Below are 112,552 nucleotides of genomic sequence, written 5' to 3' on the forward strand. Positions count from 1 at the left end.
CCGGAGCACAGCAGGGCGGCGTACCTGGTGCCGACCCCGAGGAGCACCAGGGCGCCGCCGACCAGTTGGATCAGGGCGGCCCACCAGCCCGGCCACTGGCCGAGCGGGAGGCTGCCGCCGCCCTTGGTGCCGCCGAGGACGCCGAAGACCGAGGCGACGCCGTGGCAGGCGAAGAGCAGGCCGACGACGACCCGAAAGGCCGTCAGCACGATGGGACGGGCGGCCTCGACGGCCTGTGCGGGGGTTGCGTGGATGCGTGCGGGCATACCGGGGAACCTCCTGTGGGGGAGGAGGGGTGGGGAGGTAAGGGCAGCCTTGGTCTAGTCCACTTGGCAATGCTCCGTCAGATAGCGGTCGGGACCGGTCGCCATCCTTTCTTGACCGGTCGGTCTCGAAATGCTAGCGTTCACACCATGGCGCGAACGAAGGAATTCGATCCCGACGCGGCGCTCCAGGCAGCCCTCGAACTGTTCTGGCGCCGCGGCTACGAGGCCACCTCGATGGCCGACCTGGTCGAGGGTCTCGGCATTGCCCGGGCCAGCATCTATGCCACCTTCGGCAGCAAGCACGAGCTCTACCTGCGCGCCCTGGAGCGCTACAACGAGCAGCGCGACCCGGGCCTGCTGGCCGAGCTGTCCCAGCCCGGCCCGGTGCTCCCGGCCGTCCGCGCCCTGGTGCGCCGGTACGCGGGCATGGGGGACGACGACCGCAAGCGCGGCTGCTTCATCACCAACACCGCCGTCGAACTCGCCCCGCACGACGAGGCGGCGGCCCGCCGGGTGGAGGTCAGCTACGACCACCTGGAGACGGCGCTGACCGCAGCCCTGCTGCGTGCCGAGGCCCAGGGCGAACTGCCCGCCGTGCGGGAGCCGCGGGCACTGGCCCGGATGCTGGTGGTGCTGCTGCAGGGAATCCGGGTGGTGGGCAAGACCGCCGAGGGCGGGCCCCGGGTGCGGGATGCCGCCGAGCAGGCGCTGACACTGCTGGACTGAGCTCCGGCCGGCCCGGCCGGAGCCGTCTGCTGTCCTTATTCTGGACCGAACGGTCTTAAAAGTTTGACATTGGGGGGAGTTCCATGAGCATCGCCGTGCCTCCGGCCCGGGCGAGTTTCGCACTGCTCGGTGTCGTCCAGGCCGTGCTGATCTTCGCCATCATGATCCTCACCGTGCCACTTCCCCTGGTCGCCCGGGAGCTCGGGCTCGGCTCGTCCGAGGTGCTGCTGCTCAGCGCCGCGTACGGGCTCTCCTTCGCCGCGCTGCTGCTGCTCGGCGGGCGACTGACGGACCGTCACGGCGGCCGCCCGATGCTGCGGTGGGGCCTGGCGCTGCTCGCCGCTGCCTCGGTGGCCTGCGCCCTCGCGCCCGGCTACCCCGTCCTGCTGGCCGGCCGCTTCGTCCAGGGCGCCGGTGCGGCGCTCGCCGCCCCGGCCGCGGTCGCGGTGGTCCGCCGACTGTACCCCCGACCCGCCGACTACCGAAGGGCGATGGCCACCTGGGGCGGCCTCTCGGTGATCGGCGCGACGACCGGCAGCGTGGTGTCGGGCGCGGTCGCCGCCGCGATGTCGTGGCGCTGGCTGTTCGCGGTGCCCGTCCTGGTCGCCCTGGCCGGCCTCGGCCGCTCCGGCTCGCTGCCCGCCGCTGCCCCCGCCCCGTCCGGCCGCCGTCCGGCGCTCGACCTGCGCGGCGCGGCCCTCGCCACCGCCGGTCTCTGCGCGGCGAGTTACGCCTTGGTGGCGTCCACCGACCACGGCTGGCGGACCGCCGAGGTGCTCGCGCCGCTGGGCGCCGGACTGCTCCTGCTGCTCGCCTTCGCCGCCGCCGAACGCCGCACCGCCGACCCGCTGCTGCCGCCCGGCTTCCTCGCGGACCGGACCAGGGTCACCGCGCTGGTCGCCGTGATGGCGACCTCCGCCGGCACCGCTCTGGCCTTCGTCCTGCTCTCGCTCTACCTCCAGCAACTGCGCGGCTGGAGCGCGGCCGAGACCTCCGCCGCCTTCCTGCCGTACGCGGCCGCCCTGCTGCTCTCCGGCCGCCTGGCCGGCCCGCTGACCGCCCGGTTCGGGCCGGTGCCGGTCACGGCCGCCGGCCTCGCGCTGGAAGGCGTCGGACTCGCCCTGCTGGCCGGGCTCGACCCCGCCGGCTCCTACCCCACCGGGCTGCTGCCCGGACTGCTCCTGCTGCCCGCCGGAGCCGCCGCCTCCTTCGCCGGAGCGGCCGTCCTGGCCACCGGCGGCGTGGCACCCGAACGGACCGGCCTGGCTGCGGGCGTCCTCAACACCGCCATGGAGCTCGGCCCCACCGCCGGACTGGCCGCCCTGATGGCGCTCGCCGCCACCCGGCCGACCACCGTCGGCGGCTACGCCACGGCCTTCGCGGCCGCCGCCGCGGGCCTGGCACTGACCGCGGTCGCGGTCGGCGCCCTGCCCCGGACCAACCCGACCACCACCCCTGAACACACCACTCGAATCAAGGAGTTCAGCTCATGAGCACGCGTTTCGCCGACAAGTCCGTCCTGGTCACCGGCGGCGGCAGCGGCATCGGGCGGGGCATCGCGCTCGCCTTCGCCCGGGAGGGAGCCCGGGTCGCGGTCGCCGGGCGCGGCGCCGGCCCGTTGGCCGAGACCGTCGCGCTGATCGAGGCGGCCGGTGGCAAGGCCGTCGCGCTGACCGGCGACGTGACGAACAGTGCCGACGCGGCCCGGCTGGTCCGGGAGACCGTCGAGCGGTTCGGCGGACTGGACGTCGCCGTCAACAACGCCGGGGTGTTCGGCGCGGCGGGCCCGGTCGCCGAGATCGACGAGGACGAGTTCCGGCGGGTCGTCGAGATCAACGTGACCGGTACCCTGCTGGCGATGAAGCACCAGATCGGCCACATGCGGGCGCACGGCGGCGGCGCGATCGTCAACGTCTCGTCCAACCTGGGCGTCCACCGGCGACTGGAGGGCGTCGGCGCCTACGCCGTCAGCAAGGCCGCGGTCACCGCGCTCACCCGCGCCGCCGCCCGCGACCACATCGGTGAGGGCGTGCGGATCAACACCGTCAGTCCGGGACCGGTGGACACCCCGATGTCGTCCCGGCCCGGCGAGAGCGACGCGGACAAGAGCGACCGGATGAAGTCCGAGGTGCCGGTCGGCCGTTCCGGCGCGATCGCGGAGATCGCCGCAGCCGTGCTGTACCTGGCCTCGCCGGAGGCGGGCTACACCGTCGGCGCGGACCTGGTGCTGGACGGCGGCGTCACCGCCTGAGTGATCCGCTGTGGCCTCAACCTCCCGGTGTGCCAGGATGGTTGAGGCCACTTTGCGGTACTACAGCGCGTCCAGGGCGTCCTCGGTACGGGCCCGGGCAACCATCAAGGACTCCTCGACCAGCAGCACCAGCACGTCCGGCCCCGCGAACCACCGGAAGTCGCGGCCGAGGGCCGGCAGCTCCACCAGGCCGTCCGGGACTTCGTCGCCGGCCTCGTAGAAGACACCGAACTCGTCGTCCTCCAGCAGCTTCTCGCTCATCGCCATCACCGCCGCCGCCGTCGAGAAGCGCTCTTCCCAGGGCTCCCAGCGCTCCTGCGACTTGTCCGCGAGGTCCGGCCGGGCCACCGTCGGCGGGTCCTCCTGCGCCAGGTCGTCCAGCAGCACGCCCCAGTGGTCGCAGCCCTGGTTCTCCGTGCGGTACACCAGCGCGCCGTCCAGCAGGTGGAGTTCGTCCGGCGTCAGCAGCACGTCCTGGGAGCTGGTGAGGTCGGCCCGGCGCCCGAACAGCCGGTACGTCTCCCGCAGCGCCACCGGCAGTCGCAGCCCGAGCCGCTGCTCGGCCGCGTCCAGATCGGCGTCGGTGAAGCCGTCCTCGGGTGTCAGCGGCTCGCCCCAGTACGCGGCGAAGCCCCGGACGAGGGCCCAGGCGTCCCCCCGGCCGCCGCGCAGGGTTCCGGCCATCGCGGCGCCTATGTCGAAATCCGTGTCGTTCACCCGTGCACGGTACGAGGTCCCGCTGACATCGCCCGGGGCCCCGAACCCTGGCCGGCGCACGACCGGCCGAATCTGACGCGAACGCGTAATCCCGAGGACACCGGTCGATCACTACGGGGTTCCCGCGCCGTCGTTCGGGCAGGACACGGTTTCGGCCGGAACCGACACACGAAAGGCGGACGCGCGCCAGATGCCGACCGCACCGCACACCGCACGCAGGAGCCGCTGGGGCGAGCACGGGCTCGCCTGGGCCTTCCTGCTGCCCTCCCTGGTGGTCTTCGCCCTGTTCATCGGCTACCCGCTGGGGCGGACGATCTACCTGAGCGGGCACGCCAACGACCTCTTCGGCGCGCCCTCCCGCTACGTCGGGGCGAAGCACTACACCGACCTGCTCTCCTCGGCCGACTTCGGCCGGACGCTGGTCACCACAGGGCTGTTCACCCTGCTCACCGTGGTGCCGGGGGTGCTCGGCGCACTGGTGCTGGTGCTGCTGCTGGAGAACCGGATCCGGGGCGTACGGCTGCTGCGCTCCGCCTTCGCGCTGCCCTTCGCCTTCTCGGTGGCCAGCGCCTCGGTGGTCTTCGCGGTGTTCTTCAACCCCGCCAGCGGGGTGCTCAACGGCCTGCTCTCGCACGTCGGCCTCGGCCCGGTCGGGTGGCTCACCGACTCCCGCTACGCCCTGGTGTCGGTGGCCCTGACCACGGTGTGGATGAACCTCGGCTACAACGTGCTGGTGCTCTCGGCGGGCATCGCCTCGATCCCCGGCGAGATCGTCGAGGCGGCCCGCATCGACGGCGCCTCCGGTCTGCGGCTGTCCCGCTCGATCACCGTCCCGATGCTCGGTCCGAACCTGTTCTTCCTGACGGTGGTCTCCACCGTCCACGCACTGCAGAGTTTCGGCCAGATCCACATCCTCACCAAGGGCGGGCCGGACGGCTCCACCCGGACCCTCGTCTACTCGGTCTACGAGAAGGCCTTCGCCTACAACTCCAGCGACTTCGGCACGGCCAGCGCCCAGGCCGTGGTGCTGCTGGTGGTCGTCCTCGCCTGCACGGCCGTCCAGTTCGGCGTCCTGGAGCGGAAGGTGCACTACGCATGAGCACTCTTGCCACCGAATCCGAGGCCGAAGCGCAGAAGGCCGACGCACCCCGCCCCCGCCCCCGGCTGCTCGCCGGGCGCTCCCCGCGCGACCTGCTGGGCCGCGCCGCCGTCCACCTGCTGCTGGCCGTCGCCCTGGTCACCGTGGCCTTCCCGGTGTACTACGCGATCGCCGGCGCCTTCATGGGCCCGTCCGAACTCTCCTCCTACCCACCGGCGTTGGTGCCGCACTCGGTCACCGGCCGGAACTTCTCCGGCGCCGTGGACACCATCCCGCTGTTCCGGCAGTACGCCAACTCGGCGATCACGGCCACCGCGATCACCGTCGCCCAGCTGTTCACCTCGATCCTGGCCGCGTACGCCTTCGTCTTCCTGCCGCTGAAGGCGAGGGCCGTGGTCTTCGGGGTGTTCCTGGCCACCCTGATGGTCCCCTGGGAGGCCATCATCATCCCCAACTACCTGACGCTGTCGGACTGGGGATTCGGCAACACCTACTTCGGCCTGGTCCTGCCGTTCCTGGCCTCCGGCTTCGGCACCTTCATGCTGCGCCAGGCCTTCCGGCAGCTGCCCGGCGAACTGCGCGACGCGGCGCGGATCGACGGGGCGGGCCACTGGCGGTTCCTGTGGCGGATCGTCGTCCCGCTGAACAAGCCGGCCCTGGCCGCGCTGTCGATCTACGTCTTCCTGTCGGCCTGGAACCAGTACTTCTGGCCGCTGATCATCACCCGTACGGCCGACATGCAGACCCTGCAGATCGGCCTCACCTCGCTGCGCGACTCGGAGATGGCCGACCCCGGGCTGATCCTGGCCGGCGTCGTGCTCTCCCTGCTGCCCACCCTCGCCCTGGTGGTCTTCGGCCAGCGGTTCATCGTCCGCGGCCTCACCGCGGGCGCCGTCCGCTGAGCCGCTCCGCCGTCCCGTTCACGCCCGTCTCCCGTCCTCGGAAGAAAGAGAACCCCTCGTGAAGAAGAGTGCGCGCGCGCTCGCGGCCCTGCTGGTGGCGGGCCTGTCCCTGACCGCCTGCGGCTCCTCCGGCGACTCCGGCTCCGGTGCCGGCTCGGGCGGCTCCGCCGACGCCCCCGGGGCCCAGGCGCTGGACCAGGCCTCCGGCGTGACCACCGTCGAGTTCTGGCACTCGATGACCGGCAAGAACGCCGACGTGCTGAACGGGCTGGTCAGCCAGTTCAACGCGGCCCACCAGGGCAGGATCGAGGTGAAGGCGCAGTTCCAGGGCAAGTACGACGAGCTGGTCACCAAGTACAAGGCCGCGGTGCAGCAGAAGGGCACCCCCGCCCTGGTGCAGGTCTACGACATCGGCACCCGGTTCATGATCGACTCCAGGCAGACCGTCCCCGCCCAGGCCTTCGCCGACAAGGACGGCTACTCGCTGGACGACCTCGACCCCAACATCCGCAACTACTACTCGGCCAACGGCAAGCTGGTCTCGATGCCGTTCAACTCCTCGATGCCGCTGCTCTACCTGAACACGGACGCCTTCAAGGAGGCCGGCCTCGACCCGGCCCAGCCGCCCAAGGACCTCAACGAGCTGGCGGACCTGGCGAAGAAGCTCACCAAGAAGGACGCCGACGGCAAGACCGTCCGCTACGGCTTCGGCGCCGCCGTCTACGGCTGGTTCGTCGAGGAGCTGATCGCCGAGTCCGGCACCATGTACTGCGACAACGACAACGGGCGCAGCGACAAGGCGGGCAAGGTCGTGTTCGACTCCGCCCAGGGCGCACAGATCGTCCAGTGGTGGGCGGACCTGGTCAAGGGCGGCTACGCGGCCAACACCGGCCGGGTCACCGACGACGCCCAGGCCGCCTTCAAGTCCGGCACGGTCGCGATGCACCTGGAGTCCACCGGCGTGCTGCGCGGCTACACCGAGGCCGCCAAGTTCGGGGTCGGCACCGCCCCGTTCCCCAAGGTCACCGCCGCCGACCAGGGCGGCCCGGCGATCGGCGGCGCATCGCTGTGGATCAGCGGCCCCGGCCACTCGGACGCCGAGAAGCGCGCCGCCTGGGAGTTCGAGAAGTTCCTGACCGGCCCCGAGCAGCAGGCCGCGTGGCACACCGGCACCGGTTACTTCCCGGTCAACAAGAAGTCCCTGGACGACCCCGAGGACAAGGAGTGGGTGGCCAAGTACCCGCAGTTCCAGACGGCCATCGACCAGCTGAAGGCCACAAAGCCCACCCCGGCCACCGCCGGCTGCCTGCTCGGCGTGATGCCGCAGGCCCGCAAGGGCGTGGAGACGGCGATCGAGCAGACCATCGCCGGCAGCAAGACCGCCCAGCAGGCCCTCTCCGACGCGGCCAAGGCTCTCCAGCCCGCGATCGAGAGCTACAACAGCTCGGTCGGCTGACCCTGCCCGTCCCGTACGACGGCCCGCCCCGTGCACCGCGCGTCCGGCGGGCCGTCGCCGTCACCCCCCTCGCGCCGTAACGCCGCCGCGCCGTTGCGTCGTAACGCCGTCGGGCCCGATCAGGCCGAGAGCGCCTCGCCGTCCTCGGGCAGCACGCACGCGCCCGCCAGCTCGTCCAGCGAAAGGTCCAGCGCGAAGGCCAACGCGGCGATGGTGAAGAACGACGGCGTCGGCGCCCGGCCCGTCTCGATCTTCCGCAGCGTCTCCGCCGAGACGCCGGCCACCGCCGCCACCTCGACCATGCTGCGCTCACCACGCGCCTCGCGCAGCAGCGCCCCGAAGCGCTCCCCACGCTCGCGCTCCCACGGGGTCAGCGGAGTCCTCACCATGCCGTCGAGTCTACGGCGTGCCTGACATGCCTGGTGCGACCGCGGCACCTCGTAGGCCGCGGGCCGGTTGGGGAGCGGCACGGGGCCGCCCGGCCGGTCGGTGTTGAGGGCCAGGCAGGGCACAACGCTGGTCGACCCCCGCGTCTGGGTGCAGGAGCCGAAGACCTCGGGCCCCATGCCGTAGCACGACCGGTACTCGCTGCCCGGGGGTCGGACCACCGGGTGGAGTTCGTCGACCCTCGACCGTGATACAAATACCGGTATAAGAATTGGTTCCAGGGGAGTGATTCACCATGGTCGAACTCAAGTCGGACACCGCCCTCGCCGCGATGCGCGAGGCCGGGAGGGTCGTCGCCAACGCGCTGGCGGCCGTGCAGCGGGAGGCCGCCGTGGGCGTCAGCCTGCTGGAGCTGGACGAGGTGGCGCGCGGCGTCCTCACCGCCGCCGGGGCGAGCTCGCCGTTCCTCGGCTACCGGCCGTCCTTCGCGCCCGTGCCCTTCCCGGCCGTCATCTGCGCCTCCGTCAACGACGCGGTGGTGCACGGCATCCCGAACGGCTACCGGCTGCGCGACGGCGACCTGGTGAGCATCGACTGCGGCGCCGTGCTGGACGGCTGGTGCGGCGACTCCGCCGTCAGCTTCACCGTCGGCGCCGCCCGCCCCGAGGACGACGAACTGATCGCCGCCGCCCGGCGCTCGCTGGAGGCCGGGATCGCCGCGGCCGTGGTCGGCAACCGGATCGGTGACATCGCCCACGCCATCGGCAGGTCCGCCCGCGCCGGGCGCTACGGGCTGCTCGACGGCTTCGGCGGCCACGGCATCGGCCGCCGGATGCACGAGGACCCGCACGTCCCCAACGAGGGCCGCCCGGGCCGGGGTTACCCGCTGCGCCCGGGACTGGTGCTGGCCATCGAGCCGATGCTGACAGCCGGCGGCCGCGACGAGTACGACACCGACCCCGACGGCTGGACCCTGCGCACCACCGACGGCACCCGCGCCGCCCACGTCGAGCACACCGTCGCCGTCACCGAGGACGGCCCGCAGATCCTCACGCTGCCGTAGCGGGGTGACGGACGCCACGGCGTGCCCCCCGTCCGGCCGGAGTACCGTGCGGGGCATGACCGATCAGGACTTCACCACGCGGGTCACCGTGCGCGGCTACGAGACCGACACCCAGGGCCACCTCAACCAGGCCGTCTACCTGCAGTACGCCGAGCACGCCCGCTGGGAGTACCTCCAGGCGGCCGGGATCCGCCAGGCCGACCTGCTCGCCGAGGGCGTCGGCCCGGTGGTGCTGGAGACCACGGTGAAGTACCTGCGGGAGCTGCGCGCCGGGGACACGGTGGAGATCAGCTGCGCGTTCGGCTGGCGGGAGGGCAAGACCTTCCAGGTGGTGCAGCGGTTGACCCGCGAGGACGGCGTGCCGGCCGCGGAGATCACCGGGGTGGGCGGCATCCTCGACCTGGCGGCGCGCCGGCTGGTCGCCGACCCGCGCGAGCCGCTGCGCGCCCTCGCCTCGGACCCGGCGCTGCTCGGCCTCTGACGCCTCCACGGGCCCGCCGCGTGTGCCCGTCACCTGCGTGCCTGCCCCGCGCGTGCCCGCCGCCATGCGTGCCCCACGTGCGTGCCCGCGGCGCGCACGTCACGTCGAACGGCCCGCCGGGGGGATTACCCCACCCCCGGCCGGGCAGCTGCCCGCATGGTCCCAGGTCCACTGTCACAGCAGACTCCTGTGCATGTCGAACACCATCCGTCGTACCGCCGCGGCCACCGTGGCCGCCGCCCTCGCCGTCTCCGTGCTCACCGCCCTGCCCGCCGCGGCGGACCAGGGGCTCCCCGGCCGGGACCACCTCGACTGGTCCGCCTGCCAGGGCCAGGCCGACCCCCGTCAGCAGTGCGCCACCGTCACCGTCCCGCTGGACTACCACGACCCGGGCGGCCAACAGATCACGCTCGCCGTCTCCCGGATCGCCACCGCCAAGCCCGGCCTGCGCCGCGGCGTGCTGCTGACCGTTCCCGGCGGGCCCGGCGGCTCCGGACTCGGCATCCCCGCGAGCGCCGTCAAGCGTCTCCCGCAGTCCGTTCTGGACCGCTTCGACCTGGTCGGCTTCGACCCGCGCGGTGTCGGCCGCTCCACCCCGGTCAGCTGCGGCCTGGACACCCCGGACCTGGCGATGGTCAAGCTGCGGCCCTGGCCCGCCGCGGACGGCTCGATCGACGCGAACCTCGCCACCGAACGCCGGATCGCCGAAACCTGCGCCCGCAACGGCGGCCCGGTGCTGCGCAGCATCTCCACCGCCAACGAGGCCCGCGACATCGACCGGATCCGCCAGGCCCTCGGCGAGCGCAAGCTCTCCGCCTGGGGCACCTCCTACGGCACCTACGCGGGAGCCGTCTACGCCACCATGTTCCCCGGGCACACCGACCGGATCGTGCTGGACAGCAACGACGATCCGGACCCCTCGCGGGTCGGCCGCGGCTGGCTGGCCGCCTTCGGCCAGGGGGCGGAGGACCGCTTCCCCGACTTCGCCAAGTGGGCCTCCGCGCCGGGCAATCCGGACCGGGTCGCGGACACGCCGGAGCAGGTGCGTCCGCTCTTCCTCGACCTCGCCGACCGGCTGGACCGGGCACCGCTGCCCTGGCCGGGCGCCAACCCGGCCGAGCTGAACGGCAACGTGCTGCGGGAGACCATGCTCACCAGCCTCTACGCCGACGCCAAGTTCCCCGATCTGGCCCGGCTGATGCTGGCCGGTCTCGGCCGCCGGCCACTGCCGGCCCCGGTCCTGCCCCCTGAGCAGGCGGTGCAGAACACCACCGCCGTCTCCGTCGGCACCCTCTGCAACGACGTCAGCTGGCCCGCCGACCCGGCCGGCTACGTCAAGGACGTCGCCGCCGACCGCGCCGCCCGTCCGCTCACCGCGGGCATGCCGGTGAACGCGATGCCGTGCGCCTTCTGGCCGTTCAAGGCCGCCGAGCCGCCGGTGCGGGTGACCGAACGGGGCCCGGCGAACGTCCTGCTGGCGCAGAACCTGCGCGACCCGGCCACCCCGTACGGGGGCGCGCTCAAGCTGCGTGCCGCCTTCGGTGACCGGGCCCGGATGGTCACCGTGGACTCCGGCGGCCACGACGTCTACCTGGCGAACGGGAACGCCTGCGGCGACGCGGCGGTGACGGACTTCCTGGTGACGGGCCGTCGCCCGAGCGAGGACGTGTTCTGCCCTGCGGGCTGATCCCGGGCGGGTGGGAGGTTGACACGGGGGAGACAACGGGCTGTGGACGAACGGCCCTTGTCCCTTCGTGGACCTCCATTCGGCTCCCGCACATGAGTCGAACCTGTCGCGATTTTGTGACAATAGTTCGCCAACACGCCGCCCGCCACCGGGATTCACGGCCTTAATGTTCGAACTATGTCACCGAAGAGCCGCATACCTGCCCCGGACCCGGGCGACACCTGGGTACCGCGCCCCCGGCGCCGACAGACCCCGCTCGGAATCCTGCGCCATGCGGCCACCTTCCTCGGCTCCAGCGTGCTGGGCGGCGTCCTCCTGGCGGGCCTGATCCTCCCGGGGGCCGGCGCGGTCGGACTCGGCGCCAAGAACGGCGCCGAGGGCTTCGAGAGCATCCCCGACGACTTCAGGACCCCGCCGCTCACCCAGGCCACCCAGATCTACGACGCCAAGGGCGGCCTGATCGCCAAGGTCTACGAGCGCGACCGCACCGTGCTGACCGCCGAGCAGATGTCGCCGCTGATCCGCAAGGCCCAGGTGGACATCGAGGACGCGCGTTTCTACGAGCACGGCGCGGTGGACCTCAAGGGCGTCCTGCGGGCGATCACCAAGAACGCCGAGAGCGGTGCCGCCGTGCAGGGCGCCTCCACCCTCACCCAGCAGTACGTGAAGAACGTCAACGTCGAGATGGCCGGGGACGATCCGGTGGCGGTGCGCGAGGCCCAGCGCAAGACCCTCGGCCGCAAGATCCAGGAACTCCGGTACGCCATCAAGCTGGAGGAGGACCTCCCCAAGGAGCAGATCCTCACCAACTACCTGAACATCACCTTCTACGGTCACCAGGCGTACGGCATCCAGGCCGCCTCCGAGCGCTACTTCAGCAAGGACGCCAAGGACCTCACCCTCCCCGAGGCGGCGATGCTCGCGGGGCTGGTGCAGAACCCGTCCCAGTACGACCCCAAGCTGCACCCGGTGGCCGCCCAGAAGCGCCGGGACACCGTCATCGACAAGATGGTCGAGAACAAGCACATCACCGCCGAGCAGGCCAAGGAGGCCAAGGCCGCCCCGCTCGGCCTCGACTACCGCGACCCGCAGAACGGCTGCATCACCGCCCAGGCCGGGATGGGCTTCTTCTGCGACTACGTGCGGCACGTCGTCAAGCAGGACCCGGCCTTCGGCAAGAGCGCCGCCGACCGCAAGAAGCTCTGGGACACCGGCGGGCTGAACATCTACACCACCCTCGACCCGGACAAGCAGGCCGCCGCGCAGAACGCCGTCTCCACCAAGGTGTACGTCACCGACCCGGTCTCGGCGGCGATGACGATGGTCGAGCCCGGCACCGGCAAGATCCTCGCGATGGCCCAGACCCGCCCCTACGGGCTGGCGAAGGAGAGGAACCAGACCGTCGTCAACCTCAACGTGGACGCGGCGATGGGCGGGGGCGTCGGCTTCCAGCCCGGCTCCAACTTCAAGCCGATCGTGGCCGCCGCCGCCCTCGAGGCCGGGCTGCCGGCCACCCAGCAGTACGACTCGCCGAACCGGATGGACTGGCCGACGATGACGACCTGCGACGGCACCTGGAAGAACCTCAACAAGGGCAGGAAGGACGGGGTCATCCCCAACGAGAGCCCGAGCGAGAAGGGCCCGTACGCGCTCAAGCAGGCGATGGCGCTCTCGGTGAACACCTACTTCGTGCAGATGGAGCAGGAGATCGGGCTCTGCGCCGTCAAGCAGATGGCCAACAAGCTGGGCGTGACGGGCAAGGCGAGCGGCGACCCGCTCCAGGAGGTGCCGGCCCTCGGCCTCGGCACCCAGGAGGTCAGCCCGCTGACCATGGCGAACGTCTACGCGACCTTCGCCGCCCGGGGCGACTACTGCGCGCCGCTGGCGATCAACCGGATCACCACGGTGGACGGCAAGGACGTCCCGGTGCCGCCGGCCCGCTGCAACCAGGTGATGTCCACCGACACCGCCGACGTGATCAACAGCGTGCTGCTGGGCGTGACCGAGAAGGGCGGCACCGCCCGCGACCTCCGGCTGGACGACGACCGCCAGATCGCCGGCAAGACCGGCACCACGGACGAGAAGAAGTCCGCCTGGTTCACCGGCTACACCGGCAACCTGGCCGGCTCGGTCTGGCTCGGCAGCCCGGGTACCAAGGTGCCGATGCGCAACATCCGGATCGGCGGCCAGTACCAGGCCGAGGTGTTCGGAGCGACCGGCCCGGGGCCGATCTGGCAGAAGGCGATGAGCGACGCCGTCCGCACCATGGCCGACAAGGAGTTCACCACCGTCTACATCCCGGACCCGGTCAAGCACGACCCCGGCTGCGCCACCCCCGGCACCCCGCCCGGCCAGGCCACCTGCACCGGGGCGCCCGGCCCGGGGAGCACCGGGCGGCCGCACGGCACCAACCCGTCCACCGGCGCCCCGTCCGGCCGCTACACCCCGACCACCCCGCCGGACCCCGGGGACCCCTCGGACCCGTGAGCCCCCCGACGGCCGCCGCCCGCCTGGGCGCCCGTGCTCAGGCGGGGCGGCCGGTTGCAGTGCGTTGAGGGCGGCGCCGTCCCGCGCCCGTGACGGCGCCACCGCCCCGAACCGGTGTCCTACCGCGCCTCGACCGGCTCGCCGCTGTCCTGGTCGAGGTTGAACACCCGCCGGTAGGAGTCGGTGACCACGGTGATCTGCTCCCGCCCGGTCCAACTGGCCTCCACCAGCCGGGCGCCGTCCGGTGCGCCGCCGACGTCAGCCAGCAGCCAGCGCCGGGCCGACCAGCCCTCGCCGCTCTCCAGCAGCACATGCCAGTGCTCGCCGGCCTGCGATCCGGAGCCGTACGAGCGGTGCACCACCACCAGGGTCCGCTGCGCGCCGGCCGGGGCGTCCTCCCGGCTGCGGGTCTCGGCCGCCGACACCTTGTGCGCGGCCAGCGCGCCGAGCAGGAACACCACCCCGGCCGTCACCGTGACCGCCCGGGAGGCCGCCCGTACGGCGGTGCGGCGGTCGCTCAGCCAGGCGGCGGCGATCAGCGCGGCCAGCGCGCCGCCGAGCAGCAGCTCCGGCCGGTTCAACAGGTCGGCGACCAGCATCAGGCCGCCCGAGCGGCTCTCCCACTGCCCCTCGGTGTACAGCAGGACGGCCACCGCCCCGCAGGCCAGCAGCACCCGGATGAGGGCGCGCCTGGCTCGTGGTGTCCGGCTGGTCCGGCATTCGTTCATCGTCCCCCCGGTCATGTGGTCACAGCTCCGCGAGAAGCTTCCGGCCCTCCGGCCAGTCGCCCAGCCCCGATTCCGAGTTGAGGTGCCCGTACGCCCCCGCCTCGACGTGGCGGGCGCCCCAGGCCGCCGCGAACTCCCGGGCCCGGGCCGGAGTCACCCACGGGTCGTCGGTGGAGGAGACCACCACCGTCGGGAACGGGAACCGCTCCAGCGCCACGGGCCGGAAGCCCAGCAGCTCCGGCACCTCGGCGGTGTCGACGTCCGCCGGGGCGACCAGCAGCGCGCCCCGCACGGCGGCGGTCCGCTCGCTGGACGCCCCCGCCACCCAGCGGGCCGCCGTGATGCAGCCCAGGCTGTGCGCGACCAGCACCACCGGCCCCTCGACGGCGGCCGCCGCCACCGCCGCGTCCACCCGGGCCGCCCAGTCCTGCTGCTCCGGGTGGTCCCAGTCCGCCTGCTCGACCCGCCGGAAGGCCTCCGGCTCGGCCGCCTCCCAGCGGGTCTGCCAGTGCGCGGGGCCGGAGTTCTGGTAGCCGGGGACGACGAGGTAGGTGATCCGGTCAGGCATGGGCTCCTCCGGGAGGCGGTCGGACGGGCTGCGGGTGATGGACGTCCGGTGAGCGGACGGGGGCGGTCGATGGACGGTCGGTGGACGGTCGGCACGAGAGTCTAGGCCGCGCCCGCTCCGGCGCCGCAGCCGGGCGCCGCACCTGCCGCCGCACCCGGCGCGCACGGCTCGCGACCGGCGCGCGAGCCGGGTGCCGCGCCGCCGTACGCCCGGTGCGCCGTGTTGCCAACGGCTGGGCCGGTAGGGGAGGTTGGACCGGGCACGAGCTGCGGCGACCACCGCCCGGGCCGGCACCAGGCCTGACGCTCGATCACGTGGAGGGATGTCGGCGATGACATCGAAGATCCTGCTCGTCACCGGGGACGCCGCCGAGTCGCTGGAGGTGTTCTACCCGTACCAGCGGTTGCGCGAGGAGGGCTACCAGGTCGACATCGCGGCCCCGACGAGGAAGCGCCTGCAGTTCGTGGTGCACGACTTCGTGGACGGCTACGACACGTACACGGAGAAGCCCGGCTACACCTGGCCTGCCGACCTCGCCCTGGCCGACGTCGACCCGGCCGCCTACGTCGCCCTGGTCATCCCTGGCGGCCGCGCTCCCGAGTACCTGCGCAACGACCCGGACGTGCAGCGGATCGCCCGGCACTTCTTCGAGGGGGACAAACCGGTCGCCCAGATCTGCCACGGCCCGCTGATCACCGCCGCCGCCGGGTTGCTCGACGGCCGCCGCACCTCCGCCTACCCGGCGCTCGCCCCGGACATCACTGCGGCGGGCGCCGAGTTCGTGGAGGGCGAGGCGGTGGTGGACGGCGTGGTCGTCTCGGCCCGGGCCTGGCCCGACCACCCGGCGTGGCTGCGGGCCTTCATCGAGGTCCTGCGCACCAAGGCCCCGCTCAGCTGATCGCCGTCCAGCCGTACCCCGAGGAATCTCGGGGTACGGCTCCGGGGCGCGGTCAGGGGCGCGCGCCCTCCTCCAGGCCGATGACCGCCGCCGATCGCCCTGCCATGCTGTCAACAGCCTTCTGAACGGTCGGAGTTGTGGGGACTCCGGTGGCCTCGAACCAGGGAGAACGGCATGACCGCCGATCCGACCGCCCCCCGCCGCCGGTTCCGCCGGCCGGTGCTGCGCGCCGCCGTCACGATCGCCGCCGGCGCGGGCCTGCTGGCCACCCTCGCCCCGGCCGCCGTCGCCCAGGCCGCCGACCGTTCACCGGCCTCCGGCTGCCACGGCGCCCTCCACCTCACCGCCGCGGACCGCGCCGACCGGACGGACTCCGCCGAGGGCCGCGCCGGCTGGGCCGCCGCGGACTCTGCCCTGGCCGGCCTCACCGGCCCCGGCTACGCGACCTCGGCCCTCGGCGCGGTCCGCGAGGACGGCCGACTGCTCTGGCGCAACGCCTCCGGTGTCGCCGCCCTCGGCGGCGGCCGGCCCGCCGACCCCGACGGCCGCTTCCGGATCGGCAGCGCCACCAAGACCTTCGTCGCCACCACCCTGCTCCAACTCGTCGGCGATCGGCGGCTGGACCTCGACGACCGGCTGGAGTGCCTGCTGCCCGGCGTCGTCCCCAACAGCACCGCGATCACCGTCCGGCAGCTGCTCGACCACACCAGCGGCGTCGCCAACTACACCCAGGACCCGGCCTTCGAGCCCAACGACCCGGACTGGCTGACCGACCGCCGCTTCCAGCCGTACTCCCTCCAGGACCTGGTCGACATCGCGAACAGGTACCCGCCGGCCTTCCCTCCGGGCCAGGACTGGGCCTACTCCAACACCAACTTCGTGCTGATCGGGATGATCATCGAGAAGCTCACCGGCCACAGCTGGCAGGAGGAGGTCACCCGCCGGATCATCCGCCCGCTCCACCTCACCGGCACCACGATGCCCGGCAACTCGCCCTTCGTGCCGGGCCCGCACGCCCACGGCTACCTCAGAACGGCCACCGGCCCGGTGGACGTCACCCTGCTCGACCCCTCGATGGCCGGTTCCGCAGGCGCCGGCATCTCCACCACCGCCGACCTCACCACCTTCATCGCCGCCCTGCTCGGCGGACGTCTGCTGCCCCCGGCCCAACTCGCCGAGATGCAGCGGACGAGCCGGATCGGCGGCGGTCGGAACTACGGCCTCGGCCTCCAGCGCGTGGACACCCCGTGCGGCACCTTCTGGGGCCACGCCGGCGGCATCCCCGGCTACAGCACCCTGATGCTCGGCTCGGCGGACGGCAGGCGTCAGTTCGCCGCCTCGATCACCGTCTACGACGTCAGGGACGGGACGGCCGCCAACGCCGCCTGGGACAAGCTGACCGGCATCGCCCTGTGCGGCCCCCAGGCCCCGGCGCTCGCACCTCCGCCGTACCGGGCCTCTCCGCCGTACCGGGCCCCGCATCCGACCTCGCCCGCACCGCGCGGTGACCGGCCCCCTACGCTGACCGGCGACAGACCGTCGACCGCCGCCAGGAGGACGAGAGCCATGGCAGAACCGCTGATCGCCACCGTGGGAGGCAAGGCGCCCGCCGTCGACCCCGGCGCCTTCCTCGCCCCCAACGCCGTCGTCGTGGGTGACGTCACCGTCGCCGCCGGCGCGAGCATCTGGTACGGCGCGGTGCTGCGCGGCGACGCCGAGTCGATCACCGTCGGCGCGGGCAGCAACATCCAGGACAACTGCACCCTGCACGCCGACCCCGGCTTCCCGCTGGTGGTCGGCGAGCGCATCTCGGTCGGCCACAACGCGGTGCTGCACGGTTGCACCGTCGAGGACGACGTCCTGGTCGGGATGAACGCCACCGTCCTCAACGGCGCCCGGATCGGCGCGGGATCCCTGGTGGCCGCCGGCGCCGTGGTCACCCAGGGCATGGACGTGCCGCCGGGCTCCCTGGTCGCGGGCGTCCCGGCGAAGGTCCGGCGCCCGCTGACCGAGGAGGAGAAGGGCGGCATCAAGGCCAACGGGGAGGGCTACCTCCTGCTCGCCGAGGCCCACCGGCAGATCTGAGGCCGGTCCGACGCTTCCCGCGGCCGCTACAGCCGGTCGTAGACGGCGGACAGCCGGTTCAGTACCTCGGCGGCCCGGTCGAGGGCCTCCTCGTCGTAGTCGCCGAGGTCGCTGTGCAGGGCCTCGGCCAGGGCCTGCTGGCGCTGCCGGTGGCGGTCGCGGCCCGCTTCGGTGAGGGCGACCAGGACGGAGCGCTTGTCCTCGGGTGGCCGGGTGCGGGTGACGTAACCGGCACTGACCAGGCCGTTCACCAGCTGGGTGGTGGCGGCGCCGGTGGTCTCGGTGCCGGCGGCGAGCTGGGTGATGGTGAGCGGCCCCCGGTCGGCCAGGGTGCGCAGGGCCCGGGCGTGGGTGAGGGAGAGGGCCCCCGGGGTGCGGGTGGCGCGGCCGCGCAGTCGGGCGTCGGCGGCGCTGAGGCGGTAGGCGGCGCGGGCCAGGCGGTCGAGCGCCTGGGCGCGTCCGGGCGTGGGCGGCGGCTCGGTCATGGGCGGTTCCTCCTCGGTGGGTTGACAGCAGCCTAGCCTCAGTACTTAATGAATAAGTACTTAATCACTAAGTACTTATCTATCCCTCTCCGAGAGGAGACCGTCATGACCATCCGTTCGACCGGCCAGAGCTGGGCCCTGGACATCGCCCTCGCCCAGGGCGGCTTCGACGCCCTGCATCCCGAGGCTGTCGGGACCATGGAACAGCTCGGCCACGACCACACCGACTTCGCGAAGGTGTTCGCGCTGGTCAGGAGCGGTGCGATGCTGCCCAAGGCGTGGGCCACGGTGGCCGGCCAGGCCGAGGAGCGCGCCGCGCACCACGAGCGCGGGGGCTTCGCGCAGACCGCCGCCGACCTCTACCTGCGGGCGGCGGTGATGTGGGGCCGGGCGCAGTACTCGATCTTCGACGCCGCCGATCCGCGCAAGGCGGCCATGCGCGCCCACGCCAACCACTGCGTGGAGCGGCTGGGCGCCCTGCGCGACGGGCGGGTCCGGCGAGTGGTGCTGGACTTCGAGGGCTCACGGATCTTCGCTCTGCTGCACCTGCCGGCCGGCCCGGTCGAGAACGCGCCCGCCGTCATCCTCGGCCCGGGGATGGACATGATCAAGGAGGACTACATCTGGGCGGCCGAGCGGTACTACACCTCGCGGGGCATGGTCGCGCTGTCCATCGAGGGCCCGGGCCAGGGTGAGAGCCGGGCCGGCGGACTGACCGTCGACCTCGGCAACTACGAGCGGGCGATCGGCCGCTACCTCGACCACCTGTCCTCGCTCCCGGAGGTGGACGCGGAGCGGATCGGCATGTTCGGCATCTCGATGAGCGGCTACTGGGGCTCCCGGGCCGCCGCCACCGACCGCCGGCTGGCCGCGCTCGCCGCCTTCGAGGCTGTCACCGGGGACTTCGCGACGATCTTCGAGCGCGCCCAGCCGACCTTCAAGAACAACTACATGTACATGGCCGGGTACACCGACGAGGAGGCCTTCGACCGGGACCTCGCCCACCGGATGCCGCTCGGCGACCTGGTCGCCGACATCACCTGCCCGGTGCTGTACGGCATCGGCGAGTTCGACGAGCTGACCGACCTCGGCCAGGCCCTGGAGAGCTTCGAGCGCATCCGGGCGCCGAAGGAGCTGCGGGTCTACGAGGACGAGTTCCACCCGCTGGGCGGAGTGGCGGCCGAGGCCTTCCGCTTCGGCGCGGAGTGGCTGGAGCGCGCCCTCGGCGGCGAGTTCGCCGACCCGGGCCGCGACGTGCGCCACTACGTCCACCGCGACGGGCGCACCACCGACGGCACGGCCGATCCCTCCTGGTGGCTCGGCGCGGCCCCGTCGGCGCTCGGCGAACTCCGCCGGGGCTGAGGGCCGGACCACGGCGGAGTTCGCCGGGCGGCCGGGCTACGGCGCCGGGGCCAGGGTCGCGTCCGCCGGTTCCACCGCCGCCGGTTCCACCGCCGCCGGTTCCACCGCCGCCGGTTCCACCGGCGCGGGGGCCGGCGGGCGCCGGTCGGCGGCCCAGGCCAGCACCGCGACGACGGCGCCTGAGGCGGCCAGGCCCGAGCCCACCAGGGTCGGCGAGGTCCAGCCGAACCCGGCGTCCAGCGCCAGCCCGCCGAAGTAGGCCCCCTGGGCGTTGGCCAGGTTGAAGGCGCCCTGCACCGTCGCCGAGGCCAGGGTGGGCGCGCTGCGCGCCTTCTGCATGACCAGGGTCTGCACCGCCGGGACGATCGCGAAGCCGAACAGGCCGATCAGCACCACCGTGACGGCCGCCGACCAGCGGGCGTGCGCGGTCACCGCGAGCAGTGCCAGGGCGGCCGAGAGCAGCACGAAGGCCGCGCAGACGGTCGGACGCAGCGCCCGGTCGGCGGCGAACCCGCCGAGCACGTTGCCGATCGTCATCCCCACGCCGAACAGTGCCAGCACCAGGGTCACCGAGCCGCTCGCGTACCCGGAGACCTCGGTGAGCAGCGGCGAGATGTAGCTGTAGCAGGCGAACAGTCCGCCGCAGCCGAGCACCACGGTGGCCAGCGCCAGCCACAGCTGCCCGCTGCGGAAGGCCCGCAGTTCGTGCCGCAGTCCGGACTGGGCGGGGGAGGGGAGGACGGGCACCAGCCGGGCGATGGCGAGCGTCCCGGCGGCGGCGATCAGCACCACCACGAGCATGGTCGCCCGCCAGCCCAGGTGCTGGCCGAGCAGGGTGGCGGCCGGGACGCCGACGATGTTGGCGACGGTCAGTCCGGAGAACATCACCGCGACCGCCCGGGCCCGCCGGTCCGGCGCCACCAACTCGGCGGCGGCCACCGCGCCGGCCCCGAAGAAGGCGCCGTGCGGCAGTCCGGTGATCAACCGGGCGGCGGCCAGGGTCCAGAAGTCGGGGGCCAGCGCGCACAACAGGTTGCCGGTCGCGAACAGCCCGGCGAGCGCCACCAGGACGGCCTTGCGGGGCCTCCCGGCGGCCAGCGCGGTGAGCAGCGGCGCGCCGACCACCACCCCCAGCGCGTAGGCGGAGATCAGCCAGCCCGCCTGCGGGATGGACACGTGCAGGCTGTCGGCGACCTGGGGGAGCAGCCCCATGGCGGCGAACTCGGTGGTGCCGATGGCGAAAGCGGTGACGGCCAGCGCGAACAGCGCGAGGGGCAAGGGGGTGACTCCGGGGTGATGCCCGCGCCGGGACGGCACGCGGCGGGGGATTCGTTCACCGGGCATCCTAATCGGGTCGGATGACACCCCCGTGAGCCCTGTGTGACGAACGGGGGTCGGCTGACCGGAGGAGGTCGCCGATGCGGCCGCGGCGCGGGAGACTGGGGACATGTGCCGCAACATCAAGACGCTGCGACCGCCCGTGACACCGGACGCCGACGAGGAGGACTTCCGCGCCGCCGCGCTGCAGTACGTCCGCAAGGTTTCCGGCTTCCGCGCCCCGGCCGCGCACAACCGCGAGGCCTTCGACCGGGCCGTGGACGCGGTCGCCGAAGCCACCGCCAGGCTGCTCGACGAGCTGGAGATCCGCGGCTCGCACGCCCGGGCCGCCGAGGCCACCGTCTGAGCGCCCGGCGCGTACGGGCCGCCCACAGGGAGCAGGAGCCGGTGATGAACCCCGCCAACCGTTACGCCCTCACCTTCCCCGGTACGCCGGGTACCCAGGCCCCGCAGGACGTGGTCGTGGTCGCTCGGACCGATGCCAAGGGTCCGGGCGGGCACCCCGTGTACGAGGACGACACCGGCATCGTCCGGGCCGAGATCAGTGACGCGGGCGAGGTGCGGATGCTCGCCAGTGGCGGCCAGCAGAGTCCGCACATGCCGGTGCACGCCCACCCGCTGCCCTAGGGTCTGCCCTCGAACGCCCGCCCGCGGGGCGGGGCGTGGGGCACAATCGCCCCATGACCACAGCGATCTGGCAGGGAACCGTCGTCGCCGAGAGCGAGGACACCGTCGTCGTCGAGGGCAACCACTACTTCCCGGTCGACTCCGTCCGGGCCGAGTTCCTGCGACCGTCCGACACCACCACGGTGTGCGGCTGGAAGGGCACCGCCAACTACTACACGCTGGAGGTGGCCGGGCAGAGCAACCCGGACGCCGCCTGGTACTACGCCGACCCGAAGCCCGAGGCCGAGCACGTCCGGGGCCGGGTGGCCTTCTGGCGCGGCGTGGAGATCACCGAATAGCGCCCCGTACCACCCCGCTCCCGGCGTACCACCCCGCTCCCGGTGCCCGACCGCAGCGGTCGGGCACCGGGAGCGGGGGCCTGGTCAGACGGCCGGGGGCGGGGCGACCGCGCCGCGCCCCTCCTTGACGCCGTTCACCATCGCCTGGTGGACGGCCCGCGCGGTGGCCTCGTCCGCCGCGGGCACCGGACTGCCGGAGACCGTGTACCAGTCGAGCGCGCCGGTGTACTGGACGGTCAGCCGGGCCTCGCCGTCCACCCACGTGGTGTGCACGGTGAGGTCGCCGGAGATCGGCCCGACCTCGGCGGTGGTGACCCCGCCGGGGCCGCTGATGATCGACTGGGTGGTCCAGGTCGCCCACGAGGTTCGCGGGTCCGCGGCCGGCCGGGCCTGTCGGCTGGTTTGATCGTGTTCGGTCATGCGCCTATCCTCCCCCGCCGGTGGGCCGCCGAGCAGCGACACCTGCGGTCGCAGGGACCGCCCGGTCGCGCCGGGCGGTCGGATCGGTGTGGCGGACGGTCAGTTGTTCGCGCCGGGTTCGTCCGGCGTGGAGTCGCCCTCTGCCGGGGAGGTGTCCTGTGCGTGCAGGTTCTGCATCGAGGTGATGCCCTCCTCGGGGTCTGCGGCGCGGACGTCCTCCTCGTGGGCGGTGCTGCTCACTTCGGAGCGTTCGCTCATGTCGGTCATCGCGGGCTCCGTCTCCTCGGCCGGTCCCGGCACGCCGGGGCCGGAGGCGTGGCTGGACCGGGTCTGTCTGTCGCCCCTCCAGCCTGCCTCCCGCGCGGTGCAGGGGCCAGTCGGGTGACCCGCCCGCCCCCGCCACTTCCGCCACTGCGACCACCGCCGCCGCTCGCTGCCGCCCCGCCGCCCGCCGCCCGCCGCTCCCGAGCAGCGCCCCGGTCGCGCTCACCAGGTCACGGGCAGCGACCGCATCCCGTAGATGAACGATTCCGTACGGAACTCCCGCTCGCCCTGCGTGACGGCCAGCCGAAGGCCGGGCAGGCGTCGGAACAGGGTCTCCAGGGCGATCTGCAACTCGGCGCGGGCCAGTGGCTGGCCCAGGCACTGGTGCACGCCGAAGCCGAACGCCATGTGCCGGCGGGCGTCGCGCTCCAGGTCCAGTTCGTCGGTGGGCCGCCGGTCGGGGCCGCCGAACACCTCCTCGTCCCGGTTGGCGGTGGAGACCATCGCGATCACGCCCTCCCCGGCCCGGACCGTCACGCCGCCCAGCTCCACGTCCTCCAGCGCCACCCGGGGCAGCCCGGTGTGCACGATGGTCAGCAGGCGAAGCAGCTCCTCCACCGCGCCGGGCAGCGCGGCCGGGTCGGCGAGCCTGGCGATCTGCTCGGGCTGCTCCAGCAGCAGGGCGGTGGACAGCGAGATCATGTTCGCGGTCGTCTCGTGCCCGGCGATCAGCAGCAGGACCCCGGTGCTGGCGATCTCGTCCAGGGTCAGGTCGTCCCGCACGGCCAGCCTGCTGAGGATGTCGTCCTCCGGCTGCTCGCGCTTGCGGGCCGCCAGGGTGCGCAGGTACTCCAGGACCTCGTCCCGGGCCGCCTTGAGCTGCTCCATGGTGCTCTCCCGGCTGAGCAGGGTGCGGCTCAGGAACTGGAAGCGGTCGCGGTCCTCGTACGGCACCCCGAGCAGCAGGCAGATCACCAACGAGGGCACCGGGAGCGCGAACTCGGTGACCAGGTCGGCCTCGGTGCGGCCCTCGGTCATCCGGTCCAGCGCCTCGTCCACGATCCGCTGGATGTCCGGGCGCAGCGCGGCCACCCGCTTGACCAGGAAGTCGCCGGTGACCATGCGGCGTTGCCGGGCGTGCTCGGGGTCGTCCAGCCGCAGGAAGCTCGGATTGTCGGTGACCAGCGTCTCCCGGCTGCCGGGGACCAGCAGCGGGAAGGCCGGGTGGCGCACGTCCGCGCTGAAGCGGCGGTCGGACAGGACGGTGCGGACCTCGGCGTAGCCGGTCGCCAGCCAGCACGAGCTGCCGTCGGGCAGGTCGGCGCGGGTCATCGGGCCGGTGGCGGCGGCCTCGGTGTACGCCGGCGGCGGGGCGAAGGGGCAGCCGCTGGAGTGCGGGGCCGGCAGGGGGACGGCCTGGGCGGTGGGTGTGGTGGTCACGGTGGGGGTCTCCTCGCGTCGCGGTGTGCTGGTGTCGCGGTGTCCTCGTGGGTCGTGGGGTCGTGGTCGTTGGGCCGCGTAAGGTCGTGCGGTCGTGGGGCCGTGCGGCCGTGGGTTCGACGGCCTGCCCGTCAGGCCCCGGTCCCGGCCGCCCCGTCCTCGGTGACGGTGATCGCGCCGCTCGGGCAGAGCTCGGCGGCCAGTCTGACGTCCTCGAACTGCTCTGGCTGGACGACGGTTTGACGGAGCATCACCAAGCTGTCCCGGTCGTCCTGGTCGAAGACCGCGGGGGCGTTCATGACGCACATCCCGGAGCTGCAGCAACGGTCACGGTCGACGCTCACCTGCATGTCGGGCACCTCTCGCCAGTGCGCCGCCGGCTGCCCGGCGGCCGCCTCTCGTTGTCATCGCCAACCTAACCGCCGCTCGTCCGTCCACGGAGGGCGCGGCGGCCGGATCAGCGAGATTGGCCGATTCGTTGCTCGTCCCAACCGGCTTGTGGGGCAATAGGTTTGAATGGACGCCATACCGCAGGGCGGCGTACGTCGCTGCTCCGCGGAGTGCGGTTCACAGGCCTTCGGCGGCGGCCAGCTCCCGTACGGTGGCGACGGTGTCCGCCTCGGCGGCGCTCTTGTCCGGCCGGTAGCGCACCACCCGGGCGAACCGCAGCGCCAGCCCCGCGGGGTAGCGGGGGCTGCGCTGGAGGCCGTCGAAGGCGATCTCGACGACCAGTTCCGGCCGGACCCGCACCGTCCGGGCATCCCGGTCGGTCTCCCGGGCGAGCAACTCGGCGGTCTGCCAGTCGAGGGTCGCATCCGTCAGCCCCTTGAAGGTCTTGCCGAGCATCACCCACGGGCCGAGGCCCGGCTCGGCCGCGGTCGCCCGGGCCCCCAGGTGCAGATTGCTCAGGAACCCCTGCCGCCGTCCGCTGCCCCACTCGGCGGCCAGCACCACCAGGTCCAGGGTGTGCCGGGGCTTCACCTTGATCCAGCCGGCCCCGCGCCGCCCCGCCGCGTACCCGGCCGCCGGGTCCTTCACCAGCACGCCCTCGTGGCCGAGCGCCAGCGCCTCCCGGAAGAACGCCAGCGCCTGCGACCGGTCCCCGGTCTCGGTCCGGGCCACCCGCAGCCCCTCCGGCACCGCCTCGGCCAGCGCCGCCCAGCGCTCCCGGCCCGGACGGTCCACCAGGTCCTCGCCGTCCCGGTGCAACAGGTCGAAGAAGTAGACGCTGAGCGGTACTTCGGCCCGCATCCGGTCCGGATCCTGCCGGGAGGCGGAGCGCGCCGCGGTCTCCTGGAACGGGCGCGGCCGCCCGTCCGGACCGAGTGCTACGGCCTCGCCGTCCAGCACCGCCGTCCGCACCGGCAACGCGAGCGCCGCCTCCGCCACCTCGGGCACGCGCGCGGTGATGTCGTCCAGGCTGCGGGTGAACACCGCCACCTCTCCACCGTCCCGGTGCACCTGGACCCGGATGCCGTCCAGCTTCCACTCCACCCCAGCGGGCCCGGTGCGCTCCAGCGCCGAGGCCACGTCCGGCGCCGAAGCCGCCAGCATCGGCCGCACCGCCCGCCCCACCTCCAGCCCGAACGCCGCCAGCGCCGCCGCGCCCCCTCCCAAGGCCGCCTCCGCGACTGCCCGCGCCGACCCCCGGAACATCAACGCCCGCCGCACCGCCGTCACCGGCACCCCGGCCGCCTGCGCCACCGCCTCCCCGACCAGCGCGTCCAGAGCCCCCTGCCGCAGATCCCCGACCAGCACCGCCCGCAGGAACCCCTGCTCCACCTCCGTCGCCCGGCCGAACAGCCCCACCAGCAGCCGCCGCCGCTGCGCCTGCGACCCCGCCCCGCGCACCTCCGCGAGCCGCTCCAGCTCCCGTTCCACCTCCCGCACACCCAACGAGGGCTCCGCCGCCGGCCCCGGCAGGTCCCGCAGCCCGGCCCACCCCACCCCCGTCCGCAACCGCTGTGCCTCACCCGACAGCAACACCACCGCCGCCGCCCCCTCCTCGGCCCCCAACTCCCGCAGGCACCCCGCCAACAACCCCACCTTCGCCCGCCGCCCGGGCTCCGCCGCCACCTCCCGCGACACCACCGCCAACCGCCACAGCCCCATCCGCCCACACCTCCAACACCCAGCATCGACGCGCCCGCCCACCCCCGCACCCGGGGGCACCCCCTTCAGAGAGCCCGCACAACGCCCGGAGCCGCCGTGCCCTGCCCCACCAGCCGTTCGAGCCAGCGTGGCGGCCGGGCGTCGGCCGCCACCCCCGGGCCGGCGCGGGAGGCCACTTGGACAGGGAAAACGCAACGTCGACAGGGCCCGCCGGAGCGGCTACCTTCACCTGGTCCTCGGTGATCGCCCACCGGCGCACCGGAGTTTCCTTCGCCGCCGAGCCCGCCCGCCCACGCCGGGGCGCGCCGGTCACGCCCCACACTCCTCGCCCCCCGTGCCCAGGCCACCGAAACGGGTCCACGTCGGGCCCCCAACCAGGGAGAGACACATGCCCCATCTCGCGCTGTACACGTTCGGCACCCTGAAGTCACCCCTTGTCGATCCCGCGCCTCTCACGGAGGAGTTCTACGACGTCGGCGCGACCGTCTACCAGGAGATCAGTCGGCACCCCGGGTACCTCGCGCATGCCGAAGCGGCAGACGGTGAACGGGGCGTGTTCTTCGAGGCGGACTGGGGCGCCTGGGGGGAGTTCGCCGTACCGGCCTGGTACAGCAAGGGCCGTACCAGGGAAACCACCGCCCTGGCCGCAACCCTCTCACTCTGGACCGGCCTGAGCCCCGCCGTCGACGCCATCTACACCGGACTGCACCGTCGGGCGCTGACCAGGCGTCATGACTGGGTCGAGAGGACGGAGTACCCGAACTACGTGACCTGGTGGGTCTCCGAGGGTGCGATACCCGCCTGGCGGGACGGGGTCTCCAGGCTGGAGCACCTGCACGACCACGGCGCCGCGCCGCACGCCTTCACCTTCCACCACTCGTTCGCCCCGGACGGAACTGCGGCCAGGGCCGGAAGCGTCGGGCCGAAGAGCGACCCGGTCCGCTGAGGGGGCCCTGTGTCGATCGAGTTCGTCCGCCGCGTGGACGGCCTGGTCTACCGCTACCGCCGGGACGGCGAGTTCAACGGCAGGCCGTCGTTCAAGCGGGTGGACCTCGACGTGTGGTGCCGGTGGCTGCCGGGCCGGGGGTGGTGCACCGTCGGTGCCGACGGGGCCGCCAACGGCTGGCCGCTGCACGGCGGTTCGGGCGACGGCAGGTTTCCGCCGCCGGGCCCCTGGCGCAGTTGGAAGGCCGGCAGGTCGTACCTCTACGACCTGCGCCGCACCGGTGGGTGACCGCCCTCCCGCGTACGGTCTGCCGCCGCCCGGGTGCCCGCCGTGTCAGAGCGCGCTGAGTTCGCCCAGGCCCAGGGTGCGCAGGGTGTGATCGGCCAGCTGCAGATGCCCGGCGGCGTTGGGGTGGGCGGGGTCGTCGAGCCACGCGATCGCCTCGCCGTCGGGGAAGGCGGCGAGCCAGTGCGCCTCGTGGTCGACGAGCAGCGCGCCGGTCTCCGCCGCGAGTTCGCGGACGGCCCGGCAGTACGCGGGCAGCTCGATGTGGGGCATGTTCCCGGCCTGGCTGACCACGAGGGGCGTGTGCAGCACGATCTGCGCACCGGCGCTCCGGCGGATGATCTCGCGCATGGCGTCGCGGAACTCCGGGAGCCCGTCCGGCCCGGCGTGCGCGTCGTTGGTGCCGAGCGACAGCGACAGCACGTCCGGTGCGAACCGGCCGATGACGAAGTCGTACGCCCCGAGCACGTCGGTGGCCCGCCAGGCGGACACGCCCGTGTTGATCACGATGTCCGTCAGCCGGTCCAGCTGCCAGCAGATCCGTTCCCGCACGTGCTCGACCCAGCCGCGCGCGCCGTGGGTGTGTTCGACGGCCTGGGTGATGCTGTCTCCGGCCATCACCCAGGTCATCGGATCGTCGGAAAGCTCGACCATATGACCTTCTCCCTAACGTTCCGCTCGCAGCTCCCCGCCGCAACGCCCAGAGAGGCGATCCTAGGTCGCGGGCCGGTCGGCGGGAACCGGTCACCAGGGCACGGGAGTGCCTTCCCAGGAGGAGAACCCGCCGGTGGCCGTGGCCGGGCCGCCGACGGCCGGTCTCCGAAGGCCGTACCGCCCATAGGCGTTACTGCTTGACAGGGTGCGTAATACTGTAACGCGCGCGGTCCGAGGCGCCGTCGGAGCGGGCCGCGCCCGCGTACTCGCCCAGCAGCTCGGAGCACCACATGCACCCCTTCCTCGACCACCCGGGGCCGCTGGCCTTCGCGCACCGGGGTGGTGAACTCGGGCATCCGGAGAACTCGCTGGCCGCCTTCGAGGCCGCCGTGGCTCTCGGGTACCGGTACCTGGAGACGGATGTGCACGCCACCGCGGACGGTGTGCTGGTGGCTTTCCACGACTCCCGGCTCGACCGGGTGACCGACCGTCGAGGGGCGCTCGCCGAGCTGCCGTGGCAGGAGGTCAGGCGCGCCCGGATCGGGGGTACGGAGCCGGTGCCGCTGCTGGAGGACCTGCTCGGCGCGTTCCCCGGGGTCCGCTTCAACGTGGACGTGAAGGCGGCGCCGGCCGTCGGGCCGCTGGTCGAGGCGATCCGCCGGACCGACGCCTGGGACCGGGTCTGCGTCGGCGGCTTCTCCGACAGCCGGCTGGCCGCCGTCCGCGCCGCCGCCGGTCCCCGGCTGGCCACCTCGCTGGGCCCGCGCGAGGTGGCCCGGCTGCGGCTGCGCTCGCTGGCCGGGCCGTTGCTGCCGGGGCGCGGGGCGCCGTTCGCCGGGGTGTGCGCGCAGGTGCCGGAGCGGCACAAGGGGGTGCGGGTGGTCGACCGGGCCTTCGTCCGGGCCGCCCACCGGCTCGGACTGCAGGTCCACGTGTGGACTGTGGACGATCCCACACGGATCAGGGCTCTCCTCGACCTCGGTGTGGATGGCATCATGGCGGATCGCATCGACGTCCTGCGGGACGTCCTCGGCGAGCGCGGCTGCTGGACGGACGGCAGCACCGGCTCCAGCACGGTGAAATAGGAGCCCCATGAGCACCACGGACCACTTGCCGGACGACGTCTCGTCGCCCCCGGCGTCCGCCGGCGAAGGCCGGGACCTGCGCCGGATGCAGTTCGGCTGGTACATCAACGACTGGGCCAACGCCGCCTTCTCGGCCACCGTCCTGACGGTGTTCCTCGGGCCGTACCTGACCGAGGTGGCGAAGAACGCCGCCGACGCGTCCGGCAACGTGCATCCGCTGGGCCTGACGATCCGTGCCGGATCGTTCTTCCCGTACACGGTCTCCTTCTCGGTGCTGATCTCGGTCGCGGTGATGCTGCTGACCGGCACGGTCGCCGACCGTACCGGGCGGCACAAGGAGCTGATGTGCGGCTTCGCCTACGTCGGCGCGCTCGCCACCATGGGGATGTTCCTCCTGCACGGCGACCGCTACCTGCTCGGCGGCGCGCTGCTGGTGGTCGCCAACATCGCGTACGCGGTGTCCGTGGCGCTCTCCTACGCCTACCTCCCGGGCCTGGCCGCCCCCGACGAGCGCGACGCGGTCTCCTCCAAGGGCTGGGCCTACGGCTACGCGGGCGGCGGACTGCTGCTGATCGCCAACCTGGCGCTGTTCCAGGGCCACGACGCGCTCGGCCTGTCCTCCGGCACCGCCGTGCGGATCTGCCTGGTCTCGGCCGGCCTGTGGTGGGCGCTGTTCACGATCGTCCCGATGCTGCGGCTGCCCTCCCGGGCCGGCGTCGTCCGCGAGCGCACCGCGGCCGCCGCCGACCGACCCGCCGCCGGCAGCCTGCGCGAACTCGGCCGCACCCTCAAGGGCATGCGCAGGCACCCGCTGACGCTGCTCTACCTGGCCGCCTTCCTCTGCTACAACGACGGCATCCAGACCGTCGTCTCGCAGGCCTCGCTGTACGGCAGCGAGGAGCTCGGGATGGAGCAGACCTCGCTGGTCGTCGCCGTCCTGATGGTGCAGATCGTGGCGATCGGCGGCGCGCTGCTGCTCGGCCGGATCGCCCACCGCTACGGCGCCAAGAAGACCATCCTCGGCTCGCTGGTCGGCTGGGTGGTCACCCTGGCCCTGGGCTACTCCATGCCCGCCCACCAGCCCGTCTGGTTCTACGCGTTGGCCTGCATGATCGGCCTGGTGCTCGGGGGCAGCCAGGCGCTCTCCCGCTCGCTGTTCTCCCACCTCATCCCGGCGGGGCGGGAGGCCGAGTACTTCAGCGTCTACAAGGTCAGCGACCGCGGCACCAGCTGGATGGGTCCGCTGGTCTTCGGCCTCGCCTACCAGGTCACCGGCAGCTACCGCTCGGCGATCATCTCGCTGCTGATCTTCTTCGTGATCGGCTTCGCGGTGCTGGTGAAGGTCCCGGTGCGCCGCGCCATCGAGGCCGTCGGCAACCCGGTGCCCGAGCGGCTCTGAGCCGATCGGCGGCGGCCGGGCGGCCGCCTGTACGCGCCCGGCCGCCCGTGCAGCCCGGCCGCCTGTACGCGGTCACCGTACGGGGTCAGAGACCGGCGACCAGCCGGCCGATGCCGTCGAGGAACTCCTCCAGCGTGCGGGCGACGAGCGTGAAGTCGCCGTCCGGGGAGGCCGTGGTCGACCTCCAGACCCGTCCGCTGTGTCCGGTCGCGAACAGGTGGCCCCCGCCGTCACTGCCGAAGACCAGCGCCAGCCGTTCGCCCCCGATGGCCGGGGTGCCGTACTCGCGGACGTGCCCCGTGACCGCCGCCGGCGAGTGGACGAAGTAGCCGTTGTCGACGTCGGGCAGGCTCGCCCGGTCGAGCTCCCCGTAGAGCGTCGCCAGATCCGGGGGGACCGGCAGCAGCTCGCCGAGCGCCCCCGCCGCCCGCAGGCTGGCGTCCGTGGCGGGGGCCAAGGCGTTCTCGCCGGGCGGGAAGCCGTACCGCGCGGCGAAGGACCGGGTGAACCCGGTCAGGGCCGTGCCGGTCCGCGCGCACCAGGCCCGCAGCCACTGCGGGTCGAGCCGGGGACCGGGCAGCGGTGTGGGGTTCCGGAGGTCCACGGTGAGGGACCGGCGCCACCTGGCCCCGGGGCGGGCGGCGCCGGGGCCGGCCTCTCCCGCCCGCTCGGCCCGCAGCTCCGCCAGCTGCCGGGCGCCCATGGCGCGCAGCCGCGCCAGGCCCTCCTCGTCGGCCTCCTCGCTGCCCGGGTAGAGGGCGATGTGCTGCGCCCCGTCCTCGTCCTGCCAGCTGTAGCCCTGGTACTGCGTCGTCGGCTCGTCCACCGCAGGGAACCTCCGCTCCGTGGCTGTCGGGTCGACCCACCGTAGGCGATGGGCCCGTACCGGGGGAAAGCGCTTCACTCTCCCGGGTACCGCTCGCAGGTGCGTGCGGACAGCCGCCGCAGTGGAGTGCGGGGCGGGCGGTGTTGGCCGGGGTGGAGATCGGCCGGGGGCCGACGGGGCGTCATGCTGGGCGGGCCAGTACGACCGGCCGACCGAGGGGACCGAAAATGAGCACCACCGCCGCGAAGCGCTGGACCGTCAGTGCGCCGGAGGCCGGGGACCATCCGGCCTGGCGCGAGCTCTTCCGCGGGTACTGCGCGTTCTACCGGGTGCCGATGCCGGAGGAGAAGGCCGAGCTGGTGTGGTCCTGGCTCAACGACCCGGCGCACGAGCTGGAGGGGCTGCTGGCCCGCGACGCCGACGGGACACCGGTCGGGCTGGCGCACTTCCGGCCGTTCTCCCGTCCGCTGCACGGGGCGGTCGGCGGCTTCCTGGACGACCTGTTCGTCGCTCCCGAGGTGCGGGGCGGCGGGGCGGTGGACGAACTGCTGGCCCGGCTGCGGGAGATCGCCGCGGAGCGCGGGTGGAGCACCATCCGGTGGATCACGGCGGACGACAACCACCGGGCGCGCAGCAAGTACGACCAGGTCGCCACCCGGACGATGTTCGTCACCTATGACATGGCCCCAGAGAGCACGGACTCCTGAGGGTTCCTCGGACCCTGGAACGTCAACGTGTCGTCAACCGGGGCGCCTGACCGGTTCGCGTGATCAAGTCGCCGGACATTCGTTCGGACTTTCTGTTATCGGCCCTCCGCCGGGGGGTCTCCCAGGTGTCGGCACCCGACCAGCCGACCTGGACAGAAAGCAGTGGCCACGTGAACAGCGACGACAGGACGACCATCGGCCCGGTGACCGGCAGCGGGGACGGCGGTCACGGCCGCCCGGGTGGCCGGGCCGCGCGGCGGGCCGCCGCCCAGCGGCACCAGGGCCGCGGCCGTCGGGGGCGCAGGCGTGGCGGCTTCGTGCCGGTGACGGCGGTCGTCGCCGCCGTGGCCGGGACCGGGCTGCTCGCCGCGCTGGCCGGGGCGGGGTACGCGGCGTTCGACGGCAAGCAGTCGGACCGGGACCTCGCCGGGCAGGCGGCCGCGGCCGACTCGCTGGTCGCCGCCGAGCTGGGGACCCACGACGGCATCCAGGTGCCGGGCACCGGGGGAACCAACCCCTCGGGCTCCGCGCTGCCGGCCGGCAGCCCGACGGCGACCGGCCCGGCGGCCACCCCGAGCGCGACCGCCACCGAGACCGCCGGTGCGACCGCCTCGGCCTCCCCGACGGCCGCGCCCACCGCGACGGCGACCGCGAGCGCCCGGCCCACCGCCACCGCGAAGGCGAGCCCGACGGCCACCCGTACGGGCGCGAACGGTGCCGGGGCCACCGCCCAGCGGGCCGCCGCCGCCCCTGCGGCCGCCCCGGCGGGCGGCGGCCCGAACACCTCGTACGCGCAGCAGGTCGTGGACCTGGTCAACGGCGAGCGCGCCAAGGCCGGTTGCGGTCCGGTCAGCGCCGAGCCCCGGCTGGCGAGCGCGGCCCAGTCGCACAGCGACGACATGGCCGACCGCAACTACTTCGACCACGCCAGCCCCGAGGGCTACCACGCCGACCACCGGATCGAGGCCACCGGCTACCGCTGGAGCACCTGGGGCGAGAACATAGCCCGCGGTCAGAAGGACCCGGCGGCGGTGATGGACGCCTGGATGAACAGCCCGGGCCACCGCGCGAACATCCTGAACTGCTCCTTCACGCAGCTCGGGGTGGGTGTGCGGACCGGCGCCAACGGCCCGTGGTGGACCCAGGTGTTCGCCGCCCCGGCCTGACCGGGCCCCGGCAGAGGTTCCGTCCGGGACCGGGCACGGTTCCGATCGGGCCCCGGCCCCGCTCCTCACACGCAGTCCGATTTTCCGATTCCGCTCACATTGTTGTTATCTGATCACTCCCCACAGGTCTCCCAGGAGGCAGCGGCGGACGGAAACACGGCAAGACGGAGTGCGGACCATGAACGCTGATGTGCAGAACAGGACCGGGACGACCCTGGTACGTGCGGCGCAGGCAGGTGACCGGCAGGCCCAGGAGGCCCTGGTCGCCGCCTGGCTGCCGCTCGTCTACAACGTGGCCGGCCGCGCCCTCGGCGGCCACGCCGACGTGGACGACGTCGCCCAGGAGACCATGATCCGGGCCCTGGACGGCCTCGACGGGCTGCGCGAGCCGGAGTCCTTCCGGTCCTGGCTGGTCGCCATCACCATGAACCAGGTCCGCCGCCGCCATGCCGCCGGACAGCAGCAGCCCACCGTCGGCGGCTTGGACGAGACCTGGGAAGTCGCCGACCCCCGGGCCGACTTCACCGACCTCACCATCCTGCGGCTCGGCCTGTCCGGCCAGCGGCGCGAAGTGGCCGAGGCCACCCGCTGGCTGGACCCGGACGACCGCGAGCTGCTCGCTCTGTGGTGGCTGGAGGCGAGCGGTGAACTCTCCCGTGCCGAGCTGGCCGAGGCCCTGGACCTGAGCCCGCAGCACGCCGCCGTCCGCGTCCAGCGGATGAAGAAGCAGCTGGAGGCCGGCCGGGTCGTGGTCCGCGCCCTCGGCGCCTATCCGCGCTGCCCCCAGCTCGCCGAGGTCACCGTGGGGTTCGACGGCACCCCGAACTCGGTCTGGCGCAAGCGGATCGCCCGGCACATCCGCGGCTGCGCCGGCTGCGACGGCCTCGGCCGCGACCTCTTCCCCGCCGAAGGCCTGCTGGCCGGCCTCGCCATGGTCCCGATCCCCTCGACCTCGCCCACCCTGCTGCACCTCCAGCACACCGCGGCCACCGCCGCGACGGCCGGGCACTCCGCCACCGCCGTAGGTGCGGCGGGCACGGGCCCGGGCGCGGCGGGTACCGGCACAACGGGCACAGCGGGTACCGCGGGCACAACGGGTACCGCCGGCGCCGGTTCGGGCACGGGCTCGGGTGCGGCCACCGGTACCGCCAGCGGCTCGGGCGGGCACGGCGGTTGGGCCGGCGCAGCCGCCCGCAAGGCCGTCCTGGCGAGCGGCGCGGCCGCCGCGGTGGCGGTCACCACCCTGGCCCTGGTCTGGCCGAACCACGGCGAGCCGCCGAGCACGGCGGCACCCGAACCCAGCACCCCGGCCGCCGCGATGGACACCCCGGCGGCCCTGCCCGCGACCCCGTCGGCCACTCCCACGCCCACCCCGACGCCCACGCCCAGCGAGACCCCGACATCCACGCCGACGCCCACGCCGACCGCGACCCGGTCGGCCACCGCCGCGCCGCCGCCCAACCCGGAGCGGCAGCTGGTGGACCTGGTCAACGCCGAACGCGCCAAGGCGGGTTGCGCCCCGCTGCGGATCGACCCCCGGCTGCACAGCTCCGCCCAGAAGCACGCCGACGACATGGCCGCCCGCGGCTTCTTCGACCACGTCAACCCCGACGGCGTCCGCCCGGACGCCCGGATCACCGCGGCCGGTTACCGCTGGTCCCAGTGGGGCGAGAACCTCGACCGGGGCCCGACCACGCCGGCGGCCGTCTTCGCCCGGTGGATGGACGGCGGCATCCACCAGTCCAACATGCTCGACTGCGGCCTCAAGGACATCGGCGTCGGCGTCGCCGCCAGTCCGGCGGGCACCCTGTGGACCCAGGACCTCGGCGCCCCGATGTCCTGACGCACCCCCGTCCGTCCTGACCGCCGGTGCCGGTGCCGGTGCCGGCGGCGGGCGGCGGCGCGGTCGTTTCCGGCCAACTTCTTGACGTAACCATGCCAGCTCTATTGGATCGTTCCAAGTACGGTTAGGGTCGCACCAGCTCCCCAATCCGGCGCCGCGCGGCCGTCCGTGCGGCGCCTTCCGGACCTGCCGATTGGACTGGTGTGAAGTGAACGGACTGCGTCACCGAATCCGCAGCCGACTCGCCTCCCTGGCCGGGGTGGTCGCCCTGCTGGCGGCCGTCCTCGCCGTCCTCGCCGTCCTCGCCGTCCTCGCCGGCGTCACCGCCGGAACGGCGAACGCCGCGCCCGCCGCCGCGCCCGCCCGCGCCGCCGTGTCGGCCCAGGCCGCGGCGGGAATCGGGTGGATCTGCAACGGAGCGCCCGTCACCCCGGGCTACGTCCTCACCAGCCACACGAACAGCGGCTGCAACGGCGCCGGCATGTGGTGGCAGACACCCGTACGGGACGGGATCTGGACCTGCGCCACCTCCCCGATCCCGGCCGGGTACGTGCTCTCCGGCCACAACCCCACCGGCTGCGACGGCTACGACTCCTGGTACATGCGGCTGCCCGTCGACGGCCTGTGGACCTGCGGCACCTCGCCCATCCCGCCCGGCTACGTGATCACCCAGCACGCGGGCAGCGGCATGGGCTGCGCCAACATCGACGCCTGGTTCATGCAGCGGGCCAGGGACGGCCTCTGGGTCTGCGCGGGCTCGCCGATCCCGCCCGGCTACGTGACCACCGGCCACAACATCAACGGCTGCGGCGGCATCGGCTCCTGGTTCGAGGTGGTCGCCAGGCCCGGCCTGCTGGTCTGCCCCAACGTGCCGATCCCGCCGGGCTACCGCCTCGGCAACTACAGCGGCAGCGGCTGCAACGGCCTGGGCGGCTGGTACCTGCTCCTTAGCTGACCGCGACTCACCCGACCGCCCCGGACCGGGTCCGGGGAGGGGAACCGCTCGACGGCCGCACCCGTCCCCTCCCCGGGCCCCTGACCCGCACCCCGTCGGCGAACCGGCCCCGGGTCAGGGAACCTCCGGCCCCGCCCGGGTCCGTTTTCGGCGCTCGACGCGGATGCCGGTGATCACGGCGGCGGCCAGGCTGGCCGCGATGATCGCCTCGGCCGAGAAGAACGCGATGTAGTCGAAGAGCGAGCCGATCGGCGGCGCGCCCGGTGCCGCGTTGCGCAGACCGACCAGCGCGAACGGGGTCGCCGCCATCCAGCCGAGGGCGGGCCGCACCAGGCCCAGCCCGGCGCGGTGCAGCACCTCCGCACCGACCATGACGGCCAGTGCCAGTACCCACATCGCGCCGATCATGAACCACACCAGGATCAGTGTGCTGCGCGCCCGGCCGGCCCTCGCCTCCAGGACCACCGTGCCGGCCGCCGGGCCGTCGGCGCGGGGGTGGACGGCGAAGAACGGGTCGGCGTCGGCGAACACCAGACCGACGGGTACGGCGCCGCTGCCGTCCGAGGCCGAGAAGCCGACGGTGAACCGGTAGCGGTCGAAGGGGTAGTCGGTCGCGGTGCCGCCGTAGAGGCCGGCCTGCACGAGCTGCGGCGCCGCCACCTCCCCGGGCGCCGTCCGCAGGACCGTCCTGGTGATCCCGCCGACCGTGATCTCCACCTGGCGGGTGAAGGCGGACGGGCCGGGGCCCTGGGCCAGGGACCCGTGCGGAACGGCCACGACGGACAGCGCCAGGTGCGCCCCGCCGGGGTCGAAGTCCTGGGACGCGACGTTCAGTTCGACCCAGTCGGGGGTGCCCGGCGTCGCGAGCGCCCGGCTCTGCTGCCGGGTCTCACGCTCGTCGGGGTAGAGCGTGGCACCCGTGCCGCAGGCGAGGCCCAGGAGCAGGACGGCGAGGACGAAGCGGTTGCCGCGCAGCCTGGCGAGGACGCCCATCTCACGGCGCGATCTCGAACGGGGGCGGCTTGAGACCCGCGAGGCAGCCCTTGTCCGGAGCGGTCGGGGTGTCGAAGAACGACCGCGTGATCGACTGCGCGCAGGGCGAGTCCGCGAAGACCACATGGGCGACGTAGGGGATCGTCAGCGCCGTGGACCGGCTCAGCGTGCGGGCGGCGTACGCCCCGCTGCTCGGTGCGGTCTGGGCGTCGAACCCGCCGGACAGCACGAGCGTCGGTATGTCGCTGTACGTCACGTCCCGGACCGAGTCGTCCGCCGCCGGCACGTCCCAGGCCCGGCAGTCCGGGTGGAGGAAGGCGAGCAGCGGGGCGTTGGCCACCACCGACCGGGGGAAGGACGGGAACGCGCGGTGCCCCGCCCGGATCACCTCGGCCCGGCTCTCGAACGGCGTCCACTCGCCGCAGAAGACGCCGTACGCGAGCCCGTGCGAGAGCCTGCCGACGGCCTGCGGGCTGAGCTTGCCGCCCGCCCACTGCTCGGCGATCCGCTGCGGCTTCCCGTGGGCCAACTCGTCGATGGAGCGGGGCACTCCGGCCGCCACGTGGGTGGCGGAGACCAGCCAGTTCACCAGGGCCCCGCCGTCCAGCACGATCTCGGCCGGCTCCGGGCGGCCCGGAACGGGGACGGTGGTGGTGACCGGGTCGTCCTCCAACTGGACGACGAGCCGCTCGAAGGTGCCCTTCAGGTCCGGGTAACGGGCGTTGCAGGCGGGCTGCTCGGCGCAGGCGTCGAACAGGCCGTCGAAGCCCTCGCGGGCGGCCCTCCAGGTCACGGCCCCGCCCGCCAGGGACGGCGGCAGCACGCCGTCGATGCCGACCGACCGGATGCCCTTCGGGTGCAGGCGCATGTAGAGCAGGGCCAGGTCGGTGCCGTACGAGATGCCGAACACGTTCCACTGCTCGACGCCCAGCGCGACGCGCAGGTCCGCGTAGTCGGCGGCGCTCTCGGTGCTGTTGTACGCGCCGAGGTCCACCCCGCGGGCCTCCAGTTCGTCGTGGCAGGCCCGCGTCGCCCCGACGTGCCGGCGCCCCGTGGACCGCGAGTTGTAGCGGAGGGCGAGGGCGCGTGCGTTGAACCCGTCGATGCCGGGGCAGGTGAGCGCCGGGTCGGCGGAGTACGTGCCCCGCTGGGACATGAAGATCACGTCCCGGTCGCGGTTCAGGTTGCCGTCGAGCGCGAGCTGGATCTCGGAGACCGCGTCGTCGCCCGGACCGCCGGCGAGCCACACGATCGGATCGTCCGCCGTTCGGTGCGCGGCCGGCACTGTCGCGACCCCGAGGGTGATCTTCCGCCCCTCCGGGCGGCTGCGGTCCTCGGGCACGGTGAGCGTTCCGCAGCGGGCCCCGTTCAGCCCGGGGGTCGGATCGGCCGTCCTCGGGCAGTGGCCGGGCTGGTAGTGGGCGTGGCCCACCGTCCGGGCGACCGTGCCGAGGGGCTCCCCGGCGCCGGACCCGGCTCGGGCGGGCGGCGCGGCGGGGCCGGTGACGAGGATGCCGGCCGTGGCCCCGGCCAGGGTGGTCAGGAGTCGTCGCGCGGCGCGCCGGTGACCGGCTCGCACCGGACCGACCGCCCCCGGGAGCGCCGGAGCGGCTGCGGCGAGGGCCGCCCCGGTCCGCGGTCCCCGGCGGGGTCGCCGTCCGGACCGCCGCCGCGCCCGTATTCGTCCGGACCCGCCGTTCCCGTGCCCGGACGACGGGGCACCCGTGCTGTCGCCGTGTCCCAGCATGAGGTCTCGTCTCTCTCAAGTCCCCGGAAGGGCGGCGCCGCGCGATTCCGGCAGCCACCGCACAGTTCGCACGGGGATCGCGTAGCCCAGCCTGGGTCTACGGAGAGACGTCCACCACTCGAGGGCTCCACACGGAGGAGCCGGACCTTCGTGGAAAGGAGCGGCCCTACGCGGGCGTGACCGGCGTCAGGCCGTCCACCGTGCCGGTCACGAACCCGGTGGGCCGGCCGACCACGCCGCCCGCGTCGCCGACCTGGCCGGGCACCGCGTCCGTTGCGCCGGTCACCGGGCCGGGCATTCCCTCCTGGCCGCCGACGGCACTGGCGTGCGCACTCGGCGCGGTGAGGGAGGCCACGAAACCGACCGCGATCGAGGCGACGGCGAGCATGCTGCGCTTCTTCATGGCCGGTCCAACGACCGTGCGCCGCAAGGGTTACGGGTGGTTCCGTCCGCTTCTGCTCAGCGGTCCTGCGTCCCGGCGTCGCCCATCATCACCACCGGGTGCGGGGCCGGGCCCAGAGCGAGCAGCGGGTCCCGCATCCGGTCCGCGCTCGTGCTCCCCCGCGGGAGGGCCACGGGCGGGGTTGGACGGCCCGCGTGCCGGCCGGGGCCAGGCCGGGCGGCACGCGGGCCGTGGGGACCACCATGGCCCGCCGGACCGGGGACGGCCAGGGGCGCACGGGGGCGCCCGGGGTTGCAACGCGGCGCGATCGGGCGGGCGAATCGCGGCAGAGCGTCCGAAAGTCGACCGGAGTCCGCGAAGCGCGTCAGATCGTCCCCGACGCCTCCTGCGCGCCGGGCCCCGCCGCCCGTTCGCCGGCGGCCGGGACGGCGCCCACCGGCGCGACCGTCCAGTCCGGGTGGCCCGGCATCGGCGGGGTGCGCCGCCCGTACAACCAGTCGTCCAGGAAGCCCCGGAGGTCCTGCCCCGAGACCTCGGAGGCGGTGCGCACGTAGTCCCGGGTGGTGGCGTTGCCGTAGCGGTGCTCGCGCAGGAAGGTGCGTTCGATCCGGTCGAAGGTCGCCGCTCCGACCTTCTCCCGCAGCGCGAACAGCACCAGCGCGCCGCCGGTGTACCGCTGGCTGTCGAAGAGGTTGTCGGCGGTGGGGGAGGCGACCGGCCCGGCGTCGTGCCGCCACTGGTCGCCGAGGCCGTAGAGCATGCGCATCCGGTCGACCAGGGTGGTGTGGCCCCAGGCGTCGGGCCAGCCGCGCTCGTAGCGGTAGAGGAGGCCGTAGTAGTCGGCGTGGCCCTCGTTGAGCCACAGGTCGGCCCAGGTGGCGGGGGAGACGCTGTCGCCGAACCAGGAGTGCACCAGCTCGTGCATCATGTGCGAGCCGATCGCCGGCTCGGCCTGGCGCAGGAAGCCCGGCTTGTAGAGGGTGAGGGTCTGGGTCTCCAGTCCGGTGAAGCCGAAGGCCGCCGGGTCGTCGGTGTTGGCCGGCAGGATGCCGTAGGACTCGAACGGGAACGGACCCAAGTGCTGCTCAGCCCAGTGGAGTTGGTCGGCGGTGAGGTCGAGTGCGGGGGTCAGCTCGGCGAGCCGGGCGGTGGGGACGACGTCGCGCAGCGGCAGCCCGCGCGGGCCGGTGCGCTCGCGGACGGTGTAGTCGCCGACCGACACCTGGACGAGTTCGGTGGCCATCGGCTCGCGGGAGACGTAGTGCCGGGTGGTCCGGCCGTCGCCGAGCCGCTCGGTCTGCGTCAACTCCCCGTTGGCGACGCCCAGGAGTGCGTCCGGGGCGGTCACCGCGACGGTGAAGCGGGCCTTGTCGCTCGGGTGGTCGTTGCAGGGGAAGACGGTGTGGGCGCTCGCGGGCTGCCCGGCCACCGCGAAGCCGTCGGGGGTCGGCACCCAGCCGGTGTGCGGCAGCGCGGCGCGCGGGTCGGCGGTGTACTCGACGGTCAGCCGCGCGGTGGCGCCACGGCGCAGCGGACGGGCCGGGGTGACGGTCAGCTTCTCGCCGTGGGTGGCGAACCGCGCCGGGCGCCCGTCGACCCGGACGGCGTGCACGTCCAGCCCGAGCGAGTCCAGCTCCAGGTGGGCGAGGGTGCGGGAGAGCCGGGTGGTGATCACCGCGGTGGCGTCCACTGTCCGGCTGCCGGGCCGGTACTCGAAGGACAGGTCGTAGTCGAGCGCGCGGTACCCGGTGTTGCCGAGCGCGGGGAAGACCGGATCGCCCAGCCCGCCCGCGGCAGTGGCCGACGGGACGCTCGCGGACAGCAGCGCCGCACTGAGCACCAACGCCAGGGCGAGACCGACACGGGGCCTGAACAGGGCGATCACCACACTTCGACGGAGGAGGGGGCGGGACCGTGCGACGGTACGCGTGCGACGGACACCGGGCACGGACCCTAGTGGTCCGTCAGACCCAGCGGGGCGGCTCCGCCCGAACCGTGACGACACGCGGACATCCCCCGTACGGACCACGGTGCTGGCGGCACCCCGGGGCCGGGGCTAACGTTCGAAGTGCTTCGTCCCCTGACGGACGGGGCCACGGCCGTCGGAGAACCTGGCCAGGTCCGGCGGCCGTACTCCTGTGCTCCGACGCTTGCCCGGCCCGCTGACGGCTCCTGCTCCTCGGCGCTCTGACGGCTCCTCGGGCGCACCCCGTAGGCTGGCGCCCGAGACGACGCCCGCGATCCGGATGCCAGGAGCCGCCGTGACCAGCCCCGCTTCAGCCGTAGTGGTGATCGGCGAGTGCGTCGCCGACATCGTCCGCACCGACGGCGCCCCCGACCGGGTGCACCCCGGCGGCAGCCCGGCCAACCTCGCGTACGGCCTGGCCCGGCTGGGCCGCCCGGCCGTGCTGGTCACCGAACTCGGGCCGGACGCCAACGGGCGGCTGATCCGCACCCACCTGGAGTCGGCCGGGGTCGAGGTCCGCGCCGCCGAGGTGGCGCGGACGCCCTCGGCGCTGGTGCGGCTGGACGGTCAGGGGCGGGCGCAGTACACCTTCGACATCGGCTGGACCCTCCCGCCGACCGAGCTCTCCGAGGCCCCCGCCGCGATCCACCTCGGCTCGATCGGCGCGGTCACCGAACCGGGCGCGGCCTCGGTGCTGGCCCTGGTGCGGCGCTGGCGGGGCCGGACGCAGGTCAGCTACGACCCGAACGTGCGCCCCGCGCTGATGGGCGAGCGGGCGGAGGCCGTCCGCCGGGTCGAGCGCTGCGTGGCGCTCAGCGACCTGGTCAAGGCGAGCGACGAGGACCTCGGCTGGCTCTACCCCGGCGAGCCCGTCGAGGCCGTCGCCGAGCGCTGGCTCACCCTCGGCCCGGCCGTGGTCGCCGTCACCCTCGGCGCGGAGGGCGCCGTCGCGCTCACCGCCGAGGGCCGCCGGGAGCGGGTGGCGGCCGTCCCGGTACCCGTCGCGGACACGGTCGGCGCCGGCGACTCCTTCATGGCCGCCTTCCTGCACGCCCGTGCCTGCGGTGCCGACCTCGCCGACTGCCTCACCCGGGCCGTCACCGCCGCTGCCGTGACCGTCTCGCGCCCCGGCGCCAACCCGCCCTCGGCTGCCGAACTGGCCGACGCCCTGGGGCGCTTGGCGGACGCCGACGCGGTGTCGAGCCGTACCCGGCCGTTCGACTCCGCTACCGGGACGCCGCGGTGAGCTCCTTGCCGTACCAGATCTCGGAGTAGGGCCCGGTCTCGCCGTACGCCGGTATCTCCCGGTAGCCGTTGCGCAGGTAGAGGGCGCGGGCCTCGACCAGGTCGAGGCGGGTGTCGAGGACGATCCGCTCGGCGCCCATGGCGCGGGCGGCCTCGTCGACGGCGGCGAGCAGCCGGGCGCCGCCGCCGGTGCCGCGCAGGCCTGGGCGGACGAAGACGCGGGTGAGTTCGACGGTGGTGGCGTCGTGGCGCCGCAGGCCGGCGCAGGACTGGGCGGCGCCGTGGTAGCGGCCGAGCAGGAACAGACCGGTGGGGGCGGTCAGGTCGTCGCTGGGGGAGTCGGCGAAGCCGGCCTCCAGCTGCTCCGGGGTGCCCTCCCGGCCCAGGTGGAGGCGGTAGTAGCGGTTGGCCACGTCGTAGTAGTACTCGCGCAGCAGCGCCTCGGCCTCGGGGGAGGTCACGTCGGCCGTGGTGACGGTCCAGAGATCGGAGCGGCTGGGCGCGGTGTCGGTCATGCGCGCATGATCCGCTTCCCGGGGCCGTGACCGCAAAGGGTTTTTCGTGCCGGTTCCGGAGGGTCGGCAAAGGAACGGCAAGGCGACCGGCGCGCCGTTGCCCCGGGTGGGTGACGGGGGGATTGGCGGAGGCGTACGGCGGGGGAGCAGTAGCAGCTATGAACGGACCATCAGTTTGTCGTAACAGTGCGGGTTCGAGGACGAGCCGGAAGCGGACCGGCCTGCTCGCGGCCGTCTGCCTCACCGCCGTGGTCGCGGGCTGCGCCGCCCCCGCCGCCCAGCCGGAGCCCTCCCCCACCGGGGGAGCTTCCGCAGCGCTCGGGGCCGTGCCGCTGAAGGTCCCCGGGCTGGCCCGTCAGGAGGAGGAGGGCAGTGGTGAGGCGGACGCCCGCCAGGCGGACGCGGCCCGCGCCGCCCTGGAGGCCGCACAGCGCTGGGGCCTCGACCGCCCACCGCTGAAGGCCCCGCCCCGCCCGGCGACCAGGACGGCGCTCACCCCGGTGCAGGGCGTCAAGCTGAAGGACGGCCGCCCGCCCGTGGTGTTCCGGGTGCCGATCCAGGAGAAGGTGGTCTTCCTGACCATCGACGACGGCTTCGAGAAGGACCCGGAGTTCTCCCGGATGGCCCGGGAACTGGGCATCCCGGTCAGCGCCTTCCTCTCCGACTACCTCGTCCGCGACAACTACGGCTACTTCCGGGACCTGCACCAGCAGGGCGTGGAGATCAACAACCACACCATCAACCACCGCAACCTCAAGGTCCTCGACTACGAGACCCAGCGCCAGGAGATCTGCGACCAGCAGGACCAGCTGGAGCGGCAGATCGGCGTCCGCCCCCGGCTGTTCCGGCCGCCGTACGGCGAGTACAACGACGACACCCTGCGCGCGGCCGCCTCCTGCGGGGTGCAGGCGGTGCCGCTGTGGAACGAGGAGGCCTTCCCGGACCACATGGAGTGGCGCTACGACGACCGCACCCTTCACCCGGGCGACATCATCCTCACCCACTTCCGCGGCATCTCCGACTGGAAGGCCACCATGCCGGACCTGCTGCGCAAGGTGGTCAACGACGTCACCGCGGCCGGCTTCTCGCTGGGCCGCCTCGACGACTACCTGTAGGGCCTCAGCCGAGCGAGAGGGCGTCGAGGTACACCCAGGCGCCCTCGTGCCGGACGAACCGGCTGTGCTCGGTGAGCACGCCCTCCTCGCCGCCCTCCGTCCAGTGCGCCCGGAAGGCGACGGTGCCCTGGGCGTGGAAGGCGCCGCCCTCGCTGGTGGAGACGACCTCCAGCCGGGTCCAGCGCAGCGCCGGGTCGAAGTCCACCTCGGCGGGCCGGGTGTCCGGGTGCCAGGTGCGCAGCAGATAGGCCTCGTCCTGCGCGGCGAACGCGCTGAACCGGGAGCGCATCAGCGACTCGGCGGTGGTGGCCTTCGCCTGGCCGCGGTGCAGCCGGCCGCAGCAGTCGCCGTAGGCGGCGGACGAACCGCACGGACACGGGGAGGAGGGCAGCAGCCGTGGAACGGCGGGGCGGGGCGCGGAACGACGTCGGGACATGCCGTCCATTGTCCCCCACGGCCGGCGGCCGCACGCCGGGCCCGTCCCCCGGTCGGGAGGGACGGGCCCGGCGGGTCCTACTCGGGGCGCCTGGAGGAGTAGTTGAACTCGGGGCTGCCGAGGTGGCACGTCATCCGGAGCCAGAACGGCGTCATCATCCCGGTCGCCCGGGCGCCGGTGGTGTTCCCGAGGTCGACGATCCACCCGGCCGCCGGCCGAACTCGCCGAGCAGCGCGCAGTTCAGCGTGTTGAGCGACTTCACCGTGCTCGCTCAGTCGCGCGGTCCGCCGAACCAGCGGCGCAGGGCCCGGTCCAGTCCCTCCGGGTCGGAGTCCCCGGGGGCACAGGCCCAGGCGACGTACCCGTCCGGGCGCAGCAGCAGTGCGGCGGCGGGCGGCTGCGCGCAGTCGGCGGTCACCACGTCGACCCGGTCCTTCCAGCCCGCCGCCCGGTCGGCCGGGTCGAGCCCGCCGCCGCTCAGGTCGATCAGCAACGGCCGGGCGGTGCGGGCGAGTTCGGCGAGCCGCACCGCCCCGCCGGCGGTGCCGAGGGTGAGCTCCGGGACGAAGCCCCCGGCCAGCGGGTGCGGGCAGTCGGTGTCGTGGCGGACGTCGCTGCCCGCCATCAGCGCGGCGATCCGGGCGAGGTTGTCGTCGTGGGAGAGCAGTTCGCCGACCAGGGCGCGCAGTGCGGTGATCCCGGGGCCGGGGGACATCAGCGCGATCTGCGCCTGGGAGTGCATGAAGACCCGCTCGCCGACCGGGTGGCGTTCGTGCTGGTAGCTGTCCAGCAGGCCGGGCGGGGCCCAGCCGTGGACGTCGGCGGCCAGCTTCCAGCCGAGGTTGGCGGCGTCCTGCAGTCCGAGGTTGAGGCCGGGGCCGCCGGTGGCGGCGTGGACGTGGGCGGCGTCGCCCACCAGGAGGACGCGGCCGTCGCGGTAGCGCTCGGCGAGCCTGGTGTTGTGGCCGACGGTGCGCCGCGGGGTGAACGGGCCGGTGGTTCGGGCTGGCGCGAGTTCCAGGTCGGCGCCGGTGACCCGGCGGATGCTGGCGCGCAGCTCGTCCAGGGTGAGCGGGGCCTGCTGGTCCACCGGCTGGCCGCCCCACTCCAGGGTGGCGATCATGACGGCGTCCGCGTTGAAGGGGACGATGACGAACACGCCGTGGTCGGTGCGGGTGTGGGTGTAGGGGCGGAACGGGGTCGGGCAGCCGGGCAGCAGGACGTCACCGTCGTCGGTGATGCGGATGCCCTCGGGCGGCAGTACGTGGGCGATCCGGGAGACCGGGTCGGGTGAGGTGATGCCGGGGAAGCCGATCCCGGCGAGCTTGCGGACGGTGCTGCGGCCGCCGTCGGCGCCGACCAGGTAGCGGGTCCGTAGCCGTTCGGCGCCGTCGGGGCCGTGGACGTCGACGGTCACCCCGGTGGCGTCCTGGGTGAGGCCGGTGACCTCGTGGCCGCGGCGCACGGTGACGCCGAGGTCGAGGGCGCGCTCCTCCAGCACCTCCTCGATCCGATGCTGGGGCACCGGCACGGCGTGCAGCGGGTTGGCGTCGAGCCGGTGCAGTTCCAGCGGGAAGGCGCCGAACACGAAGCGTGGTACGGGCCGCGGCGCGCCCGGGGCGCCGCTGAGCGACTCGTACAGGCCGCGGTGGTCGAGCAGGCGGAGCACCTGGCCGACCAGCCCGTTGGCCTTCTGCTCGCCGGAGCGCGCGGGCAGCCGGTCCAGCACCACCGGCTGGACCCCGGCGAGCGCCAGTTCGCAGGCCAGGAACAGCCCGACCGGGCCGGCGCCGACGATGACGACGTCGTTGGTCATCTGAAATCCCCCTCTGACGGTTCATGAAGACGAAGGTTCGGGCAGCCCGGCGGCCAGCTGCCGCAGCGCCTCGGCGAACAGCGACTTGAAGGGCACCACGGGATCGGCGCTCAGGTAGTGCTCGTTGGAGACCTGCATTGCGGAGAGCGCGGCGGAGGCGACCAGCTTCGGGTAGAGGTCCCGCTCGGCGTCGGTGCCGGTCCGGGCCGCGATCGCCGCGGTGAGCTCGGCCCGGGTCCGCGCGCCGCCGCGGATCAGCTCGGCCTGGAGCGAGGGCTCGCGCAGCAGCAGCCGTACGGCGGTGACCCAGGCCGGGTCGGGCGTCTCCTCCGCGCCGTCGAAGGGCTCGACGAGTGCCTGGGTCAGCGCCTCCCACAGCGGTTCCGCCGCCGGGCGGGCCCGCAGGGCCTCGGCGGCCCGCAGGATCCGGCTGCGGTGCCGGAAGACGATCGCCTCGGCCTTGCTGGAGAAGTAGTTGTTGTAGGTGCGCGGGGACACCCCGGCCGCGGCCGCGATGTCCTCCACCCGGACGTTCTCCAGTCCCCGTTCCACGGCCAGGCGCAGCGCCGCCCAGCTCAGTGCCTCCCGCGTCGCGGCCTTCTTCCGTTCCCGCAGACCGGGCTGCCCGTTCGTCATGGCCACCACTCTGCCGGGAAAGATGCGCGCCGCGCAATAGTGCGCGGCGCGCAAGTTTTCCCCGCCTTCCGGGGCCGTGGCGAGCCGCCTGCCACCTGCGGTTCGTCGCTGGTAGTAGTTGCCTGGTCGCGGAGCGGCACCCGGTGGGGCGCCGCTCCGCAGGAATGACGGCGGGACGACTCGACAGGACTTGAGGAGCGGTCATGGGTGGCAGACAGCGTCCGCCGCGAGCGCGGAGCCCGCGACAGGGCAGGCCGGCCGGAGGCGGCCGGGTGAACTCCCGAGTGGGGGTCGCCCGGATCGAGGGCTACCTGGCCTGGGAGGCCGAGGTCGCGGCGGCCGAACGGGCCGCCCGGGCCTTCGCGGCGCAGTTCCCCTGGCTGCCGGACGCCGAGCGGGAGAACCTCGAACTGGCCTACACCGCCGACCGGTTGCGGTACGCAGAGGAGGTCGTGGACCGCGCCGTCCAGCGCTGCCGCCGACTGGCCGCGCGCTACCGCGCCGAGTGCCGCCGGATCTGCACCCGCTGGGCGGCGCTCTGCCTGTCCGCCACCATCGTGGCGGCGATGCTCGCCGTCCTCCCGGCGGCCCTGCGGCTCTGAGCGCCACCAGGACGTGCCCGCGGTACGACGGGGCCCGCTGCGCCGGCAACGGCACAGCGGGCCCCGTCGTACCGGGACGGGGATCAGTGGTGGCCGTGGCCGCTGCTGATCTCCGCGTGCTCCTCGGCGGTGGGCTTGGCGATCTGGCTGCCCTCGCCGTAGAGGCCGCGGGACAGCTTGGCCCGGGTGCGGGTCCACAGACCGGCCCGGCGGACCACGCCGTTCTCGTCCACCTCGGGCTCCAGCACGATCGGCTCGGGCTGCTCGTGCGCGGTGAGGGTGTACAGCCGGCCCTGGGGCAGCGGCGCGTGCACCTCGACGTACTCGCCGTGCTGCAGCCGGTTGATGACGCCGGTCTCCCGGCCGTGCAGCACCTTCTCCTTGTCGCGGCGCTGCAGGCCCAGGCACCACCGCTTGGTGATCACGAAGAGGACCACCGGCACGGCGAAGAAGCCGGCCCGCACCGCGTAGGTGATCGCGTTGATCGACAGGTGGAAGTGGGTCGCCAGGAGGTCGTTGCCGCCGCCGGCCAGCAGGATCGCATAGAGGCCCATCCAGGCCACGCCGAAGGCGGTGCGGACCGGGTGGTTGCGCGGACGGTCGGCGATGTGGTGCTCGCCGCGGTCCCCGGTGACCCAGGCCTCCAGGAACGGCCAGCACCAGATGGCCAGCAGCACGGTCGGGAAGACGACCAGCGGGATGAACACTCCGAGGTTCAGGGTGTGGCCGCCCCAGACGCTGATCTCCCAGCCCGGCATCACCCGGATCAGGCCCTCGGAGAAGCCCATGTACCAGTCGGGTTGGGCGTCGGTCGACACCTGGTCGGGCCGGTACGGGCCGTAGGCCCAGATCGGGTTGATCGTGGCGATCGCCGACATGAACGCGATGACGCCGAAGACCAGGAAGAAGAAGCCGCCGGCCTTGGCCATGTAGACCGGCATCAGCGGCATGCCCACCACGTTGTCGTTGGTGCGGCCGGCCCCGGCGAACTGGGTGTGCTTGTGGTAGAAGACCAGGATCAGGTGCGCCGCGAGCAAACCGACCATGATCCCCGGGATCAGCAGCACGTGGACGGTGAACAGCCGCGGGATGATGACGAATCCGGGGAACTGTCCGCCGAAGATGAAGAACTGCAGGTAGCTGCCGACGATCGGGATCGCCAGGATCGCACCCTCCATGAAGCGGATGCCGGTGCCGGACAGCAGGTCGTCGGGCAGCGAGTAGCCCATGAAACCGTCGAACATGCCGAGGAACAGCAGCAGCGCCCCGAAGACCCAGTTGATCTCGCGCGGCTTGCGGAACGCGCCGGTGAAGAAGACGCGCATCATGTGGGTCAGCATCGAGGCGATGAAGACGACGGCCGCCCAGTGGTGGATCTGGCGCATCAGCAGGCCGCCGCGGATGTCGAAGCTGATGTCGACGGTGGAGGCGTACGCCAGCGACATCTGGATGCCCTTGAGCGGGACGTACTTCCCGTCGTAGACGACCTCGGCCATGCTCGGCTGGAAGAACATGGTCAGCCAGACACCGGTCAGGATGATGATGACGAAGGTGTAGAGCGCGATCTCGCCCAGCATGAAGGACCAGTGGTCCGGGAAGATCTTGCGCAGGTTGGACTTGGCCAGGGCGTAGATGCCGAGCCTGCCGTCCGTCCAGTCGGCGAAGGCTTCGGCCTTGTTGGCCGGCTTGCTGCGGCTGCTGGTCACCCGTCCGGGCTGCGAGTGCAGTTCGGTGCTCACGACGGGCTCCCCGGCGTTCCCGGCGTGCCGTGGCGGAGGCCCGCCGGCGGGAACGCCGGCCGACGAAGTGTTGTGATCATGGGACCTCTCGATACGGGCCCGCCGGGCGGACCGGCGCACGGACCTGGGCGGTTCGCTGGACCCGTTGCTCAGGGTGATGGGGCGCTTACTCTGTCATGCTGTCGGCAGGGGGCCGACTGTGCACGTCCATCGGGCCGTCCGGCCGCGCGTGTCGGGCCGGACGGGGGCGCCGACGCCCGATCGGCTGGCCCTCGGCCGGCGCAACGGGGGCGATGCTGCGCTCGGGTGCAGCTGGGGCGTGTCGGTGCGCGCGGCGTCCGGGCGCCGCGAGGGTGTGGGCCTACGCTGCGCCAATGGCGGATGACCGTGAACTCTTCGAGGACGTCACCGAGGCCCTGGCCCGCGCCGGGTTCGACACCGCTCCGGGTGCCTCGCCCCTGTCGATCGGCCCCCACCCCGAGGGTGTGGTGGTCGGCTGGTCCCCGGGTGAAGAGCCGGACGGACCGCCGTCCGGCCTGGCGCGGGCGGCGGTGACCGGGGCGGCCGCGCTCGTCCTTCGGGAACGGGGCTTCCTGGTCACCGAGACGGGGGAGGGGTGCCTGCTGGTGCGCTGCGCCGAACCGGTGACGGTCCCTCCGGAGGCGGAGGCCGAGGCGGCGCCCGAGCAGTGGTGGGGGTGACGAAGATCTCCCCCGGGTGGTGCCGGCGCGAGGAGTTGACCGTCGCATGGGTGTTCCCATACCGAACCCTTACCTGAACGCGGGGTGCAGTTGACCGCGGTGGCTCTAAGGTTTGCCTAAGCTAAGCGAAACGCCCTGGACCTCCGGTCCGGGGCGTTCGCCGTGCCCGTTCCGCCGGCACCCCCCGGCGGGGCGGCCGAGGACAGGTACAACCCGGGGCGGCCCGGGGGAGGAGCCCGCTGCATGTGGGATGAGGCGTTTCCCAGCTTCCTGATCGGGCTGCGCGAAGGGCTCGAAGCCGGCCTGATCGTGTCGATCCTGGTCGCCACGCTGGTCCGGGCCGGGCAGAAGGGCCGGCTGCCCCAGGTGTGGACGGGCGTCGCGGCGGCCGTCGCGCTCAGCCTCAGCTTCGGCGCGGTGCTCACCTTCACCGCCGCCAACCTCTCCGGCCACGCCCAGGAGGCGTTCGGCGGAGTGCTGAGCCTGATCGCCGTCGGCTTCGTCACCGCGATGGTGTTCTGGATGCGCCGCTCGGCGCGCACCCTCTCCGCCGACCTGAAGGAGAAGGTCCAGGCCTCGCTGACGATGGGCGCGGGGGCACTGGTGTTCACCAGCTTCCTCGCGGTCGCCCGCGAGGGACTGGAGACCTCGCTCTTCCTGTGGACCAACGCGCGCACCGCCGGGGAGTCCACCGGCCCGCTGATCGGCGCCGCCGTCGGCCTGCTGCTTTCGGTGGGGCTGTGCTGGGGCCTGTACCGGCGGGCCCTGAAGATGAACCTCACCAAGTTCTTCACCATCACCGGCGCGGGCCTGATCGTCGTCGCCGCGGGCGTGCTCGGCTACGGCCTGCGCGACCTCCAGGAGTCCGGGCTGGTCGGCGGCGGCAGCACGTACGCCTTCGACCTGAGCGGGCACCTGGACGCCTCCTCCTGGTACGCCACGCTGGTCCAGGGGACCCTCAACCTGACCGTCACCATGACGGTCCTCCAGGTCGTCGGGTACATCGCCTACCTGAGCATCGTGATGACCCTCTTCGTCGAGGGCGTGCGCGGCGGCAAGGCGGCCCCGGCGGCCGCTCCCGCCGTGGCGAAGCCGTCGGAGGCCGCGAAGCCGGAGGCCGTGAAGCCGGTGGGCGCCGGCCGTCCGCGCTGGGTGCTGCCGACCGCGGTGATCGCCGTCCCGGTCGTGGTGGCCGGCGCGGTGATCGCCGTCAGCGACGGCAAGCAGGACGGCTCCGCCACCGTCGCGGTCTCCGAGAAGGAGTGCGGCAAGGGCTTCGGCAGCCCCCAGCCCGGCCAGCAGGTGTTCCAGATGCACAACACCGGCGACAAGGTCTCCGAGGTCTACCTGGTCAACCCGGGCAGCGGCGCCGTCTACGGCGAGATCGAGGGCCTCGCCCCCGGCACCACCCGCGCGCTCACCGCCACCATCGGCTCCGGCGACTACGCCTGGCGCTGCGTGCCCACCGGCGGAACGTCCGTCACCTCCGCCACCGTGCACGTCACCGGCGGCGCCGAGGTCAAGGCCGTCAAGCCGGTCTCCGAGGACGACCTCAAGGCCCCGCTGGACAGCTACAAGGACTACGTCAACAAGGGCCTCGCGACCCTGATGACGCAGACCCAGAAGATCCAGGCCGACGTACGGGCCGGCGACCTCGCCACCGCCAAGGCCGACTGGCTCACCGCCCACCTGCAGTACGCCTCGCTCGGCGCCGCCTACGGCACCTTCGCAGACCTCGACAAGAAGATCGACGGCCGCCCCGACGGCTACGCCGACAAGGAGCAGGACCCGGGCTTCACCGGCTTCCTGCGCCTGGAGTACGGCCTGTGGCACGGCCGGTCCGCCGCCGACCTGACGCCCGTCGCCGACGAGCTCGCCCAGAACGTCGCCAAGCTGGTGCACGACTTCCCCGGCCAGGACTTCGACCCGGGCGACCTGCCGCTGCGCGCCCACGAGATCCTGGAGAACACCCTCCAGTTCGAGCTGACCGGCGACACCGACATGGGCAGCGGCACCAGCCTGGCCACCACCCAGGCCAACCTGGCCGGCACCCAGGAGCTGCTGACCCTGCTGCAGCCGCTGCTCGACGAGCGCGACCCGCAGGTGCTGGTCCGGGTCAACGCCGGGATGAAGCGGGTCGGCGACCTGGTCGCCGCCGCCCGCACCGCCGACGGCTGGACCCCGCTGGACAAGCTGCCCGCCGACACGCGGCGCCAGCTGAACGGAGCCACCGGCCAGCTGCTCGAAGACCTCTCGCCCGTCCCCGCCCTGCTCGAGATCCGGAAGGCCGCCTGATGACCGACCACACCGCAGCCGCCGGCTCCTGCCCGTTCCCGCACGCCGCAGCCGCTGCCGCCGCTGCCGAGCCGGTCGTCGAGCAGGGCGCCTGCCCGGCCGGTCCGGCCCGCCGCAGCTTCGTCCGGGCCGCGCTCGGCGCGGGCGCCGGGGCCGCCGTCCTCGCCGGTGGGGCGTTCGGCCTGGGCGCCGAGCCGGCCGCCGCCGGGGACACCCACCAGACGAAGTCCGGCGCCGTCCCGTTCCACGGCGACCACCAGGCCGGGATCACCACCCCGGCCCCCGGCTACGCTGCCTTCGTCTCCTGCCAGGTGATCGCCCAGGACCGCAAGGGCCTGGAGGACCTGTTCAGGACCCTGACCGAGCGGATCCGCTTCCTCACCGCCGGCGGCACCCCGCCCGACCTCGGCGTCGGCGCCCCGCCGTCCGACAGCGGCATCCTCGGCCCCGTCGTGCCCACCGACAACCTCACCGTCACCGTCGGCGTCGGTGCCTCGCTGTTCGACGACCGCTTCGGCCTCGCCAAGGCCAAGCCGGTCAAGCTGACGCCGATGAAGACCTTCCCCAACGACAACCTCCGGGCCGACGAGCTGCACGGCGACCTCTCGCTGCAGATCTGCGCCGACCGGCAGGACACCGTGCTGCACGCGCTGCGCGACATCACCCGGCACACCCGCGGCGGGATGCAGATCCTCTGGCGGATAGACGGCTTCCAGAACCAGTCCCGCCCGGACGGCGCCCAGCGCAACCTGCTCGGCTTCAAGGACGGCATAGTCAACCCGGACACCACCTCCACCCGGGAGATGGACCGGCTGATCTGGGTCAACGACGGCATGGGCGAGCCCGCCTGGGCGACCGGCGGCAGCTACCAGGTGATCCGGATCATCCGGATGCTGATCGAGTTCTGGGACCGGGTCAAGCTCAGCGAGCAGGAGAAGATGTTCGGCCGCCGCCGCGACACCGGCGCGCCGCTGGACGGCCACCAGGAGAACGACGCGCCGGACTACGGCAAGGACCCGGACGGCAAGGCGATCCCGCTCAACGCGCACATCCGCCTGGCCAACCCGCGCACCGCCGACACCGACACCTCGCGCATCCTGCGCCGCGGCTTCAACTACGACCGGGGCGTCGACAAGGCGGGCAACCTGGACATGGGCCTGGTGTTCTGCTGCTACCAGCAGGACGTGGTGCGGCAGTTCGAGGCCACCCAGACCCGGCTGATCGACGAGCCACTGGTGGACTACATCTCGCCGACCGGCGGCGGGTACTTCTTCGTCCTGCCCGGCGTGAAGGACGACGCCGACTGGCTGGGGCGGGGGCTGCTGGCCGCCGTCTGAGGTCTGAGGTCCTGAGGTGACGTCGCCAGGGGCCGGGGTACCGGTTCGGCGGTGTTCGTACAGCCGGTCCGGGGCGATCCGGGCCACGGACGGCAGGAAGCCCGCATCCGGGTCGTCGGGCCTCGCCGGGCCCGCGAGGACGGCCCGGCAGCCCGGGTGGAACAGCTGCTCCGGCCCCAGGGCCGGGTGCACTTCGCGGACGGTCACGAGGGCCTCGCGCACCTGGGCCCGACCGGCCCGCTCCGCCAACCGCAGGACCGCCAGGTAGGCGACCCGCTCGCGCACGTGCGGGCAGCCGAGTCCATCGGCGCGGGCGAAGTGCCGTGCGGCCCGGTCCAGGCCGCCGTCCTCGGGCTGCTACGGCCCGGTGGGGGCGTCCTCGGCCCGGGCCCGGACGGCGACGCCGAGTCGCCACGCCGCGATGTCGCGGTAGCGGATCGGCCCGGGGCCGCGGCCGATGTTGCTGCCGACGAGGTGCAGGCGTTCGGCCTGCCACGGCCGGCCCACGAACCCGCTCAGCCCGGCTGCGGCCCGCGGCACGCTGTCCGGGTCGTCCCGGCGGGCCCGGGCCAGCGTCAGGTGCGGGCGCAGCGGTCGGTCCCTGAACCCGATCCCGCAGGACGTCACCACCTCCCGGACGGCGGCGGCGAGCCGGTGCAGCCCCTCCAGGTCGCCGTCGATCCCGCTCCACAGCAGCCGCTCGTCGAAGTGGCCGCCGCCCCGCAGGCCCAGCCGCAGGGCGGGACACGACGCGACCGGACCGGCCAGGGCCGCCTGCAGGGGCGGAACCACGGCGGACGGCTGCTCGCCGAGGAAGGCCAGGGTGATGTGCCAGTCCTCGATCCGGTTCCACCGCAGCCGCGGGTACCCGGCGTAGGCCGGCTGCAGGGCCCGGCCCAGTTCGTCCTTGGCGTCGTCGGGCGGAGCCAGGGCCACGAAGAGGCGCCGGGTCGGGGGTTCCGGGTGATCGTGCACGAGGGATTTCTAGCACTCCGGAACCGGCCGCCGACGAGGGCGTGATCCGAAAGACACGCCCTCGCGCCCGCCCCGGCCGGTCGATGGTCGTCAGTCGCCGAGGGTGAAGCCGATCACGGCGCCGCCGCCCTTGCGGTTGGCGGCGAAGGCGGTGCCGCCGTGGGAGCGGGCCACCTCGGCGACGATGGCCAGGCCCAGGCCCGAACCGGGGAGGCTGCGGGCGGCGGTGGCGCGGTAGAAGCGGTCGAAGATCCGGTCGAGGTCGGCCGCGTCGACGCCCGGCCCGCGGTCGCGGACCTCGACCCGCTGGCCGCGCGCCACCACCTCGATCGGGGACGTCCCGGCCGGGTCGAACTTGGCCGCGTTGTCCAGCAGGTTGTTCACCGCGCGGGCCAGCGCGTCCGGGCGGGCGATGACGACCGTGCCGTCCGTGTCCACGGTGATCTCCCGGTCGCTGCGCCGACGGGCCTGGGCGGCGGCCTCGTGCACCACCTCCGCGAGCACCACCTCGACCGGGTCCTCGTCCGCCTTGCGGTCGGCCGCGAGCGCCACCAGCTCCTCCACCAGCTCGGTCAACTCCCGGGCCTCCTCGGAGAGGTCGGCGAGCAGGGCGGCGCGCTCGGCGGGCGGCAGCCGGTCGATGCTGGGCAGCACCGAGAGGTTGGTGCGCAGACTGGTCAGCGGGGTGCGCAGCTCGTGCCCGGCGTCCTGGACGAGTCGGCGCTGGTTCTCCTTGGCGGTGGCGAGGCGGACCAGCATCCGGTCGAAGGCGCGGCCGAGCCGGCCCACCTCGTCCGTCCCGGCGGCCGGCACCGGGACGTCCAACCGGCCGCTGGAGGCGACCAGTTCGGCGGCATCGGTGAGCCGGACCAGCCGGCCGGTGATCCGTCCGGCGACCAGCCAGCCGGCCCCGCCCGCCACCAGCACGACGGCGGCCACCACGGCCACCATCTGGGTGCGCAGCCGCGCCAGCAGCAGCTCGACGTCGTCGAGTCGCTGCACGACCTGGACGGCCCCGCGGCCGCCGCCGAGCGAGACCACCCCCACCCGCCAGGTGGCGCCGGGGAGGTCGCACTCGTAGGTCACCGTCCGGGCGGGGGCCTCGGCGTGGGCGAGCGCGCGCTCGTCCGGGGTGGTGGGCAGGACGACGCGGGAGGTGCCCGGGAGGACGGCCCCGCTGGAGTCGAGGGCCTGCGCGGTGACCCGGATCGGGTGCAGCAGCTGCTCACCCAGCCCGCTCGGGCCGTTGAAGTCCCCCGGGTACAGCTTCTCGCGCTCGACCTGGCCGCTCACCGCGTGGACGGCGGAGTTGAAGTCGTCCGCTTCGTCGTCCCGGATCAGGGCGGCGGCGGCGCGGTAGCCGAGCGTGCCGATCAGCACCGCGACCAGCGCCGCCATCGCCGCGAAGGCGAGCGAGAGGGTGGTGCGCAGGCCCGGGCGGGGCAGGCGGGGGCGGCGGACCGCGGGGCCGGTCACGGCTCGCGCAGCGTGTAGCCGACGCCGCGGACGGTGTGGATCAGCGGGGCGAGGCCGGGGCGGTCGAGCTTGCGCCGCAGGTAGCCGATGAACACCGCGAGGTTCTTCGAGCCGGGGCCGAAGTCGTAGCCCCAGATCCGCTCGTACAGGGTGGTCTGGTCGAGGACGGCGCCGGCGTTGCGGGTGAGCAGCTCCAGCAGGTCGAACTCGGTGCGGGACAGCTCCAGTTCGCGTCCGCTGCGCCAGGCCCGGCGGGCGGGCGGCTCGACCCGCAGGTCGGCGACGGTCAGCACGTCCTCCGGGGTGTCGGCCGGGGGGTTGCGACGCAGCAGGGCGCGCAGCCGGGCGAACAGCTCGTCCACGTCGAAGGGTTTGACCAGGTAGTCGTCGGCCCCGGCGTCGAGCCCGGCGATCCGGTCCGGGACCTCGACCCGGGCGGTGAGCATCAGCACCGGGGTGCGGTCCCCGGCGGCGCGCAGCCGGCGGCAGACCTCCAGGCCGTCCGGGGCCGGCATCATCACGTCGAGCACCAGGACGTCGGGGCGCTGCTCGGCGAGGACGGCGAGGGTCTGGGTGCCGTCAGCGGCTATCCGCACCCGGTAGCCCTCGAGCGTCAGGGCTCGGGTGAGCGAGTCGCGGATGGCGCGGTCGTCCTCGGCGATCAGCACGGTGTGGGTCATGGGGGAGATTCTCCCTGGCGTGCTCACGGCAGTGGAGAGCGGGGCGCGGGGTTCCTGCCCGCCGCGGGTTTCGCGCTCTGCTTCGTGGGCGTACGGTGGCCACACGGTGGTGTCCCGCCGGGTGTGCCGCCGGTCCGTGTCAGCACGTCCCGCCGGAGGCCGCGATGGCAGAGCGGATGGCCTTCCTCACCACCCCGCGCACGGAGCGGGAGCGGCGCGACGCGCGGGAGCGGCTGGGGGACCGGCGGGAGGTGTACCGGCCGGGGGCCCTGCTGCCGGTGGTGGGCGGGCAGGCGGCGCGCTGTATGGACTGCGGACTGCCGTTCTGCCACGCGGCCTGCCCGCTGGGGAACCTGGTGCCGGAGTGGAACCGACTGGCGGCGGACGGGGGCTGGCGGGCCGCCGCCGCCCGGCTGCTGGCCACGAACAACTTCCCGGAGTTCACCGGGCGGCTCTGCCCGGCGCCGTGCGAGAGCGCCTGCGTGCTGGCGATCGACGGGGCCGCGGTGACGATCAAGAACGTGGAGCTGGCGATCGCCGACCGGGCCTTGGAAGAGGGCTGGGACGGGCCGTTGCCGCCGGAACGGCGGGGTGCCGTCCGGCGGGTGGCGGTGATCGGCTCGGGCCCGGCCGGGCTGGCCGCCGCCCAGCAGCTGACCCGGGCCGGGCACGCGACCACGGTCTACGAGCGGGCCGACCGCGCGGGCGGGCTGCTGCGCTACGGGATCCCGCCGTTCCGGCTGGAGAAGCACCGGCTGGACCGGCGGCTCGACCAACTGCGGTCCGAGGGAACCGAGTTCCGTACCGGGGTGTGGGCCGGGCGGGACGTCACGGGGGAGTGGCTGCGGGCCGAGTACGACGCGGTGGTGGTCGCGGTGGGCGCGACCGCCCACCGGGAACCGGCCGTGCCCGGGCGCCGGCTGCCCGGGGTGCATCCGGCGATGGAGTACCTGACCTGGGCGAACCGGGTGGACGAGGGGGACCTCGCGAACTCGCCGCTGTCCGCGGAGGGCAGGCGGGTGGTGATCGTCGGCGGCGGGGACACCGCGGCCGACTGCCTGGGGACGGCGCTGCGCCAGGGCGCGGCCGCGGTCACCCAGTTCGACATCAACCCGCGCCCGCCGCGGCGCCGGGCGCCGGGGCAGCCCTGGCCGGTCCACCCGAAGGTGTACCGGGTGACCACCTCGCACGAGGAGGCGGGGGCGGTGGCGGGAGGTCCGGAGCCGTCGGCGGAGGACGGCCGGGTGTTCGAGGCGGTGACGGTCGGGTTCGAGCCGGGGCCGGACGGGCAGCTGGCGGCCGTCCGCTTCGCCTCGTGCGCGGAGGGCGGGCGTGAGGCCCGGGCGGGCACCGAGCGGGTGCTGCCGGCGCAGCTGGCGCTGCTCGCGCTGGGCTTCAGCGGGCCGGAGCCGGACCAGCCGCTGTTCGCCCAACTCGGCCTGGCCGTCGGGCCGGAGGGCGTGCTGGAGCGGGACGACGGGTTCGGCACCGCCACCGAGGGGGTGTTCGTCGCCGGGGACGCCGGGCGGGGCCAGTCACTGATCGTCTGGGCGATCGCCGAGGGCCGGTCGGCGGCCGCCGCGGTGGACCGCTACCTGCGCGGACGGACCGAACTCCCGGCGCCGGTGGGGGCGTCGGCGCGGGCGCTCACGCCGTGAGGGCGGGGGCGCCCGCGCCGGGCGGTCCGGGGTCAGCCGAGGCGTACGTCAGTTGAGGAAGGGGGTCGGCCGGGGCCTGGGCTCAGTTGAGGCCGGGTCGGCTGGGACCTGGGGCCTGCTGAGGCCGGGTCGGCTGGGGCCTGGGGCCTGCTGAGGCCGGGGCTCAGCCGAGGCCGAGGACCGAGAGGGCGGTGGTCCAGTCGGTGGCGATGGCCTGCTGGGCGGGCACCAGGTTCACCTGGTGGTTGCAGACGGCGCGGTAGAGCTTGTACTCCACGGTGTCCTTGTCGGTGGAGGACAGGCCGCTCGTGCCGGTGGCGTAGCGCGGCTCGGGCCAGAGGTTGTTCGGGTCGGTCGGGTTGCCGCCGAGCGACAGCGGGATGAAGTGGTCCTCCTCGTAGTCCGCCGTGCTGGTGTCGTCGTAGCCGTACTGGGCGATCTGCTGGACCTTCAGGCGGTTGGTGTACGTGGTGGACGGGCGGATCGAGGTGCTGTAGCCCGCGACGCAGATGGTGGAGTCGATGGTGTCCTGGGTGACGTCCGGGTTGGTGGCGCCGGGGGTGCAGGACGGGTCGGGCAGCGGCAGGTAGGCCTGGGAGCAGGTCGCGTCGAGGGCGGCGCGGGTGTGCGCGGCGGCGGTGGGGGCGGCGTGCGCGGTACCGGCGGTCGCGAGGGCGGCCGCGGCGAGCATCACGGTGGCGACGGCGGGGGCGATGCGGTGGGCACGAAGCATGTGGGGAGCTCCCTGTCACGGGCCCGGCGCGGGGTGCCGGGCGGTGTGTGTCCATGTCACCATCTGCGGGTCTATGCGAGTAGACAGGGGACGGTGAATATCTCACAAAGTGTCAGTCAACGTTCTCGCAGGAAGATTTCGCTTGACGCGGACGCGGACGCGGGAGACGGGCGAGTGAGCGGGCGGGCGGGCAGGCGTGTGCGTGGTGAAGAGGCGTGTGGTGGGGCCGCCCGCCGGTGCGCACCTCCGCGCGACCCGCGGTGCGCCACGAGCCGTCGCCCGCGTCGGGTGCCCGTCGCGACCAGGGGTAGGTGCCGGGCAGCAGACGACGGAGGGGGCCGCCATGACCGACCGACTTCCCGGGGTGCCCGCGCAGCCACCGGCGTCCACGGTCGCGTCCACGCCGGCGTCCACCGTCGCGTCCACGCCGACGTTCATGTCGGCGTCGGCGTCGGCGCCGACGGCCGTGGCGTGCCTGCCGGTACCGCCCGTGCCGCCGTGGTCGGGCGGTGCTCAGCCGCCGGTGCTGGGGCAGGCGGCCCGCAGCATCCCGAAAGCCACCCTCGTCGCGGTGAAGGTGGACGGCCCGCCGCGCAGCCCCGGCTTCGTCGAACACGCCTACCTGCGCAGGCTCGGTCTCCGGCCGGACGAAGTGGCCGCGCTGCGCGGGCGGTTGACGGCCGAGCTGCCCTGGGAGCTGCTCGCCGCCTCCGCCGCCGACCCCGGCGACCGACCGCTGCGGGCCGCCGTACTGGCCGCCGCGCACGGCCCCGCGCTGCGGGCGCTCGGCGGCGAGCTGGAGGGGTTGCGCCGGGCGGACGCCACGGCCGAGGGGCGGACCCGGGCCGGGCGGGCCGCCGCCGCGAACGCCGCGTACGACCACAACGCGGCCGTCGAGCCGCTCGGCATGCTGAACCTGGAGCGCCTGGAGATGGCCCCGGCCGGGATCGAGCGCGGCGAACTGGTCGCCACCGTCCCGCTGGCGCCGCTGGAGGAGACCGCCGTCACCCAGAAGGAGTGGTCCGTCACCTCCAAGGAGTTCAGCTCGATCGTCACCGACTCGCTGGAGAACGTCAGCGAGACCGGCGTCACCGACAACACCGAGCTCGCCCAGTCCACCACCAACCAGCTCCAGCACAGCAACCAGTTCAACGTCACCGGCACCGTCTCCGGCGGCATCTCGCTGATCTCCGGCTCCGCCAGCTCCGGGATGACGAGCCAGAGCGCCGACTCGCAGTCCGCCACGGACAGCCGCAAGCACGCCACCGCGATCACCCAGAAGGCCTCCGCGCGCACCAAGCAGGAGCACAAGGTCACCATCACGACCACCACCGTGACCGGCTCCTCGGAGACCACCACCCGCACCCTCAGGAACGCCAGCCCCACCGACGCCGTCCGGATCGACTACTTCAGCATGATGCGCAAGTGGCGGGTGCGGCTCTACCGCTCAGGGCTGCGGCTGACGTACGACCTGGCGATCCCCGAACCGGCCGGTGCGCTGCGCCAGTCGTACGCCGAACTAGCGGCGCTGGAGGCGCGGTTGGGGCCGTTCCGGTTCGATGTTCCGCACTCCGACATCACCGAGGAGGTCCGCGCCGGGGAGAACCAGGCGCACTACCTGGTGCTCGCCGAGCGGTACGGCGCCGCGGTGCCGCTCGCCCCCGGCCCGCACCCGGACATCCACGTCAACGTCACAGCCCCGAACAACGACGGCGCCGCCATCTTCGACGCGCCGCCGCTCAACGTCCCGGACCGGTACTGGATCAAGAACCTGCAGTTCCGGTTCACCTCGGAGAGCCGCACCGGCGACTACAACTACAACCTCAAGGTGCTCGGCAGCAGCATCCCCGAATGGAACGAGCCGTTCGGCACCCATGGCCCGGTCGACCTCGCCGACCCGGTCAACGGCGCCCTGCTGGCGCACGCGAGCGGGCCCTGCACGGTGAGCTTCCACCTGGTCAACAACCGGCAGACCTGGCTCAGCCTGACCGCCGTCGTCGAACCCACCGACGAGGCGCGACGGCAGTGGCAGAACGACGTCTGGGCGGCGCTGTTCAACGCCGCCCAGACCAAGTACTACGCCGAACAGCAGGACCTCGCCGCCCGCGCCGCCGCGCTGCGCGAACGCCTCAACGGCGTGGACACCCTCACCCTCCGGCGCGAGGAGAGCGACGAGATCATGAAGGGCGTGCTGCGCTTCCTGCTCGGGGCGGACTACCACCTGATGCCGTCCGAGGTGGTGGACGCCTTCAAGGCCTCGGTCGGCAACGACCCCGACCGGTTGGGCCGCGGCGCGGGCTTCCCCGGTGACGACACCGGCTCGCTCGGGACGAGCTCCGCGGCCTGGGCGGCGGTGCTCGGGCACGAGGCGGAGGTGGCCTTCGTCAACCAGGCCATCGAGTGGGAGAACGTGGTCACCTTCCTCTACTCCTACTTCTGGGACGCGCCCGCCGCCTGGCCCTTCGTCAGCCGGATCAGCCACCCCGACGCCAACCGGCAGGCATTCCTGCGGGCGGGCAGCGCCCGGGTGGTGCTCACCGTGCGCAAGGGGTGGGAGGAGGCCTGGGTGCGGTTCGCCGAGGGAGGCTTCCGCGGTGCCCCGCTGCCCGCCGACCACCCGTACCTGACGATCGCCCGGGAGATCGCCGCCTACGACGACCGCAACTATCCGGGCATCCCGCCGGCCAACCCGGGCAGCAGCTCCCTGCTGTTGGAGGACGAGGTGGTGACCACCTGTGCGGCCGTGGTCCAGCCGGCGGCCGGGGGAGCGCCGGTGCTGGTGCCGGTCGCCTCCAGCGAGGGTTTCGACCCGGGCACCGTGGCGGTCGTGGACGAGTACGACGACCGGCGGATCCAGGAGAACGCCACGGTCGTACGGGTGCCGGACGACGGCCACCTGCTGCTGTCCGGGCTGGCCCACCGGCACGACGGCAGTTTGACGCCGTTCCCGGTCCGCCGCCCCGGCCACCGGGGCACGCTGATCGCGAAGTGGAACGAGTACACGCCGACCTCGGGCACGGACATCGCGGTGAGCAGCCCGTTGAAGGACATCGCATGAGTTTCCTGAGGGACCAGGACACCTGCCTGCTGCTGGGCAAGGCGCGCGAGGAGCCGTCGACGGTCTTCGAGTACCTGGCCGCCGAGCTGTGGGTGCGCCACCACTTCGGGGTGGAGTTCGACGCCCGGCCCGGCGCGACCTGGGTGACCTTCCAGCTCGACCGGATCGCGGAGTGGTGGGGCACGCCCGGCCGGGAACGGCTCGGCCCCGGGGAGGCGCTGCCGTACGGGCGGCTCACCGCCCAGCCGCAGGACCCGGTGCTGCGGATGGTGCTCCAGGTGCTGTCGGAGGACCTGCGCAACACCTTCCCCACGGCCAAGGTCGACGCGATCAAGCGGATGTTGAAGGACCGCAGCACCCCGGCGGTCAAGCTGGTCAAGGCCGTCCGCGAACTCACCCCGGGCGGTGCGCTCAAGCCGGACCTGCTCGGCCTGCAGGACCACGTCCCCGAACTGCGGATGGAGGCACTGGAGGTCGGGACGGAGGGCGGCGCCCTCGACACCTACCGCGAACTCCAGGGGAAGATAGCGGTGTTGCGTGACCCGTGCGGCCGGGTGATCGAGAACCGGCTGGTCGCCATGCAGCGCACCGCGCTCCAGCAGCTGCCGTACTCGGTGGTCGCCGCCGGCACCGACTGGCGGCTCGGGGCCGGGCTGAAGATCCTGCCGATGCCGGTCAACGTCACCGAACAGAACGGCGAGACGTACGTCGACTGGATCTGCTACTGGCCCACCGACCGGGCCGAGTTCCGCGAGTACCCGCGGCCGGCCAACGGGCGTCCGGGATACGACGGGCTGGTGCTGTACCACATCCACCGGGTGCCGCTGCGGGCGGTGCAACTGCCCGACAGGATCCGGGAGGCGATGCTCAACCTGGTACGGGCCCGGCTGCGGCCGGCCCCGCTCGGGCCCACGTTGGTCCCCGAGCTGGCGGTGACGATCGAGCGCGACCGGCGGCTGTTCACCCCCGAGGGCGAGCTGTTCCTGGCCGGGCTCGGCGCGGTCGGGCTGCTGGCCCTCGGGGTGTGGGCGGCGCTGGGCACGGGCGTGGTGACCGGGCTGGGGGTGGTGGCCAAGGGCGGCCTGGTCGCCGCGGCGAACGCGCCCGAGCTGTTCGTCGGGGCGCTCGCCGCGGCGGCCCGGCTCGCGGACCAACTGTGGTCGGTGATATCCCAGTTGGGCTACCTGTTGCCGACCTTCGGGTAGCGGGCGGGTGGTTCTGGTTCTGGTTGTGGTTGTGGATGTGGATGTGGTGTCGGTGGTGCGGGACTGCGAGCTCAGCGGGGCGGCCGCAGGGCGAACACGTCCGGGGCCTGGTTGGTGTCGCCCGGGACGAGGGTGCCGTCCTCCGAGGTGAACACCACCGTGGTGCCGCGGTCGTCGACGTACGGGTCGTACGAGGCGCCGGCGGACTGCGAGCCGTCGGCCGCGAGGCTGACCCGCTCGGTGCGGCCGCTGCGCAGGTCGCGCCGGAAGACGTCGCCGGCGCCGTTGGTGTCGCCGGGCACCAGGTTGGCGGCCGTGGAGTCGAAGTAGGTCCAGCGGCCGTCGGCCGTCATCCGGCCGTTGAGGGAGTCGCCGGTGGTCGTCGTCCCGGGCAGGCCGGCGCTGACCAGGGTCTCGGTGCCCTTCGCCAAGTCCCGCACGTACACCTCGAAGTGGTGGTCCGGCCAGTTGTCGCCGTGCTGCACCCAGGCCGAGTAGACGGCGTAGCGGCCGTCCGCGCTGAGCGAGGGGTAGTCCGCTCCGCGCCAGCCGTTCTTGCCGTCCGGGCTGGCCAGGGTGGTCTCCTCGGAGCGCAGGTCGCGGACGTACAGCGGGTAGAGGTGCGGCTTGAGCAGCTGCGGGCGGTCGGCGGAGCGGGGCGACCCGGGGCTCCGGAGGGAGTCACGGACGAACTGCTCGTCGGACTCCTGGTCGGACTCGGCGCCGAGCCGGGTGGCGGCGTCCGGCGAGAGCGCCCCGGGTCGGTCGGGGGCGATGATGTTGGTCGCCTTGGAGATGAAGGCGACGGTCCCGCCGTCGGCGCTGATCACCGGGGAGGCGGAGGAGCCGTTCGCCTCCTTGCCGTCCGCGCCGGTGCTGACCAGGCGGTTCTCCCCGGTCCTCAGGTCGTGGACGTAGATGTTGGCGCCCTGCCAGGTGACCGTGCCGGGGGCCAGGTCGGAGCGGTTGGACTGGAAGGCGATGTAGCGGCCGTCCCGGCTGATCGAGGGGTGGCCGGAGAACTTGTCCTTCTGCGGTTGGCCGGGCTCCTCTCCGACGGAGACGAGGGTGGTCTCGCCGGTCCGGCGGTCGTGGACGTAGACGTCGTCGGACCCGAGGTTGGCGCCGGGCACCAGGTTGGTGGCGGAGGAACTGAACGCGACATAGCGGCCGTCGGCGCTGATGGCGGCCTCGAAGGAGGCTCCGTCGGCCTGGACGCCGTCCGGGCCGGTGTCGACCCGCTCGGTGCGGCCGGTCCGCAGGTCGCGGACGAAGACGTCGCTCTTGCCGTTGGTGTCGCCGGGGACGAGGTTGGCGGCCGTCGAGGTGAAGGCGGCGTAGCGGCCGTCGGCGCTCAGGCCGGCGGCGTGCGAGGCGCCGTCGGGCTGCGCCTGGCCGAGGCCGACGGAGACCCGCTCGGTGCCCGGCGTTCGGTGACGGCCGGGGTCGGCCTGGGCGGCCTGGGTGCCGGTCAGCGCGAGGGCGGCGGCCGCGCCGAGCGCACAGGCGGCGCGCAGCAGGCGCCGGTGTGTCGGTGTGGTGCGGGTGGATGTGGTGCGGGTCGGTGTGGTGCGTGCGTGGGTCATCTGATCCCCTCCCCTGGGAACGGCCGGGCCGCGTCGACGATGGCGTCTGGTGGCGTCCGTTCCGGTGACGTCGGGCTCCCCGGCGGCCGGCTCGTGGGTGAGCCAACCGTCGGGTGGTGCTGGTGGTCAACGGTGGTTCGTACGGAACGACGTATTCACGTCAACGGGCCGGGCGTGCGCGCGGGGGCGCCCCGCCGGACAGGGCCCGGGCTTGCTAGCATCCCGCGACACATGCTTGATGAGAGGTCGTGCGGGATGGATTCGGGCGGGCGGACGGAGACGGTGGAGCTCCGCTTCACACCGACGGCCGGAGACTTCCGGGCGGCCTTCGCGGCCCGCGCCCGGGGCACGGTGGCCGGGCGCGCCGCCCGGAGGACGACGAACCTGCTCGCCGGGTGCGCCGCGTTCACCGGGACCGGCGCGGTGCTGACCGCGGCGGCCAACGGCGTGGTCCGGCCACCGGCCGTGGTGATGCTCGTGCTTGCCCTGCTGGTACTGGGAATGCCCTGGCTGCGGGGGTGGCAGGCGCGGCGGCTCGCGGCGGGCAAGGGTGAGTTCCGGGTCCTGGTGGACGCGGCGGGGATGACCGTCACCAATGCGGTGTCCAGCACCGTGCTCGGCTGGCGGGAGCTGCCCGACCACCTGGAGACGCCCGAGCTGTTCGTGTTGCTCGGCGGGAACGAGCGGACGCCCACGCTGACCGTGCTGCCCAAGCGCGGCACGGACGATTCCGGCCGCCTCGGCGAGCTGATCGCCCGGCATTCCTCGGCGCTTCCGCAGGAGCTACCGACGGCATTTCCGACGGCATTTCCGAAGGCGTCTCCGAAAGCGCCTCGGAAGGGCTGAGCGGGCGATCACGGAGCGGGCTCCGGGGCGGGGGCAGAGGCGGACCCCGGGACCACCTCCGCTCGGTGCGCCCGCTGGTCGTAGCGCCAGAGCGCGGGGAGTGCGGCGGCCAGGACGGAGCTGCCGCCCAGGCAGGGCAGGCCGCCGGTGCGCAGCGCGGCCCGGATGCCCTGGCCGGCGGCGAGGCCGCCGGCCCGCAGGTCGCCGAGGGCGGGCCCGGCGGAGCCGGTCAACAGCTCCAGACCGGCGGCGGGGCCGCGGAGTTCGTCCGGAACGGACCGGTTCCAGATCGCGCTGCGGAAGGTGTCGCCGATCCAGTGGCTGCCGCCCGCAACGGCCAGGCAGAGCAGTGCGGCCCACAGGTCGGGGGCGAAGGCGGCCGCGGCGGTGGGCAGTGCCGACCAGGGCGGCGGAGAGCAGGACAAGCCGTCCGTGCCGGTGCACTCGCCCGGTCTAGCCGCCGGTGCCGGCCGCGACCAGGCTGCCGGCCGCGGACGCGGATTATAGCAGGCCGAAGGCCGAGCACCCAGGGGGCGGCCAACTCCTCGGCCGGGAACGGGAACAGGGCGGTGGGCAGGGCGAAACGGTGGCGGCGAGGTCGGCCAGGCAGGTGCCCAGCAGGTCGGGCCGGCGTGCCACGTCCGGGTGCCCCGGCGAACTCGCGCAGCGGCGGCGCCCCGGCGTCCCGCGCCGAGGGGACGGGGCGGACGTGGGCGAGCAGGGCGATCGACAGCAGGAAGGTGCCGAGGCCGACCAGGTACGCGGCCGGTGCGCCGGCGGTCGCGATCAGCAGTACGGCGGCCGCGGGCGCGGCCACCCCGCCGATGCTCCGGCGCAGCGAGAGCAGTGCTCCGGCCGCCACCAGCTGATCCGGTGGTACCAGTCGCGGGACCATCGCCTCCAGCGAGGGCTGTTGGAGGCCCTGAACGGCGGCGGCCAGGGCCGTGGCGAGGTAGAGCGGTCAGACGGCGGGCGTGCCGATCAGGGGCGTTGGCCAGCAGCAGGGTACTGAGCACGGTGAGCGCGACCTCGGTGGCCAGGGCGACGGTACGGCGGTCGGCGCGGTCGGCGAGCACTCCGCCGTAGAGGCCGAAGAGGACGGTGGGCACGAGTTCGACCGCGCCGACGGCGCCCGCGGCGGGCGGCGAGCCGGTGAGGTCGGCGATCTGCAGCGGGATCGCCGTCATGGTGAAGACCGAGGCGATGCTCGCCGAGGCGCTCCCGCCCGACCGCGAGCCGGATCCGGAGCACTGGCCCGAGTGGACCGCCGCCGACGCCCGTGCCAAGCGCACCGCCCTGCTCGCCTACCGCGACGGCGCCCGGGTGCGCGCCGGAACCCTGCCCACCGAAGACGAACTCCCGGCCATCGAAGCCCAGTTGAGCGCGCTCGGCCGGGCCGGGCCGCGGCCGCGCACCGCGCTGCGGCTGCTGCTGACCGTCGACCGGTCCATCATGGGCTGGGTCACCGAGGAGCAGGCCTGGCGACGGGACGCCGCGGAGCGCGCCCGGCCGCCGTTCCCGGACGAGGCCCTGCGCGACCTGCCACTGCTCAGCGAGGCCGCCGACGTACTGCGGATGACCGACCACGACGCCGACTTCGACTACGGGCTGCAGGCTACGGGCTGCGGGTGCTGACCGAGGGGTTTCGGGCGGAGGTCGCGCGGGAGGCGGGGCCGGCCCCGGGGTGAGGGGGATGGGCTAGCGTGTGCGCCATGACCACCCTTGATGCCCGCACCACGGCCCTGGTGCTGATCGACCTGATGGACCGGATCGTCGCCCGCCAGCTCGCTCCGCACACCGGCTCGGAGGTCGTGACGGCCTCGTTGAAGCTCGCCGAGGACTTCCGCGCCGCCGGCGCGCCCGTCGTCGCGGTGCGGGTCGAGCGGCCGGGTGTCGCCGAGCAGCCGCCCGGCAGCGAGCTGACGGCCGAGGTGGAGGCGGCGGCCGACGAGGTCGTGGTGAAGCGCACCATCGGCGCCTTCGAGGACACCGGGCTGCACGAACTGCTCCAGGCCCGCGGCGTGGAGACCCTGGTCTTCACCGGGATCGCCACCAACCTCGGCGTGGAGTCCAGCGCCCGCGCGGCCGCCGACCGCGGCTACCGGCTGGTCTTCGTCGAGGACGCGATGACCGGGCTGACCGAGGCGGAGCACCGGGCCTCGGTGGACCTGAACTTCCCGCGGCTGGGAGAGGTCGTGGCCTCGGCGGACCTGCGGCTGGGTTAGGACCTGTCCGGCGCATCCTGGCGGGGGTGCTCAGGCGGTCGGAATTCGCTGCTCGAATGGCAGTGATTGACTGGCGATGACTTCAGGGCTCTCAGTTGCGGCGGCCGGACGCCCGGGCGGGTCCTACTCCCTCGGCAGTTCCAGGGCGTCGCGCAGGCGTCCGGCGGTGGCGGCGAGGAGGCGGGCGGCGGTGGGTGCGTCCACGTCCGCGAGCAGGACCAGGACGGCGTCCTTCGCCCGGCCGTCGGTGGCGGCGAGGGCGCGGCGGACGGCCTCCTCGTCGGCGCCGGTGGCCTCGGCGACGATCCGGCGGGCGCGGTCGCGGAGCTTGGCGTTGGTGGCCCGCAGGTCGACCATCAGATTTCCGTACGTCCGGCCGAGGCGGACCATCACAGCCGTGGAGAGCAGGTTGAGCACCAGCTTCTGCGCGGTGCCCGCCTTCAGCCGGGTGGACCCGGCGAGCACCTCCGGTCCGACCTCCACCTCGATCCCGAGGTCCGCCGCCGCCGCCAGCGCCGAACCCCGGTTGCAGGCCAGCCCGACGGTCAGCGCACCGGCCGCCCGCGCCGCGCGGACGGCGGCCAGCGGGTACGGGGTGCGGCCCGAGGCGGAGACGCCCACCAGGGTGTCGGCCGGGGTGAGGCCGAGCGCCGCGACGTCCGCCTCGGCGAGATCGGTGCGGTCCTCGGCGCCCTCGACGGCCTCCGTCACGGCCGTCCGGCCACCCGCGATCAGGCCGACCACCAGGCCGGGATCGGTGCCGAAGGTCGGCGGGCACTCGGCGGCGTCCAGGACCCCGAGCCGCCCGGCCGTGCCCGCACCGGCGTAGACCAGCCGCCCGCCGCGCGCCATCCGGGCGGCTGCGGCGTCCACCACGGCGGCGATCGCCGCCAACTGCCCGGCGACGGCGGCGGGGACGGTGCGGTCCTCGGCGTTCATCAGGTGGAGCAGGTCGAGCGTGGGCAGCCGGTCGATCCCGGCCCAGTCGGCGCGGACCGTCTCGGTGGCGGGTACGGCGTCCTGGGTCATCGCGGCCTCGGGGGTGTCCAGGGGTGCCAATGGCTGGTCTCTGCGATCCTACGGGCGCTGTCAGTCCTGTGGGCTGCCGCTCCTGTGCGGGGCCGCCGGTTCGTTCGTCAGGCCATCCAGAAGAAGACGGCCGTCATCCGGCGGTCCGCCAGGTCGGTGCCGTAGTAGTTCGTGGCGCTGTGGATCAGGTTGGCGTGGTAGAGGAGCAGTTGGTTGTAGCGGTTGGGGACGCGGACGTCCTCGGTGAAGTGGTCGGCGGGGACATGGCGGGTGCCGAGGGCCTCGACCAGGTTGTTGTGCGGGGCGTTGACCAGGTTGCCGCCGAGGCGGCCGCCGGGGAACTGCTGCCGGTAGAAGCTGGTGCCGGCGTCCTTGGGTGCGTCCGGGCTCAGGTAGAGCACGGCGGCGTAGCGGCAGAGCGCGCGGGAGTCGGTGTGGGGGCGGGACTCCGACTCGCCGGCGCCGACGACCTGGACGCAGTTGTGGTTGAGCGTGCCGCCGCCCGGAGTGCTCTGCACCCAGAGCCGGGAGGCACCGGTGGCCTTGCGGACCTGGGCCTCGACCCGCGCCAGCTCGTCCGGCTCCAGGCCGGGCATGGTGCGCAGGCCGGGCCAGGTCTCGGGGCGGTACGGGTAGCCCTCGGTCCAGTCGCCGCGTGCCAGGACGCGTTCGCGGACCGCGTCCGGGTCGGGCAGGACGTTGTCCAGGACCCAGTAGTCCCGGCCGCGGGTGGGCTTGCGGTAGGGCAGGACCGGCAGTGCGGTGGACCTGATGGGCTGTGAGGGCATGGGCCGACCATAGGGGCGCCCCGCGTCAACTATCTGCCGTGAACAGGTCAACCTTTCGTCAAGGGATGCGCAGGCGGGAGCGGGTCCCGGGGCCCTCGTCGAGGGATGCGGAGGAAGAGCGTCGCGAGGACGAGGAGGGTGCGCGCCAACAGGATCCCGGCCTCGACGAGTTGGATCGGGACGGAGTGCGCGGAGGGGGGTACTTGAGCCAGGTGCCGGTGGACCGTCGCACCGGTGGGTGCCGGGGCACGCGTCGGAGCTGATGCGGCTGCCGTCCGGCATGACGGCCCGCAGTTGATCAGCCAGGCGTCGGTGGGCTGCGCGGTGTTCCGCGGCGCCGTCTCGTCGACGGTGGGGTAGAAGGACGGGCGGGCCCAGTGGACCAGGCCGTGGACCGTCGCGACCAGGGCGCCGGTGAGGAACATCGCGGGCAGCGTCCGGCGCGTCAACTGGCCGACGAGGACGCCCAGGTGCTCCTGGGCCGGCGGCGGCGCACCGACGAACACGCCGATCAGCAGCGGGACCGTGGTGACGGCGGGCTGGAGCACGGAGACATAGCAGAAGTTCGGCCGGTTGATCGGCGTCAGCAGTGCCCAGCAGTGGGCGTTGTCCCAGCTCTCGGGGCTGTAGCAGCCCGTCCGGCGCCGGTTGGGCGGCGCCGACCGGTCCTTCGGCGTGCCCGCTCCGGACGGCTTCGCGGGCGTCTGCCGGCCCGGCCGGGCCGTCCGGTCAGCCCTCGCGGACGGCGTAGGAGCCGAGCGCGCCCTCCAGTCGGTCGAAGGCCCGGGCGGCGGAGGGGCGGACGGCGTCGGCGATGGCGCCCTGCTCCTCTCCGGCCAGGGTGCGGCGGAAGACCTCGGAGAGCACGGCCCGGTCGACGGCGGCGAGCAGGGCGGCGGCGACCCGGCTCTCGAAGTCGACGCCCCGGGGTCCGTCGGGAGCCGGGTACACGGCCTCGGCCAGCGCCTCGGCGAGTGCGGCCTCGCTCTGCTCGTTCAGCTCGCGCAGCCGGGCGCCGAGGGCGGGGCTCTCGGCGATGGTGCGGGCGAAGTCGGGGCCGGAGAAGCCGAGTCGCGGGTCGCGCCGGTCCAGGCCGGCCAGGCAGTCGCGGCGCAGTGCGGCGAGGGCGGACTCGCCGGGGGCGCGCTGGGCGACGGCGTGGGGGAGCCGGTCGACGATCTCCTCGTGCAGGTCGAAGAAGAGGTCCTCCTTGCGCGGAAAGTGGTTGGTGACGGTCATCTTGGCGACCCCGGCGGCTGCCGCCACCTCGGCGATGGTCGTGCGGTCGAAGCCGCGCTCGATGAAGAGCCTGGTCGCGGCGTGCGAGATCGCCTCGCGGGTGCGGCGTTTGTTGAGTTCGCGCAGGTTCGGGGCGGTGCCGGTGTCGGTCATGACCCGAGCCTAGCGCAGCTCGCTGGGCCGAGCACAGGAATTGTGCTTGACCTAATCAATGGGTCGGTCCTAAGTTCTTCCCGGGTGGTCGGTGCGGCCGCCGGAGGAGCGACCCAGGGGAGGGGTGCATGACCACGTCGGTCACCACGAAGGGCAGGTCGGGCAAGGTGCGGCCGGTGCGGTCCGAGCCCTTGCCGCCGGGCCTGTGGAAGATGGGTGTGGTGCTCGCGCTGGGCCCGATCCTGGCCCTGCTGGACACCACGATCGTCAACGTCGGCATCGATTCGGTCGCCCGCGACCTGCGCAGCTCGATGGTGGGGGTGCAGTGGGTGGCCACGGGGTACCTGTTGGCGATATCACTCACCATGCCGCTCTCGGGCTGGGCGGCCGGTCGGTTGGGGGCCAGGCGGGCCTGGCTCGGCTCGGTCGTCCTGTTCGTTCTCGGATCCGCGCTGTGCGGCCTGGCCTGGTCGACAGGCAGCCTGGTCGCCTTCCGGGTGCTCCAGGGCGTCGGTGGCGGCATGATCCAGCCGCTCGGGCAGACGATCATGGTGCAGGCGGCCGGCCCGACCCGGATCGGCCGGGTGATGGGCACCCTCCTGCTCCCGATCAGCCTGGCCCCGGTGCTGGGGCCGATCCTCGGCGGGGTGGTGCTGGAGCGCCTGGGCTGGCGCTGGATGTTCCTGCTGAACGTTCCGGTGGGGCTGCTCACCGTGCTGCTGGCGGCCCGCTGGCTCCCGACCGGAGCCCGGTCCGAGCTCCCGCGGCCGCGGCTGGACGTGACCGGTCTGCTGTTGTTGTCGCCCGGCCTGACGGCACTGGTCTACGGACTGTCCACGGTCGGCGGGGGCGGCGCGGCCGGCCCGGTGGCGGTCGCCGCGGGCACGGTGCTGCTGGCGGCATACGGGCCGCACGCTCTGCGGGTCGGGCGCTGTGGCGAGCGGGCTCCGCTGATCGACCTGCGGTTGTTCGCACGGCGGGGCTTCGCGGTGGCGACGGCGAACAGCTTCCTGCAGGGAGCCGTGTTGTACAGCTCGATGTTCCTGGTGCCGCTCTACTACCAGCAGGTGGAGCACACCGGAGCGGTGGCGGCCGGGCTGCTGCTGGCGCCCCAGGCGCTCGGAACGGCGGTCACCTCGCTGCTGTCCGGCCGAATAGCCGACCGCTTCGCGCCGCGCCCGCTGATCCTGATCGGCATCGGCTGCTCGCTGCTCGGCACCCTCGCCTTCACCCAGCTCGGTGACGGGTCCGGCCCGGCCGACTGGCTGGTCGTCGGCTCGCTGGCGCTGCGCGGAGTGGGCATGGGGATCACCGTGATCCCCGGGATGGCGGCCGTGTACGCGAGCGTCGAGAAGGCCCAGGTGCCCGCGGCCGCAGGTGCGGTCAACGTTCTCAACCGGCTCGGCGGGGCGCTCGGTACGGCGGTGCTGACCTTGGTCCTCGGACAGGTCCAGGCGGGGCACCCGGACCATCCCGGGGCGGCCTTCGGCGCGACCTTCTGGTGGGTGCTGGCACTGTCGGCGCTCTCGATCGCACCGGCCATGCTCTACCCGGGCTCCGCCCGTACGGCGGACTGACCGGCCGCCGGTCCTTGCTCACCCCCCCATTCCCATTCGACCTTTTCGGCCTGTTCCACTCTGGAGGTACCCGTGTTCACCAAGCGCTCCGGCGGTCTGCGGCTGCTCACCGTGCACGCCCACCCCGACGACGAATCCAGCAAGGGCGCGGCCACCCTCGCCCGGTACGCGGCCGAGGGCGTGGACGTCCTGGTCGCGACCTGCACGGGTGGCGAGCGCGGCTCGGTGCTCAACCCGGCACTGGACCGGCCCGAGGTCCGGGCCGACCTCACCCGGATCCGGCGCGAGGAGATGGACGCCGCACGTGAAATCCTCGGAGTACGGCAGCAGTTCCTCGGCTTCGTCGACTCAGGGATGCCGGGTCCGGACGAGCCGCTGCCGGAAGGCTGCTTCGCAGCCCAGCCGTTGGAGGTCGCGGCGGCACCACTGGTCGCGCTGATCAGGGAGTTCCGTCCCCACGTCGTGATCACCTACGACGAGACGGGTGGATACCCGCACCCGGACCACGTGATGACCCACAAGGTCGCCGTCGAGGCCTTCGAGGCGGCTGCCGACCCGAAGCGCCACCCCGGGGCGGGTGAGCCGTGGCAGGTGGCCAAGCTCTACTACCACCTGGCGCTCTCCCGGGCCTGGTTCCAGACGCTGCACGACGCCATGACGGAGCGCGGAGTCGCTTCGGAGATGGGCGAACTGCTCGCCGGCTGGCCCGATACCCCGCCCGCCCTCGCGACCACCACCCGGATCGAGTGCGCCGAGCAGTTCGCCGTACGCGATGCGGCGATGCTGGCGCACGCCACCCAGGTCCAGCCCGGAGTGGCGTTCATGGCCCACCCACGGGACATCGAGCGCGAGGTCTGGCCGACCGAGGACTACCACCTGGCGCGGAGCTTCGTGTCCGGGCCCGGCAACCCGGTCCCGACAGCCGGTGCAGTCGGTGCGGTCGAGAACGATCTGTTCGCGGGGGTGAAGGCGGCGGAAGGGGCTTGAGCGAGATGTTCGAACAGGGCAGGTTGATCTCATGACGAACCCTCAGCCTGCCGCCCCGGACACCCCGAGAACCAGCGGGGGTGGGGGCGCTCAGAGCGCCGCCAGCACCCCACAGAGCGCAAGGAGGCCGCAGATCCCGAAGTTGACCAGCTTGTGTGAGAGGAAGATCGCCGCGAACTCGCGGATCGTCGCGCTCGGCCAGTAGTAGCGGGCAGTGGGCGAGCCGAAGACGTGCCCGTTGACCCCGGTCTTGCGGGCGGTCAACGCGGCCCGGAAGGCGTGGAAGTTGTTGGTCACCACGACGCAGCGGTAGTCGGGCTTGGCCCGCTCCATGATGGCCCTGCTGAAGAGCAGGTTCTCCTCGGTGGTGCGCGAGCGGTCCTCGCGCTCGATGTGCTGGGCCGGGAAGCCGCGCTCGATCAGGTAGGCGGCCATGGCGTCGGACTCCGGCAGCTTCTCGTCCGGACCCTGGCCGCCCGAGGTGATCAGCACCGGCGGGTTGCCGCGCGCGGCCTGCCGCTCGTACACCTCGCGGCCCCGGATGAGCCGGCTGGCCAGCAGCGGCGGGACGCGCTCGCCGCCGATCAGGCCGGAGCCGAGGACGACGACGAAGTCCACGTCCCCTCGCGGCCGGTGGCGACCGTACAGGAAGGCGTAACCGACGAAGCAGACGAACAGGAAGGAGACGTAGCCGACCACGAGCACGGCGGTGCCCGCCAGGATGCCGAGCCGCGGTGAGCGGGTGGCGATGGCGGCGACGAGCAACGCGATGACGGCGATGATGCCCAGTCCGGCGAGTAGGGAGAGCAGATTGGCCGGGCGTCGCCCCTCCTTGCGGATCATCGTCACGCCGTTGGCGAGCAGGAACCAGACCAGGGCCACCGTTCCGATGGTCGGCAACAGGATGATCGCCACCGCCGCGAGCTCCGCCACCAGCGTGGGCGCCCTGCGGAGTTCGGTGAGCAGGGCGAGGGCGAGGAGCGAGACGGCGATGCCGAGCAGGACGGCGTTGCTGAACCGGCGGCGGTCGCGCAGCACCCCGATTCCGCACAGCAGGAAGAACAGGGCGGCTGGGGCATAAGCGAGCATGAGTCGTATCGTAGGGGGAGAAGACTTGTAGATCATCTTCACGAACGGCCCGGTAGCCCCAGGGCGTTCCGTTCCTCAGGCGAAGCGTTCGACGGCGGCGAGCAGGGCCTCCGCCATCCGCGGACTGCCGGTGTGTCCGGCCTCGTCGATCACCGTCAGCCGTGCGTCCGGCCAGGCTTTGGCCAGTTGCCATGGGGTGTGCAGCGGCCCGCCGAGGTCGAGCCGGCCGTGGATCAGCTCGCCCGGGATCCCGGCCAGTCGTCCGGCGTTGCTCAGCAGTTGGCCGTCCGCCAGGAAGGCCCGGTGCGAGAAGTAGTGCGCCGTGATCCGGGTGAAGGCCATCAGGGCGTCGGAGGGGCGGTCGGAGTAGGCGTTCGGCTTGCCCAGCACCTCGTGCGAGATGACCGCGTCCTCCCAGGTGGCCCAGGCTCGGGCGGCGGCCCGACGGACGCTCTCCTCGGGGCTGTTGAGCTGTCGACTGTAGGCGGCGAGCAGGTCGAACACGTCGCCGTCCCGGTCGGCGGCGGGCAGGAAGTCGCGGAACTCCTCCCAGGGGCCGGGCAGGAAGCGGCCGACGCCCTGGTACAGCCACTCGAGTTCCTCCGGGCGCGTCATGGTGACCCCGCAGACCACGATCCCGGAGACCCGCTCCGGGTGGGCCTCGGCGTACGCCAGGATCAGCGTGGATCCCCAGGAGCCGCCGTAGAGCAGCCACTTGTCGATGCCCAGGTGCTCGCGCAGCCGCTCCAGGTCGGCGACCAGGTGTGCGGTGGTGTTGTGCTCCAGCCCGGTCGACGGGTCGGCGGCGTGCGGCAGGCTGCGCCCGCAGCCGCGCTGGTCGTACTGCACGACGCGGTAGCGCCGCGGGTCGAAGTAGCGCCGGGAGCCAGGGTTGTGGCCCGAGCCGGGGCCGCCGTGCACCACCACGGCCGGCTTCCCGGCCGGGTCGCCGGAGGTGTTCCAGTGGATCCGCTGCCCGTCACCGACGTCCAACAGGCCCTGGGCGTACGGCTCGTCGTGGCGGTACGGTTCGGGCATCGGACACTCCTCCGTGAACGTTCGGGCGGGCTGCCGGGTGAGCCTACCCGCCTCCGGGGCCGCGCGGCCGTCGGTTGTCGATCAGATCCCGATGTCCAGCCCGAAGGCGGTGCCGAAGGAGGCGTAGAGGACGCAGAGGACCGGCCCCCGGCCGCTGATGGTGCTCGGCCTCCTGCTCTGCGCCGTCGGCCTCGGCGGGCTGTCGATGTACGGCGAGCACGCCCACACGCTGCCCGGGCCGGTCCGGCAGGCGGTGGACGGCGCCTTCGTCGACGGCATCCACCTCGCGCTGCGCTGCGGTTCGGTGGCGCTCGCCGTCACCGCCGTGCTGGTCGCCGTCCTGCTCGGCCGGGGCCGTCCGCTCGCCGCGGCCGGCCTGGCGACGCGCGGCCGGAGGACGGGGCCCGTTCCGCCTGAACGGAGCCGAGCCGAGCCGGGCGGGCGGCGCGAGTGGAACGGACACGACCGCCTCAGCGGATCCCCTCCACCGCCGCCTGTGCCGCCCGCGCCAGCTCCCGCCGGGCGCCCGCCCGGGTGGGCTGCGGCCCGGGTGGCGGGATCGGCGGCAGGAAGGTGACGTCCGCGACCAGCCCGCGCACCGCGACCACCCGGGCGAGCGAGGTGAGCAGCCCGTCGTCGCCGATGAAGGCGGGCGCGCTGGTCGGCCGTCCGTCCGCCAGCCGGTAGCGGATCGTCACCGGCTGGACGAAGGCGCCCGCCTCCACCGCCGCCTGGAACAGTGCGGGCCGGAACCGGCCGCTCTCCCGCCCGCACCAGGTCGACCCCTCCGGGAAGACGATCACCGGGTGCCCGGAGCGCAGCACCTCGGTCACGGCCGCCACGGTGTCCGGGAGCGTGCGCAGCCGGTCGCGGTCCAGGAACACGGTGCCGCCCCAGGCGACCAGGGGCCCGAGTACCGGCCACTTGCGGACCTCGGTCTTGGCCAGCGAGCGCCCCGGCCGCCCGGCGGCGAGCAGCGGGATGTCCAGCCAGGACACGTGGTTGGCCACCACCAGTGCCCCGTCGGCGCCGACCGCCCCGGCGCCGACCGCCCCGGCGCCGACCGCCGCGCCGCCGTCACTGGCTCCGCCCGCTCGGGCCGTCCCGGTCGTCCCGGTCGTCCCGGTCGTCCCGAGGTTGACGGTCACCCCGAGGGTGCGCAGCAGCACCCGGGCCCAGAGCCGGATCAGCCGGTCCCGGGTGCCGTACGGCAGTAGCCGCACCGGCAGGCTGAGCAGCACACCCACGAGCACCGCGACCAGGCAGGCGGTCAGCCGCAGCGCCCGCCGGGGCTGCGAGACCTCCGGCGTGCGCTCGCCCAGGCAGGTGTCCGGTCGGCAGGGTGCGGTCGGGAGCCAGACGCTCATGACGAGGCGCCCAGGGTGGGTGCTCCGGACAGGAAGTGCCGCAGGTAGCGCGGGTCGGTGCGCTCCAGTGACAGCAGCACGTACAGGTCGGCGCAGTCGAAGTCGGGGTCGTACGCGGGCTCGCCGCAGACCCAGGCGCCGAGCCGCAGGTAGCCGCGGAGCAGGGCGGGCAGGGCGCCGCGCTCGGCACGCGGCACGCCGGTGGCGTCCCAGCGGCGGTGCGGGGTGACCCGGTACTGCTCGGGGGCCAGGTACTGGGCGCTGACGGTGTCCCAGACCCGGGCGGCGGTGCCGCCGCCGTCCTCCAGGCCGATCGAGCAGCAGCCGCCGACCCAGGTGTTGCCGGTGTCGGCGAGGTAGCGGGCGATGCCGCCCCACATCAGGTTGATGACCGCGCCGTTGCCCCGGTGGTCGGGGTGGATGCAGGAGCGGCCGAGTTCGACCAGGCCGGCCCGGACCGGCGACAGCGCGGACAGGTCGAACTCGCCGTCGGAGTACAGCCGTCCGGCCCGGCGGGCGGCCTCGGGGCGCAGCAGCCGGTAGGTGCCGACGACGGTGCCGCCCTCGCCCTCCCGGACCAGCAGGTGGTCGCAGTGCTCGTCGAACGGGTCGATGTCGAGTCCGGCGACCGGGCTGTGCAGATCGGCGCCGAGTTCGGCGGCGAAGACCTGGTGGCGCAGCCGCTGCGCGGCGCGCACGTCGTCCTCGTCGTGCGCGAGGGAGATGGTGTAGGCGGCGGCCGCGGCCGGCTGGTGGCGACGGGCGGGGACCGCCGGGGCGTCGTGGGTGGGGGCGACTGCGGACGGAGCGTACGTGGGGACGGTGGTCATGGCGGACCCTCCAGGGCAGCACGATCGGCGGTGCCGTGGATCGCCAGGGCACCGTCCCGGTCCGCAGGAGTCGGGCATGGATGCGAACCGGTCCCCGTATGTGTCTCCAAGCCGGTTGGCATTCACGTTGCGGCCCGGCGGAGCGCAGATGTGCACCTGTTGAATGGGACCTGGCGCAGCCTGGTGGTCATCTGCCCGGCACCGGGCGGTCGTTCGACCGGGGTGGACAACGGGGGCGCACACCTGCCTCACGCGCCCCCGCCGTCACCGCGGCAAGGGCTCAGAACGCCTGCCAGCCCTGCGGGTCGAAACCCCCGGGAACGGCGCCGGCCGGTCCGTACGGCTCGCGGGTGTAGACGAAGGAGCCGACGTCCAGGTGGCTGACCGTCCCGTCGGCGTGCCGCACCACCCGCAGAGTCTCGCCCGCGTAGTAGTTGTCCAGGCCGAGCCAGCTGCCGTCCGGCTGGGGCCGGAAACGGGAGCCCCGGTGGCCGCCGGCGTCCGGGGTCAACTCCAGGACGCCGTCGGCGTGCAGCCGCAGGACGTTGGGCGCGGCGCCCCAGTACCAGGGGCCGGTGAGCGCGAGGAGCTCCTGGTCGACCTCGGTGAGCGGGCGCCAGGGGGCGGGCAGCCGGGGCTCGTGGGCGGCCGTGATGCCGATCAACTGGGCCGCCAGGAGGGGGGTGTTGGCGCCGCTGGTGGCGTTGGAGAGGGCGAAGGCGGCCAGGCCGTCCTCGGCGCTGACCCACAGCCCGGCGGTGAAGCCGGGCATCGAGCCGGTGTGGCCGTACAGCAGCCGGCCCTCGTGTCGGCGCAGTTGGAGGCCGAGGCCGTAGCCGGAGGTCCAGTCGGCGTCCGCCGGGCCGATGGCCGGGCGGCTCATCTCGGCGAGGGTGTCGGCGCTCAGCACCTTGTCGTCGCCGGCGGCCAGGAAGGCCGCCCAGCGGGCCAGGTCGGCGCCGGTGGACCAGAGTTGACCGGCTGGGGCCATCAGGCCGGTGTCGGTGAGGGGTTCGGGCAGCATGACGTCGGCCCAGGGGTGGACGGCGAAGCCCCCGGCGTGCGGGTGCTCGGGCAGCAGGGTGGTGCGGTCCAGGCCGAGCGGGGCCAGCACCTCGCGGCGCAGCACCTCGCCCCAGGGTTCGCCGCGCACCTTCTCGACCAGCGCTCCGAGCAGCGCGTAGCCGGGGTTGGAGTAGTGGTGGCACCGGCCGGCCGGGTGCTTGAGCGGGCTCTCCTCCTCCAGCAGGTCGCCAAGTTCGGGCCGCAGGGCGCCGTCCGTCCGCTCCCACCAGGGCGCGGGCGTCTCGGCGGCGAGCCCGCCGGAGTGGGCGAGCAGTTGGGCGACGGTGACGTCGTCGGCGGGGGTGCCGGGCAGGTGGCGGCCCAGCGGGTCGGCGAGGTCGAGCAGGCCCTCGTCGCGCAGCCGGAGCACCAGCACCGCGACGAAGGTCTTGGTGAGCGAGCCGATTCGGTACTGGACGTCCGCATCCGGCGCGTGCCCGTCGATCATGCTGCGGGCGCCGCTCCAGACCAGCCGGCCCTCCCGTACCACCCCGGCCACCAGAGAGGGGGTACGGCCCTCGGCCTGGGCGACGGCGACGCGGTGCAGCAGGGCACGGCGGGTGGTGGGCAGCAGGTGGTCGGGCTGCTCGGTCATCTGGTCGTCTGAACTCATCGGCATGGACGGACAGTAGTCCAGCCGCGCCGCGGACCGGCGCGAACCTACCGGTCAGCCCGTCAGCGGCGGCAGCTCCGGCCGCTCCAGCCACGCCTCGAACAGCGGGCCGAGCGGGGTGGCGGTGTACCGGGAGGCATGCGCGAGCAGATCGGAGGTGGCGACCACGCCGTGCTGGTGGACGCCCGCCCAGTCCCGCAGCATCGCGAAGAACGCGTCCTCGCCGAGTGCCCGTCGCAGCGCGTGCACCGTGAGGCCGCCGCGCTGGTACAGCCGGTCGTCGAACATCAGCTTGCGGCCCGGGTCGCCGAGCCGGAGGTCCTGCGGCAGACCGGCCAGCAGCCGGTGCGCGGCGGCGGCGTGCACGGCCGCGCCGGGGCCGCCGGTGTGCTCGGACCAGAGCCACTCCGCGTACTTGGCGAAGCCCTCGTTGAGCCAGATGTGCCGCCAGTCGGCGATGGTGACGCTGTTGCCGAACCACTGGTGGGCCAGCTCGTGCGCGATCAGCCGTTCGCGCTCCCAGCCGCCGCCGAGGTGGTTGGTGCCGAAGGTGGCCACGCCCTGCGCCTCCACCGGGACGTCCAGTTCCTCGTCCGCGACCACCACCGCGTACTCGCCGAACGGGTACGGCCCGAAGGCCTCGGTGAAGTACGCCATCATCTCCGGCTGACGGGCGAAGTCCCGGGCGAAGGCATCGGCCAGCCGCTGCGGGACGTACCCGGTCTGCGGTACGGAACCGGCCCGGGGCGTGGTGGGGCAGGCGGTCAGCGGCACCGGCCGGTAGTGCCCGATCGAGACCGTCACCAGGTACGACGAGGTCGGCGCGCTCTGCTCGTACACCCAGGTGGTGCTGGAGGCGCGGGTGGTCCGGGTGAGCAGCCGCCCGCCGGACAGCACCGTGAACGGGGACGGCGTGGTCACCGCCACCTGGTACGTCGCCTTGTCCGCGGGCCGGTCGTTGCACGGGTACCAGGACGGCGCGCCGACCGGCTGACTGGCCACCAGCGCGCCCTCGGTCAGTTCCTCCCAGCCCAGCCCGCCCCACGGGCTGCGCACCGGCCGGGGGTTGCCGGTGTAGTGCACCTCGACGGTGAAGGCCGCACCCGCCGCGAGCGCCTTCGCCGGGCGGACCCGAAGCTTGCCGCCGCGGTGGGTGTAGCGGGCGGCTCTGCCGTCGACCAGCATCCGCCCGATCCGGAACTCGGCCAGGTCGAGCGCGAACTCGGCCAGCGCCGCGTTCGCCACCGCGCTCAGCCGGGCCGAGGCGGCCAGCCGGTTGGGCCCGGGCCGGTAGTCCAGGGCGATTTCGTAGCGGTGCACCCGGTAGCGGTGGTCACCGCTGTTCGGGAAGTACGGGTCCGGACCGCCGGCGGCCGGCGGGGCGTGGTGGGGCTTCACGGGGGCGGGCGCTTCCTGAGGGCCGGGACGGGGAGTCGTGGGCGGGTGGGTGGTCGTATCCGAACGGATGTCCGCGTTCCTGTCGGGGAGGTCGGTCGGAGGGGCGGCCGGGGGAGGAGTGGTCACGACGTGGTCTGCCAGGCCTCGATGGGGTTGCCCAGCCACCGGGTGTCCGCCGGGACGGACTCGGCGCGCATCACCAGCGAGGCCGGGCCCAGCGTGCTGCGCGCGCCCACCGTGCTGCCGGGCAGCACGATCCCGCCCGGGCCCAGGGTGGCGCCCTCACGGAGGACCACAGTATCCATCCGCATGATCCGGTCGTGGAAGAGGTGCGTCTGCACCACGCAGCCCCGGTTGACGCTGACCCCGTCCCCGAGGGTGACCAGGTCCGCCTCCGGCAGCCAGTAGCTCTCGCACCACACGCCGTGCCCGACCTTGGCTCCGAGCGCCCGCAGCCACAGGTTCAGCAGCGGGGTGCCCGGCACCGCACCGACCAGCCAGGGCACCGCCAGCACCTCCACGAAGGTGTCGGCGAGCTCGTTGCGCCACACGAAACCGCTCCACAGCGGGTGCTCCACCGCCCGGAAGCGCCCGACCAGCAGCCACTTCGCGGCCACCGCGACCAGGCAGGCCACGCCGCCCGCGGCCAGCAGCACCGGTCCGGAGAGCAGCGCGGCCAGCACGGTGGAGCCCGCCGCCAGCCAGGACAGCGCCGCCACCGTCGCCAGCCCCAGCGCCCCCGAGGCCAGCACCGGCAGCAGCCGCGCCAGTTCGACCAGCCCGCGCGCCCACCGCAGCCGGGCCGGCGGCTCGTAGGTCAGGCTCTGGTCCGCCCGGTCCGCCGCGCGCGGCAACCGCACCGGCGGCATGCCCAGGTACGACCCGCCCTTCTTCGCCTTCGCCGGCGTCGCCGAGAGCACGCCCACCAGGCCCCGTTTGGGCACCGAACGGCCCGGCGCGGTCATCCCCGAGTTGCCGAGGAACGCCCGGTCGCCGACCTTCGCCTCGCCCAGGCGCATCCAGCCGCCGCCCAGCTCGTAGGGTGCGATCAGGGTGTCGTCGGCCAGGAACGCGCCGTCCCCGACGGTGGTCAGGCTGGGCAGCGCCAGCACCGTGGACACCTCGGCGCCCCGGCCGACCCGCATCCCCAGCGCCCGCAGCCAAAGCGGGGTGACCAGCCCGGCGTACAGCGGGAACAGCACCTCGCGGGCCCGGTCCATCAGCTGGCTGACCGTCCACGCCTGCCAGCTGACCCGGCCGTGCAGCGGGTGCACGCCGGGCACCAGGCCGGTGCTCAGCAGCCGGACCAGCACCACCAGCTGCGCCGCGTACAGTGCGCCGTACGCCAGGGTGGCGGGCAGCAGCCCGAGCAGGGCGCCGCCGAGGGCCGGACCGAGTTCCGCGCCCCGGTCGACGAACCGGGAGAGCACGGCGAGGGCGGCCGCGGCGGGCAGCACCGGCAGCAGGCCTACCAGGGTGTCACCGACGCCGTACAGCGCGGCCCAGACGGGCCGGCGGACCGGCGGCTCCTTGGGCCAGGACCACTCGGCCCGGCCCAGCTTGACGGCGGGCGCGCCGCCCCAGCGCTGGCCGGTGGGCACCTGGCCGGTGACGCTGGAGCCGGGCAGCACCTGCGCGCGCTTGCCGACCCGGGCACCGGGCAGCAGCGTCGAACGGGTGCCGACCACCGCGTCGGCACCGATCCTGATCTGGCCGACCTCCAGCCGGTCGCCATCCAGCCAGTAACCGGACAGGTCGACCTCGGCCTCGACGGCGCAGCCCCGGCCCAGCCTGAGCATCCCGGTGACCGGGGGTAGCGAGTGCAGGTCCACCTCGCGGGCGACCTTGACGCCCAGCACCCGGGCGTAGGGGACCAGCCAGGCGCCGGACAGCCCGGTCGCGCCGCTCAGCTCGGCGAGCCGCTCGGCCGCCCACAGCCGCAGGTGCACGGCCCCGCCGCGCGGGTAGCTGCCTGGGCGCAGGCCGCGCAGCAGCAGCCGGGCACCACCGGCGCCGATCGCGAGCCGGCCCGGCGAGCTGTACAGCAGGAGCGCGCCCGCGCCGACCGCCCACCAGGAGGCGGTGGGCGCCCACGGGTAGTCGCCGACGTGGGAGAGCAGGTTCCCGGCGGCCAGCAGGGCGACCGTCCAGCGCAGGCCGACCACGGTGAACAGCGGGATCAGCAGGAGCAGTTGGAGCAGCTTGGCCCGGGTCGGTACCAGGGCGACGGTACGGGCCTCGCCACCCTCGGCGGCGCCGCGTTCCAGGTGGCGGGCGAGCTTGCGCAGCGTCGGGTGCTGGTAGACGTCCAGTACGGCCGCGCTCGGGTAGCGGGTGCGCAGCAAGGTGGTCAGCCGGGCTGCGGCCAGACTGCTGCCGCCGATCGCGAAGAAGTCGTCGCGTGCGCCGCTCACCTGCACGCCGAGGATCTCGGCCCACTGCTCGGCGAGCCAGGCCTCGGTGCCGTACAGCTGCTCGCCCGGCCCGGCGGCCTCCAGTTCGGGCAGCGGCCAGGGCAGGGCGTTGCGGTCGACCTTGCCGGAGGTGCGGGTGGGCAGGGTGTCGACCGGGGCGAGCAGCGGCACCAGGGCGGCGGGCAGTTCGGCGCGCAGCCGTTCGACGGCCTGCTCGCGGTCGAAGCCGTCCTGGACCACCAGGTAGCCGACCAGCAGCTGGTTGCCGCCGCGCGCGGTCCGCACCGCGGCGGCCGCGCCCGTCACCCCGGGCAGCGCCTGCAGGGCGGCGTCCACCTCGCCGAGTTCGATCCGGCGTCCGCCGAGCTTGATCTGCTCGTCGGTGCGGCCGAGGAACAGCAGGCCGGCCGGGTCGGCCTGGACCAGGTCGCCACTGCGGTAGGCGCGCTCCCAGCCCAGCGAGGGCAACGGCGCGTACTTCTCGGCGTCCTTCTCCGGGTCGAGGTAACGGGCCAGACCGACCCCGCCGATCACCAGCTGCCCGGTGCCGCCGGGGGTGACCGGCTGCCCGGCCCCGTCCACCACGGCGAGGTCCCAGCCGTCCAGCGGCAGGCCGATCCGGACCGGGCCCTCGCCGGTCAAGAGGGCGGCGCAGGCCACCACGGTGGCCTCGGTCGGGCCGTAGGTGTTCCACACCTCGCGGCCCTCGGTGACCAGGCGCTGCACCAGCTCGGGCGGGCAGGCCTCGCCGCCGAAGACCAGCAGCCGGACCTCGTTCAGCGCCTCGGCCGGCCACAGCGCGGCCAGGGTCGGGACGGTGGAGACCACGGTGATCTCCTGCTCGGCCAGCCAGGGGCCGAGGTCGGCGCCGCTGCGCACCTGGGAACGGGGGACGGGCACCAGGCAGGCGCCGTGCCGCCAGGCCAGCCACATCTCCTCGCAGGAGGCGTCGAAGGCGACCGACAGTCCGGCCATCACCCGGTCGCCGGGGCCGATCGGCTCCTCCTGGAGGAAGAGCGCGGCCTCGGCGTCGACGAAGGCGGCGGCGTTGCGGTGGGTGACGGCGACGCCCTTGGGCTTGCCGGTCGAGCCGGAGGTGAAGATGATCCAGGCGTCGTCGGCCGGGGTGGGGCGGCGCCCGCTCAAGGGCGGGCGCGTGGTGGTGGTGCTCAGGGCGCGCCCGGCGCCGAGCACGGCGGCCACGGCGGCCTCGCCGAAGACCAGCTGGGCCCGCTCGTCCGGGTCCTCGGCGTCCACCGGCACGTAGGCGGCGCCGGCGGCGAGCACGGCGAGGATTGAGACGTACAGGTCGTTGGTGCCCGACGGGACCCGCACCCCGACCCGGTCGCCCGGGCCGATCCCGGCGGCGGTCAGCCGGCGGCGCAGCTGCTCGACCTCGGCGGCCAGGGCGCGGTAGCTGAGCACCGTGCGGCCGTCGTCCAGGGCGGGCTCGTCGGGGTGGGCGCGCACGGTGGCGTCCAGCACGTCGACCAGGGTGCGCGGGGCGGCGGCGGGGCGGCCGGGGAACAGGGCCTGCGGCGTCGCGGTCCGTAGGGGTGCGGCTCGTTCCGGGGAGGCCTTTTCCGGCGCGGGCCGCGGTGGCGTGGCGTACTGCTTCGGGTGGCTCGGTTCAGCGGTCATGGCAGCCCGTGCGCTCCTCGTCCTCGCCCCGTTCCGACCGATGTCCGGCCCTTGGGGCGGTGGGAGCACTCGCCTGACGGGAGACCCCACTCCGGGGCCGGAGCGGACAACCCGACCGATGGTAGCCCCGGCTTTCCGGGCCGGCAGGAGCTGACACTCAGCCCAACTCGAGCGGGAGTGACCGAATCTGACTCAACGTCAGTCAACAACTGGTGCCAAGTGGAGGCAGAGTGACGAACCGTCAGTCGAAGTGACGGATCGTCAGTTCTGCCGCGTGATCGTGATCCATGCCACAGGAAATGCTGCTCCCTTCGGGTGGCGGGCCGGGCGGGCCGGGAATTCGGCGGTGTCCTCCCTGGCCCGCCCGGCCTCGCGGCGCTGCCACGGTCCGTGCCTAGGCGGCTCGGGGGGGCGATCCGGGGCGGCGTCCAGTCGGCGTGCTTCAGGACGGTCCGCATCATCGCACCGGGCGGGGTGAGGCGGATCGCGGCGTTGCGCAGGCCGACCGCCAGCGGGTTGGCCAGCTGCTGGCCCATCCGGCCGGCCCGGCGGGCGTCGCGGGCCACGGTCTGGCTGCGCGGGCGGCGAGCGGCGTCGTAGCGGGCGAGCGCGGCCTCGACCGTCGGGCTGCCGGCGACCGCCGCCGCGAGGGTTGCGGCGTCCTCCAGGGCCTGGCAGGCGCCCTGGCCGAGGTGGGGCGTCATGGCGTGGGCCGCGTCGCCGAGCAGCGCGATCCGGCCCGAGACGTACGAGGGGAGGGGGGTGACCAGCTCGTTGACGTCGTGGTGCAGCACCGCCTCCGGGTTGGTCGCGGCCAGCAGCGCGGGGATCGGGTCGTGCCAGCGCGCGAACCGGCGACGGACCTCGGTCAGCGGGTCCCGGTAGCGCACCCCGGCCGGGGCGGTGAGCACGGCGTGCCACTCGGCCCGGCCGTCCGGGAAGGCGATGTGTCCGAACTCGGCGCCGTGGCCCCAGGTCAGCTCGAAGTCGGCGGTCAGCCCGTCGACCGGGCGCTCGGTGATCGCCCGCAGCACCGTCGAGCCGCTGTAGACCGGTCCGGGGTGGGCGGGGAAGAGGCGGTGGCGGATCCGGCTGTTGACGCCGTCGGCCGCGACGACGAGATCGGCCTTCAGGGTGGTGCCGTCGTAGCCCACCGCGACCCGGGCGGGGTCGGTGGCGTCGATCTCCGTCACCTCGGCGCCGATCACCAGGGACTCGGCGGGCAGCGCGTCGCGCAGGATGCGGTGCAGGTCGGCGCGGGGTATGCCGACGATCGGCGCCCCCAGCTCCCGCTCCAGTGCCCTGCCGTCCATCAGGGCGAGCCGGCGGCCGTCCGGCGTCCGTGTCCCGCCGGTGTACTGCCGCCGGGAGGCCGCCTCAACGGCGTCGCCGACCCCGAGGATTCCGAGCGACCGCATGCCGTTGGCGTGGAGCGAGATCCCGGCTCCGGCGTCGTCCAGTACGGCCGCCCGCTCGATCACGGTGACGTCCCACCCCGCCAGCCGGAGCCCGATCGCGGTCGCCAGTCCGCCGATGCCGCCCCCGACCACCACCGCGCTGTTGTTGCTCATGCCCGGTCCTTCCCGTGCCGCCGCGTTGTTTTCTACATCTGTAGAAGGAGCGTACTACGGGCTTACGGAGGCGGTCGGAGGGGAGGGGCGGGGTCCCGGTGCTGCGGGGGAGGCCGGCCCGACGGCGGCCGGACGGGCGTGGGGGGAGCCCGGCCCGGTAGAAAGGGGGGATGCGGCGAGACCAGGACCAGAAGCAAGGCGGCACGGGCGGGGCGGGTGAGGCGGGGAGGCCGGACCGGCGGACCGTGCTGGCGGATGCGGCGATCGGCGTGCTGGCGGACGCGGGGGTGCGAGGGTTGACCCATCGGGCGGTCGATGCGGCGGCCGGGCTGCCGCCCGGTACCACCTCGGCCTATCTGCGCACCAGGCAGGCGCTGCTGACCGCGCTGGTGCGGCGCCTGGTCGAGTTGGACCAGGGGGAGCTGCAGGCGATGGGAGAGCGGGTGGTGATCCGCTCGTCGGACGAACTGGTCCAAGGGATAGCCGAGTTGATGAGTCATCGGCTGACCGGCGAAGGGCGGCGGCGGTCGCTGGCGCGGTACGCCTGCGCGGTGGAGAGCGTCCGTGACCCCGAGCTGCGGGAGATTCTCGTGCCGCGCGAGAACGCCGGCCGGGCCGTCGTCCGGGCCTTCCTCGCCGACCAGGGGGTCGCCGACCCGGACGGTCGGACCGCCACGCTCCTGGCCTGCATCGACGGACTGGTCTTCGACCGCCTGGTCGGCGGGGGCGAGACCGGTGTCGACGAGCTCCAGGGCCTGGTGGCGGCCGCCCTGCGCGGCGCGACCGGACCTTAGGGCCTGCCTTGGCTTCTGCCCACCCGCGGGCCGGTCGTCCGTGGTCCGGATCGGCGATGCTCGCGGCCACGAGCGAGCTCGGAGCCGTGGGAATCGGGGTTCGGCCGGCACCCGGCGGGAAGCGGGAATCGTCAGCCGGGTGCGTTGGCCGGTCGGTTGCCGGCTCCCTCGGTGACGTCCGACTCGGCGGCGTAGCCGGCGAGCAGGATGCGGAGCGTGCGGTGGAAGCGCCGCTCGGAATCCAGGCCCTCGCCGGTGCCGAAGGCCCGGGCGAGGTGAGGACAGGTGGTCCGGTCCAGCGCCGAGAGCTGCTCGGGCCGGGGCTCGGTGCCCTCGTGGTGGGGTGTTTCGCCGACCTCGCTGAGGGTGCGGCCCAGGGTCCACATGACCACCGGGTTCAGTGCGGCGAGTGCGTCGGCCAGCGGGACGCCGTCCTCGCGGAGCACGGTGATGCCGCGTTCGATCAGGGTGAGCGTGGCGGGTGCGGCGGCCGGCCGGGTGGCCAGGACGGTGAGCACGGCGGGGTGGTCCAGCAGCATCCGGCGCAGTGAGACGGCGAATTCCCGGACGACCTCGGTCCAGGGGCCGTTCGGTTCGGCGAAGAGGTCCCCGCGGAGGACTCCAGGAGGCGTTCGACCGTCCCGTCGAGCAGGGCGGCCCTGCTGGGGACGTAGTGGTAGAGCGTCATGCCCTCGCAACCGAGCGCCGCGCCGAGCTTGCGGTTGGAGAGCGCGGCGAGGCCGTGCTCGTCGACGAAGTCGAGGGCGGCGTCGATGATCTTCTCTCGGGTCAGGCCCGTCCCGGGGCGTGAGCGAGCCCACGGGCCGGGTCGGCGCATCCCGCTCCACAACCGCCGTGGTTGAATTACCATCAGGTCAATTAACCGTCAAGTTGGTGCATTCACAGAATGTTCCGGCTGGGTGTGGAGTGGAACTCGAAGGATTTCCGCTGCTTCGAGGTCTTCACACGGAGTTCTCAGACTGACAGGCTGGGGCCGCCCTTTCAGTACGGAGGAGGTTCCTTGTCCCGCATATCCACGTTGGCCGGAGCGGTCACCTGCGCGCTCGCCCTTGTCACCGGAACCGCCGCGGCCGCGTCGGCCGCGCCGTTCGACCAGGCCCCGGGTGCGGCGGCCGCCGAGGCGAAGGTCGACCCCGTCGACTGGAAGCCGTGCAACCCCGACCCGAGCAAGCCGGACCCGGGCATCTACGACTGCGCCGTCTACCCCGTGCCGCTGGACTACGACAACCCGTCCGGTGAGAAGGTCGGCATCGCCATGCTGCGGCGGCGCGCGAGCGACCCGTCGAAGCGGATCGGCTCGCTGTTCCTCAACCCCGGCGGCCCCGGCGGCAGTGGCTACATGTGGGCGACCACCACCCGTTTCGGCGCCGAGGTGCAGGCCAAGTTCGACCTGGTCGGCTTCGATCCCCGCGGGGTGGCCCGGAGCAACCCGCTCAAGTGCTTCAAGACCCAGGAAGACGCCGACGCGGTCAACAACCGCATGGTGGGCGTGCCCGTCACCAAGGCGGAGGTCGACGACACGCTGGACGCCGACCAGGACTACACCGACGCCTGCAGCAAGAACGCCGGCCCGCTGATCGAGCACATGTCGACCATCAACGTGGTGCGCGACCTCGACCGGATGCGCCGTGCCGTCGGTGACTCCCAGCTCACCTTCGCCGGCTTCTCCTACGGCACCCTGATCGGTTCGACGTACGCGAACATGTACCCGAACAAGGTGCGCGCGATCATCATCGACGGCAACGTCGACCCCAACCTGCGCCTGCACAACGGCCTGGAGTACGACCGCCAGCGGGCGGGCGGTTTCGAACTGGCCCTGGACGAGTTCCTGAAGCGCTGCCAGACCGCCGGTGCCCCGCGCTGCGCCTTCGGCGACGGTGACACCCGGGCCAAGTTCGACGAGCTCCGCGACCACCTTCGGACCAGCCCGATCACGCTGTCGAACGGCTCCCGGGTGACGCTGAGCAGCTTCACCAGCGAGGTGGCCAGCGCCTTGTACTCGCAGGCCAAGCTGGCTCCGCTGGCGAAGTCGCTGCAGGCCACCTACCAGGTGATGCAGAAGCCGGCCGCGGCCGCCCTGCTGGCGCCGAAGGCGACCGTCCCGGACGACGCGGCCAACCAGCTCACGGTGAACGTCCCGCGCGCACTGCGCGAGGCCCCGGCCGACTCCGAGTACACCGGTGACGACTCCTACATGGGCGTCAACTGCCAGGACAAGCCGTACCCGTCGAACGACCGGGTGTTCGCCAACGTCGCCCGGGCCTGGGAGAAGGAGTCGCCGACCTTCGGTCGCTACCAGGCCTTCGACGCCCCGGCCTGCGCGAGCTGGCCCGCCCCGGCCCGGGACGCCGAGCGCTTCAGCGGCCCGTGGAACAAGAAGACCTCCAACACCGTGATGGTCATCGGCAACCTCTACGACCCGGCCACCCAGTACAAGTTCGCCCAGCGGATGCAGCAGGAGCTGGGCAACGCCGTGCTGGTCAGCGTCGACTCGATCGAGCACTGCGCCGTCGGTCGCAGCACCGCGCTGAACACGATGGTCACCCGCTACCTGGTGGACGGCACCGCGCCGAAGCCGGGCCAGCTGCTCAAGCCGGACGCCGAGATCTTCCCGGCGGTCTGAGGGCTCTCGCCCCGAACGCCCGGCCGTTGAGGCCGGGGCTGTGGTGGCCGGCGGTTCCGCCGGCCACCACAGCCGTGTTCCCGGCCGTGCCCCCACCCGCGCCCCCAGCCGTGTTCCGCGGCGTAGCGTGCGGAGAATGCGGAAGAAGATCGTCATCGAACCTCCCGTGGAACGGATTCTGCGGAGTTGTCGTGGACCGTAGCCGACGCCACTGACAATCGGGCTCCGGGTGGCGGTCGGGACGAGCCTTCGATGAGGCTTGAAAATGACGTACAGTCACATTAATTCGTAAATGAATTCACAAAGCTGAATAGGGGTGTTAGCGTGCGGCCCGCCAGACTCTCTCGGAATGAGGAAGTGGGGAAGGGCATGCGACACGAATTCTCAGGGCGGACGGTCCTGCCGGGCGATCCCCGCTACCGGACGCTCAGTCAGGGCTTCAACCAGCGCTGGCACAGCAGTCCCGCCTACATCCGGCTGGTGGCGGACGACGCGGACGCGGTGGCCGAGCTGAACCGGGCGCTGGACCGCGGGCTGCGCCCGACCGTGCGCGGTGGCGGGCACTGCTACGAGGGCTTCGTCGACAACGACGGGGGCGTGATCCTCGACCTCAGCACGATGCGCGGGGTGGCCGCCGCGGTGGACAAGTTCGGCCGGCCCACCTACTGCGTCGAGGGCGGTGCCACCAACTGGGACGTCTACACCACGCTGTTCCGGGAGTACGCCGTCACCCTGCCCGCCGGGTCCTGCTACTCGGTGGGGGCGGGCGGGCACATCTGCGGCGGAGGGTTCGGGCTCCTCTCCCGTCGGCACGGGCTCACGGTGGACCACCTCGTCCAGGTCGACGTGGTCACCGTCCGCGGCGGTCGCGCCGCGGTGACGAGGGCGAACCGGGAGGACGCGAGCGGCTCGCCGGAGCAGGACCTCTTCTGGGCCCACACCGGTGGCGGCGGCGGGAACTTCGGGGTGGTGCTGCGCTACCACTTCGCGACCGACGTGCCCGAGCCACCGCCGCGGGTCTGGATCAGCAGCGTGGCCTGGCCCTGGGGCGAACTGGTCGACCGCCCCGGCGACTTCGAGACGCTGCTGGCCAACTTCGGCGCCTTCCTGGCCGAGCACAGCGGCCGGCGGGAGCGGGTCTACGACGGGCTGTTCGCGATCCTCAAGCTGACCCACCACTCCAACGGGAACGTCGTGCTGTTCAGCCAGTGGGACGGCGACGACCCGGCGCCGCTGGACGAGTTCGTGGCGGCGGTCGAACGCGGGATGGCGACCCGGTCGGTGGTCCAGACCCACAGCGTCGCCGGACTGTTCCTGCCCTACCCGGAGCGGCGGCGCCAACTACCCTGGTTCCAGGCGACCATGACGCTCAATCCCTCAGGCGACAACCAGCGCGGCAAGTACAAGTCGGCGTACCACCGGGAGCCGTTCGACCGGGCCCGGATCGCCACCCTCTGGGACTGGCTGACGCGGGACGTGGACGGGGTGGACCTCAGCAGGACGCTGGTGCAGATCGACTCCTACGGCTGCCGGATCAACGCCCGCCGGCCCGATGAAACCGCCGTGCCACAGCGGGACTCGATCATGAAGCTGCAGTACCAGACCTATTGGACCGACCCGACCGAGGATGCCGGCCACCTGGCGTACCTGAGCGGGCTCTACCAGGAGATGTACCGGGAGACGGGAGGCGTCCCGGAGGTCGACACGGCGACGGACGGCGCCTACGTCAACTACCCGGACGTGGATCTGGGCACGGTCGACCAGCCCGATCCGGCGTACCCGAGGCTCTACTACAAGGAGAACTACCCACGACTGCAACGCACGAAGGCCTACTGGGACGGGGAGGAGGTGTTCCATCATGCCCAGTCGATCCGGCCGCTCCGGGCCTGAGCCGCGTCCCGCGATGCGTTGAGCGGGGCGGCGTTCTCGTCAGCCGCCCCGCCGCTCCCGCCTCGCCGCCCGTTCCGCCGCTCCCGCTCCGTCGCCCGCGCAGGCTGGTCCGGCTCCGCCTGGTCCGGCTCCACATGGTCTCCGCGGCTCAGGCCCCGCCGTCGCTATGCGGCCTGCTCCACGTCCTCCTCGACGATCCGGCCGTCGTGGAGCTCGATGACCCGGTCGGCGAGCTCCATCAGCGTCGGGTCGTGGGTGGCGACGAGGACGGTGACGCCCTCGCTGCGGACCACCGCGCGCAGCAGTTCCATGATCGAGCGGCCGGTCTCGGAGTCGAGCTGACCGGTGGGTTCGTCGGCGATGATCAGGCCGGGGTCGTTCGCGAGCGCGCGGGCGATCGCGACGCGCTGCTGCTGGCCGCCGGAGAGTTCACCGGGCCGCTGGTTGGCGTGGTCGGCCAGGCCGACCAGCGCCAGCAGGGTGTGGGCGCGCTCCTCTCGCTCGGCCGGCAGCACCTTGCGCAGTCGCATCGGCACGCCGACGTTCTCGGCGGCGGTGAGCATCGGGATCAGTCCGAAGGACTGGAACACGAAACCGATCCGCTCCCGGCGCAGGGCGAGTCGGCCGTCCTCGTCCAGCCCGCCGAGGTCGATGCCGTCCAGGGCGATGCTGCCGCCGGTCGGTGCGTCCAGGCCGCCGACCAGGTTGAGCAGGGTGGTCTTGCCGGAGCCGGACCGGCCCTTGAGCGCGGTGAGTTCACCGCGTCCGACCGAGAAGCTGATGCCGCGCAGGGCGTGGACGGTCCGCTCGCCGGTGCCGAAGCTGCGCCGGAGATCGGTCACGGCCACCATCGGACCGGTGGCCGTCGCGCCGGTGGTCGTCGGGGTGCTGTCGGCGGCCTGGTGTCGTGTCATGCGGCGTCCCCCTGTGGGCGGTGGATACCCGGTTCCGACCGGGTCAACGGTTGAGTTGGCCTCGCGGGTTCACCGCCCCGAGCGGAGAATTCGCGAAAAAAAAGTCCCTGGTCAAGAGTGCGTAGTGGAGCCGGAGTTATGAAGTGTGCATGGCATTTCAACGGCTCGTTGCTGGCGGGGATCCTATCAATGCAAGGAATTTGCTCATTACTTACATGATTCGCGCAAGTCCCTTCCGTTCCCGGATCGAATCTGACAGCATCGTCCGCTATCCGGCGACCGCTTGCCGGTGATCACTGCGCCGGTGTGCCCGTGAAGTGTCCGTCTGTGGCCAAGATGCGTCCGGACGGGGTCGGATCGACGGGTGGGGCTGGGGTGCGACCGGGGACGCGACCGGGGGAGGAACTTGATGCTCGGCTTCGTCGTGCGCAGGCTGCGCGGGCGACTGCCGCTGGCTGCTGCCGTCCTGTTGACGGTGCTGATCACCACGGCGGTGCTGACCGCCTTGGTGACGTTCAACGGCGGTGTCGGGCAGGCGGGTCTGCGGCAGGCGCTCCAGGGCCCGGGCCATGCCCGGACCACGGTGGTGGTGACCGCCGAACACGGCCTGGACCAGCGGCACAAGGACGAGGAGGCGCTGGCCTCCTACCGGAGCAAGCTCTTCGGTGATCTGCCCGTCCACACCGACAGCCTGCTGCGCAGCCGCTCCTACGGCCTGCCCGGTGGCGACGCCGCGGCGTCGGCCGGGGCCCCGGCGGGCGGTCAGTCCAGCACGGCCAAGATCGATCTGACGGTGCTCGCCGACCTCGACCGTGAGCGGGTGCGGTTGACTGCCGGTGCCTGGCCGGGTGCGGTGACCGGCTCCGTGCAGTCCGCGGCCCCGCAGGTCGCTGTGCCACAGGCGCTGTTGGCGCGCCTGGGCCTGTCCGCGCAGGCGCTGCCGGCGGACGTCCAGCTGGCGGACCGGCTCGACGGCAAGCCGCTGACCGTCCGCGTCACCGGCACCTACCGGGCGGTGGACCCGTCCGCACCGTACTGGCGGATCGATCCGGTGAGCGGTCACGAGATCGAGGTGGGCGGGTTCACCACCTTCGGCCCGATGATGGTCGACCCGAGCGCGTTCACCGCGGGCGGTCTTGCGCAGAGCAGCCGGGGCTGGCTGCTGGAGGCCGACTTCGCGGGCGTCGACCAGGCCGGGGCCGAGGCCGTCGGCGAGCGCACCCAGGGCCTGAACGACGACCTGCGCAAGACTTCCTCCCTCAGCGCCACGACCGAACTTCCCGCCGTGGTGGGGGAGCTGTCCGCCAGTCTGCTGGTAGCCCGCTCCACCCTGCTGATCGGCGCCCTGCAGCTGGCCGTCCTCGCCACGGCGGCCCTGCTGCTGGTCGTGCGGCTGATCTCGACCCGCCAGGAGCGCGAGAACGAGCTGCTCGCCGCCCGCGGCGCCTCCGGTGCCCGCCTGGGCGCCTTCACCGCCCTGGAATCGGTGCTGCTCGCCCTGCCGGCCGCGGTGCTGGCCCCGCTGCTCACGCCGTTCCTGGTTCGCGTCCTGGCCGGCCTCGGCCGCTCCCACCAGGTCGCGCTGGAGGCCGGACTGCGGTGGACGCTGTGGCCGGTGGCCGTGCTGTGCGCGCTGGTGTGCATCCTGCTGGCCACCGCGCCCAGCCTGCTGCGCGGCGCGGGAGCCGCCCTGCGGCGCAGGGCCGGGCGCCGCCAGGCCGTGGTGTCGGGCATCGCCCGCAACGGCGGCGACCTCGCCGTCCTGGCGCTCGCGGCCCTGGCCTACCAGCAGCTCGACCAGTACGGCGGTGGCCTGTCCACCGACGCCTCCGGCAAGCTCGGTGTCGACCTGCTGCTGGTCGCCACTCCGACCCTGGCGCTGTGTGCGGGGACCCTGGTGGTGCTGCGCCTGCTGCCGCTGGTCGCCCGCCTCGGTGCCCGGGTTGCCGCCCGGGGCAGCGGCCTGGGCCCGGCGATGGTGGGCTGGCAGCTGGCCCGTCAGCCCGCCCGGGCCACCGGGCCGGTGCTGCTGCTGGTCATGGCGGTGGCCACCGGAGTGCTCGCGCTGGGCCAGCACGCCACCTGGACCGCCTCGCAGCGCGACCAGGCAGAGTTCGACACGGCCGGAGGCCTGCGGATCTCCGGCTCGCACAGCGCATTGATGGGTCAGGGCGGCCGCTACGGCGCCCTGCCCGGTGGGGACCGGCTGGTCCCCGTCGCCCGCGGGGAGCAGGCCCTGCCCAACGGCACCGGGCAACTCCTCGCCCTGGACGCCGCCGCCCTCGCCGACCGCGTCCCGGTCCGCACCGATCTGCTCGACGGGCACTCCGCCGGAGACCTGTTCCACCCGCTCGCCCAACCCACGCCCCCCGGGGCCGCAGCAGGCATCACCCTGCCCGGCCGACCGCTGCGGATCGACGCCGACGTCACCATCCGCCAGACCTTCCGCGGGCAGGTCCGGCTGCCCAACACCGTGCACATGGTGGCCGACGCTCCTCCGGAGGTGGCGCTGCTGCTGCGGGACCGCTTCGGCTACGTCCACAAGGTGCCGTTCGCGAGCCTGCCGGTCACCGGTGACCTCCGCGCCTCGGCCCCGCTGAGCACGCTGGTCGACGCCCCGATGGGCTCCGCCGCCGCACCGCTGGCCCTGGTCGGGGCCACCGTGTCCTACAGCGACCGCGCCGACGGCGAGGTCACCGTGCGCCGGCTGGCGGTGTCGGACAGCGCGGACGGGCCCGCGACCGATGTTCCGGTGCCGGCCGGCCTCTCCTGGACGGCCGGTCGGGGCCAGTCCGGCCCACCGGCCACCCTCCGCTCCGAACCGGCCGACGCCGAGCGGCTGTTCACCGTCGGCTACAGCGCCGCGAACGGCACCGGGGACACCTTCCGTGCTGTTCTCAGCCCGGCGGGGGCGAGCGCCCCGACGGCCGTGTCCGGCGTCGCCACCCAGGACTACCTGAAGCTCACGGGCGGCTCGGTCGGCGAAACCGTGCAGGTGCCGTTCGCCGGGACCGTCCTGCCGGTCAAGATCACCGGGGTGGTGCGGGCCGTGCCGGTGGCGGGCCGTACCGCGCTGGTCGTCGACCTGGGCACGGTGGCACGACTGTTGGCGGCACAGGGCCGTTCCCTGCCCAGCCATGTCGAGTGGTGGCTGCCCGCGACCGGCCCGGGTGACCCCACCCCGGCCGAGGCCGCCGCCGCACTGCGCTCCGCCCCCGGCTCCCAGGACGTCCAGTTCTACGACGAGGTCGCCGAGGGCATGCTCAGCGACCCGGTGGGCGCCGCCCCGCAGAACGCGCTGATGGCCATCGCGGTCGTCACCGCCCTGCTCGCCGCGATCGGCTTCGTCGCCGCCGTGGCCGGCTCCGCCCACGAACGCGCCCGCGACTCCGCCCTGCTGCTCGCCCTGGGCGCGCCCCGCAAGCAGGTCAGCCGCACCGTCGCCGCCGAACAGGCACTACTGGTCGGACTCGGCGGGGCGGTCGGCCTGGCCCTGGGCGCCCTGCTGGTCCACCTGATCGTGCCCTTCGTCGTCCTCACACCCGCCGCCCGCCAACCCGTGCCCCAGGCTGTGATCGACCTGCCCCTCGGCCAGGCCCTGCTGTTCGCGGCCGCGATCGCCGTCGCCCCGCTGTTGTCGGCCTTCCTCATCGGACGCCGCCGTCGAGACGTCGCCAACCGGCTGCGCCACGTGGAGGAGATGTGACCACCCGCGCCGGCACCAGCGTGCCCACCCCCGAGAGCAACCGCGTGCCCACTCCCGAGACCGTTCACCGCCCGGCGCCCTGGGTCCGCACCAGACTGCGGGCCAGCCCGCTGGCCGCGGTGCTGATGGCGGCGCTCGCCTTCGTCACGGTCTTCCTCGCCGCGGCCTTCCCCCGCGTCGCGGACCGGGGCGCGGACGCGGCGCTGCGGGACTTCGTCAGCCAGAAGGGCCTCAACCCGACCAGCCTGCAGACCACTTCCAAGACCCGGGACTACGACAACGCGGCCGAGCTCGACCGGGTGCAGCAACAGGTCACCGAGAAGGTCGGGCAGCAGCTGACGCTGTCCCGGCCGGGCCTGGCCCACGGCACCCGTGCCCTGGGCGACCGCGGCATGGGCAACCCGGGGTACGCCCGGATCTCCGACGCGAACGCCCCCATGCTCAGCCTGCTCTACCTGCACGACCTGGCCTCCCGAGCCACCCTCACCGACGGCACCTGGCCGACCCCCGGCACCGTGGGCGGCCCGCTGCCGATCGTGATCAGCAAGCAGGCGGCCCAGACCATCCACATCAAGCTCGGTGACGTCATCGACAACGGCGTGGAGGGCTCGGGCGCCCAGCGGAACACCGTGGTGGTCGGCCTCTACCGGATCAACGACCCCCAGGACCCGTTCTGGGAGGACCTCGGCTGCCCGGCCCGCGCCTGCCTGAACGCCGCTCCCCAGCACGAGCACTGGATGACCAGCGGTTTCGTCGATGGTGACAGCCTGGCGGCGATGGCGCGCTGGGGCTCGAACGCCGAGAACTTCTGGCGACTTCCCGTCGACCCCGCCTCGCTGCGGGCCGACCGGCTCGACCGCACCCGCAACGCCATCAGCTCGTTCCTGACCGGGCCGGGCGCCACCGAACTGATCGGCGCGACCGGGCGCGCGGACCTGCACAGCGTCTCCGGCCTGGCCGACATCCTGACCCGGGCGGACGAGCGCTACGAGGCCGCGCTGCCGCTGAGCACCATCGGCCCGGCCGGGGTCGCGGGCGTCGCCACCGTGGTGCTCTGCCTGGCCGCCGCGCTCACCACCGACCGGCGCGCCGGCGAGATCCGGCTGCTGCGCGCCCGTGGCGGCTCCCGCACCGGGGTGCTGCTGCGGCTGATCGGGGAGGGTGCGGCCACGGTGCTGCCGGCCGCCGCCCTCGCCACCGCCCTCGCCGTGGTGCTGCTGCCCACCCCGCGTTGGGGCCAATCGGTGCTGGCGGCGCTGGCCGCGGCGTTGCTCGCCCTGCTGGCCTTCCCCGCCCGCGCCGCCCTGCTGTGGTCACGCCGCAAGGCGGTCGGCGGCCGGCGCCGACTGGTCGGGGAACTCGCCGTCCTGGTGGTCACCGCCGCGGCCGTGGCGGAGGTCCGGCGCCGCGGCGTCGGCACCGGCGGTGGGCTGGATCCACTGCTGGTGGCCGCTCCGTTGCTGCTCGCCGTGACCGGCGGGCTGCTGCTGGCCCGGATCGAGCCGGTCGCCGTCGGTTGGCTGGCCAGGCTCGCCGGGCGGGGCCGTGGTCTGATCGGCTTCCTCGGCCTGGCCCGGGCCGCCCGCGACAGCTCCGGCCGGCGCAAGCCCTCCGTGCTTCCGTTGCTCGCCCTGCTGATCGCCGTCACCACGACGGGCTTCGGCGCCACCGTCCTCGACACCGTCGACCACGTGCGGACCCGCGCCGCGCGCATCGCCACCGGCGGGGACATCGGCGTCTCGCTCCCGGACTACGCCACCCTGCCCGAGTCGTTCGCCACGGCGGCCGCCGCACTACCGGGAGTCCGGGCCTCGACCGGGGCCTGGGTCGAGCCCAAGGCCCGTTTCGTCGGCGTCGACCAGGACTACACCGATGCCTATCTCGTGGTGGTCGATCCGGCCGCGTACGCCGAGATCGCCCGCACCGTCGGGGTCGGCGAGTTCGACCCGGCGAAGCTCGCCGCCCCCGGAGGCCGGGACACCCCGGTGCCCGCGCTGTTCAGCCGTGACCTGGCCAAGCGCCTGGCCGCGGGCCCGGCCGAGGTCCGCACGCCCAACGGGAACGGTCTGCGGACCACGGTCGCCGGGATCATCTCCGCGACCCCTGCCCTGCCGGACCCCGGCAAGCCGTTCGTCGTGGTGGCCGCCGACCCCGCCTGGGAGCGCCTGCCGGACGTCAAGCGGATCAACAAGTGGTTCGCCGTCGGTGACGTCGACCCGGAGCAGGTCAGGTCCACCCTGCGGGACAACGGTGGGGGCCAGCCGAGCGGCATCGCCAGGCTGATCGCCGAGGATGCCGCGGCCGCGGGCAAGGCCACCCACGGGATGCCCGCGGGTTACACGGTGCACAGCAGTCGGGAGGCCGCGGCCGCTCTCGCCGACGACCCTCTGCAGCACGCCGCCGGGCGGCTGTTCTGGTACGCGGCCGCCGCCGGTGCCGGGTTCGCCCTGCTCGCCGTCCTGCTGACGCTCTTCCGGGCCGCGCCCGAGCGCACGGCCGTCCTCGCCCGACTGCGCACCATGGGCCTGCGACCCCGCCAGGGCCTGGCGCTGATCCTGACCGAAGCACTGCCCCAGACCCTTGCCGCGGTCCTGGGCGGCGGCCTGACCGCACTGGCGGCCGTCACCCTCCTCGGCGGTGCGTTCGACATCTCCACCCTGGTCGGTGCCAGGGTCGGCGACGTCATCACCCCCACTCTCGTACCGGTCCTGCTGCCCACCGCCGGCCTGGCCCTGCTGGTCGCCCTCGCCGTGGCCGCGGAGACACTGATCGCCGGGCGCCGCCAGATCGCCACCGAACTACGGGCCGGAGAACAGGCATGACACCCGCGGCAACGGCACCAGTCGCAACCTACGAGACAGGAGAGCAGCGGTGAAGAGCACGCCCCAGGAGCGGCCGACCGTGGAGGCCCCCAGCCTCCAGGAGTTGCGGCAGCGGGCCCTGGCCGCAGCCTCCCCCAAGGCCTACGGAGCGGGCGCGGCGATCGTCTGCGACCGGCTGGTGAGGATCTTCAGTGCCGAGGGCATCGAGGTCCAGGCGCTCCAGGGCCTGGAGCTGACCATCCAGCAGGGCGACCTGGTGGCTCTGGTCGGTGCCTCCGGCAGCGGCAAGTCGACCCTGCTCACCATCCTGGCCGGACTGGACGTGCCCACCGCCGGCACCGCCACCGTCGCCGGCTGCGACCTGCTGGAGATGTCCGCCAAGGAGCGCCTGCGCTACCGGCGCGAGGTCGTCGGCTTCATCTGGCAGCAGACCGCCCGCAACCTCCTGCCCTTCCTCACCGCCGCCGAGAACATCGCCCTGCCCATGCAGCTGCGCGGCCGCCGTGCCGCCACGGCAGGATCGAAGGGGCAGGCCGCCCGGGTGGCCGAACTCATGGACGCCCTGGAGATCGGCCACCTCGCCCACCGCCGCCCCAACGAACTCTCCGGCGGCCAGCAGCAACGCGTCGCCATCGCCGTGGCGATGGCCAACAACCCGCCCGTCCTGCTCGCCGACGAACCGACCGGTGAGCTCGACTCCGAGACCGCGGGCGTCATCTTCGAGTCCTTCCGCACCGTCAACCGCGAACTCGGCACCACCGTCGTCATCGTCACCCATGACCCCATGGTCGCCGCCGAAGTCCGCCGCACCGTCGCCGTCCGCGACGGACGGACCAGCAGCGAGGTCCTGCGCCGCACCGTCACCGACGAACACGGCGAGGAATCCGTGAACGAACGCGAGTACGTCATGCTCGACCGCACCGGCCGTGTCCAGCTACCCGTCAAGTTCCTCGAGGCACTCGGCATGGAACACCGCGTCGCCGTCGACCTCGCGACCGACCACATCGAGATCCGCCCCGACGACCTCGTGGGCGGCTGACCGGACCTCAGCCGTCGCCGCCCATCCGCGGGAAGAGGCCGCTGCCCTCGGCGTCCTCGCGGACGTCGGGCGGCGCGGCCCCGGCGGCGTGCTCGCCCCGGGAGGGGGCGGTGCAGCGGGCGAAGACGAGCAGGGCGGCGGCCGCGAGGGTGAGGATGCCCAGTGCGGTCAGGACGCGTAGCCAGGTCAAGGTAGTGCCTCCTGGGGGCGGTACGAGGGAGCGCCGCCGGGGTGTATCGGCAGCTCGGCCCGCACGGTCGAGTGCCCACGGTCGGTCTCTTCCCGTCGTCCGCCGCGCAACAGGTGGCTCGCGCGGGCGCTCGATGCACCGACGGGGCGCGTCACACCACCCTGCGCGCCCCCAGCACGGTGACGGCCCGCCCGCTCCGCTCCCCGGCCAGGGCGCGCAGCGCCGGCAGGTCGGGCTTGCCGAGCCCGTTCAACGGGATCGCCGGGAGGATCGGCACGGTGCCGGGGGCGCACCGGGCGTCCCCGTGCTCCCGGGCCCAGCAGCGCAGCTGCTGCTCCGTCGGCCACGCGCCCGGCCCGACGGCGACCGCGACGTGCACACGCTCCAGCCGGTCCGGGTCGGAGCTCGTGAACATCACCGCCTCGCGGACGTCCGGGTGGCTGCGCAACGACTCCTCGACCTCGTGGGGGAACACATTGTGCCCCTCGACGATCGCCATCTGGTCCCGTCGTCCGGCCACCGTCAGATAACCCGCCACATGGCTCCCAGGTCGCCGGTGTGCAGCCAGCCCTCCCGCAGCACCCGCGCGGTCAGCTCCGGGTCGCGCCAGTAGCCGGCCATCGCGGTCGGGGTGCGGACGCAGATCTCCCCGGTCCGGCCCGGCGGCAGCGGCACGCCCTCCTCGTCCAGGATCCGCACCTCGGTGTCCAGGTACGGGCGCCCGGCGGTGGTCAGCAGCCGCGGGTCCAGGTGCTCGTCGGGGCTCAGCCGGGAGATCGGCCCGGTCTCGGTGAGGCTGTAGGTCTGGTGAAGCACCCGGCCGAGGCGCCGGGTCGCCTCGGCCAGCCGGCGCGGCGAGGGTGCGCAGCCCGTGTAGCCGACCCGGCGCAGACTGCCGGTGTCGGTCGCGGCCAGCAGCGGGTGGTCCAGCAGGCGGTGGAGCAGGTGCGGCGGCAGGTACGCCCGGGAGACCCGGTGCCGCTCGACGGCCCCGAGCACCTCCTCCGCTGCGAAGCCGTCCTGCAGCACCGCGGTGCCGCCCGCCGCCAGGGCGAAGTCAGCGGTGGTGCCCCCGCCGTGGCACAGCGGGGTGCAGAGCAGGAAGCAGGCCCCCGACAGCACGGCGGGCCGGGGCGGACGGGCGAAGCGCCGCAGCACGCCCTTCGGGCGCCCGCCGGTGCCGCCGGTGAACCGTACGGCCATCACGTCCTCGGGCCGGTACCGCGGCTCCAGCGGACCTGCTGGAGCACGCCCCGGCGAGCTCCAGCAGGTCCGCGCCGGGGACGCCCCGCCGGGCACCGCCGGCCCGAGGGCGAGGACGCCCGCGGCCGGCAGGGCTCGGGCCACGGCCCCGGCCGCCGGTCCGCAGCGGAGCGGGTCGTAGACGAGGGCCGAGGTCTGCGCGAACTCCGCCGGCGCCACCAGATCGGCGATCGGGGTCTCCGGGTACGGCATCGCCACCCGGCCGCCCAGCAGGTTGGCGGCCAGCCGCACCAGCAGCGCCTCGGGGGTGTTCCCGGCGAGCACGGTGACCCCGTCCCCGTCGTCCCCGTCCCCGCGCCCGAGCCCGGCCCGGCCCGATCCAGCGCGCGGGCCATCCGGTACACCGTGTCCAGGCACTCCTGGGCCGTCATCGTCACGCCCCCGTGGTGCAGCGCCACCCGCCCCGGGTCCCGCGCCAGCCCCTCCAGCACCAGCTCGGTGTACGTCCCACCAGGCTCTGGCATGCCCATCCTTCCCGCGGCTGACGAGGCGTCAGCCCAGTGGGTGGCGGCCCCGCGGTTCGACGCTCCGATCCGGGCCCGGACGCTCCGCCGATCCGGCAGTTCCGGGCCAGTGACGCCGGCCGAGTAGCGGCGCCGCGCTGCGAACGGTCCGTCGGGGCAGCGGTCACAGCACGCATCGACCGGCCGGCGTACCCACCGGGGCGGTCGGGACTGCCGGACTTGTTAGGGTCTTCGGTCGGACACGGACGGGGGAGCGGTGGGCGGCGAAACGGAGGCGTTGGTCCTGGCACCGTGTGGGGTGGTCGACCTGCGGGGTGAGGCCGGGGCCGGGCTCGTGGTGGCGTACCCGGCCGACGCCGTCGTGGTGGTGTCGGGCCTGCCGGGGGCGGGCAAGAGCACGCTGCTGCGGCGCTGGGCGGCGGGCGGGGCCGTGTTGGCGGTGGACCCGCGCACGGTGCACGAGGCCTGTGAGGCGGTGATGCCCGCGTGCCTGCCGTACGCGGTGTACCGGCCGTGGGCGCGGCTGGAGCACTTCCGGTTGCTGCGCACCTCGGTGCGGCGAGGCGGCCCGCTGCTGGTGCACGACTGCGGCAGCCGCGCCTGGATGCGCCGCCGGCTCGCCCGGGAGGCCGGTCGCCAGGGGCGCGAACTGCACCTGGTGCTGCTCGACGTCGGTGCCGCCACCGCCCTCGACGGCCAGCGGGCACGCGGACGGCACACCTCCGCCAGGGTCTTCGCCCGCCACCGCCGGGGCCTGGGCCGGCTGTTGGCGGAGTTCACCCGGTACGCGCGGTCCGGCGGGCCGGTGCCGATCCCGGAGGCGGCCTCCGTGCTGCTGCTCGACACGGTCTCCCGGTCCCGGGCGGAGGCGGTCCGGTTCGGCGGGGCGAACTGAGCTCACCGGCGACGGGCCAGGCGCTCCACCTCCGCGTGCCACCACCCGGGCGGGCCGGTCGGGTTGGCGGCGGAGGTCGGCTGGTCGGGGTGGAGTCCGAGGGGGCGCAGCACCTCGGCGTCGACCCGCAGGGCGAACCAGCACTGCCAGTGGCCGTCCGGACCGATGCCGCAGGGCGCGTCGAACCGGACGGCCTCCGACGGGAAGGGCATCCAGTCGATGCCCCGGTCACGCAGTCAACCGCGGAGAGTGGCCATGGGCGTCGGGCGGCCGGTCCGGTTCCGGTAGGCGGCGATGGTGATCCACTCGGTCATGACGGCCATGATGGCACGGAGCCGTACGGAGTCGAAGGGGGTTTTCGAGCGGATGACGGTCAACGAACAACGCGGAGTGCCAGCCGAGGTGTTGGCGGCCGAGCGGCTCGCCGCCCGGCTGGGCTTCGGCAAGAGCTGCACCCGGGAGGTCGGGCGGCTGCTGGCGCTCGCCGCTGCGGCCAAGCCGGGCGGGACGGTCGCGGAGAGCGGCACCGGCGCAGGGGTCGGTACGGCCTGGCTGCGCAGTGGGCTCGGTCCGGGCGCCCGGCTGGTCACGGTCGAGCGGGACGGCGAACTGGCCCGGAGGTCGGCCGGGTTGTTCGCCGATGACGCCCGTGTGCGGGTCCTGCACGGGGACTGGCGGCTGCTGGAGGAGCACGCACCGTTCGACGTGTTCTTCTGCGACGGCGGCGGCAAGCGCGACGACCCGGACCGGGTGGTCGAACTGCTCGCCCCCGGCGGTCTGTTGCTCATGGACGACTTCACGCCCTCGCCGCACTGGCCTCCGCGCTTCGGCGGCGAGGTCGACGGGCTGCGCCTGCACTACCTGACGCACCCCGCGTTGGAGGCCACCGAGGTGCTGGCCGCACCGGGCGGTTCGGCCGTCCTTGCCGTGCGGAAGGCATGAGCGGATGGTGACGATCGAGACTCCCCGCCTGGTGCTGCGGCGCTGGCGCCAGGAGGACGTACCGGCGATGGCGGCCGTCAACGCCGACCCCGATGTGATGCGGTGGATCGGCGACGGGCGGGTCCAGACCCCGGAGGAGACCCGCCGGGCCGTCGAGCGGATCGAACGGACCTGGGACACCGAGGGCTTCGGCCTGTTCGCGGTGGAGCTGCGGGAGACCGGTGAGCTCGCCGGGTTCACCGGCCTGGCCGTGCCCCTCTTCCTCCCCGAGGTGCTGCCCGCGGTCGAGATCGGCTGGCGGCTCGGCCGGTCCTTCTGGGGCCGGGGCATCGCCACCGAGGCGGCGACGGCGGCACTGAGGTTCGGCTTCGAGGCCTGCGGTCGGGACCGGATCATCAGCATCGCCCGGATCGGCAACACCGCCTCCGAGCGCGTGATGGCCAAGCTCGGCCTGCGACCCGAGCGGGAGACCACCGTCCCCGGCAACGGCACCGCCGTCCGCGTCCACGAACTGACCCGCGCCGACTACCTGGCCCGTCCGCGGCCATGACGGCGCTGACCCGCGGGGTGCCGCGCCGGACGAGCCGGAGGAGGACCGACCCGGCGTCACGGCCGGGCGGTCGGAGCGGCGGAATCCGGGTAGCGCACCGTAATCGCGCCCGGTGGCGCACGCGCACTGCGAGACTGGGATGAGCAGAATCCGTCAGGGAGAGAGGTCACACCCCGCATGCCCAGCAGCGCTGCCGTCGACAACCCGTGGTTCCGCAGGTTCAACCCGTCCGACTTCGCTCCCGCCCGGATCGTGATCTTCCCGCACGCCGGCGGATCGGCCAGTTACTACATGGAGTACGCCAAGGCACTCGCGCCGTACGCCGACGTGCTGGCGGTTCAGTACCCGGGCCGCCAGAACCGCTTCGCGGAGCCCACGATCGACTCGGTCCCGGAACTCGCCGAGCAGGTCTACCGGGAGCTGAGGGCGTGGGTGGACCGTCCGATCGTCTTCTTCGGGCACAGCATGGGCTCGGCCGTCGCCTTCGAGGTCGCCCGGTGCTTCACCCGCGACGGTCTGGCGGGGCCGGAGCGGCTGTTCGTGTCCGCCGGTCGGGCGCCCTCGCTGCCCCGGGACACCGAGGTCCACAAGCTGCCGGACGACGGCCTGATGAAGGAGCTCATCCGGCTCGGCGGGACGGACGAGCAGATCCTCGACGTGCCGGCCCTGCGCGAGCTGATCATTCCGGCGCTGCGCGCTGACTACACCGCCATCGAGACCTACCAGGCCGCGCCGGACGCCGTCGTCCCCCAGCCGATCACCGCCCTGGTGGGGGAGAACGACGCCAACGCCACGGTCGAGGAGGCCGCCCAGTGGGAGCGGCACACCAGCGGCGGCTTCAGCCTGCGGGTCTTCCCGGGCGGGCACTTCTACGTGGCGGAGCAGATCGACGCCGTGGTGCGGCTGCTCACCGCGCACCTGCGCGGCTGAGCCGCCCGCCGGGCGCACCCGCCCACCGCCCGCCCCCGCCGGGCGCCTCCGCCCACCCCCGGCCGGGCGGAGGCGCCCGGCCACCAGCACCGAGAGGCCGTCAGGTCGTGTAGTCGGCGTTGAGCTTGACGTACTCCTCGGTGAGGTCGCAGCCGTACACCGCGAACGCGCCGTCGGCGACGCCCAGGTCGATCCGGATGACCACCTCGTCGCCACTCAGGTACGTGCGGGCCTGTTCGAGCAGGGCGTCGCTCGGCTCCTCGGGGTACATCGGGAGGTCGTCGAACCGGATCCGGACGGCCGCCGGGTCGATGTCGGTCTCGTCGTCGAGCTTGCCGATGGCCATGGTGACGCGGCCCCAGTTCGGGTCGGCGCCGTGCACGGCAGCCTTGACCAGCGGGGAGTTGACCACGCTCTTGCCGACGCGCTTGGCCTGGGCAGTGTCCCGGGCCCCGGTGACCCGGACCTCGATCAGTTTGGAGGCGCCCTCGCCGTCCGAGGCGATGTCCCGCACGAGGTGCAGCGCGCACTCGTACAGCGCCTGCTCGAAGGCGGGGAGGTCGACCGCTCCGGCGAGCCCGTTGGCGAAGATCGCGGCGGTGTCGCTGGTGGAGGTGTCGGTGTCGATGCTCAGCGCGTTGAACGTGCGGTCCATCACCCGGCGGAACAGGGCGTCGAGGTCGGCGGCGGGGACGTCCGCGTCGGTGAAGAAGAAGGTCAGCAGCGTCGCCATGTTGGGCTCGATCATGCCCACGCCCTTGGCGATGCCGACGAGTACGGCGTCGCCGCAGCGCACGTGGAGGTACTTCGGGCGGGTGTCCGTGGTCATGATCGCCCTGGCCACGGCCGCGTAGTCGGCCTCCGGGAACGGCCAGGTCATGGCGTCGAGCCCGGCCCGGATGCCGTCCATGGGGTAGGGGCGCCCGATCACGCCGGTGGAGCCGATGACCAGCTCGTCCGGGGAGATGCCGGCGATCTCGGCGACCCGGCGGCGCACCTCCGCGGCGTTCTCCGCACCGGTGCGCCCGGTGGCCACGTTGGCGTTGCGCGACAGCACGACCATCCCGCGGCTGTGCTGGAGCGCGGCCGCCTCGCGGCTGAGCACGACGCTGGGGCCGGCGAAGCGCGAGCGGGTGAAGACCGCCGCGGACCGGCACGGGACTTCGGAGATGACCGCCGCGAAGTCGTCCTCCACGTCCTTGAGGCCCATGTTGGTGGTGACGGCCCGGAAACCCCGGGGCACAGCAGGCTGCATGTCGATCGATCCCTCTCCGAACGGGTCGAGGTCCGGGTCGCGCAGGGCGAACCGAACCGCGGAGTAGTGAATGAGTTTGCGTAGATCTGAATACATCACTCATTGCGGCAGGGTCAACGCCGATTCCAAACAGCGCTCCACATCGGGCCGGAGATGGCCATGGGTGACCTCCTCGCACCGGCAGACGTGCATGACTATGCGGAGCCCCGAGCGGGCGGCGACTGCGGCCGCCCGGGCGACGCCCGCCGGATTCGTCCCGCCCGGCCCCTGCCCGTGCCCCGGAGGCTGGGCTACTGTGCCTGGTTGACGCACCGTGTCCGAGCAGCCGACGGACCGTCAGCAGACCACCGGGAGGCCACCGCATGCGCCGAATCGCCGTCGTCGGAGCGGGCCAGGCAGGCCTGCAGCTCGCGCTCGGGCTGGTGGCCGACGGGTGCGAGGTGACGCTGGTCGCCGAGCGCACGCCGGAGCAGGTGCGGGGCGGGCGGGTGCTGTCCACCCAGGCGATGTTCGGCCCGGCCCTGCGGATCGAGGCGGCGGCCGGCCTGGACCTGTGGACGGACGAAGCCCCGTCGGTGGCCTCGGTCGACGCGGCGCTCGTGGCGCCGCCGGCCACCCGCGTCCTGGAGTTCACCATGCCCCTGGACGAGCCCGCCCGTTCGGTGGACCAGCGGATCAAGCTGGCCCGCTGGCTGGAGCTGCTCGCCGAGCGCGGCGGCCGGGTCGAGTACCGCTCGCTGGACCGGGCCGGGCTGCACGCGCTGGCCCGCCGGCACGAGCTGACCGTGGTCGCGGCCGGGCGCGGCGAGCTGGCCGGGATCTTCGAACGGAACGCCGCCCGCTCGCCCTTCGACCGGCCGCAGCGCGCGCTGTCCTGCCTCTACGCGCACGGCGTCGGCTCGCCCGACCCGGCCGCCGGACCCCGGGCCCGGATGCACGCCCTGCCCGGCCTCGGCGAGCTCTACCTCCAGCCCGCCCTGACCCGTTCCGGCCCCTGCGACATCCTGCTCTGGGAGGCGCTGCCCGGCAGCCCGCTGGACGCGTTCGGCGACGGCCCCGAGGTCGGCGTCCAACTCGACCGGATCCGCACCCTGTTGGCCGAGTACCTGCCCTGGGAGGCGGAGCACTGGCGGGACGCCGAGCCGACCGACGCCGGGGCCGGGCTCTGGGGCGCGGTGACCCCGACGGTCCGCCGCCCGGTGGCGGAACTGGGCTCGGGCGTCGACGCCGTGCACGTCCTGGGCCTGGGCGACGCGGTGGTGGTCAACGATCCGATCACCGGACAGGGCGCCAACGGCGCCGCCCGCGCGGCGGACGCCTACCGGCAGGCGATCCGCGAGCACGGCGACGCCCCGTTCACGGCGGACTGGATGTGCCGCACCGCCGAGCGGTTCTGGCAGCAGCACGCCCGCCACACGGTGGAGTTCACGGCCGCCATGCTGACGATGCCGGACCACCTGCAGGGCGTCTTCGCGGCCGCCGCCGAGTACCCGGCGGTCGCCCGCCGACTGGCCAACACCTACGCCGAACCGAGCGACCACGCCGCCTGGCTGGCCACGCCCGAGCTGACCACCGCCTACCTCTCCTCCATCGGGAAGTAGGGTCCGCCCCTGACTCGCGTCGAGCCCTGTCGTCCAGCGTCGAGCCGCGTCGTCCCGCGTCGTCCCGCGTCGTCCCGCGTCGTCCCGCGTCGTCCCGCGTGCCGCCCGACGGCCTCCGGCCGCACGCGGCCGGGGTCCCACTTGCCCCCGGCCCGCCCCCGGGACGACGCTGGAAGGGGGACGGCAACTGGTGTGGGAGGCGTCGCTCGTGGACGGTCGTGAGCCCGCGGCGCGGTCCGACCGCGGCCACCGGAGCGTGCCGCACACGGCGGACCTGCGGGTGGAGGCATGGGCGCCGACGGCCGAGGGCTGCATCGGCGAGCTGGTGCACGCCCTCGTCGGCAGCTTCGCCGACCTGTCCGGCGCCCGGATCGTCGGTGAGCGCGCCTGCACGGTGCTCGCGGTGAGCGACCCGGACCTGCTCGCGGGCGTCCTGGAGGAGGTCATCTACCGGATGGACGTCGACGGCGAACTGCCGGCCGCCCTCGCCCTCGGGCCGATCGGCGGCCTGGACGGCGCCCGCAGCGTCGAAGTGCGCTTCAGGATGGCCGACACCGCGACCGCCGCCCTGGTCGGCGCCGTGCCGAAGGCCGTCTCGCTGCACGGCCTGGAGCTGGGCGAGGGGCCGGGCGGCTGGACCTGCGCCGCCACCGTGGACGTCTGAGGCGTGCCGACCGACCGGGTGAGCGAGCGGGGTGAGCGAGGTGGAGATCGTACTGGTCGAGGCGGGCCGCTACCGCTGGCGGATCGAGCAGCGCCCGCCGATGCGGGTGCCGGGCGTGGTCTTCGCGAACGGCGCGCTGCTGCCGCAGGCCGCCGGGGACCACGCGCTGGAACAGGTCGCGAACGTGGCGACGCTGCCCGGGATCGTCCGCGCCTCCTACGCGATGCCCGACGTGCACTGGGGCTACGGCTTCCCGATCGGCGGCGTCGCCGCCACCGACGTCGGGCAGGGCGGGGTGGTGTCGCCGGGCGGGGTCGGCTTCGACATCTCCTGCGGGGTCCGGCTGCTGGCCGCCGGGGTGGACCGGGACGAGCTCGACGCCGAACGCATCCGCCGCCTGATGGACCTCCTGGACCGCACCGTCCCGCGCGGGCTCGGCCGCGGCGGGCTGTGGCACCTGTCCGGGCCGGAGGAACTGGACGAACTGCTGCTCGGCGGTGCCCGCTACGCCGTCGAGCACGGCCACGGCGTGCCGCGCGACCTGGAGCGCTGCGAGGACCGCGGGGTGCTGGCCGGCGCGGCTCCCGGCGAGGTGAGCAACCGGGCCGTCGAACGGGGCCTGCAGCAGGTCGGCAGCCTCGGCTCGGCCAACCACTTCCTGGAGGTGCAGGCCGTCGACCGGGTGCACGACCCGGAGACGGCCGCCGCCTTCGGGCTGCGGACGGGCCAGGTCTGCGTGATGATCCACTGCGGCTCGCGCGGCCTCGGCCACCAGATCTGCACCGACCACGTCCGCGCCATGGACCGCGAACTCCACCACTACCGGATCGAACTCCCGGACCGCCAACTCGCGTGCACCCCGGTCGACTCCCCGCGCGGCCGCGCCTACCTCGGCGCCATGACCGCCGCGGCGAACTACGGACGGGCCAACCGGCAGCTGCTCTCCGAGGCCGCCCGGCGAGCCTTCGCCACCGCGCTCGGCGTCGGGCTGGAGCTGGTCTACGACGTCTCGCACAACCTCGCCAAGCTGGAGACCCACGAGGTGGACGGCGTGCCGCGGAAACTGTGCGTCCACCGCAAGGGCGCCACCCGCGCCCTGCCGCCCGGCGACCCGGACCTGCCCGCCGACCTGACCGGGGCCGGGCAGCCGGTGCTGGTGCCGGGAACGATGGGCACCGCCTCGTACGTCATGGTCGGCCTGCCCGGCAACGAGGCCTTCCGTTCCGCCTGCCACGGCGCCGGGCGCGTGTGGAGCCGCCACCAGGCGCTGCGCACGGTGCGCGGCGAGCACCTGAAGGGCGAACTGGAGGCGCGCGGCATCGCGGTCCGGCCCGCCTCGATGCGGGCCCTGGCCGAGGAGACGCCCGAGGCGTACAAGGACGTGGACGCGGTGGCCGCCGTCACCGAGGCCGCCGGCCTGGCCCGGCAGGTCGCCCGGCTGGTCCCGCTGGGGGTCTGCAAGGGATGAGAAGGGATGAGCAGGTGAACGGGTAAGCGAACGAGCGCGAGGAGCGAGTCGGTGCCCGGGCCGGTCAGGCCGGAGGACCTGCGCTTCCACTCCGTGAGCACCGCTTTCCCGGTCGAGCCCTTGCTGGGAGGGCTGGGCCGGTTCCGCCGTTCCTCCGCGTGTCGGGCGACAACTCCCGGGGGGTCGGGCCACGGTGGGCGGGACCTGACCGCCCGCCCGAAGACCGAGGCACCGCGATGCACCGTGACCAGGCGCCCGGAGCCGCCCCGCCGGGCGAGCGGCCCGATTCCCGCCGGAGGCCGCCGCGCACCGACGCCGTGCTGGCCGACCCCCGCCTCGCCGAGGCCGCCCGGCGTCTCGGACGCCCGCTCGTCAAGACCGCCGTCGTCGACGCGCAGGAGCGGGCCAGACGCGGGCAGATCGCACCGGCCGACGTCGCCGACGAGGCCCTCCTCGCGCTTCCGCCGACGGCCTGCGCGCTGCGTCCGGTGCTCAACGCCATCGGGGTGCTGCTGCACACCAACCTCGGCCGGGCCGCCCTGTCCGAGGCGGCCCGGCAGGCGGTACTGGCCGCCGCCGGTGCCACGGACGTCGAGTTCGACCTCGCCTCCGGCGACCGGGCCCCGCGCGGCCGGTCGACCGTACGGGCCCTGCTCGACCGCGTCCCCGCCGCGCAGGCCGCGCACGTGGTGAACAACGGCGCCGCCGCCCTGGTCCTGGCCGCCACGGCGCTCGCCCAGGGCGCGAGATCATCGTCAGCCGGGGCGAGCTGGTCGAGATCGGCGACGGCTTCCGCCTGCCCGACCTGCTCGCCTCGACGGGCGCGCGGCTGCGCGAGGTCGGCACGACCAACCGGACGCCGAGGGCTGGCTGCGGGCCGGGGCGGACCTGGTCACCGCCAGTGGCGCTTCAAGCTGCTCGGCGGCCCGCAGTGCGGCCTGCTCCTGGGCCGCGCCGAACTCGTCCGCACCCTCGCCCGGCACCCGCTGGCCCGGGCCCTTCGGGTCGACAAGCTGACCCTGGCCGCCCTGGAGGCCACCCTCAACTCGCCCGCCACGCCGACGCGTTCCGCCCTGCACGCCGAGCTGCGGGAGCTGCGCGAGCGGGCCGGGCGACTGGCCGCGACGCTGGCGGCCGAGGGCGTGCCGGCCCGGGTGGTGGACAGCCCGGCGGTGGTCGGCGGCGGTGGTGCCCCCGGGATGGTCCTGCCCAGCGCCGCCGTGGCCCTGCCGGAGGCGTTCGCCGCTCCACTGCGGCAGGGGCCGACGCCGGTGGTCGGGAGGACCGCCGACGGCTCCTGCCTGCTCGACCTGCGCACGGTGCCCGCGCCGGCCGACGCCGAACTCGCCGCGGCCGTCCGCCTGGCCGCCGAGTGGCTCGCCCGACCGTGAGCCCGATGGTGAGCACGCCCCCGCCCCGCACCCGACCACCCCGCCCGGAGCCCGCATGCACGTGATCGCCACCGCCGGGCACGTGGACCACGGGAAGTCGGCCCCGGTACGGGCGCTCACCGGAATGGAGCCGGACCGGTGGCCCGAGGAGCGGCGCCGGGGGATGACGATCGACCTCGGCTTCGTCTGGACCGCGCTCCCCGGCGCCGGGGACGTCGCCTTCGTCGACGTCCCCGGCCACGAGCGGCTGGTGACCACCATGCTGGCCGGCGTCGGGCCCGTCCCCGCCG

100 protein-coding genes and 6 pseudogenes (2 of these 106 running past the window's edge) are annotated in these 112,552 nt (G+C 73.7%); 56 read left to right on the forward strand and 50 right to left on the reverse strand.

Annotated features, from left to right (window positions below):
• Positions 1–266 carry the 5' portion of a DoxX family protein gene (locus tag BOQ63_RS38045; RefSeq protein WP_046385763.1) on the reverse strand. Its footprint begins 217 nt before the window's first position, so 266 of the gene's 483 nt are visible here — the first part of the coding sequence; it begins with the start codon at positions 264–266; the stop codon falls past the left edge of the window.
• 147 nt (positions 267–413) lie between these two features.
• On the opposite strand from BOQ63_RS38045, the gene BOQ63_RS38050 reads away from it, so the two are divergent.
• The 3 genes from BOQ63_RS38050 to BOQ63_RS38060 all read left to right on the forward strand — a co-directional run bounded on the left by BOQ63_RS38050 (position 414) and on the right by BOQ63_RS38060 (position 3,243).
• Positions 414–992 (forward strand): TetR/AcrR family transcriptional regulator, encoded by a 579-nt coding sequence (locus BOQ63_RS38050; protein WP_072655809.1) that lies wholly within the window; start codon positions 414–416, stop codon positions 990–992.
• Positions 993–1,075: 83 nt separating this feature from the next.
• Positions 1,076–2,485 carry an MFS transporter gene (locus BOQ63_RS38055; protein WP_150476281.1) on the forward strand — a complete coding sequence of 470 codons (1,410 nt, stop codon included), beginning with the start codon at positions 1,076–1,078 and terminating at the stop codon, positions 2,483–2,485.
• Entirely contained in the window at positions 2,482–3,243 is a 762-nt protein-coding gene (locus BOQ63_RS38060) for an SDR family NAD(P)-dependent oxidoreductase (protein WP_030285091.1), read from the forward strand. The genes BOQ63_RS38055 and BOQ63_RS38060 overlap by 4 nt, the downstream gene beginning before the upstream one ends.
• Positions 3,244–3,303: 60 nt before the next feature.
• Here BOQ63_RS38060 and BOQ63_RS38065 read toward each other — a convergent pair whose 3' ends face one another.
• Positions 3,304–3,960: an SMI1/KNR4 family protein gene (locus tag BOQ63_RS38065; protein ID WP_223886161.1), complete on the reverse strand. Its 657-nt coding sequence runs from the start codon at positions 3,958–3,960 to the stop codon at positions 3,304–3,306.
• A 190-nt stretch (positions 3,961–4,150) separates the two neighbouring features.
• Here BOQ63_RS38065 and BOQ63_RS38070 point away from each other — a divergent pair, with 190 nt between their 5' ends.
• Genes BOQ63_RS38070 through BOQ63_RS38080 form a run of 3 tightly spaced genes read left to right on the forward strand, consistent with a single transcriptional unit; the run spans position 4,151 to position 7,417 of the window.
• Positions 4,151–5,059, forward strand: a complete 909-nt coding sequence (locus tag BOQ63_RS38070) for a carbohydrate ABC transporter permease (RefSeq protein ID WP_030285095.1) — start codon at positions 4,151–4,153, stop codon at positions 5,057–5,059.
• A complete protein-coding gene (locus BOQ63_RS38075) occupies positions 5,056–5,961 on the forward strand; it encodes a carbohydrate ABC transporter permease (RefSeq protein ID WP_078867370.1) in 906 nt (301 codons plus the stop codon). Before BOQ63_RS38070 ends, BOQ63_RS38075 begins: the two co-directional genes overlap by 4 nt.
• Positions 5,962–6,019: 58 nt before the next feature.
• Positions 6,020–7,417 (forward strand): ABC transporter substrate-binding protein, encoded by a 1,398-nt coding sequence (locus BOQ63_RS38080; RefSeq protein WP_030285099.1) that lies wholly within the window; start codon positions 6,020–6,022, stop codon positions 7,415–7,417.
• A gap of 119 nt (positions 7,418–7,536) precedes the next feature.
• Here BOQ63_RS38080 and BOQ63_RS38085 read toward each other — a convergent pair whose 3' ends face one another.
• Positions 7,537–7,806 (reverse strand): helix-turn-helix domain-containing protein, encoded by a 270-nt coding sequence (locus BOQ63_RS38085; protein WP_030285102.1) that lies wholly within the window; start codon positions 7,804–7,806, stop codon positions 7,537–7,539.
• 293 nt (positions 7,807–8,099) lie between these two features.
• On the opposite strand from BOQ63_RS38085, the gene map reads away from it, so the two are divergent.
• From map to BOQ63_RS38105, 4 genes are all read left to right on the forward strand, one after another.
• Entirely contained in the window at positions 8,100–8,867 is a 768-nt protein-coding gene (gene map / locus BOQ63_RS38090; protein WP_030550105.1) for a type I methionyl aminopeptidase, read from the forward strand.
• A 55-nt stretch (positions 8,868–8,922) separates the two neighbouring features.
• On the forward strand, positions 8,923–9,348 hold the full coding sequence (locus BOQ63_RS38095) for an acyl-CoA thioesterase (protein ID WP_030285105.1): 426 nt from the start codon (positions 8,923–8,925) through the stop codon (positions 9,346–9,348).
• A 193-nt stretch (positions 9,349–9,541) separates the two neighbouring features.
• Positions 9,542–11,035 carry an alpha/beta hydrolase gene (locus tag BOQ63_RS38100; protein ID WP_072655812.1) on the forward strand — a complete coding sequence of 498 codons (1,494 nt, stop codon included), beginning with the start codon at positions 9,542–9,544 and terminating at the stop codon, positions 11,033–11,035.
• A 177-nt stretch (positions 11,036–11,212) separates the two neighbouring features.
• The gene (locus BOQ63_RS38105; RefSeq protein ID WP_072655813.1) at positions 11,213–13,522 is read left to right on the forward strand and encodes a transglycosylase domain-containing protein; all 2,310 of its coding nucleotides are present in this window, start codon (positions 11,213–11,215) and stop codon (positions 13,520–13,522) included.
• A gap of 119 nt (positions 13,523–13,641) precedes the next feature.
• On the opposite strand, the gene BOQ63_RS38110 is transcribed toward BOQ63_RS38105, so the two are convergent.
• Together BOQ63_RS38110 and BOQ63_RS38115 are read right to left on the reverse strand one after the other, a co-directional pair.
• A complete protein-coding gene (locus BOQ63_RS38110; protein WP_141763623.1) occupies positions 13,642–14,265 on the reverse strand; it encodes a hypothetical protein in 624 nt (207 codons plus the stop codon).
• Between the two features lie 4 nt (positions 14,266–14,269).
• Positions 14,270–14,818, reverse strand: coding sequence for an RBBP9/YdeN family alpha/beta hydrolase (locus BOQ63_RS38115; protein ID WP_030285113.1), 549 nt, complete (start codon positions 14,816–14,818; stop codon positions 14,270–14,272).
• Positions 14,819–15,149: 331 nt separating this feature from the next.
• Between BOQ63_RS38115 and BOQ63_RS38120 the strand changes: the two genes are divergently transcribed.
• The 3 genes and pseudogenes from BOQ63_RS38120 to BOQ63_RS38130 all read left to right on the forward strand — a co-directional run bounded on the left by BOQ63_RS38120 (position 15,150) and on the right by BOQ63_RS38130 (position 17,801).
• Positions 15,150–15,716, forward strand: a complete 567-nt coding sequence (locus tag BOQ63_RS38120) for a DJ-1/PfpI family protein (RefSeq protein WP_030285115.1) — start codon at positions 15,150–15,152, stop codon at positions 15,714–15,716.
• Positions 15,717–15,890: 174 nt separating this feature from the next.
• Positions 15,891–17,012 (forward strand): annotated as a pseudogene (locus BOQ63_RS38125) (serine hydrolase domain-containing protein); the annotation flags it as partial.
• Between the two features lie 270 nt (positions 17,013–17,282).
• Complete coding sequence (locus tag BOQ63_RS38130; RefSeq protein WP_072656444.1) at positions 17,283–17,801, forward strand: gamma carbonic anhydrase family protein; 519 nt, start codon at positions 17,283–17,285, stop codon at positions 17,799–17,801.
• 26 nt (positions 17,802–17,827) lie between these two features.
• Here BOQ63_RS38130 and BOQ63_RS38135 read toward each other — a convergent pair whose 3' ends face one another.
• On the reverse strand, positions 17,828–18,286 hold the full coding sequence (locus BOQ63_RS38135; protein WP_030550111.1) for a MarR family winged helix-turn-helix transcriptional regulator: 459 nt from the start codon (positions 18,284–18,286) through the stop codon (positions 17,828–17,830).
• A gap of 105 nt (positions 18,287–18,391) precedes the next feature.
• Between BOQ63_RS38135 and BOQ63_RS38140 the strand changes: the two genes are divergently transcribed.
• Positions 18,392–19,648, forward strand: a complete 1,257-nt coding sequence (locus BOQ63_RS38140) for an alpha/beta hydrolase (RefSeq protein WP_030285130.1) — start codon at positions 18,392–18,394, stop codon at positions 19,646–19,648.
• A gap of 36 nt (positions 19,649–19,684) precedes the next feature.
• Here the strand turns inward: BOQ63_RS38140 and BOQ63_RS38145 are convergent, their stop codons facing one another.
• On the reverse strand, positions 19,685–20,926 hold the full coding sequence (locus BOQ63_RS38145; protein ID WP_030285132.1) for an MFS transporter: 1,242 nt from the start codon (positions 20,924–20,926) through the stop codon (positions 19,685–19,687).
• 169 nt (positions 20,927–21,095) lie between these two features.
• Between BOQ63_RS38145 and BOQ63_RS38150 the strand changes: the two genes are divergently transcribed.
• Genes BOQ63_RS38150 through BOQ63_RS38160 form a run of 3 tightly spaced genes read left to right on the forward strand, consistent with a single transcriptional unit; the run spans position 21,096 to position 21,951 of the window.
• On the forward strand, positions 21,096–21,332 hold the full coding sequence (locus BOQ63_RS38150; protein WP_030285134.1) for a DUF2277 domain-containing protein: 237 nt from the start codon (positions 21,096–21,098) through the stop codon (positions 21,330–21,332).
• 44 nt (positions 21,333–21,376) lie between these two features.
• Positions 21,377–21,613, forward strand: a complete 237-nt coding sequence (locus BOQ63_RS38155; protein WP_030285135.1) for a DUF6296 family protein — start codon at positions 21,377–21,379, stop codon at positions 21,611–21,613.
• Positions 21,614–21,666: 53 nt separating this feature from the next.
• Positions 21,667–21,951: a DUF427 domain-containing protein gene (locus BOQ63_RS38160; RefSeq protein WP_030285137.1), complete on the forward strand. Its 285-nt coding sequence runs from the start codon at positions 21,667–21,669 to the stop codon at positions 21,949–21,951.
• Between the two features lie 84 nt (positions 21,952–22,035).
• On the opposite strand, the gene BOQ63_RS38165 is transcribed toward BOQ63_RS38160, so the two are convergent.
• The 5 genes from BOQ63_RS38165 to BOQ63_RS38185 all read right to left on the reverse strand — a co-directional run bounded on the left by BOQ63_RS38165 (position 22,036) and on the right by BOQ63_RS38185 (position 26,187).
• Positions 22,036–22,371: a hypothetical protein gene (locus tag BOQ63_RS38165; protein ID WP_046385760.1), complete on the reverse strand. Its 336-nt coding sequence runs from the start codon at positions 22,369–22,371 to the stop codon at positions 22,036–22,038.
• 99 nt (positions 22,372–22,470) lie between these two features.
• Entirely contained in the window at positions 22,471–22,638 is a 168-nt protein-coding gene (locus tag BOQ63_RS38170) for a hypothetical protein (RefSeq protein ID WP_157881785.1), read from the reverse strand.
• A gap of 219 nt (positions 22,639–22,857) precedes the next feature.
• Complete coding sequence (locus BOQ63_RS38175) at positions 22,858–24,075, reverse strand: cytochrome P450 (RefSeq protein ID WP_030285142.1); 1,218 nt, start codon at positions 24,073–24,075, stop codon at positions 22,858–22,860.
• 131 nt (positions 24,076–24,206) lie between these two features.
• The gene (locus BOQ63_RS38180) at positions 24,207–24,425 is read right to left on the reverse strand and encodes a ferredoxin (protein WP_072655817.1); all 219 of its coding nucleotides are present in this window, start codon (positions 24,423–24,425) and stop codon (positions 24,207–24,209) included.
• Between the two features lie 217 nt (positions 24,426–24,642).
• Positions 24,643–26,187 (reverse strand): ATP-dependent DNA ligase, encoded by a 1,545-nt coding sequence (locus BOQ63_RS38185; protein ID WP_030285147.1) that lies wholly within the window; start codon positions 26,185–26,187, stop codon positions 24,643–24,645.
• A gap of 388 nt (positions 26,188–26,575) precedes the next feature.
• On the opposite strand from BOQ63_RS38185, the gene BOQ63_RS38190 reads away from it, so the two are divergent.
• Entirely contained in the window at positions 26,576–27,133 is a 558-nt protein-coding gene (locus BOQ63_RS38190; protein WP_030285148.1) for a DUF3291 domain-containing protein, read from the forward strand.
• A gap of 9 nt (positions 27,134–27,142) precedes the next feature.
• Positions 27,143–27,421, forward strand: coding sequence for a hypothetical protein (locus tag BOQ63_RS38195; protein WP_072655818.1), 279 nt, complete (start codon positions 27,143–27,145; stop codon positions 27,419–27,421).
• 45 nt (positions 27,422–27,466) lie between these two features.
• Here BOQ63_RS38195 and BOQ63_RS38200 read toward each other — a convergent pair whose 3' ends face one another.
• Complete coding sequence (locus tag BOQ63_RS38200) at positions 27,467–28,072, reverse strand: SGNH/GDSL hydrolase family protein (protein ID WP_030285154.1); 606 nt, start codon at positions 28,070–28,072, stop codon at positions 27,467–27,469.
• 290 nt (positions 28,073–28,362) lie between these two features.
• On the opposite strand from BOQ63_RS38200, the gene BOQ63_RS38205 reads away from it, so the two are divergent.
• The gene (locus tag BOQ63_RS38205) at positions 28,363–29,157 is read left to right on the forward strand and encodes a glycerophosphodiester phosphodiesterase family protein (RefSeq protein WP_033350072.1); all 795 of its coding nucleotides are present in this window, start codon (positions 28,363–28,365) and stop codon (positions 29,155–29,157) included.
• 7 nt (positions 29,158–29,164) lie between these two features.
• The gene (locus tag BOQ63_RS38210) at positions 29,165–30,556 is read left to right on the forward strand and encodes an MFS transporter (protein WP_030285158.1); all 1,392 of its coding nucleotides are present in this window, start codon (positions 29,165–29,167) and stop codon (positions 30,554–30,556) included.
• 85 nt (positions 30,557–30,641) lie between these two features.
• On the opposite strand, the gene BOQ63_RS38215 is transcribed toward BOQ63_RS38210, so the two are convergent.
• Complete coding sequence (locus BOQ63_RS38215) at positions 30,642–31,382, reverse strand: hypothetical protein (protein ID WP_223886162.1); 741 nt, start codon at positions 31,380–31,382, stop codon at positions 30,642–30,644.
• Positions 31,383–31,609: 227 nt separating this feature from the next.
• Here BOQ63_RS38215 and BOQ63_RS38220 point away from each other — a divergent pair, with 227 nt between their 5' ends.
• From BOQ63_RS38220 to BOQ63_RS38235, 4 genes are all read left to right on the forward strand, one after another.
• Complete coding sequence (locus tag BOQ63_RS38220) at positions 31,610–32,089, forward strand: GNAT family N-acetyltransferase (protein WP_030285162.1); 480 nt, start codon at positions 31,610–31,612, stop codon at positions 32,087–32,089.
• 170 nt (positions 32,090–32,259) lie between these two features.
• Positions 32,260–33,255, forward strand: a complete 996-nt coding sequence (locus tag BOQ63_RS38225; RefSeq protein ID WP_051746938.1) for a CAP domain-containing protein — start codon at positions 32,260–32,262, stop codon at positions 33,253–33,255.
• A 178-nt stretch (positions 33,256–33,433) separates the two neighbouring features.
• Entirely contained in the window at positions 33,434–35,098 is a 1,665-nt protein-coding gene (locus BOQ63_RS38230; protein ID WP_150476282.1) for a sigma-70 family RNA polymerase sigma factor, read from the forward strand.
• Positions 35,099–35,306: 208 nt separating this feature from the next.
• Entirely contained in the window at positions 35,307–36,053 is a 747-nt protein-coding gene (locus tag BOQ63_RS38235; protein ID WP_050366989.1) for a hypothetical protein, read from the forward strand.
• A 114-nt stretch (positions 36,054–36,167) separates the two neighbouring features.
• Here the strand turns inward: BOQ63_RS38235 and BOQ63_RS38240 are convergent, their stop codons facing one another.
• The 4 genes from BOQ63_RS38240 to BOQ63_RS38255 form a co-directional block, all read right to left on the reverse strand.
• Positions 36,168–37,046 carry a DUF4436 family protein gene (locus BOQ63_RS38240; RefSeq protein WP_072655820.1) on the reverse strand — a complete coding sequence of 293 codons (879 nt, stop codon included), beginning with the start codon at positions 37,044–37,046 and terminating at the stop codon, positions 36,168–36,170.
• A 1-nt stretch (position 37,047) separates the two neighbouring features.
• Entirely contained in the window at positions 37,048–38,625 is a 1,578-nt protein-coding gene (locus tag BOQ63_RS38245; RefSeq protein ID WP_223886163.1) for an alpha/beta fold hydrolase, read from the reverse strand.
• 334 nt (positions 38,626–38,959) lie between these two features.
• Positions 38,960–39,196 carry a hypothetical protein gene (locus BOQ63_RS38250; protein WP_030285176.1) on the reverse strand — a complete coding sequence of 79 codons (237 nt, stop codon included), beginning with the start codon at positions 39,194–39,196 and terminating at the stop codon, positions 38,960–38,962.
• Positions 39,197–39,560: 364 nt separating this feature from the next.
• A complete protein-coding gene (locus tag BOQ63_RS38255) occupies positions 39,561–41,081 on the reverse strand; it encodes a M1 family metallopeptidase (protein ID WP_454131752.1) in 1,521 nt (506 codons plus the stop codon).
• 376 nt (positions 41,082–41,457) lie between these two features.
• Between BOQ63_RS38255 and BOQ63_RS38260 the strand changes: the two genes are divergently transcribed.
• Entirely contained in the window at positions 41,458–42,408 is a 951-nt protein-coding gene (locus BOQ63_RS38260; protein WP_223886164.1) for a carbohydrate kinase family protein, read from the forward strand.
• Here the strand turns inward: BOQ63_RS38260 and BOQ63_RS38265 are convergent.
• Positions 42,389–42,922 carry a GNAT family N-acetyltransferase gene (locus BOQ63_RS38265; RefSeq protein WP_030285182.1) on the reverse strand — a complete coding sequence of 178 codons (534 nt, stop codon included), beginning with the start codon at positions 42,920–42,922 and terminating at the stop codon, positions 42,389–42,391. The two genes, BOQ63_RS38260 and BOQ63_RS38265, sit on opposite strands and share 20 nt — an antisense overlap.
• 158 nt (positions 42,923–43,080) lie before the next feature.
• Between BOQ63_RS38265 and BOQ63_RS38270 the strand changes: the two genes are divergently transcribed.
• Positions 43,081–44,037: a polysaccharide deacetylase family protein gene (locus BOQ63_RS38270; protein ID WP_191093627.1), complete on the forward strand. Its 957-nt coding sequence runs from the start codon at positions 43,081–43,083 to the stop codon at positions 44,035–44,037.
• 4 nt (positions 44,038–44,041) lie between these two features.
• Here the strand turns inward: BOQ63_RS38270 and BOQ63_RS38275 are convergent, their stop codons facing one another.
• The 3 genes from BOQ63_RS38275 to BOQ63_RS38285 all read right to left on the reverse strand — a co-directional run bounded on the left by BOQ63_RS38275 (position 44,042) and on the right by BOQ63_RS38285 (position 46,925).
• Positions 44,042–44,473: a YchJ family protein gene (locus tag BOQ63_RS38275; protein WP_030285186.1), complete on the reverse strand. Its 432-nt coding sequence runs from the start codon at positions 44,471–44,473 to the stop codon at positions 44,042–44,044.
• A gap of 271 nt (positions 44,474–44,744) precedes the next feature.
• Positions 44,745–46,289: an FAD-dependent monooxygenase gene (locus BOQ63_RS38280; protein WP_072655826.1), complete on the reverse strand. Its 1,545-nt coding sequence runs from the start codon at positions 46,287–46,289 to the stop codon at positions 44,745–44,747.
• A gap of 21 nt (positions 46,290–46,310) precedes the next feature.
• Positions 46,311–46,925 (reverse strand): acyl-CoA-like ligand-binding transcription factor, encoded by a 615-nt coding sequence (locus tag BOQ63_RS38285; RefSeq protein WP_030285190.1) that lies wholly within the window; start codon positions 46,923–46,925, stop codon positions 46,311–46,313.
• A gap of 272 nt (positions 46,926–47,197) precedes the next feature.
• Between BOQ63_RS38285 and BOQ63_RS38290 the strand changes: the two genes are divergently transcribed.
• The gene (locus tag BOQ63_RS38290) at positions 47,198–47,527 is read left to right on the forward strand and encodes a hypothetical protein (RefSeq protein ID WP_072655827.1); all 330 of its coding nucleotides are present in this window, start codon (positions 47,198–47,200) and stop codon (positions 47,525–47,527) included.
• Positions 47,528–47,610: 83 nt separating this feature from the next.
• On the opposite strand, the gene qcrB is transcribed toward BOQ63_RS38290, so the two are convergent.
• Positions 47,611–49,233: a cytochrome bc1 complex cytochrome b subunit gene (gene qcrB, locus BOQ63_RS38295; protein WP_030285194.1), complete on the reverse strand. Its 1,623-nt coding sequence runs from the start codon at positions 49,231–49,233 to the stop codon at positions 47,611–47,613.
• A 407-nt stretch (positions 49,234–49,640) separates the two neighbouring features.
• Here qcrB and BOQ63_RS38300 point away from each other — a divergent pair, with 407 nt between their 5' ends.
• The 3 genes from BOQ63_RS38300 to efeB all read left to right on the forward strand — a co-directional run bounded on the left by BOQ63_RS38300 (position 49,641) and on the right by efeB (position 53,599).
• Positions 49,641–49,967 (forward strand): hypothetical protein, encoded by a 327-nt coding sequence (locus BOQ63_RS38300; protein WP_030285197.1) that lies wholly within the window; start codon positions 49,641–49,643, stop codon positions 49,965–49,967.
• Between the two features lie 243 nt (positions 49,968–50,210).
• The gene (gene efeU, locus BOQ63_RS38305) at positions 50,211–52,262 is read left to right on the forward strand and encodes an iron uptake transporter permease EfeU (protein ID WP_150476285.1); all 2,052 of its coding nucleotides are present in this window, start codon (positions 50,211–50,213) and stop codon (positions 52,260–52,262) included.
• Positions 52,262–53,599 carry an iron uptake transporter deferrochelatase/peroxidase subunit gene (efeB, locus tag BOQ63_RS38310; protein ID WP_030550146.1) on the forward strand — a complete coding sequence of 446 codons (1,338 nt, stop codon included), beginning with the start codon at positions 52,262–52,264 and terminating at the stop codon, positions 53,597–53,599. Before efeU ends, efeB begins: the two co-directional genes overlap by 1 nt.
• Before the next feature lie 357 nt (positions 53,600–53,956).
• On the opposite strand, the gene thpR is transcribed toward efeB, so the two are convergent.
• The 3 genes from thpR to BOQ63_RS38325 form a co-directional block, all read right to left on the reverse strand.
• Entirely contained in the window at positions 53,957–54,574 is a 618-nt protein-coding gene (gene thpR / locus BOQ63_RS38315; protein WP_030550148.1) for an RNA 2',3'-cyclic phosphodiesterase, read from the reverse strand.
• A gap of 90 nt (positions 54,575–54,664) precedes the next feature.
• Complete coding sequence (locus BOQ63_RS38320) at positions 54,665–56,050, reverse strand: HAMP domain-containing sensor histidine kinase (protein ID WP_030550150.1); 1,386 nt, start codon at positions 56,048–56,050, stop codon at positions 54,665–54,667.
• Positions 56,047–56,730 (reverse strand): response regulator transcription factor, encoded by a 684-nt coding sequence (locus BOQ63_RS38325; RefSeq protein ID WP_030285208.1) that lies wholly within the window; start codon positions 56,728–56,730, stop codon positions 56,047–56,049. The genes BOQ63_RS38320 and BOQ63_RS38325 overlap by 4 nt, the downstream gene beginning before the upstream one ends.
• A gap of 164 nt (positions 56,731–56,894) precedes the next feature.
• On the opposite strand from BOQ63_RS38325, the gene BOQ63_RS38330 reads away from it, so the two are divergent.
• Positions 56,895–58,388, forward strand: coding sequence for a glutamate synthase subunit beta (locus BOQ63_RS38330; RefSeq protein WP_150476286.1), 1,494 nt, complete (start codon positions 56,895–56,897; stop codon positions 58,386–58,388).
• Positions 58,389–58,551: 163 nt separating this feature from the next.
• On the opposite strand, the gene BOQ63_RS38335 is transcribed toward BOQ63_RS38330, so the two are convergent.
• Positions 58,552–59,121 (reverse strand): hypothetical protein, encoded by a 570-nt coding sequence (locus BOQ63_RS38335; protein ID WP_030285211.1) that lies wholly within the window; start codon positions 59,119–59,121, stop codon positions 58,552–58,554.
• 343 nt (positions 59,122–59,464) lie between these two features.
• On the opposite strand from BOQ63_RS38335, the gene BOQ63_RS38340 reads away from it, so the two are divergent.
• Both BOQ63_RS38340 and BOQ63_RS38345 read left to right on the forward strand, forming a co-directional pair.
• Positions 59,465–62,179 carry a hypothetical protein gene (locus BOQ63_RS38340; protein ID WP_150476287.1) on the forward strand — a complete coding sequence of 905 codons (2,715 nt, stop codon included), beginning with the start codon at positions 59,465–59,467 and terminating at the stop codon, positions 62,177–62,179.
• Entirely contained in the window at positions 62,176–63,384 is a 1,209-nt protein-coding gene (locus BOQ63_RS38345; protein WP_072655829.1) for a hypothetical protein, read from the forward strand. The genes BOQ63_RS38340 and BOQ63_RS38345 overlap by 4 nt, the downstream gene beginning before the upstream one ends.
• Before the next feature lie 71 nt (positions 63,385–63,455).
• Here the strand turns inward: BOQ63_RS38345 and BOQ63_RS38350 are convergent, their stop codons facing one another.
• Positions 63,456–64,970 (reverse strand): TolB family protein, encoded by a 1,515-nt coding sequence (locus BOQ63_RS38350; RefSeq protein ID WP_150476288.1) that lies wholly within the window; start codon positions 64,968–64,970, stop codon positions 63,456–63,458.
• Between the two features lie 255 nt (positions 64,971–65,225).
• Between BOQ63_RS38350 and BOQ63_RS38355 the strand changes: the two genes are divergently transcribed.
• Entirely contained in the window at positions 65,226–65,816 is a 591-nt protein-coding gene (locus BOQ63_RS38355; RefSeq protein ID WP_499504786.1) for a hypothetical protein, read from the forward strand.
• 8 nt (positions 65,817–65,824) lie between these two features.
• Here the strand turns inward: BOQ63_RS38355 and BOQ63_RS38360 are convergent, their stop codons facing one another.
• Positions 65,825–66,241 (reverse strand): MFS transporter, encoded by a 417-nt coding sequence (locus BOQ63_RS38360; RefSeq protein WP_223886165.1) that lies wholly within the window; start codon positions 66,239–66,241, stop codon positions 65,825–65,827.
• Positions 66,242–66,448: 207 nt separating this feature from the next.
• Here BOQ63_RS38360 and BOQ63_RS38365 point away from each other — a divergent pair, with 207 nt between their 5' ends.
• The 3 genes from BOQ63_RS38365 to BOQ63_RS38375 all read left to right on the forward strand — a co-directional run bounded on the left by BOQ63_RS38365 (position 66,449) and on the right by BOQ63_RS38375 (position 68,041).
• Entirely contained in the window at positions 66,449–66,685 is a 237-nt protein-coding gene (locus BOQ63_RS38365) for a hypothetical protein (RefSeq protein WP_318299391.1), read from the forward strand.
• Positions 66,686–66,917: 232 nt separating this feature from the next.
• Entirely contained in the window at positions 66,918–67,451 is a 534-nt protein-coding gene (locus BOQ63_RS38370) for a TetR/AcrR family transcriptional regulator C-terminal domain-containing protein (RefSeq protein WP_072655833.1), read from the forward strand.
• Between the two features lie 77 nt (positions 67,452–67,528).
• Positions 67,529–68,041, forward strand: a complete 513-nt coding sequence (locus tag BOQ63_RS38375; RefSeq protein ID WP_030285216.1) for an isochorismatase family protein — start codon at positions 67,529–67,531, stop codon at positions 68,039–68,041.
• 123 nt (positions 68,042–68,164) lie between these two features.
• Here the strand turns inward: BOQ63_RS38375 and murQ are convergent, their stop codons facing one another.
• From murQ to BOQ63_RS38395, 4 genes are all read right to left on the reverse strand, one after another.
• Complete coding sequence (gene murQ / locus BOQ63_RS38380; protein WP_030550164.1) at positions 68,165–69,070, reverse strand: N-acetylmuramic acid 6-phosphate etherase; 906 nt, start codon at positions 69,068–69,070, stop codon at positions 68,165–68,167.
• 107 nt (positions 69,071–69,177) lie between these two features.
• Entirely contained in the window at positions 69,178–69,858 is a 681-nt protein-coding gene (locus BOQ63_RS38385; RefSeq protein ID WP_072655835.1) for a DUF6445 family protein, read from the reverse strand.
• Positions 69,859–69,905: 47 nt separating this feature from the next.
• A complete protein-coding gene (locus BOQ63_RS38390) occupies positions 69,906–70,406 on the reverse strand; it encodes a hypothetical protein (protein ID WP_072655836.1) in 501 nt (166 codons plus the stop codon).
• Positions 70,407–70,587: 181 nt separating this feature from the next.
• Positions 70,588–71,250 carry a TetR/AcrR family transcriptional regulator gene (locus tag BOQ63_RS38395; RefSeq protein WP_072655837.1) on the reverse strand — a complete coding sequence of 221 codons (663 nt, stop codon included), beginning with the start codon at positions 71,248–71,250 and terminating at the stop codon, positions 70,588–70,590.
• A 128-nt stretch (positions 71,251–71,378) separates the two neighbouring features.
• On the opposite strand from BOQ63_RS38395, the gene BOQ63_RS38400 reads away from it, so the two are divergent.
• Together BOQ63_RS38400 and mca are read left to right on the forward strand one after the other, a co-directional pair.
• Positions 71,379–72,827 (forward strand): MDR family MFS transporter, encoded by a 1,449-nt coding sequence (locus tag BOQ63_RS38400; protein ID WP_107488599.1) that lies wholly within the window; start codon positions 71,379–71,381, stop codon positions 72,825–72,827.
• Positions 72,828–72,899: 72 nt separating this feature from the next.
• Positions 72,900–73,814, forward strand: coding sequence for a mycothiol conjugate amidase Mca (gene mca, locus BOQ63_RS38405; protein WP_223886166.1), 915 nt, complete (start codon positions 72,900–72,902; stop codon positions 73,812–73,814).
• A gap of 90 nt (positions 73,815–73,904) precedes the next feature.
• On the opposite strand, the gene BOQ63_RS38410 is transcribed toward mca, so the two are convergent.
• From BOQ63_RS38410 to BOQ63_RS38450, 9 genes and pseudogenes are all read right to left on the reverse strand, one after another.
• Complete coding sequence (locus BOQ63_RS38410) at positions 73,905–74,903, reverse strand: YdcF family protein (protein WP_030285232.1); 999 nt, start codon at positions 74,901–74,903, stop codon at positions 73,905–73,907.
• A gap of 75 nt (positions 74,904–74,978) precedes the next feature.
• Positions 74,979–75,941: a prolyl aminopeptidase gene (gene pip / locus BOQ63_RS38415; protein ID WP_030285234.1), complete on the reverse strand. Its 963-nt coding sequence runs from the start codon at positions 75,939–75,941 to the stop codon at positions 74,979–74,981.
• An 81-nt stretch (positions 75,942–76,022) separates the two neighbouring features.
• Entirely contained in the window at positions 76,023–76,220 is a 198-nt protein-coding gene (locus BOQ63_RS38420; RefSeq protein ID WP_141763626.1) for a hypothetical protein, read from the reverse strand.
• A 191-nt stretch (positions 76,221–76,411) separates the two neighbouring features.
• Positions 76,412–77,308: a lysophospholipid acyltransferase family protein gene (locus BOQ63_RS38425; protein WP_150476290.1), complete on the reverse strand. Its 897-nt coding sequence runs from the start codon at positions 77,306–77,308 to the stop codon at positions 76,412–76,414.
• Positions 77,305–78,138 (reverse strand): GNAT family N-acetyltransferase, encoded by an 834-nt coding sequence (locus tag BOQ63_RS38430; protein ID WP_030285240.1) that lies wholly within the window; start codon positions 78,136–78,138, stop codon positions 77,305–77,307. The genes BOQ63_RS38425 and BOQ63_RS38430 overlap by 4 nt, the downstream gene beginning before the upstream one ends.
• Before the next feature lie 280 nt (positions 78,139–78,418).
• Positions 78,419–79,798, reverse strand: a complete 1,380-nt coding sequence (locus BOQ63_RS38435) for a serine hydrolase domain-containing protein (protein ID WP_030285242.1) — start codon at positions 79,796–79,798, stop codon at positions 78,419–78,421.
• A gap of 72 nt (positions 79,799–79,870) precedes the next feature.
• Entirely contained in the window at positions 79,871–81,214 is a 1,344-nt protein-coding gene (locus tag BOQ63_RS38440; protein WP_030285244.1) for a M1 family metallopeptidase, read from the reverse strand.
• A gap of 122 nt (positions 81,215–81,336) precedes the next feature.
• Positions 81,337–85,269 (reverse strand): Pls/PosA family non-ribosomal peptide synthetase, encoded by a 3,933-nt coding sequence (locus BOQ63_RS38445; protein ID WP_150476291.1) that lies wholly within the window; start codon positions 85,267–85,269, stop codon positions 81,337–81,339.
• A 413-nt stretch (positions 85,270–85,682) separates the two neighbouring features.
• A pseudogene (locus tag BOQ63_RS38450) lies at positions 85,683–86,840 on the reverse strand (FAD-dependent monooxygenase); the annotation flags it as partial.
• Positions 86,841–87,010: 170 nt separating this feature from the next.
• On the opposite strand from BOQ63_RS38450, the gene BOQ63_RS38455 reads away from it, so the two are divergent.
• Entirely contained in the window at positions 87,011–87,634 is a 624-nt protein-coding gene (locus BOQ63_RS38455; RefSeq protein ID WP_079183942.1) for a TetR/AcrR family transcriptional regulator, read from the forward strand.
• 131 nt (positions 87,635–87,765) lie between these two features.
• Here BOQ63_RS38455 and BOQ63_RS38460 read toward each other — a convergent pair whose 3' ends face one another.
• Positions 87,766–88,332 carry a TetR/AcrR family transcriptional regulator C-terminal domain-containing protein gene (locus tag BOQ63_RS38460; RefSeq protein ID WP_072655839.1) on the reverse strand — a complete coding sequence of 189 codons (567 nt, stop codon included), beginning with the start codon at positions 88,330–88,332 and terminating at the stop codon, positions 87,766–87,768.
• A pseudogene (locus BOQ63_RS38465) lies at positions 88,290–88,505 on the reverse strand (hypothetical protein); the annotation flags it as partial. The gene BOQ63_RS38460 and the pseudogene BOQ63_RS38465, both read right to left, overlap by 43 nt.
• 150 nt (positions 88,506–88,655) lie before the next feature.
• Here BOQ63_RS38465 and BOQ63_RS38470 point away from each other — a divergent pair.
• Together BOQ63_RS38470 and BOQ63_RS38475 are read left to right on the forward strand one after the other, a co-directional pair.
• On the forward strand, positions 88,656–90,278 hold the full coding sequence (locus BOQ63_RS38470; RefSeq protein WP_030285253.1) for an alpha/beta hydrolase: 1,623 nt from the start codon (positions 88,656–88,658) through the stop codon (positions 90,276–90,278).
• A gap of 369 nt (positions 90,279–90,647) precedes the next feature.
• On the forward strand, positions 90,648–92,168 hold the full coding sequence (locus BOQ63_RS38475; protein WP_030550176.1) for an FAD-binding oxidoreductase: 1,521 nt from the start codon (positions 90,648–90,650) through the stop codon (positions 92,166–92,168).
• 164 nt (positions 92,169–92,332) lie between these two features.
• Here the strand turns inward: BOQ63_RS38475 and BOQ63_RS38480 are convergent, their stop codons facing one another.
• Positions 92,333–93,082 (reverse strand): ABC transporter ATP-binding protein, encoded by a 750-nt coding sequence (locus BOQ63_RS38480; protein WP_030285257.1) that lies wholly within the window; start codon positions 93,080–93,082, stop codon positions 92,333–92,335.
• 409 nt (positions 93,083–93,491) lie between these two features.
• On the opposite strand from BOQ63_RS38480, the gene BOQ63_RS38485 reads away from it, so the two are divergent.
• Genes BOQ63_RS38485 through BOQ63_RS38495 form a run of 3 tightly spaced genes read left to right on the forward strand, consistent with a single transcriptional unit; the run spans position 93,492 to position 100,649 of the window.
• Positions 93,492–96,788, forward strand: a complete 3,297-nt coding sequence (locus BOQ63_RS38485) for an ABC transporter permease (protein ID WP_150476292.1) — start codon at positions 93,492–93,494, stop codon at positions 96,786–96,788.
• On the forward strand, positions 96,785–99,610 hold the full coding sequence (locus BOQ63_RS38490; protein WP_030285261.1) for a hypothetical protein: 2,826 nt from the start codon (positions 96,785–96,787) through the stop codon (positions 99,608–99,610). The genes BOQ63_RS38485 and BOQ63_RS38490 overlap by 4 nt, the downstream gene beginning before the upstream one ends.
• Positions 99,611–99,659: 49 nt before the next feature.
• Positions 99,660–100,649: an ABC transporter ATP-binding protein gene (locus BOQ63_RS38495; RefSeq protein WP_191093628.1), complete on the forward strand. Its 990-nt coding sequence runs from the start codon at positions 99,660–99,662 to the stop codon at positions 100,647–100,649.
• A 7-nt stretch (positions 100,650–100,656) separates the two neighbouring features.
• Here the strand turns inward: BOQ63_RS38495 and BOQ63_RS38500 are convergent, their stop codons facing one another.
• The 3 genes from BOQ63_RS38500 to BOQ63_RS38510 all read right to left on the reverse strand — a co-directional run bounded on the left by BOQ63_RS38500 (position 100,657) and on the right by BOQ63_RS38510 (position 102,459).
• Entirely contained in the window at positions 100,657–100,839 is a 183-nt protein-coding gene (locus BOQ63_RS38500; protein WP_030285265.1) for a hypothetical protein, read from the reverse strand.
• Positions 100,840–100,990: 151 nt separating this feature from the next.
• Positions 100,991–101,338 (reverse strand): AMP-binding enzyme, encoded by a 348-nt coding sequence (locus BOQ63_RS38505; protein WP_051746946.1) that lies wholly within the window; start codon positions 101,336–101,338, stop codon positions 100,991–100,993.
• 23 nt (positions 101,339–101,361) lie between these two features.
• Complete coding sequence (locus BOQ63_RS38510; protein ID WP_499504790.1) at positions 101,362–102,459, reverse strand: AMP-binding protein; 1,098 nt, start codon at positions 102,457–102,459, stop codon at positions 101,362–101,364.
• A gap of 405 nt (positions 102,460–102,864) precedes the next feature.
• Here BOQ63_RS38510 and BOQ63_RS38515 point away from each other — a divergent pair, with 405 nt between their 5' ends.
• Complete coding sequence (locus BOQ63_RS38515; protein WP_050367001.1) at positions 102,865–103,461, forward strand: AAA family ATPase; 597 nt, start codon at positions 102,865–102,867, stop codon at positions 103,459–103,461.
• Positions 103,462–103,463: 2 nt separating this feature from the next.
• Here BOQ63_RS38515 and BOQ63_RS38520 read toward each other — a convergent pair whose 3' ends face one another.
• Positions 103,464–103,673: a hypothetical protein gene (locus tag BOQ63_RS38520; RefSeq protein WP_030285270.1), complete on the reverse strand. Its 210-nt coding sequence runs from the start codon at positions 103,671–103,673 to the stop codon at positions 103,464–103,466.
• A 154-nt stretch (positions 103,674–103,827) separates the two neighbouring features.
• Between BOQ63_RS38520 and BOQ63_RS38525 the strand changes: the two genes are divergently transcribed.
• From BOQ63_RS38525 to BOQ63_RS38535, 3 genes are all read left to right on the forward strand, one after another.
• A complete protein-coding gene (locus BOQ63_RS38525; protein ID WP_030285272.1) occupies positions 103,828–104,403 on the forward strand; it encodes an O-methyltransferase in 576 nt (191 codons plus the stop codon).
• 4 nt (positions 104,404–104,407) lie between these two features.
• Positions 104,408–104,953 (forward strand): GNAT family N-acetyltransferase, encoded by a 546-nt coding sequence (locus BOQ63_RS38530; protein WP_030285274.1) that lies wholly within the window; start codon positions 104,408–104,410, stop codon positions 104,951–104,953.
• Positions 104,954–105,130: 177 nt separating this feature from the next.
• Entirely contained in the window at positions 105,131–105,883 is a 753-nt protein-coding gene (locus tag BOQ63_RS38535; RefSeq protein WP_030285275.1) for a thioesterase II family protein, read from the forward strand.
• 100 nt (positions 105,884–105,983) lie between these two features.
• Here the strand turns inward: BOQ63_RS38535 and argJ are convergent, their stop codons facing one another.
• Complete coding sequence (gene argJ / locus BOQ63_RS38540) at positions 105,984–107,138, reverse strand: bifunctional glutamate N-acetyltransferase/amino-acid acetyltransferase ArgJ (RefSeq protein WP_072655842.1); 1,155 nt, start codon at positions 107,136–107,138, stop codon at positions 105,984–105,986.
• 362 nt (positions 107,139–107,500) lie between these two features.
• On the opposite strand from argJ, the gene BOQ63_RS38545 reads away from it, so the two are divergent.
• The 6 genes and pseudogenes from BOQ63_RS38545 to BOQ63_RS38570 form a co-directional block, all read left to right on the forward strand.
• Complete coding sequence (locus BOQ63_RS38545) at positions 107,501–108,739, forward strand: styrene monooxygenase/indole monooxygenase family protein (RefSeq protein WP_030550184.1); 1,239 nt, start codon at positions 107,501–107,503, stop codon at positions 108,737–108,739.
• A 208-nt stretch (positions 108,740–108,947) separates the two neighbouring features.
• Entirely contained in the window at positions 108,948–109,403 is a 456-nt protein-coding gene (locus BOQ63_RS38550; RefSeq protein ID WP_030285049.1) for an archease, read from the forward strand.
• Between the two features lie 40 nt (positions 109,404–109,443).
• Positions 109,444–110,871, forward strand: coding sequence for an RtcB family protein (locus BOQ63_RS38555; RefSeq protein ID WP_072656452.1), 1,428 nt, complete (start codon positions 109,444–109,446; stop codon positions 110,869–110,871).
• A 236-nt stretch (positions 110,872–111,107) separates the two neighbouring features.
• Positions 111,108–111,670, forward strand: a pseudogene (locus BOQ63_RS38560) (L-seryl-tRNA(Sec) selenium transferase); the annotation flags it as partial.
• 124 nt (positions 111,671–111,794) lie between these two features.
• Positions 111,795–112,262 (forward strand): annotated as a pseudogene (locus tag BOQ63_RS38565) (L-seryl-tRNA(Sec) selenium transferase); the annotation flags it as partial.
• Between the two features lie 55 nt (positions 112,263–112,317).
• A pseudogene (locus tag BOQ63_RS38570) lies at positions 112,318–112,552 on the forward strand (GTP-binding protein); its annotated part runs 287 nt beyond the window's last position; the annotation flags it as partial.

The sequence above is a fragment of the Streptomyces viridifaciens genome, from assembly GCF_001888885.2.
Classification (GTDB): Bacteria; Actinomycetota; Actinomycetes; order Streptomycetales; family Streptomycetaceae; genus Kitasatospora; species Kitasatospora aureofaciens.

Bases quoted from the DNA above. Each gene is read 5' to 3' on its own strand.
- BOQ63_RS38340 (WP_150476287.1), top strand. From the start codon at position 59,465: ATGACCGACCGACTTCCCGGGGTGCCCGCGCAGCCACCGGCGTCCACG.
- BOQ63_RS38060 (WP_030285091.1), top strand. From the start codon at position 2,482: ATGAGCACGCGTTTCGCCGACAAGTCCGTCCTGGTCACCGGCGGCGGC.
- argJ (WP_072655842.1), bottom strand. From the start codon at position 107,138: ATGCAGCCTGCTGTGCCCCGGGGTTTCCGGGCCGTCACCACCAACATG.
- BOQ63_RS38135 (WP_030550111.1), bottom strand. From the start codon at position 18,286: ATGACCGAGCCGCCGCCCACGCCCGGACGCGCCCAGGCGCTCGACCGC.
- BOQ63_RS38105 (WP_072655813.1), top strand. From the start codon at position 11,213: ATGTCACCGAAGAGCCGCATACCTGCCCCGGACCCGGGCGACACCTGG.
- BOQ63_RS38435 (WP_030285242.1), bottom strand. From the start codon at position 79,798: ATGACCGAGCAGCCCGACCACCTGCTGCCCACCACCCGCCGTGCCCTG.
- BOQ63_RS38190 (WP_030285148.1), top strand. From the start codon at position 26,576: ATGCCCCATCTCGCGCTGTACACGTTCGGCACCCTGAAGTCACCCCTT.
- BOQ63_RS38055 (WP_150476281.1), top strand. From the start codon at position 1,076: ATGAGCATCGCCGTGCCTCCGGCCCGGGCGAGTTTCGCACTGCTCGGT.
- BOQ63_RS38075 (WP_078867370.1), top strand. From the start codon at position 5,056: ATGAGCACTCTTGCCACCGAATCCGAGGCCGAAGCGCAGAAGGCCGAC.
- BOQ63_RS38505 (WP_051746946.1), bottom strand. From the start codon at position 101,338: ATGGCGATCGTCGAGGGGCACAATGTGTTCCCCCACGAGGTCGAGGAG.
- BOQ63_RS38275 (WP_030285186.1), bottom strand. From the start codon at position 44,473: ATGTCCCGACGTCGTTCCGCGCCCCGCCCCGCCGTTCCACGGCTGCTG.
- BOQ63_RS38375 (WP_030285216.1), top strand. From the start codon at position 67,529: ATGACCACCCTTGATGCCCGCACCACGGCCCTGGTGCTGATCGACCTG.
- BOQ63_RS38155 (WP_030285135.1), top strand. From the start codon at position 21,377: ATGAACCCCGCCAACCGTTACGCCCTCACCTTCCCCGGTACGCCGGGT.
- BOQ63_RS38280 (WP_072655826.1), bottom strand. From the start codon at position 46,289: ATGACCAACGACGTCGTCATCGTCGGCGCCGGCCCGGTCGGGCTGTTC.
- BOQ63_RS38240 (WP_072655820.1), bottom strand. From the start codon at position 37,046: ATGGGCGTCCTCGCCAGGCTGCGCGGCAACCGCTTCGTCCTCGCCGTC.
- BOQ63_RS38070 (WP_030285095.1), top strand. From the start codon at position 4,151: ATGCCGACCGCACCGCACACCGCACGCAGGAGCCGCTGGGGCGAGCAC.
- BOQ63_RS38115 (WP_030285113.1), bottom strand. From the start codon at position 14,818: ATGCCTGACCGGATCACCTACCTCGTCGTCCCCGGCTACCAGAACTCC.
- BOQ63_RS38050 (WP_072655809.1), top strand. From the start codon at position 414: ATGGCGCGAACGAAGGAATTCGATCCCGACGCGGCGCTCCAGGCAGCC.
- BOQ63_RS38185 (WP_030285147.1), bottom strand. From the start codon at position 26,187: ATGGGGCTGTGGCGGTTGGCGGTGGTGTCGCGGGAGGTGGCGGCGGAG.
- BOQ63_RS38100 (WP_072655812.1), top strand. From the start codon at position 9,542: ATGTCGAACACCATCCGTCGTACCGCCGCGGCCACCGTGGCCGCCGCC.
- murQ (WP_030550164.1), bottom strand. From the start codon at position 69,070: ATGACCCAGGACGCCGTACCCGCCACCGAGACGGTCCGCGCCGACTGG.
- BOQ63_RS38265 (WP_030285182.1), bottom strand. From the start codon at position 42,922: ATGACCGACACCGCGCCCAGCCGCTCCGATCTCTGGACCGTCACCACG.
- BOQ63_RS38410 (WP_030285232.1), bottom strand. From the start codon at position 74,903: ATGCTCGCTTATGCCCCAGCCGCCCTGTTCTTCCTGCTGTGCGGAATC.
- map (WP_030550105.1), top strand. From the start codon at position 8,100: ATGGTCGAACTCAAGTCGGACACCGCCCTCGCCGCGATGCGCGAGGCC.
- BOQ63_RS38545 (WP_030550184.1), top strand. From the start codon at position 107,501: ATGCGCCGAATCGCCGTCGTCGGAGCGGGCCAGGCAGGCCTGCAGCTC.
- BOQ63_RS38455 (WP_079183942.1), top strand. From the start codon at position 87,011: ATGCGGCGAGACCAGGACCAGAAGCAAGGCGGCACGGGCGGGGCGGGT.
- BOQ63_RS38520 (WP_030285270.1), bottom strand. From the start codon at position 103,673: ATGCCCTTCCCGTCGGAGGCCGTCCGGTTCGACGCGCCCTGCGGCATC.
- BOQ63_RS38400 (WP_107488599.1), top strand. From the start codon at position 71,379: ATGACCACGTCGGTCACCACGAAGGGCAGGTCGGGCAAGGTGCGGCCG.
- BOQ63_RS38445 (WP_150476291.1), bottom strand. From the start codon at position 85,269: ATGACCGCTGAACCGAGCCACCCGAAGCAGTACGCCACGCCACCGCGG.
- BOQ63_RS38110 (WP_141763623.1), bottom strand. From the start codon at position 14,265: ATGACCGGGGGGACGATGAACGAATGCCGGACCAGCCGGACACCACGA.
- BOQ63_RS38200 (WP_030285154.1), bottom strand. From the start codon at position 28,072: ATGGTCGAGCTTTCCGACGATCCGATGACCTGGGTGATGGCCGGAGAC.
- BOQ63_RS38475 (WP_030550176.1), top strand. From the start codon at position 90,648: ATGCGACACGAATTCTCAGGGCGGACGGTCCTGCCGGGCGATCCCCGC.
- BOQ63_RS38140 (WP_030285130.1), top strand. From the start codon at position 18,392: ATGACCATCCGTTCGACCGGCCAGAGCTGGGCCCTGGACATCGCCCTC.
- BOQ63_RS38335 (WP_030285211.1), bottom strand. From the start codon at position 59,121: ATGCTTCGTGCCCACCGCATCGCCCCCGCCGTCGCCACCGTGATGCTC.
- BOQ63_RS38160 (WP_030285137.1), top strand. From the start codon at position 21,667: ATGACCACAGCGATCTGGCAGGGAACCGTCGTCGCCGAGAGCGAGGAC.
- BOQ63_RS38420 (WP_141763626.1), bottom strand. From the start codon at position 76,220: ATGCCGTCGACGAAGGCGCCGTCCACCGCCTGCCGGACCGGCCCGGGC.
- BOQ63_RS38095 (WP_030285105.1), top strand. From the start codon at position 8,923: ATGACCGATCAGGACTTCACCACGCGGGTCACCGTGCGCGGCTACGAG.
- BOQ63_RS38205 (WP_033350072.1), top strand. From the start codon at position 28,363: ATGCACCCCTTCCTCGACCACCCGGGGCCGCTGGCCTTCGCGCACCGG.
- BOQ63_RS38430 (WP_030285240.1), bottom strand. From the start codon at position 78,138: ATGACCACCGTCCCCACGTACGCTCCGTCCGCAGTCGCCCCCACCCAC.
- BOQ63_RS38485 (WP_150476292.1), top strand. From the start codon at position 93,492: ATGCTCGGCTTCGTCGTGCGCAGGCTGCGCGGGCGACTGCCGCTGGCT.
- BOQ63_RS38120 (WP_030285115.1), top strand. From the start codon at position 15,150: ATGACATCGAAGATCCTGCTCGTCACCGGGGACGCCGCCGAGTCGCTG.
- BOQ63_RS38385 (WP_072655835.1), bottom strand. From the start codon at position 69,858: ATGCCCTCACAGCCCATCAGGTCCACCGCACTGCCGGTCCTGCCCTAC.
- BOQ63_RS38345 (WP_072655829.1), top strand. From the start codon at position 62,176: ATGAGTTTCCTGAGGGACCAGGACACCTGCCTGCTGCTGGGCAAGGCG.
- BOQ63_RS38285 (WP_030285190.1), bottom strand. From the start codon at position 46,925: ATGACGAACGGGCAGCCCGGTCTGCGGGAACGGAAGAAGGCCGCGACG.
- BOQ63_RS38165 (WP_046385760.1), bottom strand. From the start codon at position 22,371: ATGACCGAACACGATCAAACCAGCCGACAGGCCCGGCCGGCCGCGGAC.
- BOQ63_RS38230 (WP_150476282.1), top strand. From the start codon at position 33,434: ATGAACGCTGATGTGCAGAACAGGACCGGGACGACCCTGGTACGTGCG.
- BOQ63_RS38210 (WP_030285158.1), top strand. From the start codon at position 29,165: ATGAGCACCACGGACCACTTGCCGGACGACGTCTCGTCGCCCCCGGCG.
- efeU (WP_150476285.1), top strand. From the start codon at position 50,211: ATGTGGGATGAGGCGTTTCCCAGCTTCCTGATCGGGCTGCGCGAAGGG.
- BOQ63_RS38525 (WP_030285272.1), top strand. From the start codon at position 103,828: ATGACGGTCAACGAACAACGCGGAGTGCCAGCCGAGGTGTTGGCGGCC.
- BOQ63_RS38085 (WP_030285102.1), bottom strand. From the start codon at position 7,806: ATGGTGAGGACTCCGCTGACCCCGTGGGAGCGCGAGCGTGGGGAGCGC.
- BOQ63_RS38325 (WP_030285208.1), bottom strand. From the start codon at position 56,730: ATGACCCACACCGTGCTGATCGCCGAGGACGACCGCGCCATCCGCGAC.
- BOQ63_RS38395 (WP_072655837.1), bottom strand. From the start codon at position 71,250: ATGACCGACACCGGCACCGCCCCGAACCTGCGCGAACTCAACAAACGC.
- BOQ63_RS38350 (WP_150476288.1), bottom strand. From the start codon at position 64,970: ATGACCCACGCACGCACCACACCGACCCGCACCACATCCACCCGCACC.
- BOQ63_RS38180 (WP_072655817.1), bottom strand. From the start codon at position 24,425: ATGCAGGTGAGCGTCGACCGTGACCGTTGCTGCAGCTCCGGGATGTGC.
- BOQ63_RS38480 (WP_030285257.1), bottom strand. From the start codon at position 93,082: ATGACACGACACCAGGCCGCCGACAGCACCCCGACGACCACCGGCGCG.
- pip (WP_030285234.1), bottom strand. From the start codon at position 75,941: ATGCCCGAACCGTACCGCCACGACGAGCCGTACGCCCAGGGCCTGTTG.
- efeB (WP_030550146.1), top strand. From the start codon at position 52,262: ATGACCGACCACACCGCAGCCGCCGGCTCCTGCCCGTTCCCGCACGCC.
- BOQ63_RS38150 (WP_030285134.1), top strand. From the start codon at position 21,096: ATGTGCCGCAACATCAAGACGCTGCGACCGCCCGTGACACCGGACGCC.
- BOQ63_RS38425 (WP_150476290.1), bottom strand. From the start codon at position 77,308: ATGAGCGTCTGGCTCCCGACCGCACCCTGCCGACCGGACACCTGCCTG.
- BOQ63_RS38530 (WP_030285274.1), top strand. From the start codon at position 104,408: ATGGTGACGATCGAGACTCCCCGCCTGGTGCTGCGGCGCTGGCGCCAG.
- BOQ63_RS38130 (WP_072656444.1), top strand. From the start codon at position 17,283: ATGGCAGAACCGCTGATCGCCACCGTGGGAGGCAAGGCGCCCGCCGTC.
- BOQ63_RS38355 (WP_499504786.1), top strand. From the start codon at position 65,226: ATGGATTCGGGCGGGCGGACGGAGACGGTGGAGCTCCGCTTCACACCG.
- BOQ63_RS38535 (WP_030285275.1), top strand. From the start codon at position 105,131: ATGCCCAGCAGCGCTGCCGTCGACAACCCGTGGTTCCGCAGGTTCAAC.
- BOQ63_RS38250 (WP_030285176.1), bottom strand. From the start codon at position 39,196: ATGAAGAAGCGCAGCATGCTCGCCGTCGCCTCGATCGCGGTCGGTTTC.
- BOQ63_RS38300 (WP_030285197.1), top strand. From the start codon at position 49,641: ATGGCGGATGACCGTGAACTCTTCGAGGACGTCACCGAGGCCCTGGCC.
- BOQ63_RS38170 (WP_157881785.1), bottom strand. From the start codon at position 22,638: ATGACCGACATGAGCGAACGCTCCGAAGTGAGCAGCACCGCCCACGAG.
- BOQ63_RS38220 (WP_030285162.1), top strand. From the start codon at position 31,610: ATGAGCACCACCGCCGCGAAGCGCTGGACCGTCAGTGCGCCGGAGGCC.
- BOQ63_RS38330 (WP_150476286.1), top strand. From the start codon at position 56,895: ATGGCAGAGCGGATGGCCTTCCTCACCACCCCGCGCACGGAGCGGGAG.
- BOQ63_RS38270 (WP_191093627.1), top strand. From the start codon at position 43,081: ATGAACGGACCATCAGTTTGTCGTAACAGTGCGGGTTCGAGGACGAGC.